A 115,343-nucleotide genomic window follows, 5' to 3' on the forward strand; every position below is an offset into this window, starting at 1 on the left:
GGCGGCGACGGCGTACGAACAACTGCTGGGCGCTCAGGCACACGGGAATCAGGTTCCGACGTTCGACGTGCACCTGCTCGGTATGGGCGGCGAAGGACACGTCAACTCGTTGTTCCCGCATACCGACGCTGTTCGCGAAGAAGCGCGTTTCGTAGTCGCGGTGACGGACTCCCCCAAGCCGCCACCGGTGCGGATCACCCTCACGTTGCCTGCTGTTCGGCGAGCCAAGGAGGTCTGGCTGCTCGTCTCGGGTGCTGCAAAGGCCGAGGCCGTTGCCAAAGCCGTCGGAGGTGCTTCGGCCGACGACTGGCCGTCCGCCGGCGCCACCGGTTTGGTTGCGACACGTTGGTTCCTCGATTCGGACGCTGCCTCGCAGCTTCCCTGATCTGATTTCACAGATCTGATTTCACAGATCTGATTTCACAGATCTGATTTCACACCGGTCGGGAATCGTCTTCGGGCGATTCCCGGCTTGGTGGTACGTCGACGACTTCCTCACCGTGGCGACTTTCGACTACCCGCCGAGTCCGGATCCGATGCGAATTTCCTTTTGACGGAACGGAACTCAATCCCGAGATCCCGTTTCTCCAACCAGCACTGCGCCCCACACAACGATCCATCTCTCCCCTACCTCCTTCATCCGAGTGATTACTACCTTGGACGCCGCGAAGTAAGGTTCGGTTCCGCAGATCGCGTTCACTCTTGAACGAAGCAATCCAGGCGAGAACAATCGAACAATGTCGTGGACACCGAATCCGGACGCACTTCGCGGGCGAGTGGCTGTAGTTGCCGGGGCGACGAGGGGCGCCGGACGCGGAATCGCCGCGGCCTTGGGCGAGGCCGGTGCAACCGTCATCTGCACTGGCCGGAGCACATCTGCCGGAATTCTTCAGTCGGACTATCCGCGCGGAGAGACCATCGAAGAGACGGCAGAGCTGGTCACCGAGCTGGGCGGCGTCGGCGTGCCGATTGCCGTCGATCATCTCAAGAGCAAACAAGTGGCTGATCTCGCCGAACGCTTGCGAATCGACTATCACCATATCGACATCTTGGTCAACGACATCTGGGGCGCGGAATTACTCAAGGGTGGGCCGGCGGAGTGGAACACGCCGGTATGGGAACACGATCTGGACAAGGGGTTTCACATCTTGCGTCTGGCGATCGACACCCACATCACCACGTCGCACCACCTCCTGCCGCTCATGACTGATCGGCCAGGCGGACTGGTCGCCGAAATAACCGATGGCACTACCGAATACAACGCATCGAACTATCGCATCTCGGTGTTCTACGACTTGGCCAAGGTGTCCGTGAACAGGCTCGCATTTTCGCAAGGCCACGAACTTGCCCCGTTCGGCTGTACTGCCGTCGCCATCACTCCCGGGTTCCTGCGATCGGAGATGATGCTCGAGAATTTTGGTGTCGGCGAATCGAATTGGCGTGACGCTTTGTTGCCGGAGCGGGATGGTCCGACTGCGCCCGCGGATTTCGCACGCTCCGAGTCACCAAGATTCATCGGACGTGCGATCGCGGCCATCGCTGCCGATCCGAATCGACAGCGATGGAATCAGCGATCGGTCAGTTCAGGCGAACTCGGAACGGAATACGGGTTCACCGACGCGGACGGCAGCCGCCCCGATTTCTGGCATTACCAACGCTGAACGTGACTAGTCAACGATCTTCCGACGAGCCGTCTACCTCGCGGTAAGACCACCCCCGCAGAAAGCGCCTTGCGTTGGCCAGGTAGGCGCGCAGATGCGTGAGCATGCCGGCGAACTCCCAAGGTTCCAGATTTTTCATACCTAATGGTCTCATTTGTCCCCCAAGTCGCCGCAATTGGGAGTCGGAGCGCGATTATGATCCGCGCATGGCCGAATTCGCGACGATCAACGAATACATCGCTTCGTTTCCCACCGACGTGCAACCAGCCCTCGAGAGTATCCGCGAGACGATTCACAACACGGTTCCAGGCCTCGATGAGACCATCAGCTATCAGATGCCGACCATGACGGTGCACGGAAAGAACCTGATTCACTTCGCAGGCTGGAAAAACCACATCTCGATGTACCCGCTCCCGGCGGGTGACGCCGAGTTCGAGAAGTCCGTCGACCCTTACCGGGCTGCGAAATCAACGGTGAAGTTCCCGCTGAACAAACCGATCCCTCTCGATCTCGTGGCTCAGATCGTCGAATTGCTCGCGCAGCGCCACTAACGTCCGTTCTCGTCGGAGCCTTGTGAGAACGTATGGCCGTGCAGAGACAACCCATCCGCCGCATCAAGGCCGGGCCATCGTCGGGCGCCGACGTAGGCAGCTGGCCGATGACGGTGCCTGCAGTCGCGCAGATCGTTCAGCACGGTCTCGAGCTACCACCGGGTGTCACCATTCTGGTCGGCGAAAACGGAGCGGGAAAGTCGACCGTCATCGAAATTATTGCCGCCGTTCTCGGTCTCAACGCCGAAGGCGGGTCGACCAATACGCGGCATCAGACTCGATCGAGTGAACCGGGCGGCCTCGACCTTGTGCTCGAGCGGAGTCCCGGAGCATCGAAGTGGGCGTACTACCTCCGAGACGAAACCCTGCACGGTTTGTACACGTACTTGGAGGACAACCCCAATCCCAAGCGACCTGAACCGCTTTACCATCACCTCTCCCACGGTGAGGCGCTGCTCGAGATCCTGTCGTCGAGGACCTCCGACGGCGGCTTCTATCTCATCGACGAACCCGATGCCGCACTCTCCTTCCAGGGGACCCTGACACTGGCCGCGCTGCTCGGCGAGCTGGTGGAATCCGGCGCGCAGGCGGTGATCGCGACGCACTCGCCGATCATCGCGGCGCTGCCGAACGCCAACCTGCTCGAGATCGGCGAATGGGGAATCCGAGCTTCGAGCTGGGAGGACCTCGATCTGGTGTCGAACTGGCAGCGGTTCCTTCACGACCCGCACACGTACCTGCGCCATCTGATCTAACCTGGAACTCCACCCCAGGAGGCCTCCATGGCATACGACAAAGCGCTGGCTGAGCGTATCCGCGATGCGCTCTCGGGCGAGGACGACGTCGAGGAAGTAAAGATGTTCGGTGGGCTGAGCTTCATGGTGAACGGGAAGCTGGCCGCCAGTGCGAACTCACACGGCAACATCATGGTTCGGTGTGACCCCGATCGAGTCGACGAGCTTCTGACGCACAAGGGTGCAAGCTGGCCCGAGATGCGGGGTAAGCCGATGAGCAAGGGATGGATCGTCGTCGACCGAACCGGGACGAGTTCGAACGTCGAATTCAACGCGTGGATCAAGGAAGCTCTGGACTTCGTTCACTGACAGCTGGGGTGCGTTGCCGAAGATATCTGACGAGACTGGTGTGGCCGCGGGCTCTCGCGTCGGTGAGAGACTAAACCGTGCCCGATCGACCTGAGATTGTCTGTATCTGCGGCTCTGCGCGATTCGCTGAAGAGATGCGGGAGGCGAACCGCGACCTGACGTTCGCGGGCGTGATCGTCGTCGCGCCGGTTGAAGCAGACGAGGCGGTCTCTGTCGAGCAGAAGATCCTGCTCGACGCGCTCCACCTACGCAAGATCGACCTCGCCGATCGGGTTCTGGTCGTCAACCCTCGCGGATACATCGGTGAGTCCACGCGCCGAGAGATCGCGTACGCGCGCGCCGCCGGCAAACCAGTGTCGTTCACGACGCCGTTTGAACAGTAAGCGCCTCGTCGGTGCGGGCTGCAACGAATGTTCTCACGCCGAGTTGCTCGAGCCCTAGCGCCGGTTCAATCAATTTCGCTCGATTCGGCAAAAGTGAACTGGGCGGCCCTTAGACTCCGGAAAAGCATTGGATTGGGCGGCTCGACGCCGCGGAGGAAAGGTGGTCCGTCCCGTGACGTTCACACCCAATCAGCCGGATCACCAACGCGCCTTCGGGTTTCAGCTGCCGTCGACCCGCGCAATTCCCTCCCTCATGCCCGACCGTTTCGGACCTAGCCTCATCGGATCGCTCTGGGCGTGCGCCGGGATCGTCGCCGGAAGCCTCGGCCCGTGGACGTCATCCTCCGCGCTGGACCACAGTGGTATCGACGAATGCGGAGTGATCACTCTCGTCCTCGCTCTGTGTGCGGTGACCGCGCTGATCACCCTCATGGTTCGAGACGTCACGCCCGAGATCAAGAATCACTGCACCGGCCCTTTGGTCGGAATCGCGGTCTTGATCGTTGCCGTCGGAAACGCCGCGTCCATCGTGCGACGTAGTACCGAGTTCGCAGGGCACACTGCCGGACCGTCCATCGGGTGGGGACTGTGGGTGGTCATCGCGTCCGCAGTGATCCTGTGCATCACGTCGTCGACCGTCGCGCACATGATCAGGTTTCAGGCAGCAATGATCACAAGGTCTTGATCAGACCGCCGTCGATCACGAAATCCGCGCCTGTCACGTTCCCCGCACGATCGCTGGCGAGGAACAACACCAGGTCGGCAACCTCTTCGGGGAAGGTGAACCGCCCAGTCTCGGCTCCGGCCGCGGCGCTTTCGACGATGTCGTCGGCGGCTGATCCGCTCGCCTTCGCCAGCGTCGAGGCCACTCCGTGCTTGCCGAGCCACAACTCCGTTTGCACCGGGCCAGGGCTGACGGTATTGACGCGGATCCCCTGCCCGCCCAGTTCTTTGGACAACGACTTCGAGAAGTTGGTCAACGCCGCTTTGGCGGCGCTGTAGTCGATCACCGTGGGGTCAGGTAAGAATGCGTTGACCGAACTGATCGTCACGATGCTCCCGCCACCTCGGCGGATCAACTCCGGCAGCGCAGCGCGAACAGTGCGTACAGCCGACAAGAACGTCAGATTGAACGACGCCGCCCACTCTTCGTCTGTGATGGCCGCGAAACCGCTCGTTCTCGGGGTGACGGCGCCGACGTTGTTGACCAGGATGTCGACGCCGCCCCTCGCTGCTGCAACCTCGAGCAGTCGGGTTGACCCTTCGACACTCGCGAGGTCGACGCCGACAAAGGTGACGGCGCCGCCGGACTGCAGCGATTCGAGTTCCGGCGAGAGCGTCCGCGAGCCCGCGACGACGTGGACTCCCTCGGCCACCAGGGCCCGAGTGATCGCCAACCCGATACCTTTTCCCGCGCCGGTAACGACGGCAGTTCGTCCGTCCAATTGCAGATCCACTGCGGTCCCCGTTCGGTCCGGTGCGCAGCGTTGGGTGTGCGTGCGACAGCTCTAGAGTCGCCGCACGCACACCCTGGTAAACCTGCAGAACCAGCCGCTGTTACCTAGCCACTGTTACGAAGCGCAGTGGCAAGGCCGTTCATCGTCAGCTGGATACCCCGACGCACCTGATCGCTCTCGTCGCCGGAACGGTACCGACGGATCAGCTCGACCTGTAGATGGTTGAGAGGTTCGAGGTACGGGAACCGGTTGTGGACCGACCGCTCGAGGCCCGAGTTGTCGGCAAAGAGGTTCTCGTTGCCCGTGATTGCCTTGTACATGCGAATTGTGCGTTCGTGCTCGTCGGTGATCATTCCGAAGACTCGATCGCGCAGTTCGGCGTCGGGCACGAGGTCCGCGTACCGGGCCGCCAAACCGAGATCCGACTTCGACATCACCATGGCCATGTTCGAGAGCACGGTTCGGAAGAACGGCCACTTCTCGTACAGGGCCGTCAACGTGGCAAGCCGAGTGTCGTCTCCGTCTATCCATCTTTCGAACGCGGCGCCGGTTCCGTACCAACCCGGAAGCATCACGCGAGACTGACTCCACGAGAGCACCCAGGGAATCGCTCGCAGATCGGAGATCGCCTTGGTCTGCTTGCGCGAGGCCGGACGAGAGCCGATGTTGAGTGCCCCGATCTCGGCGACCGGTGTCGACGCTTCGAAGTACTGCACGAATCCTGGTGTGTCGTGGACCAATTCGCTGTACGCGGTGCGGGCGAGGGCCGCGAGCTCGTCCAGTACCGCGTAGGCAGCGTCGGCATCGCTGCCGAGTCCTTCGACGTCGAGCAACGTCGACTCGATAGTCGCGGCGATGAGTGTTTCGAGGTTGCGATGTGCCAGACGCGGTTCGGCGTACTTGGCCGCAATCACCTCACCCTGCTCGGTGATTCGCAGAGAACCAGCGACTGCACCGGGAGGCTGAGCCAGAATCGCTTCGTAACTCGGTCCGCCGCCACGTCCGACGGTTCCGCCGCGGCCGTGGAAGAGCCTCAACCTGATTCCGCTCTTACGCGCGGCATCGACGAGGTCGAGCTCGGCACGGTACAGCGCCCAGTTGGCAGCTAGATAGCCACCGTCCTTGTTCGAGTCGGAGTACCCGAGCATCACTTCCTGACTGTCACCGCGAGAACGGACGATCGCACGATAGATCGGGATGTCGAGCGTCGCCAGCAATGTGTCGGCGCCGCCCTGCAGATCCTCGATCGTCTCGAACAACGGGACGATTCCGATCGGGCAGGAGGGTTCGCTGCCGACGCCCGGATCGAGCACCCCGACCTCTTTGAGCAGCACTGCGGCCTCGAGCATGTCACTGACCGAGGTACACATGCTGATGATGTAGTTGGGTACCGCACCCGCTCCGAGAACCCGCACTGCCTTGGCACCGGCCGCCATGATGGCCAGTTCCTTGGTGGTCAATTCGCTGAACTCGGCGTCCGGCGAAGTCAGTGGTCGCCGCGTCGTCAACTCGGCCGACAGCAATTCGACTCGATCGGCTTCCGGCAAGGACGCGTAGTCCGGGTGAACTCCGGCCCACGCCAGAAGTTCTGCGACGACGCTTTCGTGTACCTCGGAGTTCTGCCGCATGTCCAGACCGGACAGGTGAAAGCCGAACACCTCCACCGCTTCTCGGAGCCGATCGAGTCGATCGTCGGCGATGGTCTCGTCACCGAAACGACGCAACGAGGTGTCGATGATTCCGAGATCCCGCTGCAACTGTGCCGGGTCGGTGTACGCCTCGAGTCCGTCGTCGGAGCCGTGGGCGGGCAACTCCCCCAGTACCGTCAGTGCTGTGGCGCTCAAGCGCCCGCGGATACCGCGAATCGCGCGACGGTACGGCTCGTCGGCCCGGAAGGCAGAGTCGTCGCCGGAGGTAGACGCCAGCAGATCGAGTTCGGGCGTGACGGAAACCAGCCGCGCCGACATCGACAGTTCACGCTCGAGATGTTCGAGTTCCTCGAGGTGATGCTCGAGAGCAGTCGCCGCAGCGCGCGACGTGGCGCGCTGGACGATTTCGCCGGTCACGTACGGATTGCCGTCTCGGTCACCGCCGATCCACGAACCCGGCCTCAGGATCGGTTCCGGCAGCAGGCCAGCTTCCGGCCAACGCGCGCGCAGAGCTTTGCGAACCTCCGCATTGATCTTCGGAATCACCTCGAACAACGCTGCGTCGTAGTAGCGCAGGCCTACCTCGATTTCATCCTGGATGCGGAGGCGGCTGAGCCGGATCAGAGCCGTCTGCCACAGGGTCAGGATCTGACGGCGCAATTGCAGATCTACATCAGCGGTTTCTGCGACGCTCAGCGCCGTGCGCTCGCGGTATCGCATCAACTCGGTGATCCGACTCTGCGTCTCGAACACCGTACGGCGTCGAGTCTCCGTCGGGTGAGCGGTGATGACGGGTGAGACCAGGGCGCCCCGAAGCGCTTCTTCGACGGTGGCCGAATCGATATCGGCTGCATCAAGTTTGGTGTACGTGGCCGCGAGAGTGCTGTCGCGGGGCGGTTCCCCCGCATTGACGTGGATGGCCCGTCGACGCTCGCGATGGATGTCCTCGGCCAGGTTGGCGAGCAGTGCGAAGTGACTGAACGCCCGGATGACGGGAATGGCGTCGTCCGTACTGATTTCGGCGAACAGCGACACCAGTTCGGCGCGATCGATCTCCGAACGACGGACTCGGAACGACTCGACACGGGCTCGCTCGACCAGATCGAACACATTGTCGCCGGCTTGCTCTCGCACTATTTGTCCGAGTATTCCGCCGAGAAGCCGGATGTCTTCGCGCAGCGGCTCGGTGGCCTCTCGCGGTGTTTCTCGATGCGACGCGGTTTCAGTCATCACACAATTATCGACCGAAACAAAGAACCCCGCTCGATAGGCGGGGTTCCGTGTCTGAAATTCGTGTGTGAAAAACTACCGGCTGTAAGTCATGAGCCGAGAATCAGGCGAACTTGATCTCCAGGCCGATGCCGACGATCGAAATGAGCCAGATCAACGCGGTGAAGACCGTCAACCGATCGAGGTTCTTCTCGACAACAGTCGATCCGGACAGGCTGGACTGGACACCGCCACCGAACAGACTCGACAAACCGCCGCCCTTACCGCGATGCAGGAGCACCAAGGCGATGAGGAGCAAGCTGGTGATGACCAGCAGGATATCCAGGAACAGTTTCATGTCTGTCTACGTCCACCAATCCAATAGGGACAACTACAACCGATAACACCATACAGGCGCGCGCAGATAGCCTGACCACATACCCGCCTCGCACATGACTTTGCACCCGGCCAGGCACGACTCTTGGTCAGTGGCATCGATCACACTGTCGAGATACCGATTCAGTAGTTTTTCAGTTGACGCGACTCTACCTCCGAAAGGCCGGCTCCATGCTTTCCGACACTGCCCTGCCCAACACTGCCCTGCCCGACACACCCCTGCCTGACACACCGCGTCTGGCTTCGATTCACAACTTCCGCGACGTGGCCGGCCCCGGGTACGTCACGACCAGCGGACAGGCGATGAGCCGCGGAGTCTTCTACCGTGCAAACGTACTGACGCCCTCGCCCGAGGATCTTGCAATCGTGGAATCGCTGGGGCTGACCGCCGTCTATGACGTGCGCTCCGAAACCGAGGCGAACGAAACTCCCGACATCGTGCCGGCGCCGGCGATGTACGCCCACATTCCCATCCTGTCCGGAAACATCCACGCCGAAGCGATGGCTCTCCGAACAGCGGACGCTGCAACAGCTTTCATGCAGAACATCAATCGCAGCTTTGTCGCAGACCCCGTCACTCGGAACGGATTTTCGCAGTTGTTCGCCGCCCTGGCGACCACCGAGGGGCCGCAACTCTTCCACTGCACGGCGGGCAAGGACCGAACAGGTTGGGCGGCAGCACTACTGCAGACACTCGCTGGTGTACCGCGCGAAACGATCACGGCGGACTACCTGCTCACGAACACGTACTCGGCCGAGTACATCGATGCAACAGTCGCGAAGATCGCCGCTGCCACAGATGCAGACAAGGGCGAGGTGATCCGGTTGCTGCTTTCCGTCGACGCGAGTTACCTGGGCGCTGCCTTCGAGCAGGTCGAGCACCACTACGGGACCGTCGAGAACTATCTGACCGCCGGGTTGGAGCTTGCTCCCGAACTCGTCGGCGCTCTGGAAACCAAACTGGTGAGCTGACTCGCGAACAAAAAACTGCGGGTGTGTGGCCTACTCGGTCACACACCCGCAGTCTTAGTCTCGAGCAGTTTCAGCTCACTACCCGATCATCACGGGAGTGGACCGCCTGCAGCGATCGCAGACAGTGTCGCGAACTCGTCAGCCTTGAGTGACGCGCCGCCGACAAGAGCGCCGTCGACGTCGGTCTGGCCGACGATCTCTCCGACGTTCTTCGAGCTGACGCTACCGCCGTACAGAACGCGAACGCCGGCCGCGACCTCGGCGTCGGCAAGTTCGGCCACTGTTGCTCGTACCGCAGCACACACTTCCTGTGCATCGGCGGCAGAAGCGACACGGCCGGTGCCGATGGCCCAGACAGGTTCGTACGCAATGACGATCTTGGAGATCTCCTCCGCGCTCAGGCCCGCCAACGAACCCTTGAGCTGTTCGACGTTGTAGGCGACATGCTCGCCCGCTTCGCGGATCTCGAGGCCTTCGCCGATGCACACGATCGGCGTGAGGCCGTTCTTGAGAGCGGCCTTCGTCTTCGCGAGGACGGTCTCGTTGGTCTCACCGTGAAGGGTGCGACGCTCGGAGTGACCGACCACGACGAAGGTGCAACCGAGCTTGGCCAGCATGGAGCCGCTGATCTCGCCCGTGAACGCACCCGAGTCATGAGCCGAGACATCTTGCGCGCCGTACGTGAGGAGGAGCTTGTCGCCCTCGATCAGCGTCTGGACGCTTCGGATGTCGGTGAACGGCGGGATGACCGTGACGTCCACTTTGTCGAAGTACTTCGCAGGCAAAGAGAAAGCGATCTTCTGCACCAGGGCGATAGCCTCGAGGTGGTTCAGATTCATCTTCCAGTTGCCGGCGATCAACGGCTTACGTGCCATGTCGGATCAGCCTTCCAGTACTGCGATGCCAGGCAGCTCTTTGCCCTCGAGGTACTCGAGGGAAGCGCCACCACCGGTGGAAATGTGCGAGAAGCCCTCGTCCGGGATACCGAGCTGACGAACGGCTGCTGCGGAGTCGCCGCCGCCGACGACGCTGAAGGCGCCCTTCTCGGTTGCCTCCACGATTGCCTCGGCGACACCGCGGGTGCCTGCCTCGAACTTCGGGAACTCGAACACGCCCATCGGGCCGTTCCAGAACACCGTCTTGGCGCCGGTCAGGATCGCGGCAAAGCGCTTGACCGACTCCGGTCCGATGTCCAGACCCATCCAGCCGTCGGGAATCTTGTCGAACGGAACGATCTTCGACTCGGCATCGGCCGAGAAGGAGTCCGCGACGACAACATCCTGAGGGATGTGGATGACGTCGGCGTACCGGTCGAGGAGATCCTTGCAGGTCTCGATCATGGACTCTTCGCACAGCGAATTGCCCACGGACACACCCTGAGCCGCGAGGAACGTGTAGAACATTCCGCCGCCGATCACCAGAGTGTCGACCTTCGGCGCCAGTGCCTCGATGACGGCCAGCTTGTCCGAGACCTTGGAGCCACCGAGCACCACCGCGTACGGACGCGCCGCGTCCTGCGTGAGCTTGGCGAGCACCTCGACCTCGGCGCCGACCAGGTATCCGGCGTAATGCGGGAGCAGCTTCGCGACGTCGAAGACCGACGCCTGCTTACGGTGAACAACACCGAATCCGTCGGAGACGAATGCGCCGTCGTCACCGACCAGCTCGACGAGAGCCTTGGCGAGCTTGACCCGCTCGGCTTCGTCCTTGCTGGTCTCGCGAGGGTCGAAACGGATGTTCTCGAGCATCAGGACGTCACCGTCGGTGAGTCCTTCGGAACGAGCCAGCGCGTCCTGTCCCACGACGTCACCGGCGAGTTGCACGTTGCGACCGAGGATTTCGGCCAACTTCGCGGCAACCGGTGCGAGGGAGAACTTGGGATCGGGCCGACCGTCGGGGCGCCCGAGGTGCGCGGTCACGATGACCTTCGCTCCACCCTCGGCAAGTGCCCGCAGGGTGGGAGCGGACGCGACGATGCGACCCGGGTCCGTGATTTCTCCGCCATCCAACGGGACGTTGAGGTCGGAACGCACCAGTACGGTGCGCCCTTCGACCCCAGCGTCCAGCAGATCCTTCAGCGTCTGAACTGCCACTGTTATCGAAACTCCGCTCAGAGAGACTTGGCGACGAGGCCGATGAGGTCGGCGAGGCGGTTGGAGTAGCCCCACTCGTTGTCGTACCAGGAGACGATCTTGACCTGGTCGTCGATGACCTTCGTCAGACCCGAGTCGAAGATCGACGAGTGCGGGTCGGTGACGATGTCCGAGGAGACGATCGGTGCGTCGGTGTACTTCAGGATGCCCTTGAGGGGTCCTTCGGCAGCAGCCTTCATCGCAGCGTTGATCTCGTCGGCGGTGGCCGACTTCTTCAGGTTCGCGGTGAGGTCGGTGACCGAGCCCGTGGGGATCGGCACGCGCAGTGCGTAGCCGTCGAGCTTGCCGAGCAGCTGCGGGAGAACCAGGCCGATTGCCTTGGCTGCACCGGTACCGGTGGGAACGATGTTGAGGGCAGCTGCGCGGGCGCGACGGAGGTCTGCGTGCGGAGCGTCCTGCAGGTTCTGATCCTGGGTGTACGCGTGGATCGTGGTCATCAGACCCTTGACGATGCCGAACTCGTCGTCGAGAACCTTGGCGATGGGGCCGAGGCAGTTGGTGGTGCACGACGCGTTGGAGATGATGTTCTGGCTGCCGTCGTACTTGTCGTCGTTGACGCCCATCACGATGGTGATGTCTTCACCCTTGGCCGGAGCCGAGATGATGACCTTCTTGGCGCCGGCTTCGAGGTGTCCCTTGGCCTTTGCGGCGTCGGTGAAGATGCCGGTGGACTCGACGACGACGTCGACGCCCAGCTCGCCCCAGGGAAGTTCGTTCAACGGGCCACGGTGTGCGAGGGCCTTGATGCGCTGATCGCCGACGACGATCGTGTCGTCACCGTCGAGCGACACGTCGTACGGCAAACGGCCGAGGATGGAGTCGTACTTCAGCAGGTGAGCGAGCGTCGCGTTGTCAGTCAGGTCGTTGACTGCCACGATCTCGATATCGGTGGTTCCGAGCGCCTTCTGCGCATCCACCGCCCTGAAGAAGTTACGTCCGATACGGCCGAAACCGTTTACGCCAACCCGGACAGTCACAATTCGCTCCTTTGACCATGATTCTGGTGTGCAACTTGACCCACGCATACTCCGAATCCGTGTGTGCACGACGCGGACGTGGGGTTCATCGGTCGATGTGACTCATACCCTAATGCGCGTGGCCCGAACGTGCGCAGCCCACCCTGATGGAGGGCAGGTCACCCCTCTTCGAGTAGCTCCACATTCACTGCGGATTCGGTGTCGGGTATGCCCGTTTCCTTGGCCTTGCGATCAGCCATCGACAGCAGGCGACGGATACGTCCGGCAACGGCGTCCTTGGTCATCGGCGGGTCGGCCAACTGGCCGAGTTCTTCGAGGGACGCCTGCCGATGCTCGACGCGCAGTGCACCCGCCGCCGCGAGGTGATCGGGCACGTCCTCACCGAGGATCTCCAACGCACGCTCGACGCGCGCAGCAGCCGCAACGGCAGCGCGAGCAGAGCGTCGCAGGTTTGCGTCGTCGAAATTGGCGAGACGATTGGCGGTGGCGCGGACCTCGCGTCGCATCCGCCTCTCCTCCCACACCAGACGTGTGTCCTGGGCTCCCATTCGGGTCAGGAGATCGCCGATGGCCTCACCGTCGCGGATCACCACACGATCCGTTCCGCGAACCTCACGTGCCTTCGCCGAGATCCCCAGACGCCGCGCAGCTCCAACCAGAGCAAGTGCGGCTTCCGGGCCCGGGCAGCTCACTTCGAGCGCCGACGAACGGCCGGGTTCGGTCAGGGAACCGTGCGCGAGGAACGCACCGCGCCACGCTGCTTCGGCGTCGCCGACACTTCCGCCGACGACCTGCGCAGGCAAGCCGCGAACCGGGCGCCCGCGAAGATCGAGCAGTCCCGTCTGGCGCGCGAGGGCCTCACCCTCCTTCGCTACACGCACGATGTAGCGAGCGGACTTTCGAAGCCCGCCCGCACTGAGTACGTGCACGTCGGCACTGTAGGTGAACAGGTCGAATATCTCCCGGCGCAGACGTCGCGCCGTGGAGCCCAGATCCACCTCTGCTTCGACGACCACCCGGCCGCCGACGATGTGGAGCCCACCGGCAAAGCGCAGCAACGCGGAGACCTCTGCCTTGCGGCAGCTGACCTGAGTCACCACTAACCGGCTCAGTTCGTCCTTGACCTCCGCTGTCATTGCCACGAAGCGTTCTCCCTCTGTTCTTCGGATTGCCGTTCTTGCAGGGAAGACTGTGTCGAATCCCCTACTGCCGCACTGCTCGACAGTTCAGCCAGTACATCGGCCAGTTTTGCCGGATCGTGTACATGCGCTGCGCCCGGTGAGGTGTCCGCGACATCCGCGTACCTGACTTCGGCTGAAAATTGATCCGCCGCACGCTGCAGATGTTCACGTTCACGCCCGGCCGGTACCGACGCCGAGTCGACCACCACGTAGTCGACCCGGAAATCGGGCACGTGTTGGGAGAGTACGTGCAGGTGACGCTCCGCGGAGAATCCGGCGGTCTCCCCCGGCTCGGGTGCGAGATTGAGCACCAGTACCTTTCGAGCCTTCGTCGACGACAGTGATTCGACGAGTTCGGGTACCAGGACGTGTGGGATCACGCTCGAGAACCACGATCCCGGGCCGAGAACCACGAGATCGGCACGATCGATCGCAGTCACGGCATCGGGGCACGCGGGCGGATTGGACGGGAGCAGTCTCACACGCCGAACCTTGCCCGGGGTGGTCGCGACGGCAACCTGTCCACGAATGCAGCGGCTGACGCGGGGGTCCTCTTCGAGTCCCTGAACGTCGGCTTCGATCTCGAGCGCGATCGGCGACATCGGCAGCACACGGCCACGGATTCGCAGCAGTCGCGCCATCTCGTCGAGCGCGACGACCGGATCGCCGAGCACCTCGGTCAGTCCGGCCAGGATGAGATTGCCCACCGAATGCCCGGCAAGTGCGCCGACACCGCCGAAGCGATGCTGAATGGTCCGAGTCCAGTCGACTATCTCGGGTTCGTCCGACGCGAGAGCTGCCAGCGCCATCCGGAGGTCTCCAGGCGGGATGACGCCGAGTTCGGCGCGCAGCCGGCCCGACGAACCACCGTCGTCGGCGACCGTGACCACGGCGGTGACGTCGACCGTCAAGCGTCTGACGGCCTGGAGCGTGGCGAACAATCCGTGCCCGCCGCCGAGCGCGACGATGGCCGGCCCCTCGGGTGTCTCCCGCGAGCGATGTGTCGGTTCACTCATTCGCGCCCCAGATCCCGGTGCACGATGCTGACCGAGATGTCGTCCTCGGAACCCAAACGCCTCGCGAGAGCTTCGGACATTGCCACGCTTCGGTGCTTACCCCCGGTGCATCCGACCGCAATTGTCATGTAGCGCTTTCCTTCTCGTCGATATCCGGCGATCGTCAAATCCACCAGATGTCGGTAGGTGTCGAGATAGTCTTCCGCGCCCTCGCGCGACAACACGTAGTCGCGGACGTCGGCATCCTGACCGGTGTGCGGGCGAAGTTCAGGGATCCAGTGGGGATTGGGCAGGAAACGAACGTCACAGACGAGATCGGCGTCCATCGGCAGGCCGTACTTGAATCCGAACGACTGGACCGTCACCTTCATCGTGCGGTTGGCATCGTTTCCGAACGCCGTTTCGATCTTCTGACGCAGCTGATGCGCCTTCAGTGCCGACGTGTCGATGACCAGATCGGCGGCCGCCTTCACCACGGCCAACTGCCGACGCTCGGCTGCGATCCCTTCGGACAACGTGCCGTCGATGCCGTCGTTCTGCAACGGATGACTGCGGCGCACCTGTTCGAACCGTCGGATCAACACGTCGTCCGACGCTTCGAGGTACAGCACCCGAGTGTGGATCGGTTCCGCCTCGAGTTCGGTGAGCACCCACCCGAGATCGCCGGTGAAGAGTCGACTCCGCACGTCGATCACGACGGCGAGACGATCGACCGGCGGATCGGAGGTCAAGCTCAGACCGACCATTCGGGAAATGAGCTCAGGTGGCAAATTATCCGCGACATACCAGCCGAGGTCTTCGAGCACCTTGGCAGCGGTACTCAAACCTGCTCCGGACAATCCCGTCACCAGCAGGAAATCCATCGTTCGACTGTCTTTGGCGCTGTCGGTAGTCACTGTGCACTCGGCCCCGTCGTCGGCATGGACAATTCTCGCGACTCGGAGCCCTCGTCATCGCTACCGGATTCGGCGCTGGGCGCGTCAGCAGACGTAACAGACGATTCGGATTCCGTGTCCAGCTCATCATCCCCTACCGCGGCTGGCAGCGCTCGAGCTTCAGCGCCCGCGTCGGCTGCAGCCGAATCCGTGCCGAGTGCGGCCAGAACTGCTGTGGCGGTGGTCTCACCGATACCGGGGACCTGCATGATCTCCTCGACCGTTGCCGTTTTCAGCTTCGCCACGGAACCGAAGTGAGCCACCAGAGCGGTTCGACGAGTTTCACCGAGCCCCTTGACCGAATCCAGAGCCGAAGCCGTCATCCGCCTCGAGCGTTTGCTGCGATGGAACGTGATCGCGAAGCGGTGGGCTTCGTCTCGGATGCGCTGCAGTAGGTACAACGACTCGCTCGTCCGAGGGAGGATGACCGGATCTTCTTCCCCCGGTACCCATACCTCTTCGAGTCTTTTGGCCAACCCGACTACCGCGACGTCAGTGACCCCCAGCTCGTCGAGGACCGCCGCTGCCGCCGTGACCTGAGGGGCGCCGCCGTCCACGACGAACAGATTGGGCGGATAGGCGAACCGCCGAGGCCGGCCCGTCGCCGGGTCGATCGCCGCTTCGGGAGCCAGATCCCCACCGTCCGAGTCCATGGTCGACGCCGACGCCGCGAGGACGCCCAGGTCGCGGTTGTGGCGCAGGAACCGCCGACGCGTGATCTCGGCGATACTCGCGACGTCGTCGGAATGACCGTCGCCGGCAGCTTCCTTGATCGCGTAATGGCGGTAGTCCGACTTACGCGGGAGCCCGTCCTCGAACACGACCAGTGACGCCACGACGTCGGTTCCCTGGACGTGACTGATGTCGATGCATTCGATTCGTAGCGGAGCCGAGTCCAGGTCCAGTGCTTCCTGGATGCCCTGCAGCGCCGCGGAACGCGAAGTGAAATCGCCGGCGCGCTTGAGCTTGTGCTGCGCCAGAGCCTCTTTCGCGTTTCGCTGGACTGTTTCGGCGAGGTCTTTCTTGTCGCCGCGTTGCGGAACCCGCAGTTGCACTTGCGATCCCCGAAGCTTGCTCAGCCACGCCTGGATCTCGGTCGCGTTTGCCGGCAGAACCGGCACCAGAACTTCCTTGGGAACTGCGCTGATCCCGGCCTCGGAACCCGCTCCCGGGTCGAGGGCCGCCTGCTCCCCGTAGAACTGGGTGAGGAACTGCTCGACCAGGATCGGCAGGTCGGACTCGGCGTCGAGTGCGGCCCAGTCGATGGCGTCGCCTGCCTTCTCCACGACCCATCCACGCTGACCCCGCACGCGTCCGCCCCGCACGTGGAACACCTGAACGGCGGCTTCGAGATCATCGGTGGCAAAGGCGACGAGATCGGCGTCGGTGCCGTCACCGAGTACGACGGCCTGCTTCTCGAGCGCCTTGCGCAAAGCCCCGATATCGTCACGCAGACGGGCTGCGGTCTCGAAGTCGAGGTCCTCGGAAGCCTGCTGCATGCGCTTTTCGAGATCTTTGACCAACTTGTCCGTGCGGCCGGCGAGGAAGTCGCAGAAATCTTCGACGATCTGACGATGCTCCTCGGCGCTGACTCGCCCAACGCAGGGCGCCGAGCACTTGTCGATGTAGCCGAGCAGACACGGCCGGCCGATCTGGTTGTGCCGTTTGAAGACTCCGGACGAGCACGTTCGTGCGGGAAAGACTCGTAGCAGCAGATCGAGAGTTTCGCGGATCGCCCAGGCATGGGAGTAGGGACCGAAGTAGCGGACACCCTTGCGCCGCGGACCGCGGTAGACGAACAAGCGCGGGAACTCTTCGTTGAGCGTCACAGCGAGAACCGGATACGTCTTGTCGTCGCGGTACCGGACGTTGAACCGCGGATCGAATTCCTTGATCCAGTTGTACTCGAGCTGAAGCGCTTCGACTTCGGTACTGACGACGGTCCACTCGACGCTGCCGGCGGTGGTCACCATCTGCCGAGTACGGGGATGAAGTGTCGTGACGTCCGCGAAGTACGAGTTCAAACGTGAACGGAGGCTTTTCGCCTTTCCGACGTAAATGACCCGACCATGCGGATCGCGAAATTTGTAGACGCCCGGCGCAGCCGGAATGGTTCCGGTAGCGGGGCGGTAAGTCGAGGGATCCGGCACGGTTTCAGGTTAGTCGCCGCCACCGACCGACTCGGAAACGCGCAGGATGCGGGCACCGAACCGGTCGGAAGACGTCAGTTGCTCTTGTGCGCGACCGGTGCGTAGCGGTCGGCCAGTTCGCGGAACTTACCGACCGTGTCGACGGCGTACTCGCGGTCGTTGGACTGGATCGCCATCACTGCCATGTACTCGTCGTCGGGCAATTCGATGCGTGCCCAGGCGGCACCGTCGGGGAACGAGAGTCCCTCGAACAGATCCCAGTCGACGATCTTCTCGCCCAGGATGTTTCGTACGGCAATACCCTGCTTGCCCACCTTGACCCGGGGCCGCGTCAACATCAGCACACCGAGAGCCAGAATGGTGCCGATGCCTGCCATCGCGATCTGGTCCGCGGCACGGAAGTACACGCCGGTGGACCCCTGGCGAAGCAGGAGTGCCAGTGTGACGTGAACGATCACCAGGAGGACAGCAACTCCGATCGCGTATCGCGTCGACTTACGCGGTGACGCAATCAGTTCCCAGTTCTCGTTGTCGCCGGGTGTACTCATCGAAACGAATCCTCGGTCCATGGTGCTCGGAGATGGCGCAGGGTCACTGCGGTGTCCAGTGCGGCGGCGCAGGCCTGTGCGCCCTTGTCCTCGACGCTACCCGGCAGACCCGAACGGTCAAGAGCCTGCTGCTCGGTGTCGGTGGTCAGGACACCGTTCCCCACGGGGGTGCTTTCGTCGAGCGAGACGCGTGTGAGGCCCGCAGTGACCGCGTCGCACACGTACTCGAAGTGCGGCGTGCCGCCGCGGATGACAACACCGAGAGCGACGACGGCGTCGTGCGTGCGCGCCAATGCCTGCGCAACGACCGGCAGTTCGATCGCGCCGGCGACACGGACCAGTGTCACGTCCTTGATCTGTGCCTCCTGCGCGACGCGCTGCGCGCCGGCGATCAGAGCCTCGGAGATCGTCGCGTGCCACTGCCCGGCAACGATCGCCAGCTTCAGATCCTTGGCCTCGGCGATCGCGAGCTGCGGCTGACCTTCCCCGCTCACAATGCGGTTCCCGGCTGTGCGGTGTTCTGGTTCGCCTCGTACTCGTCCAGTCCGATCAGATCGTGCCCCATCCGATCGCGCTTGGTGCGCAGGTAGGTGAGGTTCTCCGCATTCGCGCGCAACGGCATCGGAACACGATCGGTGATCTGCAGGCCGTAGCCGTCCAGACCCACACGCTTGGCCGGGTTGTTGGTCAGCAGACGCATCGACGAGATCCCCAGATCGACGAGGATCTGGGCACCGATGCCGTAGTCACGGGCGTCCGCCGGTAGGCCGAGTTCGAGATTGGCGTCGACGGTGTCGGAACCGGCGTCCTGGAGCTGGTAGGCCTGCAGCTTGTGCATGAGACCGATGCCACGACCCTCGTGCCCGCGCATGTACAGAACAACGCCGCGGCCCTCTTGGGCGACCATGTCCAGTGCGGCGTCGAGCTGCGGGCCGCAATCGCACCGCAGCGAACCGAAGACGTCGCCGGTGAGGCACTCGGAGTGAACGCGGACGAGCACGTCGCTACCGTCTCCGTCGGGGCCTGCGATGTCGCCACGCACCAGCGCAACGTGCTCGACCTCGTCGTAGATGCTCGTGTAGCCGACAGCGGTGAACTCACCGTGGCGGGTGGGGATGCGGGCCTCGGCGATGCGCAGCACGTGCTTCTCGTGCTTGCGACGCCACGCGATGAGGTCCGCGATCGAGATCAGAGCAAGGTTGTGTTCGTCGGCAAATACTCGCAGCTCGTCGGTCTGAGCCATCGCGCCTTCGTCCTTCTGGCTGACGATTTCGCAGATGACGCCGGCAGGACGCAGGTCCGCCATGCGGGCGAGGTCGACTGCAGCTTCCGTGTGGCCAGGACGACGCAGTACTCCGCCTTCCTTCGCGCGGAGCGGAACGACGTGACCGGGGCGAGTGAAATCGTTGGCACCGGATTCGGGGTTGGCGAGCAGACGCATCGTCGCAGCGCGGTCCGACGCCGAGATGCCGGTACCGATTCCCTCACGGGCGTCGACCGTGACGGTGTACGCCGTGCCGTGCTTGTCCTGGTTGGTGGCGTACATCGGGGGCAGGCCCAGCCGATCGCAATCGTCACCGTCGAGCGGCACGCACAGGTAGCCGGAGGTGTACCGGACCATGAACGCCACCAGTTCCGGGGTGGCTTTCTCGGCGGCGAAGATGAGGTCGCCCTCGTTCTCGCGATCCTCGTCGTCCACGACGACAACAGCTTTACCTGCAGCGATATCTGCTACTGCGCGCTCGATACTGTCGAACCTGGTCACGTGCTCGCACTCCAAAGTCTTGACTTTTCACATCATCGAATACAACAAGTGCATCCGACGGATGCACTGACAACCCTACGACCAATCGGACGGGTCCGATCAGCCTGGTCCTACCGACCGGCAGAGTGAAGCCGCTCGACGTACTTCGCGATCACGTCCACCTCGAGGTTGACCGGCGTACCGACCACAGCGGTTCCGAGCGTCGTCAACTCGAGCGTTGTCGGGATCAGCGAGATCTCGAAGTACTCGAACCCGCGGTCTCCGCCCAGCGCGGAAACCGTCAGCGAGACTCCGTCGACGGTGATCGAACCCTTCTCCACGACGTAACGGGAAATGGAGTCGGGCAGTGCGATCCGCACTACCTCCCAGTTCTCGGACGGCGAGCGGGAAATGACGTGGCCTGTTCCATCGACATGCCCTTGCACCAGGTGGCCGCCGAGTCGGCTGTTCAGCGCCGCGGCACGCTCGAGGTTGACGCGAGAGCCGACATCCAATTTCGCCAGGCTCGAGCGGTTCAGGGTTTCCTGCATGACATCTGCGGTGAACGAACCGTCGGCAAGCACGTCGACCACCGTCAGGCACACTCCGTTGACCGCGATCGAATCACCGTGGCCGGCGTCGGAGGTGACCAGTGGCCCGCGCACCGTGAAACGTGCAGCATCGACCAGTTCTTCCTTGGCGACGATTTCGCCGAGTTCTTCCACAATTCCTGTGAACACGCGCCCTACTCCTCGTTCCCCGGAGCAGAACTCTCCGGAACCAGACTCAACAAAATATCGGGGCCGATCGTTACCGCAGACTCCAAACGGAATCGGTGGGCGTCGGTGATGGTGTGCACTCCGGCATCGACGAGTGCGGAGGCGCCCGCGCCGAGCAGGATCGGAGCGATGTATGCCTCTATGACGTCGACATATCCGGCGGCAAGGAATGCTCCGGCTAGACGGGGCCCACCCTCGAGAAGTACGTCCGTGTACTCCCCCAACGCCTCGACTACTTCGTCGACGTTGTCGGTGTTGAGCACCAGAGTCGGTGCGGTGTCGTCGAGAATGCTTGCCGTCGAGGGTATTTCGCGCTTTCCGACGACGACACGAACGGGCTGGTGCGCCGCGAGCTCACCGGTGGGCTGACGTGCGGTCAGCCACGGATCGTCGGCGAACACGGTGCCGGTACCGACCACGATCGCATCGATCTGCGCTCGCTGCGCATGCACGCGCGCCCTCGCCTGCGGACCGGTGATCCACTGACTCGTTCCGTCCTCGGCGGCGCTGCGTCCGTCCAGACTGGCCGCGTACTTCCACGTGATGTGCGGGCGACCGGTGCGCTGTTTGTGCAGCCAGGCCCGCAGTGGACCAGCTTCCACCTCGGGTGCTCGCAGTCCGGCCGTGACGCTGATTCCAGCGCGCATGAGGGTCGCTGCGCCGCCGGAAGCCTCGGGATTGGGATCACCGACGGCGTAGACAACCGCCGAGACTCCGGCGTCGATCAATGCCTGCGAGCAAGGGCCGGTTCGTCCCTGGTGATTGCACGGTTCCAGTGTCACCACGGCCGTACCGCCACGTGCCGCATCGCCGGCCTCGTCGAGAGCCACGACCTCCGCGTGCGGTCCACCGGGCGGTTGCGTCATACCGACGCCCGCGATGGTTCCGTCGGCAGCGAGGATGACCGCGCCGACCGGTGGGTTGGGGCTGGTGAATCCGCGCGCGGAATCAGCTGCGGCCAGCGCGATCTGCATCGCGGCGTCGAGATCAGCCGTCGACGCCTGTCCACCCTTTGCCATCGAGCGGCTCAGACCGACAGCGTCAGGTGCGGCGACGCCGAGGCGGCCTGCGCGCGCAGCTTGCGCACCGCCTCACCGGGATCACTCGCTCCGTACACCGCCGAACCGGCGACGAAGCAGTCGATCCCTGCTTCAGCGGCCTGCTCGATCGTGGAAGCGTTGATGCCGCCGTCGATTTCGACAAGGAGCGTCAGCTCACCCGAGTCGACGAGCTTTCGAACTGCGCGTGCCTTGTCGAGCACCTGAGGCATGAAGGACTGACCACCGAATCCGGGTTCGACGCTCATGATCAAGAGGGTGTCGAAGTCCTCGAGGATTTCCAGGTAGTCGTCGATCGGGGTTCCAGGCTTGATGCTCAGCCCCGCCTTGGCACCAGCTGCACGAATATCGCGGGCAACCGAACGCGGATCGTCGGTGGCCTCGGCGTGAAACGTGACGTTGTACGCACCGGCCTCGGCGTACGGCGGCGCCCAGCGCTCCGGATTCTCGATCATGAGATGGCAGTCGAGCGGAATATCCGTCGCCTTCAGCAGACTCTCGACCACCGGCAGACCCAGCGTGAGATTGGGAACGAAATGCGCGTCCATCACGTCGACGTGAAGCCAGTCGGAGCCGGACACGGCAGTCGCTTCATCAGCGAGTCGAGCAAAATCTGCGGACAGAATGGACGGTGCAATCATCGGGGAAGCCACGACGCCGAGTTTAGCTGTGTCTCATTGCCGACCGTGCATGCACATCGGAGCCGGTGAAATCCGATCAGTTCTTGACGACGGTGTGGAGCTTTCGCACCTTGGCCGGTGCCTTGATCCGCCACGCGTCTTCGAGCATCTCACCCAACTGCACCTCGTCGATCAGTTCGAGGTGCACGAGGATCGAGCCGTGCCCGTGATAGTGATCGGTGGTGAAGAAAGCCGCCTCGCCACTGGCGAGTAGCGCCTCCTTCTCGTCCAGACCGCACATCACGACCAAAGCGCCCTCCGCTTCGGTGCGGAGCCGTGCAAAAGTTTTACCTGCCACCTTGAGTGCCGGGGTGTTGTACGAGGTCGACTCTTCCACGGAGGGAAGAGCCGAACCCAGTACTACAACCTGTTCCCACGTAACCATGTAGGCACCATACGACTACCGATGCCCAGAAGTCATCCGATCAGGCCAGCGGCTTGCGCAAAGCGGCCATGAACATAGCGTCCGTGCCGTGTCGATGCGGCCACAACTGAACCGACGATCCGTCTCCGACGTCCGGGACACCTGGCACCAATGCCTTGGTGTCGAGTTCCACGACGCCATGACGCCGCACCGCATCGGCGACCACAGCCAGCGTTTCCGACAAGTGCGGCGAGCACGTGGAGTACAGCACCACTCCGCCGGGGCGAACCAGTTCGATTGCGGCAGCAAGCAATTCACGCTGCAACTTCACGAGCGGGGCCACATCGGACGGCTGCCGACGCCAACGTGCCTCCGGGCGCCGACGCAGCGCACCCAACCCGGTGCAGGGAGCGTCGACGAGGATGCGGTCGTATCCGGGTTCGAGCCCGGATTCGCGGCCGTCCGCCACGTGTACGTCCACGGGAAGCTCGCGAGTGGTCTTGCGAATCAACTCGGCACGGTGTTCGACGGGCTCGACGGCGTCGAGTCGCCCGCCTTCGATACCGGCGAGAGCGCCGAGAAGCGCTGCCTTACCGCCCGGACCTGCGCAGAGATCGAGCCAGCGTCCGGAGTCTTCACCTTCGAGAGGAGCAATGCTGAGGGCGCGGGCCACCAGCTGACTGCCCTCGTCCTGCACGCCCGCCAAGCCTTGGCGGACCGCCTCGAGTTGTCCGGCGTCACCGCCGTCGAGATGCACGGCGTACGGCGAGTACGGCCCGATCTCGCCGCCGGTCACCAGTGCTAGCTCCTCGGCGGAGATCTCGCCGGGGCGGGCGACGAGGTGTACGGCAGGGCGGGCGTCGTCGGCGATCAGGACGTCTTCGAGTTCACCGGCAGCAGCGCCGAGCGAGTCGGCAAATACCTGCGCGATCCACAGGGGGTGAGCGTGCTCGAAGGCGAGCCGGCCGACCGGGTCCTTCGGGGCCAGCAGCTCGACCCACTCCTCCTGGGTGCGTTCGGAAACACGGCGCAGGACCGCATTGACGAATCCTGCTCGGCCCTGGCCGTTTTCGGCGCGGACCAGATCGACCGAGGTTGCGACGGCAGCGTGCGGTGCGACACGAGTGCGCAGCAATTGGTACGAGCCGAGTCGGAGAACATCGAGCAGAGTTCCGTCGATCTCTTCGATCGGCCGACCCGCTGCATGGGCGATCACCGCATCCAGCAGTCCCTGAGCACGTGCCGCGCCGTACGCCAGTTCGGTTGCCAGCGCCGCATCGCGTGCGTCGAGTTTGCGGTCACGCAGGAGCCCTGGCAGAACCAGGTTCGCGTACGCGTCACGCTCACGGACCGCGCGCAGGACGTCACGCGCCGCCAGACGCGGTTGATCGAGCCCGGCGGTTGCCGGATCAGGCCGCTTGGCCTGCTTCGGCTTGGTGTTCTTGCCGCCGCCGCCGTTCTTGGCTCCGGGACCCTGTGTCCGCCGTGCCGGTCGTCGTGATTCGGTCACTGTGCTCGTACCTCCGCGTCGAGTCGGGCACCGCGTGCCCAGTCCCCTGCCGACATCAATTTCTTGCCCGGGGGCTGAATCTGCCCGAGTCGCACCGCGGTGGTCGCGGTACCGATGTACAGACCATCCTTGCGTACCGAGATCTCACCGACTGCCAGGGTCTCGTCCGTGACGGTGATCGGGCCGACCTTGACTCGAAGATCACCGATCATCGTCCATGCCCCGGGTGCGGGTGTGACGGCTCGGATATGCCGGTCCACTGTGCGAGCGGGCAGTTCCCACCGCACGCGGGCCGCGTCCACCGTCACCTTGGGGGCATACGAGACGCCGTCGGCAGACTGCGGAACCGCGTTGATCTCGCCGGCCTCGAGTCCGTCGAGTACCGATTCGAGGAGGGCAGCGCCGTTTTCCGCGAGACGTCCGAGCAGGTCGCCCGCCGTATCGGTGTCGCGAATCCGCTCGGTCATCACTCCGTACACGGGGCCGGTATCCATCCCGGCTTCCAAACGGAACGCGCTGGCGCCCGTCACCTCGTCACCGGCACTGATCGCGGCCTGCACCGGCGCGGCGCCGCGCCACGCGGGAAGCAACGAGAAATGCAGATTGACCCAACCGTATTTCGGAATGTCAAGGACGTTCTGTGGCAACAGGTTTCCGTAGGCGACGACGGGTGCACAGTCCGGTTCGAGGCGGGCGAGTTCGGCCGCGAAGTCGGGATCGGACGCCTTGGCCGGCGTCAGCACCGGGATGCCGTGCTCGTCGGCAAGCAGACCGATCGGCGATCGGGTGACTTTTCGACCGCGGCCCGCCACAGCGTCCGGACGCGTGACGACGGCTACCACTTCGTGGTTGGCGGATTCGATGAGCCGACGCAGTGAAGGAACCGCGGGTTCGGGTGTTCCGGCGAACACGACGCGCATGTCAGCTATCCCGTTTCGTTGGGCTCTTCGGACTCTGATCAGCCGATCGGCCTGTCGAACGCGGTGGACTGCAACTCACGAAAATGCTCCCGGATGTGTCGGTGGGTGGAACTGTCAGTCTAAGGACTGCGAGAGCTACGACCTACCTCGCGCCGCACCGAACCACTTTCTCAGCAATTTCTTTGATCAGAACCCTGCACATTCACCGGTCCTCGGTATTGACTGTTTCTGTCGTCGCCACTCGGCGGAGGCTGATACGGGATACACCGATCACACGGAGGAACTTAGATGGCAGGCATCGACAGTAAGTTCGACAAGGCCTACGCAGGAAAGTCCGTCGAAGAATTGGCGGACGCCCCGGTCGCGGCACTCAACGGCGTAAGCGATTCGGACGCAGAACATTTGAAGGCAGCGTTCAACATCAAGACCGTCCGCGACCTCGGAACGAACAAGTTCTTCCTGTGGGCGCAGGCCACTGCCAAGCTCGCCGAGTAAACATCCCGACCCACGTGATCTCGGTGCTCACGAGTTAGCAGCTCACGAAGTTGCAGCTCACGAAGTTGCAGCTCACGAATTTGCGTCGATGACCACTTGCGGAATATCCGTGCCGAGCGGCACCACGCTGCACGAAGCGTGCCGCTCGGCATCGGGGTCGAGGACCGTCCGGATGACGTCGATCACGTATGGGTCGTACGGCATGCGGAAGTGGCCGGTCAGGTTAGACGGGCACAGATCCTGGAGGACGATGTTTTCTGCGCCGGCACCGCGGAGCGCGATGTTCGAGGACGGCTGGATCATCTCGTCGACAGTGGACCCGATGGTCGTGTAGCGCACTCCGGGTACGGTGTCACCGCCGGCGTTGAGGGTGTTCAACATATCCGACCCTTGCATCTGCTCGCGGACAGCTCGCGAAAAGACGTCTTCGACAAAGTCTTCTCCGCCGGGGATCGCACGGACAATGGGAACCAACCCGAACATCACCCCACCGTAGGTCGGCGAAGCCAAACCGACCCAATGATCGACGTAGGCGTCGCCGCCCATCTTGTTGACGTAGTACCGCGTCACCGTCGCGCCTTGGGAATAGCCGATCACGTCGACCTTGTCCGCTCCGGTCGCGGTCAGCACCTGATCGACGAAAGAACCGAACGCGGTGGCACTACCGACTATGTCGCCGACGCCGTAGGTCTCGTGTGCGACGTCCCCGTCTTCTTCTTTGATCGCACCGCCGTAATTGAGAGCGAAGACGCAGTAGCCGTCAGCTGCCAGTGCCGGCGACAGGGCCGCCCAATCCGCGTACGCCTCGGTGTCGGTTCCGTGGGCGAGTACAACCGGTCGGGGATGCGTGGCGGAAGGCTCACAACCGAAATCGTTCGACCCGGCAGGTGCGGATCCTGGATGAGCATGAGCGAATGCGGTGGCTACCGAACGCGACACCTGGCCTGGGCCGATAACGAGGGGAACATCCATCGCGTCGGCACTCGCAGACGGGAGCGTCGGTGCTGCAGCCGATATCGCCGGCGGTGCTCCGATCAGCAGCGCCACTGCTACCGAAAATGTCAGTCCCACAGACCGTTTGACGCCAGACATTGTTCCTGCTCCTGCTCTGATCCTACGAGGGAGCTGACCGTAACACCAGAAACTTCGAGGCGCATACCCTACCGAACAGTAGGTATCCGACGTCTCAATTGCCGCCTTCATCGGAGTCATCACCGGCAAGCACTCGGTAGAGCGATTTGCGCGCCTCGACAAGCACGTCGGCTGCGGCCTTGACCTGCGCTGGTGTGCCTACAGCAGCCACTTGACCGGCCGCGCCCATCAGCTGGCCGATCAGTTCTCGAAGGTCCTGCTCCGGCTCCCCTACGCTGAGACGAACGTCATCCCACGGCGCCCCGAGATCGGCGCGATGTTCCTCGACGTACGCGACGCCTTCTTCTGTCAGCTTGGCGGTTTTGCGGCCGGCAACCTTTTCGATGATCACCAGTCCTTCGTCCTCGAGTTGGGACAGCGCGGGATAAATGGAGCCCGGACTCGGCTTCCAGACGCCGCCGCTGCGCTCGACGATCTGCTGAATCAATTCGTAGCCGTGCATCGGCTCTTCCGCGATCAACAGCAGAATCGCAGCGCGCACATCTCCTCGACGACCTCGTCCGCCACGTCCTCGCCCGCGACCGAACTGAGCGCCCGGACCGAAGCCGGGGCCGGGTCCGCCGTCTGGACCGAAACGCCCCCGCCGATGGCCTCTGCGTGGCATGTCACCGAAGCCCGGCCGCTCGTGCGGTCGACCGCGTCGTCCACCGTCTCGATCGCCGGGACCATCGCCCGACGCGCCGTCGTCCGTCGGCACCCACATCACAAATGGTGGCCGTTGCTCACGGCCGAAACCGCCGAAGAAACCGCGCCGGCCGAACATCCCCTCGTTCGGGAAACTTGCATCCATCGTCGAACCTCCATCACTATCGTTGATAGTTCGACGATATATCGTCATATCGGGTAGCGCAAGGATTCCTCCGACAACTCGAAAATCAGCCGATGCGGCGTGGGTCGATCTGAATGCGGACCGGACCCGAAGACTTCCGCGCACTGCGCGCGGCCCTCGCATGTGCCAGAGCGTCCGCAAGGCCGCGACCGTCCTTGCGTGGAACGCGGACCAGCATTCGCTCCGGCGCGACACCGCTCTCGTCCTCACCCGAATACGGAAGCCTCTCCCCCGCAGGCAGTTCCACTGGTCCGAGCAGTACAGCACTTGCCGGCAGATCAGCCGAGTCCACCAACTCCGCAATTGCTGCGGATCCACCGTCGATCGCAGCCATGTGAACGGCCGGAGGAAAGCCGACCTCGTCTCGCTCCTCGAATTGAGACTGTGCGTGCCCCACTGGATCCCATCGGACCAACGCCTGCACCGTCGGGATACCCGAGTCTGCGACAACCACAACTTCACCGCCTTCGGACAGCGGAATCACCATGGCAGCAGCCGACATCCAGCGTCTGAGTGTTTCCTCGGCGGCGCGAAGATCGGGCCGGCCGAGCAGTGCCCAACCGTCGAGCAAGAGCGCGGCGCCGTAGCCGCCGGTCATCACCGGCTCCGCACCCACTGTCGAGACCACCAACGCGGGCCCGTGTGGCAGTTCCTTGACCACATCACTGCCCCCGGACAGAACAACTTTCACACCGGGAAACGCCCGCCCGAGTTCTTCGGCGGTCCGGCCGGCACCGACCACCACCGCGCGCAACGCTTTCGCCCCGCACGCGTGACATCGGTAGGCGGCATCGGCAACCCCGCACCAGCGGCACGCCGGTGTCCCGGCGCCGTCGGGACCTGCCGCAGCGGGAAGAGCCAGTGGGCCGTTGCACCGACGGCACCGTGCCGGGGCACGGCACTTTCCGCAGGCCAGGGTCGGTACGTACCCCCGCCGAGGCACCTGCACCAGGACTCCGTTGCCCTCACCCAGAGCGCGCCGGGCGGCCGCGAATGCAATAGCGGGCAAACGAGCCGCTCTGGCTCCCGGATCGCGGGCCAAGGCTTGATCGCTGTCGGCAAGCGCGGTGATCTTGGGTGCGTGGGCACGAACGACGTCCCGCGTAGCGACCAGATCGTGCGCCCATCCCGAGTCGACGAGTACCTGCGCTTCTGCCGTACGGGAGAACCCACCGATCACGACGGCGCACCCGGCGACGTAGCCACGCAGGACGGCAACTTCGCGGGCATGTGGATACGGCGACCGCGGCTCGGACAAGTTGTCGTCGCCGTCGTCCCAGACGACGACAAGACCGGTCTCGGCCGTCGGCGCAAAAACAGCACTCCGCGTGCCGACGACGATCCGGGCGGTCCCGCGCAGTGCAGCGAGCCACCTTCGGTATCGCATGGCCGGCCCCAGGCCCGCGGACAGACCTACCACCGCATCCGCTCCGGAGAGTTCGGTACAAGCGGCGACGACGCGGTCCAGGTCGCGTTGATCGGGCACAACCAGGATCGCGGATTTACCACTTGCCGCTACGGCCCCGGCCAGTTCGGCCAGGCGCAGTGGCCAGTTTTCACCAGGCAACGCCTGCCAGACCGCACGTGGGCTTTTCGACTCGCGAATGGCGGACAGGAAGGCGTCACCGAATCTGTAGAGATGCCAACCATTTTCGATCGGTTCAGGAGCGGACGGCGGCTCGGCGGGCCCCCACGGTTCCGCCTCGACCTTCGCGTGCCGCGGCGGTACCGCCAAACGGAGAACATCGGCACGGGTTCCGGCATAACGCTCCGCCACACGATCGACGACTTGCGCGATTTCGGCCGTCAGGACCCGCTCGGACGAGATGACGCGTTCGAGCCAGCCGAACTTCCCCTGATGGTCACTGGTCGCCTCGCGCGAGACGATGAAACCGTCCACCAGACGACCAGCGAAGCGGATGCGCACCCGGACTCCGGGCTGCGCATCCGCTTCGAGTTCACGAGGAACGAGGTAGTCGAATTCACGGTCGAGGTGAGCGAGCGGGAGCATCGGCAGCACCCGGGCGACCGGATCGACTTCTGCCGCTACTCTTTCCGCGCCCACCCGCGCCCCGTCTGTACGTCAGTGATCAGAGACCAGCTGCGCTACGCAGCTTGTCGGCGCGATCGGTGCTCTCCCACGGGAGGTCGATATCGGTGCGACCGAAGTGACCGTATGCCGCCGTCTGCGCGTAGATCGGGCGCAGCAGGTCGAGGTCGCGGATGATCGCTCCCGGACGCAGGTCGAAGATCTCGGTGATCGCCTTCTGGATCCGTGCCGGATCGGTCTTCTCGGTGCCGAAGGTTTCGACGAAGAGTCCGACCGGAGCTGCCTTGCCGATGGCGTAGGCGACCTGAACCTCGATGCGGTCGGCCAGACCTGCGGCAACAGCGTTCTTGGCCACCCAGCGCATGGCGTAGGCAGCGCTGCGGTCGACCTTTGACGGGTCCTTGCCGGAGAACGCGCCGCCACCGTGGCGAGCCATTCCGCCGTAGGTGTCGACGATGATCTTGCGCCCGGTCAAACCGGCGTCACCCATCGGGCCACCGAGGACGAACTTGCCCGTCGGGTTCACCAGCAGACGAACATCGGAGGTGTCGAGATCGGTGAGGTTGACGTCGGTCAGCACCGAGAGAAGCACCTTCTCACGAAGATCGGGCGTCAACAGGTTGTCGAGGTCGATGTCAGCGGCATGCTGGGTGGAGATGACCACGGTGTCGAGACGGACAGCCTTGTCACCGTCGTACTCGATGGTGACCTGGGTCTTGCCGTCCGGGCGCAGGTACGGCAGCACGCCGGACTTACGGACCTCGGTCAACCGGCGAGAGAGACGATGAGCCAGCGCGATGGGCAGCGGCATCAGTTCCGGCGTGTCGGTGGTGGCGTAGCCGAACATCAGGCCCTGGTCGCCCGCACCCTGACGGTCGATCTCGTCGTCGCTGATTCCGTCGACGCGAGCCTCGTGCGAGTGATCGACACCCTGCGCGATCTCGGGCGACTGGGCGCCGATCGCGACGTTGACGCCGCACGAATTTCCGTCGAAGCCCTTTGCGGAGCTGTCGTAGCCGATTTCGAGGACTGTGTCGCGCACGATCTTCGGAATGTCCGCGTACGCAGTGGTCGTGACCTCACCGGCTACGTGAACCTGGCCGGTGGTGACCAGTGTCTCGACGGCCACGCGGGCGCGCGGGTCCTGGGTGAGCAGCGCGTCGAGGATCGAGTCGCTGATCGCGTCACAGATCTTGTCCGGGTGCCCCTCGGTGACGGACTCGCTGGTGAATAGCCGACTGCCGGACTTGCTCACAGATCTCCCTCTCGACGACTGAGTTCTTGACTACAGCTTATTGAAGTATCCGAATCACCGTTCGGTGACCGTTTTGTCATGCTTTGTTAGCTGGGGGCTGAGCCGACGATAACGGTTGGACCGCCTGCGCAACACCCTTGTACTCACCCGATTATCGTGGGGTAACTCTCACCACCGGGCGCGTGTCGCTACTCGGGAAAGAGCTTGACCAGGGCGTCGAGTACTCGACTGGCCATCAAAGCCTTGGATCCGTGTTCGAGAGCGGACTCCGAGCCGTCGGAACCGAGCAACCAACCGTCGTTGTGATCGACCTCGAACGCCTTGCCCTCGCCGACCGCATTGACCACGAGGAGATCGCAACCTTTGCGGGCAAGCTTGGAGCGGGCATAGGTGAGAACGTCACCATGGGCGTCACCGGTCTCAGCGGCGAATCCGACGATCACCGTTCGAGCATCCAAGTCGCCGTCACGACGCGCTTCGACGAGACCGGCGAGGATGTCGGCATTTCTGGTGAGGCTGATCGAGTCGGGTTCGTTTGCGCCCTTCTTGATCTTGCTGCCTTCGACGGTGGTGGGGCGGAAGTCCGCGACAGCCGCAGCCATGACGACTCCGTCGTGTCCCGGTGCGTGCTTTTCCACTGCCAACCGGAGATCTTCGGCCGTCTTGATGTGCACGACGTCGACAGCGGCGGGGTCGGCGAGATCAGCCGTGTACCCGGCGATCAGTGTCACGTGCGCGCCGCGTTGCGCGGCAAGACGGGCGAGCGCGTAGCCCTGCTTGCCCGAGCTGCGATTACCGAGAAATCGCACGGGATCGAGCGGCTCGCGAGTACCGCCGGCGGTGACCAGAATGCGGCGACCCTCCAGGTCGCGCGGCAACGCGTCCGAGCGCTCGAGGAGCAACGATGCCAACCCGACGATCTCGTCGGGTTCGGGAAGTCGACCGGCTCCGGTGTCTTTCCCGGTCAAACGCCCGGAGGCAGGTTCGATCACGTGGACGCCGCGCGAACGCAGTGTCGCCACGTTCGAGACCGTTGCGGGGTGCTCCCACATCTCGGTGTGCATTGCTGGGGCGAAGACGACCGGACAGCGCGCGGTCAACAAAGTGGCCGTCAACAGGTCGTCTGCGCGACCCATGACCGCTCGCGCCATCAGATCAGCGGTTGCCGGCGCGATGACGACCAGATCGGCTTCCTGTCCGAGACGGACATGCGGAACCTGCGGGACGTCGTTGAAGACGCCGGTGTGAACCGGGTTGCCGGAGAGTGCTTCGAACGTCGCGCGCCCGACGAACTCCAGAGCGGATTCGGTCGGAATCACGCGGACGTGATGACCGCTCTCGGTGAAGCTGCGGATTATCGAGCACGCCTTGTACGCGGCGATACCCCCACCGACACCGACGACAATGCGCTTACGTATCGATGTGGGCGCGTCGGATACTCCCCCGACACCCGAACGAGGTTCGGGTGCGGCAGATGTGGTGCTCACTCGCCTTCGGTGTGCTCGAGGAGATCAGCGTGGATTTCACGCAACGCGATGGACAGCGGCTTTTCCTGCAGACCGGGCTCGACCAGAGGTCCGACGTATTCGAGGATGCCGTCACCGAGCTGGTTGTAGTAGTCGTTGATCTGGCGCGCGCGCTTGGCCGAGTAGATGACCAGGGCGTACTTGGAAGAGGTGCGTTCGAGCAACTCGTCGATCGGCGGGTTGGTGATGCCGAGCGGGGTGTCGTAGGCAGGCAGAGCGCCCTGACCTGCTGCGGACGCGGCTGAAGTGCTGCTCACTCTTGTGTCTCCTGAATTAGATCTTCATTGAAGAACTAGTTTTATCGATCCGGATATCTGAGAAACGGGGTGGAAATCGGTTCCCGAAGGGTGCGGAATCAGTTCCCAACCAACAAGGATACCAACTCATCGCAAGCACGGCTTACATCCTCGTTCACGATGACCGTGTCGAACTCGTCCTGTGCGGCCAATTCCACTCGGGCCGTCTCGAGTCGGCGCGCCACGACGTCTTCCGTTTCGGTTCCACGTCCGGTCAGCCGTTGCACCAGAACGTCCCAGCTCGGTGGAGCCATGAACACCAACAGAGCCTCGGGCATCGCCTTGCGGACAGCTCGTGCTCCGGCGAGATCGACCTCGACGAGAACGGGCTTTCCAGCTTCGAGCGCTTCTTCGACCGGAGCTGCGGGGGTGCCGGAGCGCTGCAGGCCGCCGTGGATTTCCGCCCATTCGAGAAGTTCACCGGAGTCGATCATCCGTTGAAATTCTTCACGGGAGGTGAATCGGTAGTCCTTGCCGTCCACTTCACCTGGACGGGGATCGCGAGTGGTCGCCGAAACACTGAAAACGAGTTCAGGCAACCGAGTTCTCAGCTCGCGAACGACGCTGGACTTACCGACAGCCGAAGGGCCGGCCAGTACAACCAGCCGACCCCTCCGCACTGCGGTCTTGCTCTCTGACACTGTTGCGTCAGCAATCATCAGACACTGCCGCGTCAGCAATCATCACTTGTCGGCTCAGGCCTCGAAGTCGAACTTGGTGAGCAGAGCCTTGCGCTGCCGATCACCGAGGCCACGAAGGCGACGGGTCGGTGCAATCTCCAGCTCGGTCATGATCTCCTGAGCCTTGACCTTGCCCACCTTGGGCAGCGCCTCGAGCAGTGCCGAAACCTTCATCTTGCCCAAGATTTCGTTGTCTTCGGCGTCCTTGAGGACCTGCTTGAGGTCGGTGCCGCCACGCTTCAGGCGCTCCTTGAGCTCAGCCCTGGCCTTGCGGGCAGCAGCTGCCTTCTCCAAAGCAGCAGCGCGCTGCTCATCAGTCAACTGGGGAAGGGCCACGGTTCCTCCGTCTCGTCGTGTGCAAATTTTGTCTATTCCGCTGATAACCAGCAGCGATAGCGACCGTACTCACGCCTGGCGCGAATTGCTAACCCACCCCCCGCGGTCCGATGCAGATCGCGGTGGGTTATGCGCGTCGAATCGATGTCACGGATCGTCACCGTTTTCGGCTGGATCGAGACGAATTCGACGCCACACGAACGTGCGTACAGTACCGAAATAGACTGTAACACAATGTATTTCGACCCATAGCGTGCGACACCCCCGTGCGAGTGTGCGAAATCGTTACCTGCGGGAATGAACGTGGTCGCCGACACATCCAAAATTTTCGAGCATTTTCGACGCCTATGCGCGTGTCGCGGCCCGTTTTCAGGTCTGCAGCGACGATTTCGGATCGCCGGCGTCGACCGTCTCGGGTTCGATGCGACTCACGCCGGGGGCGGCCAGAGCGAGCACTACCGCGAGGCTCGCCCAGAGCAATGAATTCTCCAGCACGAAGCCGACTACCGGGATATCCATGTCCGCGCCGACTCGAGGAAGCCGAAACAGCACTACGACAGCGGTGAGACCGATCGCGATCCAGGACCACACAGGGACCGATCGAGTGCCCTCCCCCACGCCAGACTTGATCGGAACGAGGAGTACACCGACCGCCGGCACCAACCACACGAAGTGGTGCGTCCAGGCAATGGGAGTCACGATTGCCGCCAGCAGAGCCACCACCGTGAAACCGGCGAGATGGCCCCGCAGGCGCTGAGCGCGCCGCGTCGCGACAATTCCGAGGACACCCAACACCGCACAGGCGACGAGCCATGCCGGACCCACCAGGCCCTCGGGAAGTAGCCGCAAGGCCATTCCACGCACGGACTGGTTACCGAACACGGACGGGTCACCGACGGCGACGCGCCCCGAGAGTGAGGCGATGTCGCCGAAGTAGTCGATCGTCTGGCGCGGGAGAACCGCAAAGCCCAGAGCCGTGGCGCCGAGGAAGCCGGCGAGGCCGCCCGCAACTGCTTTCCAGCGCCCGGTGATCACGTAGTAACCGATGTAGACGAGTGGCACCAGTTTGACCGCGCCGGCGATCCCCACCAGCACACCCTCGGGAATCCACCGTGGTCGAGCCAGCACGTCGATCAAGCACAGGAGAGTCAGAAACAACCCGACCTGGCCGTACCCGAGGTGATCGGAGATCGGCGATGCCGCCGTCCACAGGACCAGGAAACCCACGTAGACGACGACTGGCCGCTTACGTGTGAACGGGACTTCGCGATAGCTGAGCACGATGATCGCGGCCAGCATCAGGAGGCTGACGAAACTCCATCCCCACTGGACCGCACCCCAGGAACCCAGGGCGACTGGAACGGCGACGAGCGCAGCGAAGGGCGGATACGTGAACGGCAGTCTCGCGTTGAACGACTCGTCGTACAGGTTCGAGCCGTCGAGGACGGCCTGACCCGCCGTCCGGTACACGGCGAGATCGTCGCCGTGTACGCCGGTGACGGATTGGAACCCGGTGGCCAGCAGCGCGCACGCCGCGACGAGAAGTCCGATCTGCCACCAACGATTCACCGACGGACGGTACCACCGGGTTCCACCGCTCGAACGAGCCTCGAGGTCACTCACGGATCAGTTCGCCAATGCGGCTTCGATCTCGTCTCGGTCACGCATTGCTGCCTCCCGAAGTGCCGATACCGAAGGACCATGCTTGAGCACCCCACGGGAAGTGTTCGGCAGCAGGAGCTCGGTCGATCCCGCGAAGATGTCTGCGAGATCCGCTGCCGTCGCACCCTGCGCGCCGAGTCCCGGAGCGAGAATCGGGCCGTTGAACTGCGACAGGTCCAGACCGTGGTCCCGAGTTGCACCGACCACCAGTCCGACGGTGTCACGGCCGTCGCCGTTCGCATCGACCGCAGCGTCGACGATCGACTGAGCCACGCTCACACCGTCAGTCGACGACTGTTGAAGTACGCCGCCTTCCGGATTGGAGGTTCGTGCCAGGACGAAGATCCCGCGGGCGTTCTGCCGTGCCAGTTCGAGTGTCGGAGTCAGCGCCCCGAATCCCAGGTACGGCGAAACGGTGACCGAGTCGGAGGCCAACGGCGAATCACCCAACCAGGCTTGCGCGTACGCGTCCATCGTCGAACCGATGTCACCGCGCTTGGCATCCGCGACGACCAGAGTTCCCGCATCACGAAGAACCGAGATGGTTCGCTCCAACACGGCGAAGCCGGCGCTGCCGTAAGCCTCGAAGAACGCGACCTGAGGTTTGACCAGTCCGACCTCACCGGTGAAGGCCTCGACGCAGATCTCGGCGAAAGTCTCGAGACCTTCGGCCGTACGCGGCAGTCCCCACGCGTCGAGAAGCGCGGGATGCGGGTCGATACCGACGCACAGCCGCCCCCGGTCCGCGATCGCGGACCGGAGACGCTGCCCCCAACTGTGACTCACGACTGCTGTGCCGGCTGACGAAGACCTGCGTGCAATTCCTGCAGGGAGTGAACTCCGATGTCGCCGCGAATGGCTGCTTCGATGCCCTGCACGGCAGCCGAGGCGCCCTGCACCGTCGTGATGCACGGGATGTTCGACGCAACCGCTGCGCTTCGGATCTCGTAGCCGTCGACACGCGGGCCGTTGTTGCCGTACGGCGTGTTGATGACCATGGCGACCTCGCCGCTGCGGATCTGGTCGACGATGGTCTCGGCACCGGCCGGAACATCTTCACCCGACTGCTTGTACACCTGCTTGCACTCGATACCGTTGCGCCGCAAAACATCTGCGGTTCCTTCGGTGGCAAGAATGGTGAATCCGAGGTCTGCCAGGCGCTTGACCGGGAAGATCAGCGAACGCTTGTCCTTGTTGGCGACCGAGACGAACACCGCGCCCGTGGTGGGCAACGAACCGTAGGCGGCAGTCTGCGACTTGGCAAAAGCCGTACCGAAGTCGAAGTCGATTCCCATGACTTCACCGGTGGACTTCATTTCCGGGCTGAGCAAGGTATCCACGCCGGTACCGTCGGCGCGGCGGAAGCGGTTGAACGGCAACACAGCTTCCTTGACCGCGATCGGTGCACCGGCCGGGGTGTTTCCGCCGTCGCCCTTCGCCGGCAGAATGCCGCTCGCACGCAGTTCCGCGATGGATTCGCCGAGCATGACGCGGGCGCATGCCTTGGCCAGCTGGACGGCTGTCGCCTTGGACACGAACGGAACCGTGCGGCTGGCGCGGGGATTTGCTTCCAGCACGTAAAGGATGTCGTCCTTGAGGGCGTACTGGACGTTGAGCAGGCCCTTGACTCCGATGCCCTTCGCGAGAGCCTCGGTGGAGCGGCGGACGTTCTCGAGATCCGCCCGGCCCAGAGTGATGGGCGGGAGCGCACACGCCGAGTCACCGGAGTGAATGCCGGCTTCCTCGATGTGCTCCATGACGCCGCCGAGGTACACCTCGGTGCCGTCACACAGAGCGTCGACGTCGATCTCGACCGCGTCTTCGAGGAAGCGGTCGACCAGGACCGGACGATCGTCGGAGATCTCCGTGGCGCGCGAGATGTAGTCGGCGAGGGAAGCCTCGTCGTAGACGATCTCCATGCCGCGACCACCGAGCACGTACGACGGACGCACCAGCACCGGGTAGCCGATGCCTGCTGCGATCTCGCGGGCGCCGTCGAACGTGGTGGCGGTACCGAACTTCGGTGCAGGCAGACCGGCTTCGGTGAGCACGCGACCGAATTCGCCGCGGTCCTCCGCCAGGTCGATGGCTGCGGGGCTGGTTCCCACGATGGGGACGCCGGCAGCTTCGAGACGCTTCGCCAGTCCGAGCGGGGTCTGGCCGCCGAGCTGGACGATGACGCCGGCAACGGTGCCCGACTGCGCCTCCGCGCGGTAGACCTCGAAGACGTCCTCGAACGTCAGCGGCTCGAAGTACAGGCGATCAGCGGTGTCGTAGTCCGTGGAGACGGTCTCGGGGTTGCAGTTGACCATGACGGTCTCGTACCCGGCCTCGGACAGCGTCTGCGCCGCGTGGACACACGAGTAGTCGAACTCGATGCCCTGACCGATGCGGTTGGGGCCGGATCCGAGGATCAGAACCTTGGGTCGCTCGGTCTGCGGAGCAACTTCGGACTCGGCCTCGGGATCGAGCTCGTAGGTCGAGTAGTGGTACGGCGTCTTGGCCTCGAACTCTGCGGCGCAGGTGTCGACGGTCTTGTAGACAGGGCGCACGCCCAGCTGATCACGCAGAGCGCGAACGGCGTCCTCACCTGCGTGCGTGTCACCACCGAGTTCGGGGCGCAGAGCCGCGATCTGGCGGTCCGAGATGCCGTGGTACTTGGCCTGACGCAGGGAAGCCTCGTCGAAAGACTCTGCAGCGCGCAACTTTTCACCGAGCTCGTGAATCTGCTGGAACTGGTCGAGGAACCACGGATCGATCTTGGTGGCGTCGAAGAGCTGCTCGACAGTTGCGCCGAGCGCGAATGCCTTCTCGATGCCGTACATGCGGCCGTCCTGCGGAACGCTCAGATCGGCGAGCAGTGCATCCAGGCTCTCCGTCTCGATGTCGGCGCCGGTCCAGTAACCCGCACGCTTGGTCTCGAGCGAACGCATGACCTTGCCGAAAGCCTCGGTGAAGTTGCGGCCGATGCTCATGGCCTCGCCCACCGACTTCATCGTGGTGGTCAGAGTTCCGTCGGCACCGGGGAACTTCTCGAAAGCGAACCGCGGAGCCTTGACGACGACGTAGTCGAGCGTCGGCTCGAAGCAAGCCGGGGTTTCCTTGGTGATGTCGTTGACGATCTCGTCGAGCGTGTAGCCGATGGCAAGCTTGGCCGCCATCTTCGCGATCGGGTAACCGGTCGCCTTCGACGCCAGAGCCGACGAGCGGGAGACACGCGGGTTCATCTCGATGACGACCAGGCGGCCGTCCTTCGGGTCCATCGCGAACTGGATGTTGCAGCCGCCGGTGTCGACGCCCACCTCACGCAGAATGTCGATGGAAAGGTCGCGCATCGCCTGGTACTCGCGGTCGGTCAGCGTCATCGCCGGGGCGACGGTGACCGAGTCTCCGGTGTGGACACCGACCGGGTCGACGTTCTCGATGGAGCAGACGATCACGACGTTGTCGCGACTGTCGCGCATGAGCTCGAGTTCGTATTCCTTCCAGCCGAGGATGGATTCCTCGATCAGGACGTTCGCCGTCGGCGACGCGGCCAGACCGCCACCGGCGATGCGGTTGAGATCGTCGGCGTCGTACGCCATGCCGGAACCGAGGCCGCCCATGGTGAAGGACGGACGCACGACAACCGGGTAGCCGAGTTCGGCGACCGTGGCGTGTACTTCGTCCATCGTGTAGCAAACTGCGGACTTCGCGGATTCGCCACCGACCTTGGCGACGATGTCCTTGAACTTCTGGCGATCCTCGCCGCGCTGGATGGCGTCGAAGTCGGCGCCGATCAGTTCGACGTCGTACTTCTCGAGGATGCCCTGCTCGTGCAGCGCCACTGCGGCGTTGAGCGCAGTCTGACCGCCGAGCGTCGCGAGGACGGCGTCGATCTTGTTGCCCTGCAAGGCTTCCTTGGCGATGACCTTCTCGAGGAACTCGGCCGTGATCGGCTCGACGTACGTGGCGTCGGCGAACTCGGGGTCCGTCATGATGGTGGCCGGGTTGGAGTTGACCAGGCTGACGCGCAGGCCCTCCTCCTGGAGGACGCGGCAGGCCTGGGTGCCCGAGTAGTCGAACTCGCAGGCCTGACCGATGACAATCGGACCGGAGCCGATTACCAGGATGTGCTTGAGATCTGTACGGCGTGGCATTAGTTCTTGACTCCGGTTTCTTTCCGTGCGGAGAGCAGGCTGGTGAAGCGGTCGAAGAGGTACGCGGCGTCGTGCGGGCCGGCTGCCGCCTCGGGGTGGTACTGCACCGAGAAGGCCGAATCGTCCAGCAGGCGAACACCTTCGACGGCTCCGTCGTTGGCGCAGGTGTGGCTGACCACCGCGCGGCCGAACGGGGTGTCGAATTCCTGACCGGCTTCGCCTTCGAGCGCGAAGCCGTGGTTCTGAGCGGTGATCGCGATGCGACCGGTCTGATGCTCGATCACCGGGATGTTGATTCCGCGGTGGCCGAACTTCATCTTGTAGGTGCTCAGGCCCAGGGCGCGGCCCAGGATCTGGTTGCCGAAGCAGATACCGAACAGCGGCAAGCCCTGTCCGATGACCTCTTTCGTGAGGTGGACTGCGCCGTCGGCGGTGGCTGGGTCACCGGGACCGTTGGAGAGGAACACTCCGTCGGCCTTCAGGTCGAGGATCTGTTCGAGACTCGCGTTGGACGGCAACACGTGGACGCGAATACCGCGCTCGGCGAACATGCGCGGGGTGTTGGTCTTGATACCGAGGTCGATGGCGGCAACCGTGTACAGCGCCTCCCCGCCCTTCGGCTCGACGACGTAGCCGCTGGTGGTGCTGACCTCACCGGCAAGATCGGCGCCGAGCATGGTCGGCTGATCCTGAACCCGTCGGACCAGTTCGTCATCGGCGGCGATGGCTTCACCGGAAAAAATTCCGGCCTTCATCGAACCGCGAGTACGCAGGTGGCGAACCAGGGCGCGGGTGTCGATCCCGGCGATTCCGACGATGCCCTGTTCTTCGAGCTTGGCCTGCAGCGAACCAGTTGCACGCCAGCTCGAGGTGACGCGCGAGGGGTCACGAACGACGTACCCGGCAACCCAGATCTTGGCGCCGGCACGCTCGCCGGTCGGTCCGACCGACTCGTCGTCTTCGTCGTTCCAGCCGGTGTTGCCGATCTGCGGTGCGGTGGAGACGACGATCTGGCGGTGGTAGCTGGGATCGGTGAGCGTTTCCTGGTAGCCGGTCATTCCGGTGCTGAACACCGCTTCGCCCAGGGTCTGTCCAACCGCACCGAAGGTGGTTCCGCGGAACACCCGTCCGTCTTCGAGGACCAGTACTGCGGGGCTGTTGTCAAAGCCGCTCATGCGTTCTTTCCGTTCTGCTCGATGTCGCCAGAGCTTGCGTCTTCGTTGTCATTCGTCTTGTTCGAAGCGGTCTTGTTCGAAGCAGTCACCGGCTTGACCCAGTCCGGATAAACCGTCTTGTCGTCACCGCGCACGCCCGTGTCGATCTCGGTTCCGCTCGGCAATTCCCAGCGAATCACCAGGACGCCGTCCTTGCTCATGACCTTGCCGGCAAGACCGTTCTCCGTGCGGATCGCGCGGATCGACTTCTCCGGAATCCAGATCGCCGACGCGCCGTCACGCTCGACCAGAATTCCGCCGCTGTAGCGGCTGATCTCGCAGGTGGCGCGGAAACCGAGGTCGCCGACGGCGATACGGTCCTGCCAACTGGGTGCGATGGTGCTGCCGACGTACAGGCCGGTGGTCGGCAGGACGAGCAGTTCACCCAGGGTTGCCGGTACCGTCGGCAGTTCGCCGATCTTGTCTTTCTGGCGTCGAGCGCGTCCACGCCAGCCGACGTACATCAGGCCGATCATCGCGACCCAGAAGATCGCCAGACCGATGATCCACAGTGCTCTGTCCATGACGCGCTACTCCTCGCTACTCCGCAGCCGCACATTCCCGTCGTGTGCGGTGATGCGGCCACGTAACAGTGTGGTCGTGACCCGAGCGGGCAATGTCATCGACTCGTACGGAGTGTTATGCGCGACACTCGCCAGGTCGGGACCGTGGACCGTCCACTCGGCCGACGGATCGACCAATGTCAGGTTCGCGGGCTCCCCCACCTCGATGGGACGGCCCTGATCGTCGAGGCCGACGATTGCCGCGGGGCGCTCGCTCATGACCCGGGCAACACCGCGCCAGTCCAACAGGCCGGGCTGGACCATCGTCTGCACGATGATCGAGAGTGCGGTCTCGAGGCCGAGCATTCCAGGGCGAGCGGCTGCGAACTCGCAGCACTTGTCCTGCTCGGCGTGCGGAGCATGGTCGGTCGCGACGCAGTCGATGATTCCCTCGGCCAGACCCTTGCGCAGCGCGGCAACGTCACTGGCCTCACGCAAGGGCGGGTTGACCTTGTTGATCGCGTCGTACGTCTCGAGCCGTGAATCGTCGAGGAGCAGGTGATGCGGGGTGACCTCGGCGGTGATCGAAATCCCTTGGCTGCGAGCCCACTTCACGAGTTCGACGGTTCCGGCGGTGGAGGCGTGGCAGATGTGAACGCGGGCGCCGGCGTCACGCGCGAGCAGTGCGTCGCGGGCCACGATCGATTCTTCGGCTGCTCGCGGCCACCCGGCCAGGCCGAGACGCGCGGCCGTGGGGCCCTCGTGGGCGACCGCACCGACGGTCAAACGCGGCTCTTCCGCGTGCTGGGCGATCAGGACGCCCAGTGAGCTGGAGTATTCGAGCGCGCGACGCATGATCAGTGGGTCGTAGACGCAGTGGCCGTCGTCGGAGAACATCTTGACCTTGCCGACGCCTGCGGCCATGGTCGCCATCTCGGCGAGTTGCTTGCCTTCCAGGCCCGCTGTGACTGCGCCGACGGGGTGGACGTCGACGAGGCCGACTTCCTGCCCGCGTCGCCAGACGTGATCGGTGATGACCACCGAATCGGCGACGGGTCTCGTGTTGGCCATCGCGAAGACCGCGGTGTATCCACCCAGAGCCGCTGCCGAGCTTCCGGTTTCGATGGTCTCGGTGTCTTCGCGGCCGGGCTCACGCAGATGTGTGTGCAGGTCCACGAAGCCGGGAAGCAGGATCTGCCCGCCGGCATCGATCACCTCGGATGCCGTGGCCGGATCGAGGTCCACGCCGATCTCGAGGATCGTGCCGTCGCCGACGAGTACGTCGGTGGGCTCACCTTCTCCGTAGATCAGGACTCCGCGGAGCAGGACACTCACGGGTGATTCTCCGTTCTCGTTTCTGGTCACAGCGCACCGTCCTCCGACCCGACCAGCAGTCGGAACAAGACAGCCATGCGCATGTGTACGCCGTTGGTAACCTGTTGCAGTACAGCAGTTTTGGAGGAATCGGCAACGGCGGATGCAATCTCCATGCCGCGCAGCATCGGGCCGGGGTGCAGGACCACCGCGTGATCGGCCAGCATCGCCAGCCGCTTCTCGGACAGGCCGTAGTTGATCGAGTACTCGCGCTGCGACGGGAAGAAGCCACCGTTCATGCGTTCGGCCTGAACCCGCAGCATCAGCACCGCGTCGAGTCCGGGCAGTTCCGCGTCGAGCGAATGCGAAACCGTGACCGGCCACGTGTGCGCACCGACCGGCAGCAGTGTCGGCGGCGCAACAAGAACAACCTCGGCACCGAGCATCGAGAGCAGCAGTGCGTTGGAGCGGGCGACACGGCTGTGCAGGATGTCGCCGACGATGGCGATCCGCTTGCCCTCGATGTCGCCGAGACGCTGGCGAAGGGTCAAAGCGTCGAGAAGCGCCTGAGTGGGGTGCTCGTGCGTGCCGTCACCTGCGTTGATGACTGCCGGGCCACCGTCGTCGGCCGCTCCGGTCCACTTTGCGATCTGGTGGGCGGCGCCCGAAGCCGGGTGGCGCACGATGAGTGCGTCGGCACCGGCCGCGCGCAGGGTCATCGCGGTATCGCGCAGGGATTCACCTTTGGACACCGAGGAACTGGATGCGCTGACATTGATGACGTCGGCACTCATCCATTTGCCTGCCACCTCGAAAGACACCCGGGTGCGCGTCGAGTTCTCGAAGAACACCGTCATGACCGTGCGTCCGCGCAGCGTCGGGAGCTTGCGTACCTCTCGTCCCAGAAGTGCCTGCTCGAACCGTTCTGCCTCGTCGAGAAGTTCTACCGCGGACTCACGATCGAGGTCCGCGATGGAAAGTAGGTGCTTCACGCGCTCTTACCCCCGGAGATGACTACCGCTTCCCTGCCGTCGTGCTCCTGGAGGAGAACCTTGACGTCCTCGGACCTCGCGGTCGGGACGTTCTTGCCGACGTAGTCGGCGCGCAGCGGGAGTTCGCGGTGACCACGATCCACGAGCACTGCGAGTTGGACCGCGCGGGGGCGGCCCAGATCGCGCAACGCGTCGAGTGCCGAGCGCACGGTGCGACCGGAGAAGAGGACGTCGTCCACGAGAACGACCAGCGCATTGTCGACGCCACCCTCGGGGACGGACGTGCGCTCGAGCGGGCGGTGCGGCTTGTTCCGGAGATCGTCGCGGTAGAGGGTGATGTCGAGAGATCCGATGGGAAGACGCACACCGGAGAATTCTTCGATCTTGGCGCGCAGTCGCGTGGCGAGGGTGGTTCCACGCGTCGGGATACCGATCAGGACCACACGAGGGGCAGTTCCCTCGGGTCCGTCGAGTGCGGTCTTCTCGATGATCTCGTGAGCGATCCGCGCGATGGTCCGGCCCACATCCTGGGCGGACAACAATTCGCGGGTTTCGCTACCTGCCTCGGCACCGACCGGCGCCTTCGAGTTACCTGGACCTGCAAGATCGGATGGGCGAGACCCTTCGGGCACGCTCATGCAGCGACCTCCTTCTCCGCCTCACTGGACGGATCGTTAAAGGATGTCTGACGGTCCCCACCCTATCAGCCGACAGACCTGATCCCGCCGTGCGAGCAGCGACTCCGACCGGTTGTGTGCAGACACACAACGCGCTCGGTGACACTCGCACGGCGGTGGTGGAACAAAACTTGCTACTCGGTACCCGAATCCGATTCCTGCGCGCGCTGGGAGGTCGCGGCCGCAGCCGATCGAACCTGCGGCGCAACGAGAACGACCTGGCCGAGGATTCCGTTGACGAATCCCGGAGAGTCGTCCGTCGAGAGCTGCTTCGCGAGTTCGACGGCCTCGTCCACGGCGACAACCGGCGGAACGTCCGTCGCGTGGAAGAGCTCCCACACGGCGATACGCAGAATCGCACGGTCGACGGCGGGCAGACGCTCGAGCGTCCAGTCCTGCAGATGCGAGGAGATGACCTGATCGATCCGGTCCAGATTCTCCGCAACGCCGGACACCAACGTGACGGTGTAGGCCGCGACGGGTGCTACCGCGTCGTCCTTGACGGACAGATCGGAACGCTCCGACGCCAGTGCGACCGGATCGAGGTCACGTGCCTCGGCTTCGAAGAGGAAGTCGACGGCACGCTTGCGCGCCTTGTGGCGTGCACCGAGTTTCTTATGTGTGCCGGACACTCAGGAATTCACACGCCCGAGGTAGTTGCCGTCACGAGAATCGACCTTGAGCTTGTCACCGGTGTTGATGAAGAGCGGGACGTTGATCTCGGCACCGGTCTCGAGGGTCGCAGGCTTGGTGCCGCCGGTGGAGCGGTCGCCCTGCAGGCCCGGATCGGTGTGCTTGACGACGAGCTCGACGGTGACCGGAAGCTCGACGAAGAGGGGAACGTCTTCGTGGGTCGCGACCTGGACTGCCATGTTCTCGAGCAGGAAACGCGACTGGTCGCCGACGGTGGATTCGCTGATCGACACCTGGTCGTAGGTGTCGCCGTCCATGAAGATGTAGTCGCTGCCGTCGTGGTACAGGTACGTCATGTCACGACGGTCGACCGTGGCGGTCTCGACCTTCACACCGGCGTTGAACGTCTTGTCCACTACCTTGCCCGAGAGCACGTTCTTGAGCTTGGTGCGCACGAAGGCAGGGCCCTTGCCGGGCTTGACGTGCTGGAACTCGATGATCGTCCACAGCTGGCCTTCGATCTGCAGAACCAGACCATTCTTGAAATCACTGGTGGAAGCCACTTGCTTCGCGTCTCCTAGGGGTCGGGAAACCGTCTCAGACGACGGTAAGGTCTTTTGCGGTCAGTGTGAGCAGCTCTGGCCCCTGCTCACGAACAACGAGCGTGTCCTCGATCCGTACACCTCCGCGCCCGGAGAAGTACACGCCCGGCTCGACGGTCACCGCCGCGCCGGAAAGAAGTGTACCGGTGCCGAGCTTGCCGATCCCCGGTGCTTCGTGGATTTCGAGCCCCACACCGTGGCCGAGGCCGTGCAGGAACAACTCGCCGTAGCCTGCATCGTCGATCACCGCACGGGCGACGGCGTCGACTGCCGCACATTCGACACCCGGCGCGAGCGCGTCGCAACCGGCAGCTTGCGAACGCGCGACGAGCTCGTAAATCTCCCGTTGCCAATCGGAAACGGACTCGAGCACGTAGGTCCGTGTCATGTCCGAGTGGTACCCACCGACCTGGGCGCCGAAGTCGAGTTTCACGAAGTCACCCGACGCCAGGATCGCGTCGGTCGGTCGGTGATGCGGAATCGCCGAGTTGGCGCCGGCCGCCACGATCGTCTCGAAGGAAATACCGTCCGCCCCGTTGTCGAGCATCAGATTTTCCAGCTCGCGGCCGACCTCTCGTTCCGTTCGGCCAGGTCGCAGACCGCCGCGAGCGATCAACTGCGCCAACGCGACATCGGCTGCGGTGCACGCGGCTCGCAACAACTCCACCTCGTACTCGTCCTTGACCATGCGCAATTGTTCGACGAGTCCACTCACCGGTTCGAACCGGATCTTCGGCGCTGCTTCGGTCCAAGCCCGATGTTCGGCGAACGTCGCCACATGTGACTCGAACGCGAGAACGGGCGCCGTGGACTTCTCGATCAAGTGCGCAGCACTCGAACGGGCGATTTCGGCCCGAAGGTCCGGCACCTGCTCTGACACCTGCGTCACGTAGCGGCCGTCGGTGCAGATCACCGTCTCACGCTCGTCGGACGCTGAATCGGATGCACTGACGACGAGCGCCGCATTGGAACCGGTGAAACCGGTGAGGTATCTGATGTTGAGGAGATCTGTGACGAGAATCGCGTCGAGTTCGCGCTCCGAGAGGAGGCGTCTGAGGGATTCACGGCGTGTTCTGAAGTCGACCGGCATCCCTCGAACCTACCGCCCGCGCAGACCTGCCGATCAACTCGAAACTCGCGGTTACAGCAATAAGTGTGGGTTAGGCCACAAGGTGTAATGGGTTCTAGTTAGGCTGTACCCATGAATGCGTGGTTGGTACGTGGCCTCGGCATGGCCCTGATACATGTTGTGTTTCGTGCGTTGCTCGGTGCAGCGATCGCACAGTGGCCACTTCAGGGGTCCACCCTGCGCTGGCTGTCCCTGTTGATCGTCATCGTCTTCGCCGCGATCTGGGGTGGTATCGACGGCATTCGTGACCGCCGGAATTTCCCCGAACCCGAGGACGGCGCCGATCTGACCATGCTGTGGCTCAAGGCCGCATTGGTCGGCGGGTTCGTCGCCGGCGCTGCCAGCTGGGCACTCAGCCTGGTCCCCTCCCTCGAACTCACCCAGCAGGGCTTGTTCTTCGAGGTGACCTCCGGTGCGGCGTTCACGATCCTTCTCATCTTCGTCCCCGCCATGATCGCCATCACCGTCGGACGCTTCTTCGTCAGCCGTGAACAGCGCAAGAACGGAACAGCTCCGCAGACCCCGTCCCACGAGCGTCACCACGAACCGGTGCCCGTCAGCGAGGGCTACGACTCCCCCACCGAGCAGCACGCATACAGCGGAGCCGCGATGTCCGTCGAGGAATCCGACGCCGATACCGCGGTCTTCCCGGCGATCGATCTGGGCAAGCGCGAGCAGTAACGCCCACCGTCCACACAACCGAATGCGGCCCCGAGGATATTTTCCTCGGGGCCGCATTCGTGTGGCTGTTTTTTCGACTTCCCTCGTTCAGCCTCGCTCGGCGAGGAACCTGATCGCCAGCGGATACGCGGCGACGCCGAGTCCGACGATCACTCCGATCGCAATCGGACTCAGGTAGGAGTGGTGCCGAAACTCTTCTCGCGCATGAACGTTCGAGATGTGCACCTCGACGAGACCTGCGGTCAGTTCGGCGCATGCATCTCGCAGGACCACCGACGTGTGCGTCAAGCCACCGGCATTGAGGATCACCGGTTCCCCCGCGTCCGCCGCGTCGTGGATCCAACCGAGCAGATCGCCTTCGTGATCGCTCTGACGGACGATCACCTCGACGCCGAGCTCCTTGCCTGCCGCGACACACAATTCGATCAGATCGTCGTGTGTGGTCGCGCCGTAGACCTCGGGCTGACGCTTACCCAGACGCCCCAGATTGGGTCCGTTGACGACGTTGATCCTCACAACAGGACCGTTCCGCCGGCCGGCCGCGCATCGCGGGCAATCGCGGAGTACGCCGCAACCAGCAGACTCGGATCCGGCCCCTCGAGGCGACCCGGCTTGGCCAGTCCGTCGAGGACCACGAAACGCAGCAGCCCGGCACGGTTCTTCTTGTCGGTCTGCATTCCCTTCATCAGATCGCCGAACGCATCACCGTCGTACGACGTCGGCAGCCCGACGAGATCGAGGATCGACTTGTGACGATCCGCGGTGGCGTCGTCGAGTCGGCCCGCGAGCCGTCCGAGTTCGGCAGCGAAGACCAGGCCGACGGAGACAGCGGCACCGTGGCGCCACTTGTAGCGCTCACGACGTTCGATCGCGTGGCCGAGGGTGTGGCCGTAGTTGAGGATTTCGCGCAGATCCGACTCGCGCAGATCCGCGGCCACGACCTTGGCCTTGACCTCTACGGAGCGCCGAATCAACTCGGGCAGAACAGTTCCCGACGGATCGAGAGCTGCCTTGGGATCGGCTTCGATGAGATCCAGGATCACCGGGTCGGCGATGAATCCGGTCTTGATGACCTCGGCCATGCCTGCAACGATCTCGTTGTGCGGCACAGTCTCGAGCGTCGCGAGATCGATGAACACCGCTCCCGGTTCGTGGAACGAACCGACGAGGTTCTTGCCCGCTTCGGTGTTGATACCGGTCTTGCCGCCCACTGCTGCGTCGACCATCGCGAGCAAGGTGGTGGGGACGTGAACTACCTTGACACCGCGCATCCACGTAGCCGCGACGAAGCCGGTGAGGTCGGTCGCCGCTCCCCCGCCCAAGCTCATGATCGCGTCGCTGCGAGTCAGGCCGATCCGGCCTAGCACGTCCCAGCAGAAGCCCGCGACAGCAAGATCCTTGCCGTCCTCGGCATCGGGGATCTCGATACGGTGGGCGTCGATTCCCTTCTCCGCCAACGCAGCCCGTACGGCCTCCGCGGTCTCTGCCAGCGGCGGCTGATGGAAGATCGCGACAGTGCGCGCGCCGTCGAACTCGGCAACGAGATCACCGAGCAGGCCGCGGCCGATCACGACCGGGTAAGGACTTGCGGTCTTCACCTCTACACGTACGGGTTCGGTCACTGCTCCACTACTCCGCTCCGGTTGTTCATTTGTCTTGAAGTTTCGACACCAGTTGCCCGACGACACGCGCCGGACTTCGGCCGTCGGTCCGAATCCGAATCGTGGCCGAACGCCGGTACAGCGGACGACGACGCCTCATCAACTCCTGGTACTTGACCTTGGGATCTCCGCCGGCCAGCAGCGGGCGATGATTGTTCGCCCCCGTGCGGCGAAGCCCTTCGGCGACACTGATCTCGAGGTAGATGACCGTGTGCCCCTGGAGCAGTTCGCGCGTGCGATCGGAGAGGATCGCACCACCGCCGAGCGAGACGATTCCGTCGGTGGCCTGCAACGCTTCGCGAACCACCGATTCCTCGATCTCACGAAACCGAGGCTCTCCGTCATGGGTGAAGATCTCCGGGATCGTCCTACCCGTGGTCCGTTCGATCTCGGCGTCGGTATCGACCAATTCGAGTTCGAGTGCCTGCGCGAGACGTCGACCGATGGTCGATTTGCCGGCACCGGGCGGACCGATGAGTACAGCCTTCGGCTTCATCGATACGTGAGTCCTATCGAGGCGGTCGGGCTGCGATGCCCTCGGCGTAACGACGGTAGTTGGCAGTGGTTTCAGCAATGGAATCACCACCGAACTTTTCGAGTGCGGCCTGAGCCACGACGAGCGCGACCATCGACTCGGCGACGACGCCGGCGGCCGGAACCGCGCACACGTCGCTGCGCTGGTGGATGGCAACCGCTTCCTCGCCGCTCTCCATGTCGACCGTCGCCAGAGCGCGCGGAACCGTCGAGATCGGCTTCATCGCGGCGCGAACTCGAAGAGCCTCACCATTGGTCATGCCACCTTCGATTCCGCCTGCGCGGTTCGTGGAGCGCACGATGCCGTCCGGGCCCGGGCGGATTTCGTCGTGAGCTTCGCTGCCACGACGGCGCGCGGTCTCGAAGCCGTCGCCGACCTCGACACCCTTGATGGCCTGAATTCCCATGAGAGCAGCAGCAAGTCGTGAATCGAGACGCTCGGCGCCGCTGACGAAAGTGCCGAGTCCGACCGGCAGGCCGTGGATGACGACCTCCACGACGCCACCGAGGGTGTCGCCGTCCTTCTTCGCCGATTCGATTTCGGCGATCATCGACTCTTCTGCAGCCTTGTCGAATGCGCGGACCGGGCTCGCGTCGATCGCGTCGAGATCCTTGCCCGCCGGCACGGGTCCGACGTACGGCTCGGAAGCACCGATGGAAATAACGTGTGAAACGACCTCGGCACCGAATACCTGACGCAGGAAGGACCGTGCGACGGTTCCAGCGGCCACGCGGGCTGCGGTCTCGCGAGCGCTGGCGCGCTCGAGGACGGGACGCGCGTCGTTGAAGCCGTACTTGAGCATGCCGCTGTAATCGGCGTGTCCGGGACGCGGGCGCGTCAACGGGGCATTGCGAGCCTGATCGGCGAGCAGGTCCGGGTCGACCGGGTCGGCGGACATGATGGTTTCCCACTTGGGCCACTCGGTGTTGCCGATCTCGATGGCCACGGGGCCACCGAGCGTAAATCCGTGGCGGACACCGCCGATGATGGTGACCTTGTCGGCCTCGAACTTCATCCGTGCGCCACGGCCGTAACCGAGTCGACGACGGGCAAGTTCGGACGAGATGGCCTCAGAGGTCACTTCGACCCCCGCGACCATGCCCTCGAGCATCGCGACGAGGGCGGGACCATGGGATTCTCCGGCAGTTATCCAACGCAGCACGCCGACCATCTTTCCACGTCGCAGACCTCAGTTGTCACAGTGGTCCTCCCGGTGAACACAGATGGCCCACACGCACGAGCGTGTGGGCCATCTCAGAGGTACCTGTGGGTCTAGAACAGGCGGAATCCTCCACCGTTTGCGTTGATGTCAGCCAAACCGATGTTGATGTCCGCCGAGTTGTCGGGAGCGTGGAACGGCGGCGGAAGCGGCTCGAAGCAGTACGGCGGGTAGCCGTTGCTGATCAAGCCCACCAGGCGGTCACCGACGACGAGCGGTCCACCGGAATCACCGGGAATCGAGCACGTGTGCTCGACGATCTCACCGTAGACGGAGTCGTAACCCCAGGTGATACCGCACGTGTTGCCGGTCGAACGGCCTTCCTTGCACACGATCGTGCCCGGGGCCGGCGGGGCGCCGATTCCGTTGATCGTCGTGCCGCCTACGGTACGCAGCGGAGCTACCTTGGCGTCGTCGAGATCGATCACGGCGATGTCCGAGACCGGACTCGAGTAAGAGAACCGACCGATGGGTCCGGCCTCGGGCAGGTACTCGGCGAACACCCGGTCCCCGACAACTCCGCAGTGTCCGGCGGTGAGTGCCACGAGAGAACCGGCGTTGTCGTAGCCGACCGCGGTCAACGTGCATGCTGCAACTCGGTCAGGATCGGAGTGATCCACGTCCGGCAGCAGGATTCCTGAGCCCCCGCCCAGTGCCACCGATGAAGGTGCAGGCGCGGCGCCGGCGACGCCCGCTCCTGCAGCCACAGCCGCCAAACAGGCTGCCGCAGCGACGAAAAGCCTTGTGCGCATAGGTTCCCCCGATAATCGAGTGCGAAACGAGATTCGTTTTGTCCCATTTCCGAAACCTCAGTGAACGTCAGGATGTGGACATTCGGCAAGTCCGACTCGCCGCATATTGGGACCGCGCGCTGGCAATACCCGCATTTATGAAACCGACGGTTACGTCTTTCCTGCAGTTCACCGTCCGTCGTTGAACGGTCAATAACGCCAGACTTCTCGCGGATGTTGCACTCGTCACGTCAGCCAGGCAAACGCAATCGAACCGCAGGCTGCCAGGCACATCGAGGGTCCGTGCGCAATGGGCGAATTGTGGGCTACCAGCCCTCGTCTTCGCAGTTCCAGCGCGGTGCCCAGCGTTGCGGTGAGCACCGAGGCAGACACCAACGACCACAGCCAGGCGTCCGCTCCCACCAATCCGGTCACGGCGCCCAGAGGAAGCGAGAGCTTCACATCGCCGACGCCCATGGAACCAGGCGACATCACGTGCGCCAGGAGGTGGATTCCGGCGAGCAGTGCCGACCCCACCACCGCCACCCACACCGTTCCCGACACCGTCGCGTAGACCATCACGACGGCGTAGCCCGGCAGCGTGAAACTGTTGGGCAGCCGACGCACAGCCAGGTCGACAGTCGAGATCGCGACGCACCACCACACCACGGCGAGACCGGAAAATAACTGCACCACCGAGGTATTCAGCGCACCGACGACAACCCAGCCTGTTGCGACGGCGCACTGCGGCACACAACAGAAAGTCACGACTGGTCGATAACCGTGTCGCCGCAACCAATTGTCGACGATCGCCCGAGCTCCGAAACCAGCGACTACCCCCGAGCCTGCCAAGACCATCAACGTCCACATGGTTTCGAGCTTGGCGTCTGCCGTTCGCCAGCGGCAGACTACGAATCGTCTTGTGGACTACCTCGACACTGTGAACAGACCTAAGCGATAGCGGCTGCCATCGCCTCTCGCGGAGCGGGCTTGCCCGTGAACTGCTCTACCTGCCCGAAGGCCTGATTGAGCAACATCTCGAGGCCACCGATCACCGTGCCACCGGCCGCCTCGACAACCGAAGCAAGTGGCGTCGGCCAGGGGTTGTAGATCGCGTCGAGGACAAATCGCGCCTTCCCCAATTGCTGGGCAAAGGGCGCTGCCGCTTCCGCGGGAACGGTACTGACCAAGACCGAGGATTCGGCACAGATCCCGCCTAGCTGTGCGTCGTCGAAGGCGACCAGATCTATGTCCAACCCGACCGCACCACCGCATTCGATGGCACCGGATGCGCGCCCCGGATCACGCGCGACCACGGTGACTGTCCGAACTCCCATGTCGGCCAACGCGACCAATGCCGGCCGCGCGGTGCCGCCCGCGCCGACAACTACCGCCGAAGTGCCGCTGAGATCGCCGACACCGCCGGCGATCAACGCACCGCTGACTCCGTCGACGTCCGTGCAGTCGGCACGCCAACCGCCGTCGATGCGAACCAGGGTGTTGGCCGAGCCGATGGTCACCGCTCGCGGTGTGCGTTCGGTGGCATATTCGAGTGCTGCGATCTTGCCCGGCATCGTCACCGAGAGGCCGATCCATTCGGGGCCGAGTGAGTCGACGAGGGCAGGCAACTGATCGCCGGTGCATTCGATCCGCTCGTAGGTCCAATCGCTCAGCCCCAAAGCCGCGTACGCCGCAAGATGCAGCAACGGGGACTTCGAGTGAGCGATCGGGCTTCCGAGAACTGCCGCCTTACGGGGCGTCGCGAGCGAAGTCGCGGTACTACCGTCCACTGTCGAGAATCCCACTTTGCTGTGCCAGTTCGATGTTGGCCAAATGCTCCTCGTAGCTCTTGGTGAAGAGCGTCTGGCCTTCCTTGTTGATCGTGACGAAGTACAACCAGTCACCGGCCGCCGGCGATTCCACGGCCTTCAGCGCGTCGATGCTCGGCGAAGCGATGGGCGTTGCAGGCAGACCCGGCATTGCGTACGTGTTCCACGGCGTGACGCGCTCACGGTCGGCATCCGTGGTTGCGACCTCGGTGGTGTCGAGTGAGTAGTTGACCGTGGAGTCGAACTGCAGAGGCTGATCGACTGCGAGTCGGTTGACGATCACCCGCGCGACCTTGGCCATGTCAGCGGGCAACGCCTCACGCTCGACCAGCGACGCTGCCACCAACAACTGGTACGGAGACATTCCGACCCCGCTGCCGGCTGTCAGAATTCCCGTGGCCTCGTACTTGGCGGCGCTACCCTCGACCAACGACCGCAGGATCTCGGTCGGCGTCGCAGTGGGATCGAAATCCCAACTGCTGGCGGCGATCAGGCCTTCGAGCTGACGGTCCTTGTCCGGCACGCTCTTGACCGACGACATCGCCCATTCGGGCACGCCGAGCGAAGCCAGATCGGAAGATGCTCCCGCAGTGTTCAATTCGTCTGTCGAGACACATTTCTGAGCGGAAACCGGGCCGACACAACTCGCCTCGGAAATGAGGTTGTAGATGCCCTTCTTGAGCGAGCCGGTCTGCGCGTCCGAACTGTCGTGCAGCTGACGCCCTTCGGCGATGACAACACTGCCGACTCGGGAGTCCGGGGCAACCAAGGTGTCGAGTGCGCTCGCGGCGCTACTCTGCACCGGCACCTGGTAGAAGCCGGGTTGCACCTTCTGGATCTCAGACGGATTGGCGATCGCCGCGTTGTAGAAAGCAGCGGAACTCGCGACGACGTTCTTCGCCTCGAGCGTCGCACCGATCTCCGATGCGGTTTCTCCACTGTTGATCTGGATGACCACGGGTGCGCCGCCGGGGCCGGCAAAATCCTCCGCGGTCTTGTTGCGATCCATGTACCAGAGAGCGCCGTATGCACCGACACCGAGGACTGCGATCACCAACACCAGCAGGGCGAGAACGCCGACCTTCTTGCCACGCTTGGCGCGCTTGTTGCGCGCTTCGCGTTGCTTGCGTGCCTCGGCTCGCGACATGTGCGGCGGATCGATGTTCTGCGGCAGTGCACGCATGACCATGGTCTCGTCGTTGTCGAAGTCGAACGAACTGGTGGGCCGGCTTCCGCCGCCCTCATCCCACCGCGCGTTCACAGATCGCCCTCCAGTGCAGCGTCCTTCGACGACTCCCCTGGTTTCACAGCTCTACTCCGCTCGTCCAGCCAGCCTTGCAGGATTTCCACCGCCGCAGCCTGATCGATCATCGGTCGCTGGCCGCGTGCCTTGACTCCACTTTCGCGGAGATTGCGCGCAGCCGTGACGGTCGTCAGTCGTTCGTCGGACAGTCTCACCGGGATCGGTTCGACGGCCCGCTGCAGTCGTTTGGCGAATGCAGTCGCGATACCGGCGGCTTTACCTTGCTCACCGCGCAGCGTCTGTGGCAGTCCGACGATAACCTCAACGGCCTCGTATTCGGACACGATGGCGATAATGCGCCGGATATCCGGCGCGTCGGGCCCACGCTCCTTCGAGCGTGGAACCGTTTCCACCGGTGTCGCGAGGATGCCGTCGGGGTCGCTGGACGCGACGCCGATGCGAACACTGCCCACGTCGATGGCGATGCGCCGCCCGCGACCAGGGTCGTCGATGCCGGGGCGATCGGGACCCTGTTGCGTAGCCACCACCGTCAGCTGCCGCCCGCCAGCTCTCCGACTCTGTCCCGGATCGCATCGAGCGCCGCCGGGATTCCGGCGGAGTCCGAACCCGAACCCTGGGCCATGTCGGGCTTTCCGCCGCCGCGGCCACCGATCTTGGGACCGAAGGACGCGACAAGCTCGCCGGCCTTCACACCGAGACCCTGGGCTGCCTTGCTGGATGCGACCACGAACGGGACCTTGCCGTCGACGTCACCGAGCAGAGCTACGACGGCAGGTTCGGAGCCGAGGCGACCCTTGATGTCCGTGACGAGGCTGCGCAGGTCGTTTCCGCCGACTCCGGCGGGAGCAGGCTCGGCGATGACGAGGACACTGCCGATGCGCTTGGCCTTGGCGACGTACTCGCCTGCCGACGCCAGCACCGCCTTGGCCTTTGTCTGCTCGAGTTCCTTCTCGGCCACCTTGAGTCGCTCGACGAGCGCCTCGACGCGGGCGGGCACCTCTTCCGAAGGAACCTTCAGCGAGGAGGAGAGTCCGGCCAGGAGCGCGCGTTCCTTGGCGAGGTAGCGGTAGGAGTCCAAACCGACGTACGCCTCGACGCGTCGGATTCCGGAGCCGACCGACTGCTCACCGAGCAGCGTTACCTGACCGATCTGTGCGGAGCTTCCGACGTGAGTGCCACCGCACAGTTCCATCGAGAACGGGCCGCCGATTTCGACGACACGAACCTCGTCGCCGTAGTTCTCACCGAAGAGTGCCATCGCACCCATCGCCTTGGCCTTGTCGAGATCCGTGACAAATGTGTTGACCGCGTAGTTCGACGCCACGGCTTCGTTGGTAAGTGCCTCGATGTCCTGCTTCTGGGAGTCGGACAGCGCGCCCTGCCACGAGAAGTCGAAGCGGAGGTAACCCGGCTTGTTGAGCGAGCCTGCCTGCACCGCGTTGGGGCCGAGCACCTGACGCAGTGCAGCGTGCACCATGTGGGTGCCGGAGTGCCCCTGGGTTGCACCCTTGCGCCACTCGGCGTCGACGTGCGCGAGTACGACGTCGCCCTCGGTGATCTCACCCTTCTGCACCGTCACCTTGTGCGTCCAGACCTTCTTGGCGATCTTCTGTACGTCGTTGACCTTGGCTTCGAGGCCCGGCGCGGTGAGCGAACCGATGTCGGCGATCTGTCCACCGGACTCTGCGTAGAGCGGGCTTCGGTCGAGGATGACCTCGACGTCCTGACCGGCCTTCGCTACCGGGACACGGACGCCGTCGACGATCAGTGCGAGGACGTGAGCCTCGGAGACGAGTTCGTCGAAACCGGTGAACTCGGTGGCGCCTCGGTCGAGCAGTTCCTTGTAGACCGTGAGGTCGGCGTGGGCGTGCTTACGAGCCTGAGCGTCGTCCTTGGCGCGCTTGCGCTGCTCGGCCATGAGCGTGCGGAAGCCGTCCTCGTCCACGGTGAGACCGGCCTCGGACGCCATCTCGAGCGTGAGGTCGATCGGGAAGCCGTAGGTGTCGTGCAGTGCAAACGCCTGATCGCCGGCGATGACCGACTTTCCGGACGACTTGACCGTCTCGGCAGCATTCTCGAACAGAGCAGAACCCGAAGCCAGCGTCTTGAGGAACGCGGTCTCCTCGCCGACGGCAACGTTCTCGATGCGCGTGAAGTCGGTTTCCAGAACCGGGTACGACGGCGCCATCGTGTCGCGGACGACGATCATGAACTCGCGCATGGTGGGCTGCTCGCTGCCGAGCAGTTTGGCCGAACGCACGATGCGACGCAGCAACCGGCGCAGGACGTAGCCGCGGCCGTAGTTGCCGGGGTTCACACCGTCGGCGATCAACATCGCTGCGGTGCGTGCGTGGTCGGCGATGACGCGGAAACGGACGTCTGAAGTGTGGTCGGTCCCGTAGACACTGCCGGTCAGTTCGGCGGCCTTGTCGATGACGGGGCGGAGAAGATCTGTCTCGTAGACGTTTTCGACGCCCTGCAGGAGGAACGCAACGCGCTCGACGCCCATGCCGGTGTCGATGTTCTTCTTCGGCAACGGTCCGAGGATCGGGTAGTCGCCCTTGTTGGTGCCCTCGCCGCGCTCGTTCTGCATGAACACGAGGTTCCAGATCTCGATGTAGCGATCCTCGTCGGCTTCGGGGCCACCCTCGACACCGTATTCGGCGCCGCGGTCGTAGAAGATCTCCGAGCAGGGGCCGCACGGCCCGGGAATGCCCATGGACCAGTAGTTGTCCTTCATGCCGCGGCGCTGGATGCGCTCTTCGGGCACTCCTACCTCGTCGCGCCAGATCGAGAACGCTTCGTCGTCGTCGAGGTAGACGGTGGCCCACAGGCGCGTGGGATCGATGCCGTATCCGCCGTCCTCGACCGAACCTGTCAGCAACTGCCAGGCGTGGGAGATGGCTTCCTTCTTGAAGTAGTCACCGAAGGAGAAGTTGCCCGCCATCTGGAAGAAGGTGTTGTGGCGGGTGGTGATGCCGACCTCTTCGATGTCCAGGGTGCGGACGCACTTCTGCACGGACGTCGCCCGTGAGTAGGACGGCGTCTGCTGCCCGAGGAAGAACGGCACGAACGGAACCATGCCCGCGTTGACGAACAGAAGGTTCGGGTCGTCGAGAATCAGCGAGGCGCTGGGCACCTCGGTGTGGCCGGCCTTGACGAAGTGGTCGAGGAATCGCCTGCGGATCTCGTGGGTTTGCACTAACCGGTCCTTACCTTCAAGAGCGTCGAGCTATGGGTGTCCAGACTAACGCGTCGGCCGGTGGAACCTGGCAGGCGTCAGCCACGAACTATTCGGCGAAGTTTGCTCACCCGATCGGCGATCTCCCGCTCGTTGCCGTGCGCGGTGGGCTGGTAATAGTCGACACCCACCAGATCGTCCGGTGGATACTGTTGCCGCAGAACACCATCACGTGTGTCGTGCGGGTACTTGTATCCGACTGCGTTGCCCAATTGCTCGGCGCCCTTGTAGTGCCCGTCACGCAGGTGCGGCGGTACCAGTCCGGATTTTCCGGCGGCCACGTCGGCCATGGCCGCGCCGAGTGCGGCGATGACCGCACCCGATTTGGGAGCCGTCGCCAGATGAATGGTGGCCTGTGCCAGCGCCAGACGAGCCTCCGGCATACCGATCAGCTGCACTGCCTGCGCCGCGGCGGTGGCAGTCTGCAGCGCCATCGGATCAGCCATGCCGATGTCTTCGCTGGCGTGAACCACCAGACGCCGTGCGATGAAGCGAGGGTCTTCGCCCGCGGTCAGCATCCGTGCGAGGTAGTGCAGGGCGGCGTCGACGTCTGATCCACGAATGCTCTTGATGAATGCACTGATGACGTCGTAGTGCTGATCTCCGGCACGGTCGTACCGAACCGCGGCCTTGTCGACACTGGCCTCGACGGTCGCGAGGTCGAGCACCACCGGGCCCGAAGCGTCACCGGCCGTGTCCAGTGCAGCTCCGGCGGCAGCCTCGAGTGCCGTCAGGGCTCGGCGGGCGTCGCCGGCCGCCAGACGAACGAGGTGTTCCATCGCGTCGTCGTCGATCGTGATCGCTCCGCCGAACCCGCGTTCGTCGGCGACAGCGCGCTCGAGCAGTTCCTGGACATCCGCAGCGGTGAGCGATTGCAGTTGCAGGACCAACGAGCGCGACAACAGAGCGGAGACGACCGAGAACGACGGGTTCTCGGTGGTCGCGCCGACCAAGAGCACGATGCGGTTCTCGACCGCGGCGAGCAAGGCGTCCTGCTGGGTCTTGGAGAAGCGATGAACTTCGTCGATGAACAAGACGGTTTGTTCGCCGTTCAGCAGGCGGCGGCGCGCGAGTTCGATGACACCGCGGACTTCTTTGACTCCGGCGGACAGAGCCGACAGAGCCTCGAACCGGCGGCCGGTAGCACCCGAGATCAACGATGCGAGCGTGGTCTTGCCGGTGCCGGGAGGTCCGTACAGAAGTACCGATGCGGCGCCGGACCCCTCGACCATTCTGCGGAGTGGCGCGCCGGGCCCGAGTAAGTGCTGTTGGCCGACAACTTCACCAAGAGTGAGCGGACGCATGCGGACAGCCAGAGGAGCACCGGGCGGCACCGAGGACAGGGCGCGCTCGGCTACAGACACGACATCTGGTTCGTCGACGATCGCGGATTCCTCCGGAGTTGCCTCGAACAGGCCGTCTTCCGCCACCACGCCGTCTTTCGCCCCCACACTGTCTTCCGCTTGCCAATCGCTCACGAATCGACGCTACTAGAGACCACCGACGCCCGACACAATCCGCTGTTCCGCCAGCCCTCACCCAGTCGTGAATCCGCATTGGATAGCGTTGTCGCCATGAGCACCTCCGAGATCGCCACCGTCCTCGCGTGGCACGATGCACTCAACTCCCAAGACGTCGACACTCTGCTGCAGTTGTCGAGTGACGACATCGAGGTAGGCGGCCCCAAGGGCGCGAGCCAGGGACTCGCTGCCCTGCGCGAGTGGGCCACCAACGCCGGCATCACGCTCGTCCCCGGAAAGATGTACGTCCACCACGGCGTGGTCGTCGTCGAACAGACCGCAACGTGGGCGGCCGAACCGGACAAGTCCGCGACCCTGGCCTCTGCTTTCCGAGTCGTGGCCGACCAGGTGACGTCGACGTTCCGGCATCCCGATCTTTCGACAGCGCTCGCGGCGACGGACCTGTCCGAGAACGATCTGGTCTCCGACAACTGAGCGGACTCGACCGAGAAAGGGCGCTCGTGCTTCGTGCACGGGCGCCCTTCTGTGTGTGATCGGTCAGCTGAACTCGGTCCGCAGCGCCGCCACGACGTCGCGGGCGTGTGCCTCGACGGCGTCGTTGCCGGCGAGCTGAGCCGAGCGTGCGAGCCTGGCCCAGCGTCCGACCAGTGCGTCGGCGCGTGGAATCGAGAGATAATGTTCGCGGACGGCGGCGATACGCGAATGATCCTCGGGCAGGTACAGATAGGTACTGAGCCAGACCCAGATGAGTTGGGCCTCGACGATCCTGCGCCCCAATTCGGCCTCGTCGGCCAGGGCGGGCCACATCCCCACTACCTCGGCCCGCCAGGCATCGACCATCGCCGACGCCCGCTCTTCGGTCAGGTCGATGTTGCACAGGCAGCCGGGAAAAGACACCAACGCGTAGGTGATGTCGAGGAGGGCGTCGCGGTAGCCACCCCACTCGTAGTCGAGGAACTGCACGCCGTCGTCGTTGACGATGATGTTGTCGGGGCACAAGTCCGACGGACTGAAGGCACGGAACCGACCGCCACTGAACAGTGTCTGCGCGTGCTGAACCTGCTCGAGAATGTCCGAACTCACATCGATCCCGAGACTTTCCACCAACATCGCGGGAACACCGGCCACTGCGCGTCCCACCTGATCCGCAACTTCATCGGAGCAATGGGCAACCTCGGCTCGACGCAGCAGTGCGGTGAAGTCGTCCTCCCGGCCGACGGTCGCGGCGTGCATGCGTCCCATTGCCTGAGCCATGGCCATCAACGTGTAAGTGACGGTGTCCGGGTCGGAGTCTTCGAGTCGGACGCTGATTGCGGTGGCGTCGCCGAGATCACTCAGGATCAGGAGGCGAGCGTCGAGGTCGGACGCCAACAGTTCGGCGCCGGGGCGTGCGTCCTTGGCAAGCGCGTTGGCGAACTGATACGACACCGCTTCACGAAGGAATGCGGTCTCGACGTCGAAGTCACCTTCGGACGCGGCCGGGAGCGCAATCGCTGTTTTGGTAGCTCCCTGGAAGTTGTCGCGGACCTGCTTGATCACCAAAGTTCGGGGCAGGGAGAACGGGTTCTCGGCGACACGAACGCGCAGCACGACGGTGCGGCCACTCCCCCCGAGATCTACGGGATCCACCAGGGTTACGGGTGCCCCTGTGCGGCGTGTCAGCAACTGCTCAGCAGCTGCGACGACTTCGGAAACGGGGTCTGCCAGTAATGCGGTCATCACCGACCAACTTACCCGTTAGTGACTCCGATCATGCCCAGCTCGTCCGCTCGCAGCGGAGAATTCAAGGCCTCACAGCAACAGAAATTGCCGACTACCTGCGGTGATGACAAAAATCCCCAATCGCCACACCGGCACACAGTTCTCTCGAGAATTTTGCTGTCGGTGAGCAGAACTCCGAACCGGCGACGTCATGGAGTCTTGTCCTCGTCGACAAATCGAGAAATGCCTTTCAACGCTGCTTCGAATTCCTCGTCGGCCCGGGTTCTGAGCCAGAGAACAAGCACGCAGGCAGTGACGATCCCGAGCAGGTTGACAGCCAGTTGCAGAGACGACAACCCGGCGATCCGCCATTCTCCGTTTGCTGCCGCAACCACCGCGAAACCGGCGGCAGGAACCGTGGTGACAGAGATGAACACCCCGACCAAGGCAGCGGACTTCGACGAGACGAGTGCCAGCATCCCAGCCGCACCGGCAAGAAGCGCGACGACAAACGAAATGGGCCCGACCTTGTATACGAAATCGACCTCGTGGAGTGACTCGAGACTGACGACGTCCATCCATCCGAAGAACTTCACCACGAACGTTGCGGCAAGCGTCACGCCCATCGCGATGGGGAATCCGACGGCAAGCGCGAGAATCGAACGTCGACGCAACCGTCGATCTCGCCGTACGAGTGCGACTGCCAAAGCAGCCAGCGGACCGAACTCCGGACCGACGACCATGGCGCCGACGATCGTGATCTGAGAGTCGGTGACGACGCCGATCGCGGCCAGCAGACACGCAATGGTCAGGAACGCGACGAACAATCCGTTGAGAGTCGACTCTTCGCGAGTGCGGGACAGCAATTCCTCCCACACGACGGAATCCGCGGGATCACCAGGCACGTCACGCTCGGCTTTGCGCGCCGACGCCGACAACACCGTCTCGACCGGTACGAGCGTCATTCCGCCGTCTTCGGCGACGCCGAGTTCGTTCAGGGCATCGACGACGTCGTTTGCCGCCTCACGGGCGACGTCGGCCTCCACCATGTCGCCGGCAGGATGAACCGCGACATCGCGCATCACGACGATGTGTGTCGCGCCCCGCTGCGACGCGAGCGCACCGAGAACTTGCTCGGTGCGCTCGGTCGGGCAGATCACCCGCAAATGCAGCATGGCGATCCGGTGTCGGCTCTACTTGGCTTCGCCGGTGTCGCCTTCGGACTTCTTGTCCTCTGACTTCTTCTCGGGCTTCGCGTCGATACCCGATTCCTTGCGCTGCTGAGCCGAGATCGGTGCCGGAGCATCCGTCAGCGGGTCGACGCCGCCGCCGGACTTCGGGAACGCGATGACCTCACGGATGGAATCCATGCCGGCGAGGAGCGCGGTGATGCGGTCCCAGCCGAATGCGATTCCGCCGTGCGGCGGCGCACCGAAGGCGAAGGCGTCGAGGAGGAAGCCGAACTGCTCCTGCGCCTCGTCCTCGGAGATACCCATCACCTTGAACACTCGTTCCTGAATGTCCTTGCGGTGGATACGAATACTGCCGCCGCCGATCTCGTTGCCGTTGCAGACGATGTCGTACGCGTAGGCGAGAGCGGAATCCGGATCGGTGTCGAACGTGTCGAAGAACTCCGGCTTCGGCGACGTGAACGCGTGGTGCACGGCGGTCCACGCGGAGTGGCCGAGAGCGACGTCACCGGATGCAGTGGCGTCGGCGGTCGGCTCGAACATCGGAGCGTCGACGATCCACACGAAGGCCCACGCGTCAGGATCGATGAGGTCCTTCTTGCGGGCGATCTCACCACGGGCAGCGCCGAGGAGGGCGCGCATCGGCTTCGTTGCACCAGCTGCGAAGAAGACGCAGTCTCCCGGCTGAGCTCCGACGTGGGCGGCCAGGCCCTCACGCTCGGCGTCGGTCAGGTTCTTGGCAACAGGTCCACCGAGAGTGCCGTCTTCACCGACCAACACGTACGCCAGACCCTTGGCCCCACGCTGCTTGGCCCATTCCTGCCAGGCGTCGAGTTGCTTGCGCGGCTGGCTTGCACCGCCGGGCATCACAACGGCGCCGACGTACTCCGCCTGGAACACGCGGAACGTCGTGTCCTTGAAGAAGTCCATGCACTCGACGAGTTCGATGTCGAAACGCAGGTCCGGCTTGTCGCTGCCGTAACGACGCATTGCCTCGGTGTAGGTCATGCGGTCGATCGGCGTCTTGATCTCGTGGCCGACGAGCTTCCAGAGCGCCGTCAGGATTTCCTCGGCGAGCAGGATGATGTCGTCCTGGTTGACGAAAGCCATCTCGATGTCGAGCTGAGTGAACTCGGGCTGGCGATCGGCGCGGAAATCCTCGTCGCGGTAGCAACGTGCGATCTGGTAGTAGCGCTCGATGCCGCCGACCATGAGGAGCTGCTTGAACAGCTGCGGGCTCTGCGGCAGTGCGTAGAAGCTACCGGGCTGAAGGCGCGACGGCACCAGGAAGTCACGGGCACCCTCGGGCGTCGAGCGCGTGAGCGTCGGAGTCTCGACCTCGACGAACTCGTGATGCGCGAGAACGCCGCGCGCTGCAGCACTTACCTTGGAGCGCAAGCGAATTGCGGAGCCGGGGCCTTCACGGCGCAGGTCGAGGTAGCGGTACTTGAGGCGCGCTTCTTCGCCGACCTGATCGTCGAGCTGGAACGGCAGCGGTGCGCTTTCGTTGAGAACCTCGAGTTCAGTGGCGTTGACCTCGATTGCTCCGGTGGGGATCTCGAAGTTCTGGTTGCCCTCTGGGCGAACCTCGACCGTTCCGGTCACGCGAACGCAGTATTCCGCGCGCAGACGGTGCGCCTGCTCGGCCACGTCACCTGCCCGGAAAACTACCTGCGCAACTCCGGATGCATCACGGAGATCGATGAAGATCACTCCGCCGTGATCACGACGCCTGGCTACCCAACCGGTGAGCGTTACGGTCTGCTCTGCCTGCTCGGGTCGCAATGAACCGGCGAGATGTGTGCGCAGCACGGGATTCCTTTCGAACTACTTCCAATAACCGACGACCGACTACTTTGCCTGCGATCCTACGGAGCGAACTGCACAGAGCGGAAACGCGGACCCGCATCGCATGCGAAGCTATCTCCAGAAGTGACGGCAAGCACTTGTTCACGACAGCAGAAAGCGGACATAGATGACCTTCAACGAGGGGGCCCGCGGCGAAGCGGGACGCGTTCAGGTTCAAGGCGGCGGGGGTGGCGGTGGCCGCGGCGGCAAAATCGCGATCGGCGGTGGCGCGGGCGGCATTATCGTTCTGATCCTGGCGCTGTTGTTCGGCGGTGACCCCGGCTCACTCCTGGGTACGTCTACCGAGACTTCGAGTTCGTCGACCGGACTGTCGTCGGTCGACGAGTGCACCGGTGCTCAGGCAAACGCCGATGTGAACTGCCGCGTCACACTGACCGTCGGAAGCCTCGACGACGTTTGGGAACAGCAGTTGGTGAAGCAGACCGGCACGGCGTACGTGCGACCCGAAGTCATTCTGTTCAGCGGTTCGGTCAACACCGGTTGCGGCCAGGCGTCGAGTGACGTCGGTCCGTTCTACTGCCCGGCCGACCAGACTGCGTACTTCGACACGAGTTTCTTCCAACTACTCGTCGACCGTTTCGGTTCCAGCGCCGGACCGCTCGCACAGGAGTACGTGGTCGCGCACGAGTTCGGACATCACATCCAGAACCAGCTCGGCGACATCGGCCGCGCGCAGGCCGACCCGCAGGGTGAGCAGTCGGGTGCGGTTCGCACCGAACTCCAGGCCGATTGCTACGCCGGCGTCTGGGCACATTTTGCGGACACGATTCCCGATCAGGCGACCGGTCAACCGTTCCTGAAGCCCTTGTCAAAAGACGACATTCGCGACGCGTTGTCCGCCGCCTCGTCGGTGGGCGACGACCGTATCCAGAAGTCCACGACCGGTCGGGTCAACCCTGAAGGTTGGACACACGGCTCCTCCGCACAGCGTCAGGCGTGGTTCATGACCGGATACCAGACCGGCCAGATTTCGTCGTGTGACACGTACTCGGCGCGGGATCTGAACAACCCGCCCGACCTCAAGCGATAGCGAATCTCCGAAACCATCCCACCGACAATTTTTTCTGTCTTGACAGATTTAGTTGTCGGTGGGATGGTTTTCTCATGTTGGACGTAGCAGTCATCGATCGCCCCGGAGCTGCCGAGGCGTCGCTCGATCCGATTCGGCAACGGATTCTGGCCGAATTGGCGGTGCCGGGATCGGCATCCTCGCTGGCGCCCCGGATCGGGCTGACACGCCAGAAGGTGAACTACCACCTGCGCACTCTCGAAGACCACGGACTTGTCGAACTCGTCGAGGAACGCAAGCGAGGCAACATGACCGAGCGAATCATGCAGGCCAGTGCCGCGTCGTACGTCATATCCCCTGCCGCCATGTCGGCGCTCGCCCCGGACCCGGGCCGGTTCCCCGATCAACTCTCGGCGCGCTGGCTCGTCAGTCTCGCAGCGCGGATCGTCCGAGAGGTCGGCGAACTGATCGCCGGAGCAACTGCAGCCGGAAAACCGTTGGCGTCCTTTGCCATCGACAGCGACATCACCTTTGCCACGGCGGCCGACCGTGCCGCCTTCGCCGGCGAACTCGGCGAGTCGATCAACTCACTCGTCGCCAAGTATCACGACGGCAATTCCGAAGGCGGACGCAAACACCGCCTCGTTGTCGCCCTGCATCCCAGCCTCACCACACCCCAAACCATCACAACCCAAGCGATCGACGCGCCCGAAACGGAGAAGTAGCAATGTCCGAGAAATTCGAAATCCGCCGCGAGGTGGTCGTCCCAGGAACCCCCGAGCAGATCTGGGCCGCCATCTCGGCCGAAACGGCCGGCTGGATGTTCCCCTCCCCTCTCGAGATCCCCGCCGACGGCAGCCGCCCGGACAGCCCGATCATCGCGACCTGGGAGCCACCCCGCGAACTCGCCATCCACATGCAAGGCCCCGACGGCTGGTTCAACAACCTCGAATACGTCGTCGAGGCCCGCGACGAGAGCACCGCCGTTGTCCGCTACGTCCACGCCGGAGTGTTTGCCGAGGACTGGGACAACCAGTACGACGGTGCGAGCAAGCACACGGACTTCTACCTGCACAGTCTCGGCCAATACGTGCGGTACTTCGCCGGAAAACCCGTCACCTATGTCTCGGCCGAAGGCCCGGAATCCTCGTCCGCGCCGCAAGCGATGGGAACGCTTCGCAGCGCCCTCGGAATCACCTCGGGCGCCGCTGTCGGTGACTCCGCGTCGGTGGAAGTCCCCGGAATCGGAACCGTCGACGCGATTGTCGACTACATCAACGACTGGTTCATCGGCTTGCGCACCGAGGACGCATTGCTGCGGTTCTACGGCCGAAATGCTTTCGGCGGCAACGTCGACGCGGCCCATCACCTCTTCGCAGAGGGTGCTGACGGTGGATCAGCAACGGCAGCGTGGCAGGGCTGGCTCGACGGCGTGTTCGCCTGAGTCGTCACACTCCCCGCTCTGCTGACACGCGACCGTCGTCGATCGCGGTCAGCAGAGCGGCATGATCGCGTGCATTGCGCTTGGCGTAGGCAGCCGCGAACTCCCCGATCGCGAAATCGAATTCGGTTCCGTCACCGAGATATTCGGCGATCGCTATCCGATCGGACGAGCGAGCGTGTGCGTAGGCAAGGACCCTGGCGCACAGGCGCCCGTAGAGTTCCAGCCCCTGCGGCACCATCTCTTCGATGACTGCCGACCCTTTACCGTCACGCAGTTGACGAATGTAGAAATCGTGCTCACCCTCGTCGAGCCCCGGCCCTCGTTCCCAGCCGAGAAAGATGTCGCTTGTCGCTTGCATCAAGCGTTGCCCGTTGACGACGCGTTCCCCTTCGTTCTTGAAGGTCGGACCATCGACGTAGCCGGACAATACCGAGGGTTGCGCTTCCTTGACCTGCAGGATCAACGGATCGTCGTCGTCGACGCCTTTCATGAGGATCATCCATGCGCGTGTTCCGACGCTCCCGACACCGACAACCTTCCGCGCAATGTGCGTCATCTCGAAGCTTTCGAGCAACACCCGACGGTCCCACTGCAGCGTGCTCCGATACGACCGAACGCGCTGACGTAGCAACTCCTCGATCTGCGTGAGATCGGTCCCTGCGAACAACTCGTTTGCGGGCACGATCAGCGGCGGATCACTGATGAATTGCCGCCGGCCGTCGACGATTTCGGTGAACTTGCCTGCCGCCTGCACACTGTCGCGGCGACGAGCCTTGTCCAGCGTCGCTTGTGTGCGAGCAAGCATGCGCTTCTTCAGGTCGATCTGGAGAGCCTCGAGCCCGTCCTCGGGTGCGATGTGCGAGTACCAGACTGCAAGATTTCCCAATCCTGCCTGGGTGATCATGGTTTCCCGATACTCGGCCGCGCATCCGCGAACGATCTTCTTTCGCTCCTTGCCCGAAAATCCGTTGTCCTTTGCGGCGATCACCAAACTTGCGGCCAGACGCTTGACGTCCCATTCGAACGGTCCCGGGTACGTTTCGTCGAAGTCGTTGATGTCGAACGCGAGCTTTCGCTCGGGCGTCGCATAGATACCGAAGTTGCTCAGGTGCGCGTCGCCGCAGAGTTGGCTGGCAAGACCCGAATCCGGACTGCGTGACAAATCGTCGGCCATCACCAGAGCAGCGCCGCGGAAGAACGAGAACCGCGATGCCGACATCCGCCCGTATCGGATGGGCACCAGGTCCTGTACCCGCGACTTCGCCTGCAACTCGAGCAGTGATATCGGATCACGGTCACTCTCTGCCAGATCCGCGAGCGCGGCCAATGGCGTATCTCTACGCGCCTGGCGCCCGCGCGCCCGCCTTTCGTCGACCGTGAGGTGCTCGGTACGCACTGCTGTCATCTGCCCGACCTTTCACTCGCAACGGCTATCGCTACGAACTCGACGCGTCGGGCGTCGTGCGGCCTCCTGATCCGCGCGCTGCGCGTACCAGGAGTTCCGGACTTGACACCAACGCCTTGCGCCACGGAAGTACCCCGTCGATCTCGATCTGAATCGACAGGCTCAGCACGGTCCGAATAAGAACGATCATGCCCAGAACTGCGGCGTCTGTCAGCGACGGCGACGACGTCACCGTCTTCACCAGATCAGCGGCGACAAGGATCTCGAGGCCGAGAAGGATGACCGCGCCCATGGTCTCGCGCAGAGTACGAAACGCCGAACTACCGTCCCGCGTTCGACTCCATGCGCGCCCCGCGATCACGAATGCGAACACGAACCCGAGAACCATGGCGACAACACCGAGTACCTCGAACCATTCGGTGACCAGCTCGAAGAACCTGATTTTGTCCATGATCATGATTCTCGAGGTAATGCACCGATAAGTCGAGGTGACACGACGGTAGTTACCTGGCGCTGTTGCTCGATGCTCTCAATGCCGCTCGCTCCCCGCAGACACTGTCGACTGAACAGCCGATACCCACCGTGACAATCTGCCGATAGGTTACGAGGCCAGGTTCTTCGTGAGCGAGTTTGTTTCTACTGCAATTGAATACCCGCCACACGCACTGATGAAATGAGGCCACGTGTGCACGTCCGCGGACGATCAATAGGAGCACTACTAGTTGTCTGGGCCGCGCTCACAACTGCGTCTTGCGCGAACCAGGTCACTCCGACCGGCCCGGACAAGGATGCGTTGTCGGCATCAGCGACATCCACACCTGCGGAGGCGGCGCCGGATAGAGACGCAACGACTCTCGTTCCTGCACTGGTCGATCCGGCAGGTTTCCAATACACCTCGGGTGGGCAGGCCGGATATTTCTTCACGACGCCGAGCGGTCTGTGGCGTTGCGCAATTCTGACGGCAAGCGCGCAGAGCGGGGCCGATACTCAGATGGCGGGGTGCCAGCCGAAAACCAGCACGGATATCGACGTCGAAGATGCCCCACTCGTGGCGGATCACGGGTCGGACAACCTCGTCCGACCAAATGCCATCCTGGTCAACAGGACAGACGATCCTCGGTTCGCGAGGCTCAGCCAGGCACTGTTCTGGCGCACGGATGGCACGACGCCGGTTCTTCCCTACGGTCAGACGCTCTCGACCGACGGCTTCTCCTGCAACGTCCAAGAAACCGGTGTGTCATGTCGGTCCGACACCTCGACACGGGGATTTTCCTTCTCCACTCACGGGTTCGACTACCGATATGTGGAGGCATTGGCTCCACAGGCGCAGCCAACGCCCACATCGAATGTCCCCCAAAGGTCGGAGCCGGTCCTCGGACGCGTGTGGGGACCTTCGCAAAACGGATACGGAGAAGTCCGTCCTGAAACGGTGTACAACGGCGGTAGCGCCTCAGGCTCCGTCAGCAACATCGAGTGGCAGAACTGGGGCGGCGAGCAGGCAAACGGCACGGGTCTCGCTCTGAACGTGACGTCCGCCTCCAGCGTGGCAGCCGCATCCGCGGAGAAAGCGACGGTGGTCGCGTTCGACCTCGGGGATTGCGAGGGCACATGGATGTATCGGTCCCTTGTTTGGTTCTTCCCCCACAGCGGGGAGACATTCGAATCGGCCCAGGAAAATTCGATCAATTCCTGTGAGGTAAGCGCGTACAACGAAGCTCCCACGAACTCGGGCGGTTCGACGGTCGGCTCATGTGGAACGGTGACCGCCGAGGACGGGAAGGCTCGCGACGTATTGATCAAGAGTGGGGGCTCCACCTGCGTCGAAGCGATGAAGATGATGCAAGCGACCTACCCGATGCTGTACGACAAACCGTTGGACGGAACCACCTACGGCGATTGGAACTGTGGCATCGTCCCCGCCGGTGAGGTGCTCTTCACTTGCAACAACCCAGCGCAGAACGGCATCGTACTCATCTACCGCTCAGCAGATGATCCCTACCGGTAGGGAGACCTACCGGGGCCGACGCTCCAGCCGAATGCGTGCGTGGCGTCAGCTGAAGATCCGCTCGATGTCGTCGAGTCGCAGCTCGGTGGCGCGAGGAGAATAGCCCGAGCCCCACAGGCTGTCGTCGACGTAATGGACGTTCCCCGAGCGGACAGCGGGAAGACGCTCCCAGAGCGGGTTCATCGCCAACTGCGCACGGACGTCCTGCTGGTCCTGGAATGCGCCCACGATGATCACGTCGCTGGTCACCTGATCGAGTTGCTCCGCTGTGAGTGTGCGCGTGAACTCCTCCGATGTAGCTCGTTCGCCGGGGAAACCGAGGGCGTCGAGAAGAGCGTCGACCTGGTTGTAGACGACACCGTTCTCGCCGGTGCGGAGGAGGGTCACCGACGGCAACGAACCGAGGGCGGAGAGTCGATCCTTGATTGTGAGGAGGCGCTCTTCCGTTCTCGCGTTCAATTCCGCAGCAGCGTCTTCGCGTCGGACCGCGACGCCCATCGAGGTGACCAACTTCTTCATCTCGGCCCACGTGAGGTACCCGTTGAAGCCGGCGAATACTGGAACACCGGTCGCGGAGAGTTCGTCGTAGGACTTTGCCGCATAAGCATTTCCGGCGGTCAGGAGCATAACGATCAGATCCGGCGACGCGCCGATGATCGCTTCCTTGTTCCACGTCCCCGCCGTACCGAGGTTCGGGATGTTCGCAGCCTCCGGCATCGTACGCAACACCGCGTCACCGCTCACACCCTCGAGACCGAAGAAGCCGCCGACGATCTTCTCCGGCGGCACACCGAGGTCGAGCACCGTCGCCATGGCGCTGACATGGGCGATGACCATTCGCTGCGGGTCCGACGGAATCTCGACACTGCCCGTCTCATCCTGCACTGTGACGAGACCACTTGGCGCCGAGCCGTTTTCGTCGCTGCTGCACGCTGCCAGCAAGGTCGCGGCCGCGGCACCGAGCCCGGCGCCGAGGAAACCCCTGCGCGTCAGCGCATCGACGATGCGTTTCCACTGCTCGTCTGTATCGAGTGCGGTGTTATCGAGTGCGGGCGCCAGGCAGATCGAGTTCGGCACAGTTCGGTCCATTCGTTCGAGCGGTCGAGAATCACCTCGATTGTGGCTATCGAACCGTCGAAACTGAACAGGATTTCGAGCCGACAACTATCGCTGTCCGGTCACACCTTCTTGACGACGCTCGACTTCAATTGCATCGGTCCGATGCCGTCGACCTTGCAGTCGATGTCGTGGTCACCAACACCCTGAACAAGGCGGATGTTGCGAACTTTCGTACCTGACTTGATGCCGGTCGGACTGCCCTTCACCTTGAGCGTCTTGACGACCGTCACCGTGTCGCCGTCCGCAAGAATGTTGCCTACGGCATCTTTCACCACACCCAGGTCCTCGCCGGCACTATCGGTCGGCGCCCACTCGTGCGCGCAGGACGGGCAGACCATCAACGCGCCCATCTCGTAGGTGTATTCGCCGGCGCATTCAGGGCAAGGGGGCAAGGTGTCTTCCACGCGGTTCATCCTATCCACCAGGCACCCGATCCCCATTTTTGCATTTCATGAGGCACCCTTGGGCGAAATATTGCATTCGATGAAACTTTGCACTCTGTGCAATTATGGATGAAATGGGAACCGAAACTCTCGGATTGCGCGAACGAAAACGAATTGCGACGAGGCAGCTGATCGAGCACACCGCCGTCGAACTCGTTCTCGACCTGGGCTATGACGAAGTGACCGTCGAGAAAATCTGCGAAGCCTGCAATCTGTCGACCCGCACGTTCTTCAACTACTTCCCCACCAAGGACGCAGCGATCGGCGGGCTCATGCTCGTCGTGCCAAGTGAGACGACCATGCTCACGCTCATCGGCGAGCACCCGGACGATCCGCTGCGCGGCGCTCTCGCGGTATTCGAGGCGGCGATGCAAATCGTCGACGAGCGACCCGATCTGCTCGCGCATCGACGCGAATTGTTCGAGCGTCATCCCACGCTGTTGCAACAACATCTGGCCACCTTCCACGATCTTGAAGACACGCTCACCCGGATCCTCACGCGGGAGTTGTCGAACAGAACCGAGTATCGCCGCCTGCACTCGGACACAGCCGCTGCCGACGAAGCCACAGCAACGGTCATCACCGCAGGCGCCGCGATGCGTTACGTCTTCCGAAAATGGCAGAACAGTGAACGGGCAAGCCCCAGAACAGATTTGCTCGATCCGGCACTACTCCTGATGGCTCGAATACTGAGGTCCGAGAGCTGATCCACACTCTCGCACCCGCCGTCACTCAACTAAGGAACTACATGTCCACTCGAGAAGCTGCGACCGTCGAGCCCGACGGCACGCATACCGACACCGAGGCCTCGCCGGACAAACGGTCGATCATCCTCGTTTTTGTCGGGCTGATGATCACGATGCTTCTGGCTTCGCTCGACCAGATGATCTTCAGTACCGCTTTGCCCACCATCGTGGGCGAATTGAACGGCGTCAACCACATGGTCTGGGTGACGACGGCATACATCCTCGCCTCGACCGTCATGATGCCGGTGTACGGAAAACTCGGTGACCTGATCGGCCGCAAGGGCCTCTTCATCGGCGCCATCAGCATTTTCATCGTCGGTTCGGTGATCGGCGGTCTGTCCCACGACATGACCACACTCATCGCTGGTCGAGCCGTGCAGGGACTCGGCGGCGGCGGATTGATCCTGCTGTCCCAGGCGATCATCGCCGACGTCGTCCCCGCCAGGCAACGCGGCCGGTACATGGGTGCGATGGGCGGGGTGTTCGCACTGGCTTCGGTTGCCGGTCCCCTACTCGGCGGCTGGTTCACCGAGGGCATCGGTTGGCGTTGGGCCTTCTGGATCAACATCCCCCTAGGCCTACTCGCCATCGCGAGCGCGATGGCATTTCTGCACCTGCGGAAGCCGAACCTCGGCAAGCCTCGCATCGACTATCTGGGCATGGTTCTCGTCGCGACGGCAGCGACGTGTCTGATCCTGTTCACGACCTGGGGCGGAAACACCTACGCCTGGGGATCGGCCGTCATCATCGGGTTGATCGTCGGCTGCGTCGTGACGGCAGTGGCTTTTGTCTTCGTCGAAAAGCGTGCCGACGAACCGGTGATTCCGATGCACCTGTTCGCTCAGCGCAACTTCGTGTTGACCACCGTCGCCGGCCTGATCATCGGAATCGCCATGTTCGGTGCGCTCGCCTACCTGCCGACCTACATCCAAATGGTGACCGGCAAGAACGCCACCGAAGCTGGATTGATGATGATTCCCATGATGGCGGGCCTGCTCGTCGCCTCCATCGGGTCCGGCCAGCTGGTCAGCAAGACCGGCCGCTACAAGATCTTCCCCATCGTCGGAACATCCATCGTCGCTGTTGCTCTGGTCCTGCTCTCACGTCTGACGCCGTCGACCTCACTGCTGGTCTTCGGTTGCTACATCGCACTCATGGGTATCGGACTCGGCCTCGTCATGCAGATCTTGATCTTGATCGTGCAGAACACCTTCCCCGCGGCCGAAGTGGGAACGGCCACCGCGTCGAACAACTTCTTCCGCCAGATCGGTGCGTCGTTGGGCAGCGCGATCGTGGGCAGCCTGTTCGCCTCGCGTCTGACCAATCTCCTGGCCGAGCGACTCCCGGCGAATGGCGGCGCGGTCGGTGGTGACGAGAACTCCTTGACCCCGGGAATCCTCTGGAAGTTGCCGAGCCAGGTTCGCGAGATCATCGTCGGTGCATACAACGACGCGCTGGCGCCGATCTTCCTGTACCTCGTCCCCTTGGTCATCGCGGCGGTTGTCCTGTTGCTCTTCGTCAAGGAGAAGCCCCTCGCGACGACGATCGATCGCTCGGCGCCCCCGCTCGAGTAATTGACTATCGTGGCGTGATGTCGCACGCACCGAATACGCCCAGACGCACTCTCGCTGTTCTGGGCGTATTCGGCGTTGTGGTGGTCGTAGTTGTCGCCGGCGCACTGTGGTGGTTCGCGCGCGGCGACGACGCTCTTGCCGGCGAGAATCTCGATTCGTTCCCGGCCGTCGACCACAGCATTCTCAGCGCTCAGCAGAGTGCGCTACTGGGCGTCCTCGAGCAGGAGTGGGAGTCAGGGAGTCCCGGCACCAAATACGCCGAGGGTGTCGAAGAATCGTGGTGTGCCGATTTCGTGAGCTGGTCGATGAACCAGATCGGCACGCCGTTCTCGAACCCCAACTCAGGGTCGTGGCGCATCCCCGGGGTGTACACGCTGCAGGAGTATTACGAGTCCGTCGACGCGTTTGTCCCCTACGGTCAGGACTACCAACCCAAGGTCGGCGACACGATCCTGTACGGCGACTCGAGCCCCTTCGGCCAACACGTCAACGTCGTTCTGGTCAACGACGCCGGCACTCTGACGACCGTCGGCGGCAACGAGAACAACAAGGTCATGCTCCATCGCATCGTCCCGTCGGAAGTCCCGGGGATCGTCGGGTTCGGCGTCATCTGAGCCCGAGCCCCACCGTCGTTGCTTGATGGTTCTTGCGATGTGCAGAGGTGAGGCTACAGATTGGGGGTTGCCGTTGGATGGCACTTGCTTTCAACCAATATTCGGATAATTCCGTGTTTCCGTCATTGACAGATATTGGACATCTGTGAAGAAGTTTCCCTGCCAACTAGATTCGTATCCAGCTGTCCCCCACCCAGAACAGGAATTCGATGCGCCCTGGTGAGCTCACCACTCTCGAGCAGATACAACTCATGGCCCGCGCGGCTGCTGCGCAGGCCATGAGTGCTCCGTCGATGCTCCGACTGCGGCTCGGCCGCTACCCCACTCGCACACCCGAGCTGCGCAAACGCCCACTCCCCGACACCAAGCTGTGCAGCGAAGCGCTCGATCACGCCAGAGGAACCCTCTCCCCCGCGGTCTTGAACCACAGCCTGCGCTGCTGGATCTGGGCCGACGCCTTCGCGCAGATCGATGCGATCGAGTACGACCCCGAAGATCTCTTCACTGCGTGCGCCCTTCACGATGTCGGACTGGGCGCAGAAGGATCGGCCGAGCACGGGTGTTTCACCTACATCAGTGCCGCAGACGCAGAAGAACTCGCGACCCGAGTGGGAACTTCGGAGAGGTCGGTACAGCGAATCGGCGAAGCGATCCGTCTGCACATGGATCTGACCGTCGACCGCGGCGCGGGCGCTGACGCCTATCTACTGCATGCCGCAGCGCATTTCGACGTTGCCGGTCGGCGTGCGCCCGAAATTCCGCGAGCAACTGTTGATGCAGCAATCGCGGAGTACCCGCGAACAGGGTTCACCGACGAGTTCACGCAGTCGATGAGGCGCGAGGTCCAGCTCCGTCCGCACTCTCGCGCGGCGACGCTCTGGAGATCGGGCATGGCACTGCCGCTCCGAACCAATCCCCTGGATTGGAAGAGCCGCTAGCTACGTCCAGTCCTCGAGCACCGCGGTTCGTGATCCTCCGACGTTCCCGGTATTCACCACGCCCACGGGTTCGATCAACATCACCTCCGCTTCCTCTTCGGCGATGGGACAATGCTCGACTCCGCGAGGCACAACGAACAATTCACCGGGCCCCAGCGAAACATCTCCGTCGCGCAGTTGGATTCGGATCTGCCCCTTTGTCACCAGAAACATTTCGTCGGTGTCGGTGTGGGAGTGCCAGACGAATTCACCTTTGATCTTGACGATCTTGATCTCGTAATCATTGAGGGCCGCAATCTTCTTGGGCGACCAGTGCTCGGTGAACTGACCGAACTTCTCGCGGAGCGATACCGCTGTTGCCGAACTGTTCATGTTGTTCCTCCCTCGGGCGCGCCACCACTGCGATGACGACCCCGCCACTCTTCGTCACCCGAGGCAGCTGCGTCTTGTACGTTTCTGACATGGACCCCCGCGGCGCACAGATCACCGCGTGGGCACCGAGCCTCGCGGGAATCACCGAGGTCTTCCATGCCGATTTCGTCGGACACGCCTATCCCAAACACACGCACGATCAGTGGTCCCTGATGCTCGTCGACCGCGGCACGATTGCATACGACCTCGATCATCGCGCTCATGGCGCAGCACCAGAGATCGTGACTCTGTTGCCGCCAGGCATTGCACACGACGGAGTTCCGGTCACCGAGGCCGGATTTCGTCAACGAATCCTCTACCTCGACACGTCAGTTCTCGGCGAGGTCCTCATAGGCCCGGCGGTGGACAGCCCCGAGATTCGAGACCCTCTGCTGCGCCATCGCATCGATCAACTGCACTCTGCACTCGGCCCGGACGGCGAATCACTCGAGGCCGAAAGTCGCCTGGGGTTCCTCGCTGAAAGATTGAACGAGATCCTCACACCGGCCACAGGTCGATCCCTTCACACGCCGACCGTTGACGAACGCGTTGCCGATCAACTTCGGGACCTGCTCGATGCGCGACTCACAACGGGAATCACGATGCGGGAAGCGTCGAACATCCTGCAGCGGAAGCCCACGTATCTGATCAAGAACTTCGCGAAGCATTTCGGGCTTCCGCCTCACAAGTACGTGACGGGACGTCGAATCGATCTGGCGCGACGCGCAATCCTCGCCGGGCGCGAATTGGCGGACGTGGCCGTCGACGTCGGATTCCACGATCAATCCCACCTGTCGCGGCACTTCGTCAAGCATGTCGGGGCGCCGCCCGGCAAATACTCACTGAACGTGGCCAGTGGAGCGCGCTAGTCGCAGCACCTGGCACCGGTTTCGTCGAGCAGACACTGGTTCCGGTCAGCTGGAGTCTGTGTCCACTGAATAAAAACGGTGTCAGGTCCCAACGATCAAGCAGCCGTCTCGAGGTCGACCAGGAGGAAGTCCTCGCGCCGCGGCCCGTATTCACGATCGGTCAGCTGGTACGAGCGCAACGCACGAGGTGCACGCGCCAACTCGTAGAAGCGCTCGGAGCCAGGCACGAATTGCCTCGTAGCCCAACCCCAGTTCGGGCCGTGCGGAAACTTCGGGTCGGGCAGCATGTCGGACTCCATCGACATGAGCCGCAGGCGCCGAACTACCCCGGTCGTGGCGGCATCTGCGCCGAAGTCTATCCACGCCTGACGCGCGTTTGGGTCGTCACGAGGAGTTCCGACAAGTAGGTGCAATGCACCCGCGACTTCGGCAACCGCCCACCGGCGCGGGTTGTCGACATTCCAGGAGAGTCCCCACCGGACGGTCTCCCCCAATTCTGGAGGAACAAACCACCGAAAACGCAGACCGTCGATGACTACCGGCGTGATCATCGCGTCGAGGTTCGCCGACGCACCGACCATTCGACCGGCTCGACCGCATCGTCGAGCCCGAGAACCACGCGAGCTGCGTTGCGCCCTTGATCGAACAGGGACTGGCGAACCGTTGTCAGGCCGGCGTCCGATGCGGCTGTTGTGTCGTCCCATCCGACGACTGCGACATCGTCGGGCAGCGCGAGGCCGAGTTCACGGATCGCGTCCAGAACCCCCAGAGCCAGTTCGTCACTCATCGCCAAGATGACATCGCGCCTTCGGCTCTCGGGAACGTCGAGCAGGGACCGAGCCATCCGCGCACCCTCGCTCCGCTCGTTGACAGTGACGACCCCTACCCGCACCGAGGGCCAATCGAGGCCCGCGTCGCGGACGGCGCGCTCGTAGCCCTCGAGCCGATGGCGGGACACCGGAAAGAACGCTTCACCTGGATCCACGTCCATCCGAATCTCGGACCGACGCTCACGATCCCACGGAAGGCTGATCACCGCGGGCCGCTGCGCCCCCGACAACCCGACTGCCGCGATCGCGACGGCGCCGGCAACATCGTCCATCCCGACGAGATCCACACCCTCGTGCAACGGACCACCCTGGATGCATGCGGGTTTTCCGGTGCCGACAATCGCGTCGAGGATGGGATCGTCGAAGACGGTGGTCCAGACGACAAAACCGTCTACTGCCGCGTCGCGAACTCTGTCGACGTCTCCCGGTTTCCCCGAGTTCGGCAGCATCATCAGCCCGGCGTTCGCATCCAGGCACGCTTCGGCGACTCCCGAGAGGAATCGCCGAGCTACTGCGTCTTCGAAGGCGTACGTCAGCTTCTCGCTGAAGACGACCGCGATGTTGTTGAATTTCCCGCTCCGCAAGGACTGCGCCGCCCGGTTCGGGCCCGCGTACTCGAGCTCTTCGGCGGCGGCGAACACCTTGGCCCGCGTTGATTCAGACACGCGCTCGGGCTGCGCGAAGGAGTACGACACCGACATCACCGACACGCCTGCGGCCTTGGCGACGTCGGCCATCGTCGGACGACTCGAACGCTGCGCACGTATGGCCATGAGCATCAGCATAGCGAGTGAAAAATATCCATTGCGCAGGTGTGTATCGATACATGTATCGTTACACAACATGACTGCTCGACTGCCGAAGGCAACCACGCTACGGCTGATGACACTGGCCGGAGCAGCCTTCGCCTACGTGACGGCCGAAATGCTCCCCGTCGGACTGCTCAGCGAAATCTCGACGGACCTCGACGTCACCGAAGGGCGTGTCGGCCTACTGCTGACCTTCTACGCATACGGTGTCGCGGTCTTGACGCTTCCGCTGATCGGAGCGGTCAAAACCTGGCCGCGACGACGCGTCGTCGTTCTGACGGTGGCCACCCTCGCGGTGTCGCAACTGGTCGCAGCATTGGCCGTCAACTATCCGATGCTCGTGATCGGACGATTGCTCTGCGCTGCGACGCACGGAGTGTTCTGGGCTGTCGTTGCACCGGTCGCTGCCACCCTGGTTCCGCGCGGACAACAGGGCAAGGCCATCGCGATGGTGTATGCCGGTACGTCTCTCGCTTTTGTTCTCGGAGGACCCCTGTCTTCGGCGATCGGCCAGTCCTGGGGTTGGCGGACCGCGTCGGCGGCAATCGGTGTGGTGGCAGTGGGCATTGCTTTCTCACTGCATCGTGCGTTGCCAGAAATGCCGGTCGATCAACACCATCGGAGTAAGCGAGACAAACCGAAGCCGACACCGGCGATGAAACGGGCACTCGCCGTCATCTGCGCGGCAACGCTGTTTGCCGCCCTTGGGCAATTCGCTTCGTACACGTTCTTCACACTTCTGGTGGAGGAAAGCCTCGGCTCGTCCGGTGGCATCCGTACCGCGATGCTTCTGGTCTACGGCGCCGCCGGCGCCGTCGGAGTGTGGGTCGCCGGCAAGTACTACGACCGCCGACCGCGCCTCTTCACGCTCATCTCGATCGCGACGGTGGCAGGCGCGCTGGCCATCTTCTGGCTCTTGGCGCCGTCGATGGGAGCGTTCGCTGTCGTCGCCACGATCTTGTGGGGTGCGGCGTTCACTACCGTTCCGATCTGCCTCCAGTCCTCGGTTCTGCGCGCCGTCCCTATCGGGACCGACCGTGCCTCGGCCATCTACGTTGTCGTGTTCCAGATCGCGATTGCAACGGGCGCTCTGCTCGGTGCGGCCGTCGTCGACAGTGGCGGGCTCTCACATCTGGCGGGCATCGGGGTCGCTCTGATGATCGCTTCGTTGGCGATAGTCGGGTTCGGCCGACGCGCGTTTCCCCAGGAACCGGAACGGTCTACTCACTCCCCCACCGACGCGCCGGCCGGACTCTCGTCGTAGATCAGGGTGTATCGCCAGAACAGTCGTCTCCTGATCCGGCTACCTGGCAAATACAACGCGGCCGCGCGTCGGACGTCAGCCATCGACTCACCCGGTTCCGCGGTGGGAGCTGTCATCGCCTTCAGTGGCTCGGAGGCAACCCGTCGATGCTTGACGACGCCGACGACGGGATTGCACACGGTCGCCAACACCGACAGGAGTGCGTCGGTGGCTGTGGTCGATCGATAACACCCGACCACGACGAGCCGCCCGCCCGGTTCGAGCAGGCTACTCAGCTGCTTCATCGATTCTTCGAGTGGAAGATGATGCAACGCTGCGACGACTGTGATCGCGTCGTACTTCGCCTCGGATGCAAAGTCCTCGATCCGCTGCGCGTCGATGATCACGTTCTCGTCGTCGACAAACCTTGCGCGCACGGCGGCCGAGGTTGTCAGGTCGGGTTCCACACCGACCACCACGTCGAACCGCCGACGCAAGAGGTCGATCAGATTGCCGGTCCCGCTCCCCACGTCGAGAGCGCGACCGGACCTGACCCCGCGCAGATTACGTAGAACCCACCGGCCGTAGTGATCGTTGTGACTCCACGGATGGCGTCGATTGAAACCGTCCAAGCGAGCAATCACACCCATACCCGACGGTATCAATCCGAGCCCGCGCACCGGCCGTCACAACCGCGGGTCGACCGGCTCCGATTCGAGAGCCAGCACCGCGAACACGGCCTGGTGCGCTCGCCACAAAGGTTCACGGTCGACGAGCCTGGATACCGCCTCCATGCCGAGCGCGTACTCGCGCAGCGCCATCGACTGCTTGTGTCCGAGGTTGCGGTTACGCAATCTCGCAAGCGTCGACGGTTCGAGGTAGTCGGCACCGTAGATCAATCGCAGGTACTCCCGGCCGCGGACCTTGATCCCCGGCTGAACCTTCGCGTTGTACCCCCGCGGTCCGTGAATCTGATTCGCCAGCGGTTTGACGACCATCCCCTCACCACCGTCGCCGGTGAGCGACTCCCACCACTTCGTCGCTTCGAACACCGAGTCCTCGGAACCGAGATCGACCACCAGGCGACGTGTAGTGGTAAATCGACTCGGGTCGGCCGCGGCCAGGCGGTCCGAAATACCGAGGTGCCATTCGTGATCCCGTTCCCCGTACGACTGGCCCTCGGCCGCCAGAATCTGGAACGGCGCGATGGTGACGCCGTCCAGTCCGTTCGTCGGCCACACGTACCGTCGGTACGCCTCGCCGAAGCGCTCGATACTGGCGGCCCGAACAGTTGTCTGTTCGAACATCTCCGCCACGTCCAGGCCCCGCGACCCGGCCCGCGCCAGCACGGCCTCGCGAGCTGTGAGGTCTGATCGCCCGGCCGCCGCGACCGACGCGTACTGCGAGCGCAGCAGACCTTCCGCTTTGACGTTCCACGGCAACAGTTCGCAGTCGAGGAGCAGCCAGTCGGTGCCCAGCTCTTCCCACAACCCAGCGGAGGTGACTGCGGCGGCGATGTCGTCGATCAACTGCTGAGTCAGGTCGTCGTCGAAGAACTGGCGGCCGGTGCGGGTGTGCACCATCCCGGTGAGCGCATCCGGTGCGTCGAAGCGGGACTGAGCAACCGATCGATCACGGCACACGAGCACCACTGCCCGCGAACCCATGTGCTTCTCTTCGCAGATCACTGTTCCGATTCCGCCGGCCCGGTATGCGTCGAACGCGGTCGACGGGTGTTCCAGATAGTCATCGGATTGGGCGCTCGCGCAGGGCGCCATGGTCGGCGGTAGGTACCGCAGCCATTGCGGCGCGACCGCGAATCGGCTCATCACTTCCAAGGCGCCGGCAGCGTTGTCGGTGCGAACGGACACTCGACCGCGCAGTTCGGTGTCGACGCCGGTCGTTTCGAGGACGTCGGCGAGATCGAGCACATCCGGATCACGAGTCGGCGGTGCCAGCGGTACCACCGGCTCGTACCAAACCTGCTCCGCCGGAACCGACACGATCTCTCGTTCCGGGTATCGAAGGGCGGTGAGGGATCCACCGAAGACGCACCCGGTGTCGAGGCACGCGGTGTTGTTGATCCATTCCACCTCGTGCACCGGCGTGTGACCGTAGAGGACCATCGCTGATCCTCGGTAGTCCTGCGCCCACGGGTATCGAACGGGTAAGCCGAATTCGTCCGTCTCACCGGTAGTTTCACCGTAGAGCGCAAAGCTCCGGACTCGACCGGATGCCCTGTTGTGGTAGTCCTCCTTGAGACCGGCGTGCGCGACAACGAGTTTGCCGTCGTCCAGGACGAGGTGCGCGACGAGGCCGTCACAGAAGTCGACGACGCTTTCGCGGAACTCCGCCGACTCGGTGGCCATCTGCTCGAGGGTCTCGGCGAGTCCGTGACTCGGCGTGACCTTCTTGCCGCGCAGCGCCTTGACGAGTTTGTTCTCGTGGTTACCCGGAACCGCTATCGCGTGTCCCGCCGCGACCATCCCCATGACCAGACGCAGCACACCGACCGAATCCGGACCTCGATCCACGTAGTCACCGAGGAAGACGGCAGTTCGCCCGACCGGCGGCACCGCATCGACAGCTCTGCCATCCGTCCCGAAGTCGATGGTGTAGCCGAGTTTCACGAGGAGCGTCTCGAGCTCGCTTCGACATCCGTGGATGTCACCGATGACGTCGAACGGACCACGCTCGACACGCAGATCGCTGCGGAGCGGGTGGCGCAAGAATGTGGCTTCGGAAACCGCGTCCTCACCTCTGAGTATGTGAACCGAACGGAAACCTTCCTTGCCCAACCCGCGAAGCGAGCGAGTCAGCTGTTGGTGCTGGCGGCGAATGACGTCGCGTCCGAACGTCCGATCAGAGCGTGCGTCGTTGCGCGCAGAACAGACCGATTCCGGAATATCGAGCACGACTGCCACCGGCAGTATGTCGTGCTCGCGAGCCAACGCAACGAGTCGCTTGCGCGCGGCGGGCTGGACGTTGGTCGCGTCGACCACCGTGAGGCGTCCGCGTCGCAAACGCTTGGCCGCGACGAACTCCAGCACTTCGAAAGCATCGGACGTCGACTCCTGTGAGTTCGGATCATCACTGACCCACCCTCTGAATGTGTCACTCGAGAGAGTTTCGAACTCACCGAAGTGACGCGCCGCGAAGGTCGACTTTCCCGAGCCACTGACGCCGATGAGTACTACCAGGGCGAGATCTGGAATCTCGTACACCGTCATGACGTTCGTGCCTCCTTCGTGAAGATTGCCATCTGTGTCGGCCCGCCAAGGACCGGATCAATTGCTCCGACAAATTCGAACTCCACGCAATAGCCGTGGACTCGGGCCGTTTCGGTTGCCCAGTCGCGGAATTGGGTTCGGGAGAACTCGAACCTGTGATCGGGGTGCCTGAACTCTCCCGCGGCCAATGCCGGATACAGCACGTTGTAGTCGGCATTCGGAGTAGTCAGCAGCACATACTGCGGTGCTGCGTCCACGAAGACCGATCTGACCAGCGCCGGCAGGCGCGCCGTGTCGACGTGCTCGACCACCTCCATCAGCACGGCTGCGTCGAAGCCTTTCAAGCGCGCGTCGCGGTACGTCGCGGACGACTGCATCAAAGACACACGTTCACGTTGGGCGTCGGACATTTCGGTGAACTTCAATCTGCGTTGCGCCCGTGTCAGTTCGCGCGCGCTCACATCGACGCCGACAAGTTTGTCGAATTGAGCGTGCGGCATCAGCACCTCGATCAGTTTGCCTTCGCCGCAACCGATGTCGACAATCGTTCTGACGTGCAGTCGCTGAAGCGTCGCCAAAACTGCGTCGACGCGAAGCCGTGCCAGCGGCGGATCCGGTCGCGGTAGTTCGATCTGCGCCTCTGCTTGGTCGGGAATCAGTCGATCGACCACCGATTCGACCAGGTCGCGTCGACGCGCCAGGTAGCGGGACATGATCAGCGCGGAATCCGGATGCGACGCCAACCACTCTCCAGCGACGCGGATCAACTTGTCTGCCTCGTCGGGTCCCACCCAGTAGTGCTTCACGTCGTCGAGGACCGGCAACAGCACGTAGAGGTGCCGAAGGGCACTCTGCACCGTGTGTTCCCCGGTGAGCGTCAACGACACGAAGTCGGAGTTTCCCCACGTCGGCAGGTGCGGATCAAGCTGCACCGGTATCGCGGTCACATCCCAGCCCAGCGGCTCGAACAACCGACGAGGCAATTCCGCATCGCCGCCACACGGAACCACCGGAATCGAGACGGTCAACGCGAGTTCGGTTCCGACGAGTTCCGGGTGCGACTTGCACGTTCCCGTCAACGCGGTGCGAAACAGCTTCGACAGAGCAACCGAGAGTATGGACGACGCCGCATACGGCCGATCGTTGACATACTCACCCAGCGAAAAGTTGTCGCCACTCTTGCCGCGTCGATACCTACTCTGCACAAGTTCGATGGGGTCGACGTCCACAATCACTGCCACCGTGGTCTTTTCGGCTGAGGCCTCAGGGTACAGAACCGTGGCGGTGCCGATCGCCAAGTCGAAGCTTTGCACGCGGTCGGGATGTTTGTGCAGCAGGTAGCTCAACGCGGTCGCATCAGGAGTCTGCGGGGTCGGGGTGGACGTCAGTGTGAGTAGCACCAGGCGAATGTAGCCCGGCAAACGTCCGGGGCGCCTCCGATTTACGCGCCCGCGGCCGTCAGAACAAAGTGAGAGCTGCTCCCGCACCCACCAGTTCCCGGGGCGCCTCACGCGGCTCACTGCCAGCTGCACTGACGTCTCGATGCTCCGAACGACCACCCAACCCATGGCGCTCGACCAGTGGCTCGACACGGCTTGCGAGCCAACGCTTGTATTCGGGAGTGACATACGCACCCCGCCCGTACAGCTCGCGGTAGCGACGGATGAGCGCCGGATGTTCCTGTGCAAGCCAATTCATGAACCAACCCCGAGTACTCCCCCGCAGGTGCATCGGGAAGACCGTCACACTCGTCGCACCGGCTTCGGACAGTGCCTCGAACAGCCCGTCGAGATGACTGGTGGAATCAGTGAGGAACGGAATGACCGGCGCCACCATGACATTGCACGAGAATCCCGCGTCGGTGATGGCGCGGATCATCTCCAGACGCGCCCGCGGCGACGGGGTACCAGGCTCGATCTGCTTCTGAAGTGCAGCGTCGTTGATCGCCAACGACACTCCGATTCCGACGTCGACCTGCGCTGCCGCCATTTTCAACAGCGGCAGGTCCCGTCGGAGCAGAGTTCCCTTCGTCAGGATCGAGAAGGGAGTTCCGGATTCGGTCAACGCGCGAATAATGCCGGGCATCAAGCGGTATCGGCCCTCGGCTCGCTGATAGGGATCGGTGTTGGTACCCAGTGCCACCGCCTCCCGTTTCCAGGACTTTCGCGCCAACTCTTTGCGCAGCACCGCGGCAATGTTCGTCTTCACGACCACTTGGGAATCGAAATCCGCGCCGGCGTCGAGGTCGAGATACTCGTGACTCGGTCTCGCGAAACAATATCGGCATGCGTGCGAGCAACCACGAAAAGCGTTGACGGTGAAGCTGAACGGCAACGTCGACTCTTCGGGCATCTTGTTGAGCGCGCTCTTGCAGAGCACCTCGTGAAACGTGATTCCCTCGAACTCGGGAGTCTGCACGGAGCGAACCAACCCGGCCCGTTCGAGTCCGGGTAGCGCTCCGTCATCTGCATCCAATGCCTGACCCGACCACCTCATGGCCCCAAGTCGAACACTTGTTCTAAGGTATGTCAAGATGGAGCGAATACCTGACCGTGCCTCACCACGGCCGGGAAGTTGTTGGCAGAATTCGGTGCATGTCGAACAGAATCAATATTTCGTCCGGTTCCGAATGGGAACCCAAGATCGGTTACTCCCGTGCCGTGCGCATCGGTAACCAGATCGCAGTCTCCGGCACCACCGCTCCTGGTGAGACCCTCACAGATCAGACCCGCGCAGCGCTCGAAACGATCAAGGCGGCACTGGCCGAGGCCGGCGCCTCGCTCGACGACGTCATTCGCACTCGCATGTACCTGCGCGACATGACGCAGTGGGAGCAGGCCGCTCTCGCGCACGGTGAAGTGTTCGGCGAGATTCGTCCCGCCACGACGATCCTCGAGGTCAGCTCGCTGATCGACCCCGCTCTGCTCATCGAGATCGAGGCCGACGCGGTTCTCAGCTGATCGCCAATCCGGACATTTGTGAAATGGGCGCCTAGTCTGAGCCGATGAAACCGATGCGGCTGTATCCGTTGACGCTCGCGCTCGGCATCACCGCCGCTTTCCTCTCGCCCGGTTCTGCACTCGCAGAACCGGGCGAGAGTCTTTCGACGGCTTGCGGCAGCCCGCTGAGCAATGCCGAGGTGGGCCGGATTGCCGAACTCAGCGACGTCACGACGCTGAACGGTGCCGGACTGCCTCGGCTCGAGACCGCTGTCGAACGTCATCGTGAGATCACGTCGATCCTCGTCTCACACCACGATTGGCGAGGCTTGTTCTCCATCGGCCTGGACGCTGTCGAACACGAGGCGGTGATGCCGCTGCAGCGAGACCCTGCGGCCTTCGCCGATGACGAGTGGGCCCATTCCGTCAGCTTCGAATTGTTGCGCAGGTACCTGGTGAACGTCCATGCGGAGTTCACCGGTACTCCCACCGATCCGGCGTGGAACAACTACTTCACCCTGACGCGTCAGTGCGACGCCAGTCCGGCACGAGTCGCCATGGCCGGCTACAACGCGCATCTCACCGTCGACCTCGCTCACGCCGTCGCCACTTCCGGAACCACAGCAGAGGATGTCCCCGATTTCTACAAGATCGTCGATTCCATTGCCGTCAAGGGTGGTTCGATCGTGACCCTCACCAAGGCCGAGTACGACGCCGATCTGGGGCCGCTCTGGCGGTTCTACTTCGTCGGCGAAGGACTCGACCGATTGGCCGGAAACTCGCAGCCCTCGGAACTGCTGCTCCGCGCCGCCGACAGCGGATACAACACCATCACGCTGGCCAACGGATTCGCCCTCCAGAATCCGCAGACACGTCCGGGCGCAGAACAGGAGATCGACGCACTCTGGCGTACTACAGATTCCGCTCTCGACGTACTCTCGCGACTCGGTGGTCTCTGACATCTCACCCTCCGCTGCCTGAACCGGACACACCTGCGACAATGACCCCATGACGGGGCACTCGACGGGGCAAGGCATGCAGAGTCCCGCCATGCGCCGGGTGCGAGACCTGTTGCGCGGGCCCGCAATTGTCTGCGACGGCCGGGCAACCATCCGCGAGGCCGCGAAGTTGATGACCGATGCGGGCCGCCGCGCTGTTGTGATCCCGACGGAGACAACCGGTTTCGGAATCTTCACCGAAGGTGACCTACGTGCTCGTGTGGTAGTCGGTGGTATCGACAGCAATCAGCCGGTATCAACGGTGATGACGCCGTCAGCAGTGACAGTCGATCCGGATCGATTGGGCGCCGACGCCGTGACCGACATGCTCGAGTACGGATTGCGCCATCTCCCGGTCGTGACTGAGGCAGGCGCACTGATGGGCGTGCTCGAACTCAGCGACCTCCTGACTTCGGCCACCAATCAGGGTTTCGAACTGCGCGCAGCGCTCGCCACAGCACAGGATGACGCCCACCTCGTCGAAACAGCCCGCGCGGTCCCTGTTCTGGTGACGGAATTGGTGGCGTCACGGGTCTCACCGCTCGACATCGGTGCGACGCTGGCGGTGCTGATCGACGTGACGGTCAGGCGCGCCATCGAATTGGTGGTGGACGGAGACGAGCGACCGGATTTCGCGTGGCTGTCGCTCGGCAGCGTCGCCAGACGTGAAGCGCTCCCCTCTTCGGATATCGACAGTGCGCTGGTGTGGGGCGGCGAATCTCATCACGAGGGAGCCGACGCCGCGAAGACCATCCACGACATCCTCGATCTGTGCGGGTTCCCTCGCGACACCAAGAACGCCGTCGCGACCCAGGCCAGGTTCGCTCGGACGCTCCCACAATGGCGCACTGCGCTGCGGAAATGGGTATCCAATCCGTACCAGGACCAGGCCCTGGTCATGTTGTCGATGCTGGCGGATGCCCGCGTCGTCGCGGGCGATCCGGCGTTGGATCCTCGCCCTGCGGCGTTGGATCAACTGCGACTGCACCCGGCCGTCATGCGACTGCTCCTTCGCGAAGCCGTCGGAGACAAGGCAAAGCTCCATTCGTTCAAGGACGTGATGACGCGTCGGACCGGAACCGTCGACCTCAAAGCCAGCGCCGTCCAACCGATCGTGAACATCGCTCGTTGGGCGGGGATTTCCGTGGGCGCCCGCACGAGTTCGACACTCGAACGCCTCAAGGCTGCAGCGGGAAGCGGTTTCCTACTCGACGACGACGCCCAGGTACTGATCGAATCTTTCGAGGTGTTGCAGCAGATTCGTGTCCGCCACCAGACCGATCAGTTCGCGGCAGGTCGGCCACCGACCGACGAAGTCGTGATCTCCGAACTCACTCCGCTCTCGCGGAGCTTGCTGAGCAATGCAGTGCGCGAGGTCGCAGGTGTGCAACGACGACTCGAATATGCCGCGTCCGCGTCGGCGCTACCCGACATCGACCCGTGAATCACACTGCGCTCGAACAGGTTCTAGCGGCGGAGCGCCTCGAAGGCTGGGATCCGAGTAACGAGCAGATCGCGGAACTCGAGGCCGTCATGATCGGGATGCTCTCTCGGCGTGAGTATTTCGAGCAGGAATTGGCGCGAGCCGTCGGCCTCTCGTCTGCGATTCCCCCGCGGATCCGCTGGCGACGATCAGCGCCGTACGTCTATCGCGGTACATCGGTTCTCGAGAACAATTTCGACGTACGAGATCCCGCCGCACTGCAATCACTCGAGTTCGCGGCGACCGCGCTTCGTCTGGGTGAGGCGCATCTCGGCAGCGACCTCGTACCGCACACGCGAGACACAGCCGAACTTCTCCTACTTCACCAGCACGTTTTCCAAGATCTGTACCAGTGGGCCGGACACATCAGAACCGTCGACATCAGGAAAGGTGCGGCAACGTTTGCTCCGGTCTCGGCGATTCGGAACTACCTGTCCGAGGTCGAAGAGATCATCGCCGCCGTCGATTGGGTAGCACTCGATCACGGCGCTGCGTCGTTCGCGCTCGCATCGGTGTACTCGACGCTCAATCATGCCCACCCGTTTCGGGAAGGAAACGGGCGAACCGGAACCCTCTTCCTGCACCGACTCGCCGCGGACACCCGGTATCAGCTCGACTTGTCGCGGGTGAGCAGAACCGAGTGGGTATCCGCGTCGAGGGATTCTGCGCCTTTCCGGCCCACCGGAACCCCGTCGCCTCGCCCGTTCATCGATCTGTTCAATCGCGCGCTGACTCGCTGACGCAAACATCTGCTGCCCGTTCCAGGCGGACTGAACACCGTTACTGCTGAGTGAGCACCGCTTCCGACACTCTGGAAGCGGTGCTCACTCGAGGAAAAGGGTGCTCACTCGACCATCAACCGGGCAGCGCGAACTCCCCTGCGTCGGACCAGCGCTGACGCTCGGCCCCGAACGCGACGGACTGCATCGCACGGAACTCCTCGATCGAGCGCGAGTTCGACGCGAGGAACTCCTGATGCTCGGCCAGCGAGAAGCTGCCGTCCTCGATCTCGACGCCCCCGCCGCGGCCGGCGGCGGTGTCCGCGCGCAGATCCATCAACTCTTCCGGCTCGACGGGGTACCAGGAGATCCGGTCGAAGAATCGCAGCAACCACGGAGTGCCCTCCTCGAACGGCCCGGACTTCGCGGGGTGGCGGTGATTCCACACCTGCGTCGTACGTCCGACGAACTGGTACCCGCCTGGGCCTTCCATGCCGTAGATGCAGAGGTACGCCCCACCGATCCCGACGGCGTTTTCGGGGGTCCAGGTGCGGGCAGGGTTGTACTTGGTCGTGACCAGACGATGACGCGGATCGAGCGGCGTCGCGACCGGCGCTCCGAGGTAGACGTCACCGAGTCCGAGCACCATGTATTCGGCGCCGAAGACGGTGTCGAACACGTCGTTCACGGATTCGAGACCGTTCATCCGGCGGATGAACTCGATGTTCCACGGGCACCACGGCGCGTCGGCGCGAACCCCGTGCATGTACCGCTGGATCGCTTCGCGCGTAGCCGGGTCGTCCCACGACAGTGGCATCCGCACGGTGCGACTGGGCACAACGAGTTCGTTGGCCGCCGGCAAGGTGTCCTCCGCCTCGGCGAGCATTCCCATCAGCTTGCCGACGGGCAGCACGTCCGGGTCGACGCGGACCTGCAGGCTGCGGATTCCCGGGGTGAGATCGAGTAGTCCGGCCGGCTTCTCGGCGTCGAGTCGCTGATGCAGTGCATGAGCACGCGCACGTAACGCCAGGTCGAGATTCATGTCGCCGTATTCGACCAACACGTTGTCATCGCCTGAGCGCCGGTACGTGACCGCGGTGTCGCCGTCACGGCGGGCTATGACGCCGTCGTCGCCGTCACCACCGGAGGAATGAACAACCGAATTGGAGGCTCGACGCGATACTCCGAGGTCACGCCGGGAGGCTGCCCGTTCGGCGCGGACCGGCACGAAGCGAATGTTGTTCCCGGGAGCCAACTGTCCGAGCTTCCAGCGATCAGCGGACACCACTGTGATCGGGCAGACGAAGCCGCCGAGGCTCGGTCCGTCGGGTCCGAGGAGGATGGGCGTGTCGCCGGTGAAGTCGAGTGCACCGATCGAATACGCGTTGTCGTGGATGTTCGAAGGGTGAAGTCCCGCTTCGCCGCCGGTGGTTCTGGCCCAGTCAGGTTTCGGACCTATCAACCGGACACCGGTGCGGTCGGAGTTGAAGTGGACCTCGTACTCGGTCGCGTACAGCGTGTCGATGTCGGAGCGGGTGAAGAACTCCGGCGCCCCGTGCGGGCCCTCGGTCACCGCAAGTTCCCAGCACGTGTGCATCGCCGGAACATGCTCGGCGGGAACAGCTCCCGCGACCCCGGTCGCCTGTCCGAGTTTGAGAACGTCTCCTGCCCGCAGAGTCCTACCTTCATGTCCCCCGAACCTGCCCAGGGTGAAGGTCGACGCACTGCCGAGATAGTCGTCGGTCTCGATTCCGCCCTGTACGAGTACGTAGATGCGCAGTCCCGGGCCGCTGACCGTTCCGACGTCGAGCACCGATCCAGCGGGGACGAAAACTGGTCGCCACTGACCGTGTACGACGCCGTCGACGGTCACCGACACCGGGGCACCTGTGATGCAGACCGTGGTGTCTTCGTCGAACGTCATGGCAGGTCCGGCCATCGCGCATTCGATGCCGGGGGCGCCTTCGGGGTTTCCGAGTGCGGTGTTTCCCAACCGAAACGACAGGTCGTCCATCGGGCCCGATGGTGGGACTCCGATCTGCCAGTATCCGACGCGTCCTGGATAGTCCTGAACCGTCGTCAGCATTCCGGGACGCACGATGGTCAGTTTTGCGTTCATTCGTCTGCTCCCGGCCGTGTGACGATCATGCGGACGGCCGTGGGATCGAAGCCGTTGCACGGGTTGTTGATCTGCGGGCAGTTGGACACGAGGACGAGCACGTCACGTTCGGCACGCAACGCGAGCCGCTTGCCTGGTGCCGACAGTCCGTCGACGATTCCGAGTGTGCCGTCGGGGTCGACCGGGACGTTCATGAAGAAGTTGATGTTGGACACCAGGTCCCGCTTACCGAGCCCCCATTTTGCGCCCTCGACGAGGAAGTTCTCGACGCACGCGTGCTGATGCTTGGTGTGGTGGCCGTATCGCAGGGTGTTCGATTCCTGTGAGCACGCGCCGCCGACGGTGTCGTGGTTTCCGACCTCGTCTGCGACCAGGGTCATGAGTGGAGTTCCGTCGTCACTGCGGAGCACGGAGCCTGTGGACAGAAACAGGTTCTTCTGGGCTGTGACCGTCGCTGCTGCCGAGTACCGAACGCTGTGATCGTCACCGGCGTAGACGAGGGTGTCGACGGCTTGATTTCCGTGTAGATCGACGATGGTCAGAACGTCACCGGCACGGACAACTGCGGACCACGGCCCGAATGCGTCAGCAATCTCGTCGAGGATCACCGTTCCGGGAACGAGGGCGGGGACATCCAAGGTGGTGGTCATGCGATCTCCTCCAGGTTCGAAGCCGTCCAGGCATCTTCGGTATTGAGCACTGCGCGTTGGTATTCCGGCCCGAGATCGTCAAGGCTGCCGAGTTCGTCGGCGGCCTTCCACGCGAGCACTTCGAGGGACGTGGTGGGAAACTGCGGCGCCGGATCGAGTGGGTGCGCGGTGTTGGCGATCATCACGATGACGGGCAGGTGAATCAGAAGGTCGACCGTTGCGCCTGAGCCGGCGGACCCCGTACTGGTGAGAGCGCCGTCCGCCTCGACGCGGACACCGTGGAAGAAGGACAACGGAGGCGCAATGTCCTGCGGCCCGAGTCCGTTCTTCGCGGCAGCGACGGTGAACAGTTCACGCCCGGCGGGTGAGGCACTGTGCAGCGAGCCCTGCCCGTACTTCGCCTCGTTGGTGGCGCGTGACGTCGTTCCGCAGAACGCGTCGTGGTGACCCGACGTGTCTGCGACCACGGTCGCAAGTACTCGCCCCTGATCGGAGAGCAACGGGTGCCCGACGCCGAGATAGGCCTGCCATGGCACCTTGACGGTATCGGCGACGTTGAGACGCTCCCAGGGGGCGTCGGCGCGATAGAGCAAGATGTTTGCGCAGGCGCTGCCAGCGATGTCGCGAAGTCGCAATCGGGTTCCACGTGCGAGAACCTTGGTCGTGTACCGCCCACCCGGCACTGTCTCAGCCCAGGTCAGACGTTCGGGAGCGACGTCTTCGGGTGGGTTCGGCCAACGCGTTGCCGGCAATACGGGCATGGAATCGGTGATCGTTCCAGCTTGAGACCGGGCATGCTCGCGCGCTCCGGCGGTGGTCTGAGTACTCATGGTCAGGCTCCGATCGTGACGGGATTCGGGGTGGCGCGGCCACGTGGGAAGCAAGCGACTCCCAGCCCCACGACCAGCGCTACCGTGATGGGCGCGGCCCACTGCAGAATGGGGTACTCCCCGGTGGGGTTGAAGATCTCGGCTCGTGGCCAGGACAGGTTGATCACCATCAGCGCGCCGTACACAACCGCGGCGATGTTGACCGGAACTCCCCAGATGCCCAGGGAGAAAAGCTTTTTGCCTTCGGCGTCGAACTTGGGGCCGACTGCCGTGCGAGGCCATCCCTTGAGACGCTGAACCAGCAGCGGCACAGTCACCATGAGGTAGGCCAAGTAGATCAAGATGATGCATACGCTGGACAGGGTTGCAAAAATTGCCGAGTTGCCTACGTTGACGGCCAGGACGGCAATGCAGACCAGACCGATGAGGACGGACGGCGCGATAGGTGTTCCGGTTCGGGGGTTGACCTTTGCCAGTATCTGCGAGGCAGGCAGGCGCCCGTCGCGGGCCATGGAGAACATCAGCCGTGAAGCAGCAGTCTGAATGGCCAAGGTGCACACGAACACTGCGATCGAGACGTCGATCAACAAGACCGTGCCCCACGGCGAACTCAGAATGGAGGTCAGTACGTACGGCAAACCTTCCGTGGCCAGGCGTCCGTCGGTCAGTGAGGGCGCTGCCATCAACGCGCCGAGAATCATCAAGCCGCCGCCGAGCGCGGAAGCGGAGAGTGCAAGGCGGATCGTACGAGGTGCGACGCGTCGGGGGTTGCGGGTCTCCTCGGCCAGTTCGCCTGCCGAACCGAAGCCGACCATGACGTAAGCAGCCATCAGTCCGGACATGATCCACGCCCAGGCGTATCCGGGCTGACCGCCGGCACTGCCGGTGTCGAAGACGACGTCCGGTCCGCGCTGAGCGTGGGTGAAGAACATCCCGATCACTGCGATGACACCGACGATTTCGCAGGTCACGCCAATGTTGTTGATACGCGACATCCAGTTGACGCCGATGCAGTTGATAAAGGTGGTCAGAACCAGAAGTACCGATCCGAGCAGCACGGCGTTGGCGGCACCACTCGATGAGGTGAGTGCGCTGTCCTCGCCGATGATCTGGAACCCGCTCCACACATTGGGGAGCACGACCTGCAAGGCGATCGCGGCGGCCGATGCAGTGACGATCTGAGCGAGAATCATGAACCAACCGGCGAACCAGCCGACGATCTCACCACCCATCCGCCGCGACCACTGGTAGATGGCACCCGAAATCGGATATCTGGCAGCAAGTTCCGCGAAGTTGAGAGCGACCATGAACTGACCGATGAAGACGACCGGCCACGTCCAGAAGAATGCCGGACCCGCGAAACCGAAACCGAGGCCGAACAATTGGAAGATCGTGGTGAGGATGGAGACGAAGGAGAAGCCCGCGGCGAAAGACGCGAACTTTCCCAGCGATCGATGCAGCTGCTGCTCGTAGCCGAACTCCGCGAGGTCACCGTCGTCGTGAGGCGAAGAGGCGAGTGCGGATGCGGTGGTGGGCTGCGCAGCCGGGGTGGTTGCACTCAACGGCGTACTCCTTCGGCGAAGCGATTCAGAGGCGAATAACTGTCGATTGATAGTTTTCGCGAAGTCCACTCGCCGCAGGTGACGCCCGCGTATACGATTCGCCTGATTCTGTAACAGGCTCGTTGAGTACGTTTCGAGCACGTGACCGAATGCTCACAGCGGCGGCCATCCCGCACGTAAGGCCGCAGCCTGCCACTATGGAAGGCGTGACCAACGCCGGCCCCGGACGACCCCGCCTGACCGCTCGCCGACGCCCGGGTGGCACTGCCCGGGCGGAGATCTTGGATGCAGCCGCTGAACTGTTCACCATCCGAGGCTTCGCCGCGACGTCCACACGCCACATCGCCGAAGCAGTCGGAATGCGTCAGGCGTCGCTGTACAACCATTTCGCCACCAAGGACGACATTCTGGTTGCACTTCTCGCCGACACCGTGACGCCGGCGCTCGACTTCGCGGAGAATCTCAGGCCACTCGACACCGCACCCGAGGTTAAGCTGTACGCACTTTCGTACATCGACGCGGCACAACTGATCACCGGACGGTGGAACCTCGGCGTCCTTTATCTCTTACCGGAACTGAGAAGTGACAGGTTCATGTCGTTCCGAGCCGATCGCGATCGGCTTCGCGAGCAATACCGGGCACTCGCCCAGGATGTGCTCGACGCGATTGACGATCCATCATCAACGCACCTGGCCGAGCTTCCGTTTCGCCTGGTAGAAAGCGTGATCAGCGCGCGAGCCGACGCGCTCGAAGGCACCCCGATTCCCGCCGCCGCCGTCATCGCCGGGTCGGCGCTGCACATTCTTGGGTGGCGCCAGGATCTTGACCCCATCCATACGGAAGCGGCAACGCTCATTGCGAACGCAGAAACGCCGAAATTGTCCGGGGCTGCATCAGCTCCGGACAATTTCGACGCATTGAGGACCTAAACGGCCACGAGACTAGACCGAGAGGGACTGTCCCGGGAAGATCAGGTTGATGTTCGGAACCTGGCTGGCGAGGTTCTCGAGCGAGATGCCGTGTGCAGCAGCGATCTTCGACAGGGTGTCGCCTGCCTTGACCACGTAGTTGCCGCTTCCGGTGCTTGCTGCCGGAGCCGACTCGACGGAAGCCTCAGCGGTGACGGGGGCGGCTGCGGCCTCGTAGTTGCCTGCGGTGGTGCCGGTGGTCAGGTACTGACCGCAGACGGGCCATGCGCCGACGCCCTGGCCTGCGAGAACGTTCTCGGCGACACGGATCTGCTCGGCCTGGCTGGCGTTGGCAGCGTTGCCCGATCCACCGAATGCGTTCCAGGTGCTCTGCGTGAACTGCAGACCACCGTAGAAGCCGTTTCCGGTGTTGGCGGCCCAGTTACCGGAGGACTCGCAGTTTGCGACTCCGGACCAGTCGTGGCCGGCTGCCGAAGCGGTGCCGGTGCTCATGGCGAGCGGGATCGCGACGACTGCGCCTGCGGTTGCAACTGCGCCGAGGGCGCGCTTGAAGGTGATGCTGGTCATTGGGTAAATCCTCTCCGCTACCGCGGACGAGGTCGGCCCGGACGCTTTCACGTCTCGTCGATCGACTCGTCTGTTTCACTCCTGCCCCGCGAAGGTTTCGGGAGTACCGGACCCGCGGGGCAGAAGCACGCAGTTGCGGGTCGGTGTTTGCCCGGTAGTTTCGGGCTGTCAACGACCGTAGGTGATGGTCACGGATTGGTCACGGGGCAGTTTTCCGGCACTGCCGTACCAGATTCAGTCGAGTTTCAAGAAATAACCACAGGTCAACTAGTTGATTCGAGGTTCAACCATACCGATCGTTATCCGTCCGTTATGTGTCAACCGTCACTGCGATTTTGTGACCCACCGCACCGAAAAAGGCCGTGTCGGACCACGAAGGAGCCCCCTTCGGATGTTAAGAGATTCCTGGCAACGGGCAAAAACCAACCGCCCCAATCGCTATGGAGAATCAACTGGTGATCATCGCAGTAGAAGGACCCAGCGCCGCCGGCAAGACCACTTGGTGCCGAGCCCAGATGACGAATGAATCGGTCGTCGAGGAATTCGTGGCCGAATATCAGCCCACCGGGTTCCAACCGGATGGAACCAACCTCGAAGTGCAGGCAAGTTACTGGACAACGGTCAATTCGAAGCGATGGTCGCAAGCGGAAGATCTCGAAGCGAGAACCGGTATCGCGCTCTGCGACAGCGACCCGCTGAAACTGCACTACAGCTGGTGTCTCGCTGCGGTGGGCGCAGCACCTCGGGAGCGATTCGAGTACGAGCTCGCGGCAGTCGAGACAGCTTTCGAGCACCTCGAACTGGGTTTCGCGGATCTGACCGTCTTCTCGATACCGTCACCGGGGCAGCTTCTACTTCAGCGCGAAGGAGACCCCAGCCGCCGACGACGGCATTTCGAGCTTCACGCGGCGCTCGCCGAGCCCCTCACCCACTGGTACTCGGCGGTGAACAGGGTAGATCCAGGTCGCGTTGTGTGGCGCTTTCCGACACAGCTCGATCTTTCGCGCTGTCCCCCGCCTCGATCGGATCGCAGCGATCCGGGCCTCCTTCGCGCGATGATCAACGAGCTGCCGCCTCTCCCCAGGTAGGGAGTGGCTGCTCGATCTCAGCGCGCTCGTTCGACCCTGGCCTCGTCCCACACCGGCGACTCGCTCTCGTACACGTTCCCATCCGATCCGAAGACGAGGAACCTGTCGAACCCGCGCGCGAACCAGCGATCGTGCGTGACCGAGATGACCGTGCCGGCAAACTGAGCAATGCCCTGCTCGAGCGCGTCAGCCGAATGAAGGTCAAGGTTGTCGGTCGGTTCGTCGAGCAACAACATCGTGGCGCCGGAGAGCTCGAGGAGCAGGATCTGCAATCGTGCCTGCTGACCGCCGGACAGGTCGTCGTACTTCTGTTCCGCAGCTTGGGACAATCCGTAACGGTCCAGCGCGCGGCTCGCCGCTTCGCGTCCCATTCCGCTGCGGTGTTCGTCGCCCATGTGCAGGATCTCGAGCAGCGTGTTTCCGGTCAGATCGGGCCTGGAGTGTGTCTGCGCAAACAATCCGGGACGTACCCGGGCACCCAGCGTCGCAGTACCCCCGTGCTCGACTGGCGCGATGTCGAGCGCCTCGACGGGCAGATGCTCGCTCCCCGGATCGGTCCCCCCACCCGCCAAGAGCCGAAGGAAATGCGACTTTCCGGATCCATTGGAGCCCAGCACGGCAACCCGATCTCCGTACCAGATCTCGGTGTCGAAAGGCTTCATCAATCCGGTCAGCTCGAGATCTTGACATACCAACGCGCGCTTGGCGGTTCGCCCGCCCGCCAGCCGAACCGTCACCTTCTGCTGAAGTGGAATCGCTTCGGGTGGCCCTGCCTCCTCGAACTTCGCCAACCTGGTTTGCGAGGCGTGATACCGCGCAGCGACGCCGTCGTTGAACTTGGCCTTTTCACGCAATCGCAGAACCAGGGCACGTAATTTCGCGTGCTCCTCGTCCCAGCGTCGGCGCAGTTCTTCGAATCGAGCGTTGCGATCCTCGCGGGCTTGGTGGTAGCTGGCCAGCCCAGCACCGTGCGTCCACGACGTTGCGCCGCTGATTCCGGGCTCGAGCGTCACGATGTGGGTGGCCGCGTTGGCGATCAGTTCGCGGTCGTGGCTGACGAACAAAACCACTTTCGACGATTCCGAGATCGTCTTTTCCAGCCATCGCTTGCCCGGAACATCGAGGTAGTTGTCCGGCTCGTCCAGTAGGAGTGCGTCGTCGGGCCCAGCGAACAGTGCTTCGAGAACCAACCGTTTCTGCTCGCCACCACTGAGGGAGTTGGCCGCGCGCCACTTCGCACGGTCATAGGGAACACCGAGAGCCGCGGTAGTGACCTTGTCCCAGAAGTCTTCGGTCTCGTAGCCGCCCACGTCGGCCCAATCGGCCAGCGCATGCGAATACTTCATTTGAGTTGATTCCTCGTCGCGCTCGATCATCGCGTTTTCTGCCGTATCGAGCGCCAGTGCTGCGTCCCGGATCCGTGCCGGCGAGACGGACAACAGAAGATCGCGCACGGTGGACTCGTCGCGAACCTGGCCGACGAATTGCCGCATCACGCCCAGTGTTCCGGATCGAGTGACAGCGCCCTCGTCGGCGACGACGTCTCCGGCGACAATGCGGAGCAACGTCGTCTTACCAGTCCCGTTGGGGCCTATCAGTGCAGTTTTTGCACCGTTGCCGACCCGAAAGCTGACACCGCTGAGCAGTTGCCGACCATCAGGGAGAAAGTAGTCGACGTCGGCGATGTTGAGGTGGGTCACGCTGTCAAGAGAACCCTACCCACGGCGATCTGCCAAACCATTATTCCTGCCTTCGGTCGCGAGCTCACTACCGTCGTGGGATCGTCCGACCGCATCGAGCGCCGCCAGATATCCGAAAACCATTGCGGGACCGATAGTTGCACCTGGACCGGCATAGGTATGACCCATCACCGGTGAGCTGGTGTTACCTGCTGCATAGAGCCCGTCGATGACCGAACCGTCGGCGCGCAACGCTCGCGCGCGAGCGTCCGTGTTGATGCCGCCTTTGGTCCCCAGGTCTCCAGGCACCATCTTCGCGGCATAGAACGGACCCTTCGTGAGTTCTCCGAGGCTGGGGTTGGGCTTGTTGGTGCAGTCGCCGTAGTAGTGGTCGTATCTGCTTGTCCCACGGCCGAAGTCGCGATCGACTCCGTCGCGCGCGTGACTGTTGAATCGTGTGATGGTCGCGGACAGCGCATCGCCCGGCACTCCGATCTCGGCAGCGAGTTCGGCAATCGATCCAGCTCGCACGATCGCACCCGATTCGATCCACGACCGAGGTATCGGCCTGCGCGCCGGAACCCCCGCGAACAGGTAACGGTCACGGTACGTCTGATCGAAGATCAGCCAAGCCGGGATGTTCTCAGCGGGTCCTTCACCTCGGCCGTACTTTCCGCCGAACATGGCGTGTGCCGCTTCGACATAGGGAAGTGACTCGTTCATGAAGCGCTGACCGCTGGCGTTGACCATGAGGCTGCGAGGCAACGAGCGTTCCGCCAAGGCGAACCACGGGCCTTTGGGCAGTGGAATCGACGGGGCCCACCACGCGTCGTCCATGTACGAAATTGCGGCGTCGACGCGTAGAGCTGCACGGATGCCATCCCCGGTATTGGTCGGTGCCCCGAGAGTCCACTGCGCGCTACTCGGCCGTCGCTGGTACTCGCCTCGCATGTCGTCGTTGTTGTCGAACCCGCCACACGCGAGGATGACACCGCATCGAGCGTGCATGGTGGTCTGCACTCCCCCGGACTCGAGTCGCACACCCACGACACGATCACTGTCGGTCACCAAATCCACAAGCCTCGTCCCGAGCTCCACCGTCACTCCGGCGTCCCGAACTCCGAGCATCAGTTCGGCCATGAGCGCCGGCCCGAGCCCGATCAGCTTCTTCCTCCGAGCTCTTGCGGCCAGGGATCTCATTCCTACCCGAAGCATCCGCACCGGACCCCGCCAATGCCGGATCCCCGTGCTCAGCCAACGGTAATCAGATTGTTGGACAACCATGTTGAGCGGAACCTTCATGTACGGCGGATGAAGTGTCGCAAGATCGTCGCCCAGAGCTCGCGCGTCGAACGGGCGCGGCTCGCACGAGCGGCCGCTTGCACGTCCGCCAGGTGCCTCGGGAAAGTAGTCGGAGTAACCCTTCACCCATTCGAGCTCCAACGCAGAGTGACGAATCAGGAAATCGAGGGCTTCCGGACCCCGATCGAGATACGTGTCGATTCGGTCGGCGTCTGCATCCTCTCCGACAATGCTCTTCAGATATGTTCGCGCAGAGTCGATATCATCTTTCGGTGCCTCGCGGCGAAGTATCGAGTTTCCCGGAATCCACACGCCGCCCCCGGACCGGGACGACGAACCGCCCCAGTATTCGGACTTCTCCACGAGTATCGTCGAGAGTCCGTTGCGGGCTGCGGTGATGGCTGCAGACATGCCGGCAGCCCCCGATCCGACAACAACGACATCCACTACGGGCACATCTACTACGGGCGGCACGGCGCCCTGAGAGTTCTCGTCCATCACTGGTCACGACCTTTCGTGTCATCTTCGTCCTGCGTGTGCCACCGGGATCCCCGAACTGCGTCGAGCGCCCCCTCGACGCACACGGGAAGTGATGCCCCGCGCTTGTGAGGGTTACGTATCCATTGCCGATAACCGAACTCCGCCGCTGCCAACATCAAATGAACGAGAAGTCCTGGACGGCTGTCATTTTCCGGATCGAGGTACATCCGTTGTGCCACCAACTCGACCAACCGATCACGATGCTCGGGCGCGATCAGAGCGACACGATCCATCAGGTGCGGCGCGGTACGGAACGCCGATCGCCACTGATCGATCTCCGCGGACTCGAAAGCATTGGAGCGTTCCAGGATTGCCCGCGAGATCGCAAGATCAGCCGACTCGGATGCCGGGCGATCCTCGAGCAGCGTCACGATTCCGGCGCCGCCCTGCCTGACCGGATCCAACAGCAGATCCTCCTTGTTACGAACGTGCCGGAAGTACGTACTCGCCGATACCCCCGCTGCCGCCGCAATCTGCTCGGTGGTCACATCCTCGAAACCGTCACGCGCGAACAGATCGAATGCCGCACGTTGAATGTCTGCTCGCACCTGCAACCGCTGTCTCTCCCGTAGTGACATCAGCAACGTCCTCCCGCCTCGGCCGAGATCCGGCCATTCTCGATAATGCGAGTCTCACCTATTGTGACAGTCACTGTCAATATCCAATTCTCTGTCAGATATCAGCAGACCCGGGCACATCGTTGACAGGGCATTCGATGCCACGACAAGCTTCGAAGATGAAGCGATGGGGACCGAATCGAGACGTTTCTCCAACAATTTGTCGATGCGGGGCTTCAAGGCGCGGTCACCGAAGCGTATTTCGGTGGTCCACTCTGGCGCATGACCCTGCTCGCCCGTTTCGACGACCGAGCCCTTGGCCCCGACGGCGCCGTCATCTATCGAAATCGAACAGTGCTTCTCGTTCGGACCAAGTGGGAAAGATCATCGAGCAAGAGGACTACTACGAGGACACCGCCAGAATCGGTGACTTCGACAGGCGGCTCCGCGAAATCGAAGCCGGACGAGCCTGTGGCACAGTCGTGGGATGACAGACGTCAGGCTTGACCGTCACCGAAAGCTGTCGGCGTTCCTGTCTTCCCAGAACGATGTCGAACTGGCCCGACTGGTCGACACCGTTCAAATCTCGAGTGTCGGCGTAGGTGGCGCCGCAGGAGTGATCAGGGTCTATGACAACAGGCTCAACGGCGTTCCGGTATTCACCAAACGCATCCCACTGAGCGTGCGGGAAATCGCCGAGGTGGGCTCTACTTCCAACCATTTCGATCTGCCGACGTTCTGCCAGTACGGCATTGGTGGCCCAAGCTTCAATGCCTGGCGAGAACTGGCCGCGAACATCGTGGTCACCGATGCCGTTCTGGCCGGCGAAACACAGTCGTTCCCAATGCTTTACCACTGGCGGATACTTCCCGGACGTTCGCCCGTTGCGGCCGAACACGCCGACATCGATTCCGTTCACACCGCCGGCGCCAGCCGTGAAGTGCGGACCCGTCTCCAAGCGCTTGCCGCTGCGCCGTGCAGCCTCGTACTGTTCTGCGAGTACATCGAACACCCGATCTCGAATTGGCTGGAAGACAACCCGTCCGCCAAAGCTGCCGAAGTCGAGCGACAGTTTTCGGAGATCGTGGCATTCTTGCGCGATCGACAGTTGCTGCACATGGACGGACATTTCGGCAACATGCGCACCGACATGGAGCGGATCTATCTCACCGACTTCGGACTGGCCACATCCCCACACTTCGACCTGTCGACTGCCGAGCACGACTTCGTCCGGCGCCACGCCACTCATGACGCCGACTACGCCGCCATGCTTCTGGTCAACTGGCTGGTGACCGAGGTCTGCGGGGTACCGAGGCCGACGAGCGGCGGACCAGTCGCCCGCAACCAGTACGTACGACGATGCGCCACAGGTCATATTCCAGGTGATGTGACACCAGAGGTGGCCGCGATCGTGACACGGCACGCGCCCGTCGCTGCGAGGATGAACGACTTCTACTGGCGATTGTTCGACGGCGACTTCGATGCGCCCTACCCGCATGCCGCGCCAGTTCCGACTTCCGGTCGAGCACAGGGTTTTCCCTGAACTGCCGTATTCACATCTCAGGGTTCATGTCATCCTCGGGACCGATGTGCTGGTCAGTGCCGGTAGGGCACAGTTCTCCTCATGATTGAACTGAGGGGATTGACCAAGGTTTACGGACCGACGAAAGCGGTGGACGATTTGTCGTTCACGGTCAAGCCGGGCATCGTGACGGGCTTCCTGGGCCCGAACGGTGCCGGTAAGTCGACGACGATGCGGATGATCCTGGGTTTGGATCAGCCGACGTCGGGTGCGGCGTTGATCGAGGGCAAGCCGTACCGGGAGCTCAAGACGCCGTTGCGGACGGTGGGTGCGTTGCTGGATGCGAAGTGGGTGCACCCCAATCGCAGTGCGCGGGCGCATCTGCAATGGATGGCTGCTTCGAACGGGATCCCGAAGTCCCGCGTCGACGAGGTGCTCGGGTTGGTCGGATTGTCCGAGGTGGCGGGCAAGAAGGCCGGCGGGTTCTCGCTGGGAATGTCGCAGCGTCTCGGATTGGCGGGTGCGTTGTTGGGGGATCCGAAGGTGTTGTTGTTCGACGAGCCGGTCAACGGTCTCGATCCGGAGGGCATCGTCTGGATTCGTAAGTTCATGCAGCGGTTGGCGGCCGAGGGCCGCACGGTGCTCGTGTCGAGTCACCTCCTGTCGGAGATGGCGCTCACGGCGGAGCAGTTGGTGGTGATCGGTCGGGGTCGGTTGATTTCGGATTCGACGGTCGCGGAGTTCGTGGATCGTTCGTCGGAGTCGACGGTGCGCGTGCGCAGCCCACAATTGGACGCTCTCCATGCCGCATTGACTGCCCAGGGACTGACTGTCCGCGAGGAACATTCAGGATCGGAGCCGGTGTTGGTGGTCGTGGATTCGACCACCGATGTGATCGGTGGGTTGGCTGGTTCGCAGGGGATCGTGTTGTACGAGTTGGCTTCTCAGCAGGGGTCGCTCGAGGATGCGTTCATGAAGTTGACCGGGGACGATGTCCAGTACCACGCATCCGGTATCGATCCGGGTGTCGGTGCACACCACGCAAATACACAGCAGGCAAACACGCAGCAGGCTATGGGAGGTGCACTGTAATGGCTGTTCTCAGTGCTGAACGTATCAAGATCACCACGACCAAGTCGCCGCTGTGGTGCACGATCACAATCATCGTACTAGGGTTGGGCGTCGCCTGGATGATCGGGCGTTCGTCGAGTTCGAGCATTCAGGCGTACAACGACGAAGCCGCATCAGGAACTCCTGATTTCGAGAAATTCCTCCCCACGTTCAACGACGCGGGGCTAGGAGTATCCGGATTCGGCGTCATGGTCCTGATGATCATGGCAGCGCTCGCGATCACCAGCGAGTACCGCTTCGGCATCATCCGTACCACCTTCCAGGCCATCCCGAGTCGGGCTTCGGTTCTGATCGCCAAAGCCGGCCTGATCGGGGCTTTCGGCGCGGTGCTGTCCTTCGTTCTCATGCTCGGCGCGGTATTCATCACCAAAGCTGCGGCAGGCTCTGAAGGCTCCACCAATCTGGCACTGGACAACGCCGACGCCTGGCGCGCCGTTTACGGCGTACCGATCTTCGCGTTCCTCTGCGTTGCCCTTGCCATCGCCGTCGGAGCACTCCTTCGTCAGTCCGCCGGCGCCATTGCACTACTGCTGCTGTGGCCACTGCTCATCGAGAGCCTGTTCGGCATGTTCGGATCCTTCGGCAGAAACGTCACACCGTTCCTCCCGTTCGCCAACGCCGACCACTTCCTCTCTTCGGGTTCGAGCACCAATTTCCATTGGGGCCCTTGGGGAAGCTTGTTCTACTTCGCAGCGTTTGTGCTGGTGATATTCGGAATCAGCATCGCCGTCGTCAACAAGCGCGACGCCTGACCGAGTCGCAAACCGACCAAGACCAAAACTGGCCGCACCGGAGCCCTTCCGGTGCGGCCAGTTTCGCGTTGACAGAACCATCAGCGCTTGTCGATCACGCCAAGGAACAGGGCACGCGCGGGTTCGCGTCACTCTGCCCCGCGGACGCGGCACCTCGAAATAAGACCTGGTCGAGTTCCTGGCAGACTGACCTTACGCGTCAGCGTTCCAGTTGCGCGGCAAGCTCTTTCATCCAATCGAGGAATGCCTGCGGGCCGTCGAACTGGACGCCGTCGACAGCAGCCACTTCCGGTGCGATGTCGTCGCCCTTGACCACCAACGCTTCTCCACCCGAGGCAAGGACAGCGGCAAAGGCCGGTAGGTCACCCCGGTCGTCGCCCGCGTACGCGACGACGTCGACCCCTGCGGCCGCGATCGCGCGAAGGAGGCCTGTCCCCTTGTCCTCCTCAACGGGTGGGCGCAATTCCTCGACCAACTTGCCGGGCTCACGCCGCAACCCGGTCCGGCTCGCGATTTCTGTCGTCGCTGCTTCCACCAGGCGCTGCGCGACCGCACGATCCGCGGCCCGACGCCAATGCACGGCCACCGCAAGGCCTTTGCTCTCGACATGGATGCCAGAAACTGCCGGAGAGTCGAACAAGCGTCGCAATTCGGCTTCTGCTTCGGCGACAGCATCACTGAACGCCGCGACGGCCGGAAGCACCTCGATTCCGTTGTCCGTCCAGGTCTCGACACCGTAGGAACCCATGAGTACAACCGAATCCAGACTCAGCCGTTCTCGCAGAAACGACACCGGCCGCCCCGAAAGCAGGCCGACTACACCGAGGTGTTTCGTCAGAGTCGCGAGCACGTCTTCGGCGCCGGGCAGGAGTGCACTCGCCGACGGATCGTCGACGATGGGTGCAAGCACGCCGTCGAAATCCATCACCAGTCCACAGCGAGCTGGATCGGACGTGAGTCGGAGGATGACGTCCGAAGCGGTTCGCATGGTTCGAGTGTGCCAAATCGATCGCACTCGCAATACCAACACCGGAGCCGAATGTAATCTCTGCCACTTCGTCCAGGTTGTCCGGAACCGCTGAGTAGGTCGCGTCGTCTCCCTGTAAGGGCCCACAGTGGTCCGCTAAAGTTCTCACGACGCTTACCAACTGGGGGGTAATGATGAGCGAATTGACTGTCGCCACTGACGGCATCCGAAAGTACGGCTCGACGTCGACCGAAGCGGCAGGACGCATCGCGCAGGCCGCCGCCGTCGATCTGGGTGCAAACATCGCAGCAGTCGCACCGGCCGTGGGCCCCGTCGGGATCGAATTTCTCGAAGCATTCGCGCGCGCTCAGGCCACACACACCAAAGATGTTGCAGCACTCGCCACGTTCTACGCCGGCAACGCCGCGACGGCCGGTGCAGCCGCGCAGGCCTACGACACCACAGATCATGCAATCGCAACAGATCTGACCGCTGTGGCCGGATCGACGGGCGCGACCGCGTGAGCACCGAAGACGACTCGACGACCGTCATCGAATTCCCTCACGGTGGCGCTCCTGCCCCGGCACTGCCGAACAATGTGGTCGAATCGATGCTCGCCGGCATACCGGTACCGGCACTCCCCGGAATCGAAGATCTGTTCGCGCCCTTGATCGAACTCGGGAAGAGTCTCGGCACAGGCACTTTTGCGGGCATCGATCCCGTCGGCATCTTCGATCAGGCGTCCACTCTCATCGACCACGCCATGGGACTGTCCCGAAGCGCGGTCGCCGAGGTAAGCCAGACCTGGAACAGCACCGGCAGTGACGCCGCGACCGAACTGTCGCGATCCGCCCAGAACAGCGGCGCAGAATTGAGCGAACGCGGAACCGCGATATCGAAAACTGCTGCTGCCGCCGCGGAATCGGTGCAGCGAGGCAACGCGAATCTCGCGGCAATCGCGCAGTCCTTCGCCACCACGGTTGCAGCTGCCGCGCCCATCGCGTGGACACCACCAGGACAGGCGATGTTGCTTGCCTCGGCAGCTGAACACATGCAGGCAGCCGTCGCGGCGGTGACTCGGACGCGTGGGGAGATGCTCGGGCACACCGCAGCCATGAACGCCCTTGCCGGACCGATCCCCGTGCCGACCCCACCGACCAGTGAGGCACTCTCCAACCTGGTCACTGCGGAGGCAATCAACAACGCCGCCCGTCAGATCGCCCAACCTCTTTCTGCCTCAACCGATGCCGGTGATGCGCCGTACTCCACCCACCCGGACTCCACTCAGCCAGGCACAGAGGCTGTTCGAACTTCGGCTGCACGGGCCGGCGCCGGGCTTCCGACCGGCGTCGACAAGCTGTGGGGCGCAGGCAATCCGTCGACGTCACTCGCAGCCGGCGCGTCGCCGTCACCCAGTGCGACGGCAAGTTCAGGCGGAGCATGGGTGAGCGGAAGCGGTGGCACTACCGGCGGAATGGTGAGGGGCGCAGCGGGAGTTGCTGCAGTTCAACCGGTTCCGGTAACAACGCCCGGCCTGGGTGCACCATCGTCGGCAGTCGGCAGTAGCGGCATGTCGCCGGGCGGCATGCTGGGCGGTGGACCCCGCGGATCTCGGGACGACGAGTCGCCACGCACTACCCCGAGGTATCTCGTCACTGCCGGCGACGAGAATTCGATGGTCGACGATCTGCCGATGGTGTCGCCGCCCGTGCTCGGGGCTGACGATCCCGATCAGTACCTGTTCCGAGATCTCTGATCAAGACAAACCTCAGACGAAGCCCAACTCCCGCACCGCCGCACGCTCCTGCTCCAGTTCGCTGACGGGCAGGTCGATCCGTTCGCGTGAGAAGTCGTCGATCGCGAGGTCGGGAACGATAGCGAACTCGCCATCGGCACAGGTCACCGGGAAGGACGAGATCAATCCTTCGGGCACTCCGTAGGAACCGTCCGAACAGACGGCCATGGATACCCAGTCGTCCTCGGCGGTACCGATCACCCAGTCGCGGACGTGGTCGATCGACGCGCTGGCCGCACTCGCCGCAGAGGACGATCCCCGCGCAGCGATGATGGCGGTGCCTCGCACCTGCACAGTCGGGATGAAATCGTTCTCCACCCAGTCGCGGTCGTCGATCACCGCGAGTGCAGGCTCACCTGCGACAGTCGCGTGGGACAGGTCCGGGTACTGCGTCGCCGAATGGTTTCCCCAGACGGACACCTTGCGCACCGACGACGCACGAACCCCGGTCTTCTTCACCACCTGCGCGATCGCTCGGTTGTGGTCGAGACGTGTCAGCGCACTGAACCGAGTATCGGGCACGTCCGGTGCATTGTTCATCGCGATGAGCGCGTTGGTGTTGGCCGGGTTTCCCACGACCAGCACCTTGACGTCCGAGGCTGCGTTGTTGTTGATCGCCTTCCCGTGGGCTGTGAAAATCGCGCCGTTCGCGCTCAGCAAATCGGCACGCTCCATCCCCTTGCTCCGCGGACGTGCGCCGACCAGCATCCCGACGTTCGCGCCGGAGAAGGCGACATCGGGATCGTCAGTGATGTCGATGGAGCTCAGCAACGGAAATGCGCCGTCTTCGAGTTCCATCGCAACGCCTTCGGCAGCGGACACGGCGGCAGGAATCTCGAGCAGTCGAAGTTTGATCGGGACGTCAGCGCCGAGCATCTCCCCCGCAGCTATGCGGAAAAGCATTCCGTATGCGATCTGACCCGACGCTCCGGTTACCGTGACGGTTACGGGCGCAATACTCATTGCCGACTCCTCACCTGCCGTTTTCACGACTGTCCGTTCTACAACGCTGTAAGAACGGTTTCCACGCTAGTCGAGTAAACCGGCCACTTCGTGGTCTGTCAGTGTGGTTCTCGGCACTCGTCCCTCCGCCGTCACGAGTTCGACGGCGCGGTAGAGCGGACGCTCGGCGAGTCCGGCGCCGCGGGCTTCGGCACGCAACTGTTCGATCAGCACCGAGGACAACGCGGCAGCCGGTACCAACTCGCTGGCCGCCAGCGCGTCGGCGAGCTTGCGGAGTGCAAGGATCTCCAACTCGCGCCCACCCCCCGCGGTATACAACGCGAGCGGGATCCGCACGGTGGACCGTCCGTCGCCGAGCGTCAAGCTGACTTCGCTGATCCGGCCGGATCGCACCGTCAATGCCGCCGTGAGTACCTCGGCCACGTCGACGACGTTGGTTCGAAAACCAGCTTGCGCACGAACTCTGTTGCCGTACAACGTGATGTGCCGGCGCAGCGTCATCAGGATCGCAAGTGACGTCGGCACCGCGATGACGGCACCGACGATCACTCCAACGGTCGCCGTCGAGAACACACTGACGATCAACCCGACGACCACACCGAACACCACGACAACAACGGCGAATTTCTTCAGCCGCGGCGCGATCAACGCCACGGGAACCAGATCGAGCGAAACCGGTTCGGCCTCAGTGCTCAACGAGTTCCCCGAGCTTGTCGACAACCTGGTCGAGCGCCACTGCCTCCTGCTCACCTGTTGCCAACTGTTTGACAACGACAACGCCCTCTTCGAGTTCACGCTCGCCGAGAACCAAAGCGATTGCGGCACCCGAACGATCAGCTGCCTTCATCGAGCCCTTCACACCGCGGTTTCCGTACGCCAGATCGACGCGAATCCCATTGGCACGCAACTGATGTGCGATCTTCACCAGTGCAGCCTTCGCCTCGGCACCCATCGGTACACAGAAGACGTCGACACGCGCCGGTGGCGCAACGGACTTACCCTCGGCCTCGAGCGCGAGAACCGTGCGGTCGACGCCGATTCCGAACCCGATGCCCGAGAGCGGCTGTCCACCCAGCTGTTCCATCAGACCGTCGTAACGACCACCACCACCGATTCCGGACTGCGCGCCCAGTCCGTCGTGCACGAATTCGAAGGTCGTCTTGGTGTAGTAGTCGAGGCCGCGGACCATGCGCGGGTTGACGACGTACGGAACGCCCAATGCGTCCAGGTGCGCTAGCACCTCGTCGAAGTGCGCCTTGCAGCTCTCGGACAGGTGATCGAGCATGAGCGGTGCGCCCGCAGTCATCTCACGAACATCCGGGCGCTTGTCGTCGAGCACGCGGAGCGGGTTGATCTCGGCCCGTCGACGCGTGTCCTCGTCGAGTGGGAGTGCAAAGAGAAACTCCTGCAGCAGTTCGCGATACTGCGGCCGGCAGGTGTCGTCACCGAGAGAGGTGATTTCGAGGCGGAAGCCGTCGAGCCCCAACGACCGGAATCCGGCGTCGGCGATCGCGATGACCTCAGCGTCGAGCGCGGGGTCGTCGATCCCGATGGCTTCGACGCCGACCTGCTGCAACTGGCGGTAGCGACCGGCCTGCGGGCGCTCGTAGCGGAAGAACGGGCCCGCGTAGCTGACCTTGACCGGCAACTGTCCACGATCGAGGCTGTGCTCGATGACCGCACGCATGACTCCGGCGGTTCCCTCGGGACGCAACGTCACCGAACGGTCACCGCGGTCGGCGAATGTGTACATCTCTTTGCTGACGACGTCGGTCGACTCACCGACACCGCGAGCGAACAGGCCGGTGTCCTCGAAGATCGGCAATTCGATGTGGCCGTATCCGGCCAACCTCGCGGCGCGCGTCAAACCGTCACGAACGGCGACGAATTCGGCTGACTGCGGCGGAACGTAGTCCGGAATGCCCTTGGGTGCAGAGAAGGTGCTGGCTTTACTCACGAGAGGTACTTTTCCTTATTCTTGTGCGCTGAGTCCAACGAGAAACGGATTCGAGCTTCGCTCGGCGCCGATCGAACTGTTGCCGCCGTGCCCGGGCAGGACCACTGTCTCGTCACCGAGTACCAATAGCTTGCGGGCGATCGAAGCGAGCAACTGCTCGTGATTTCCGCCGGGCAGGTCGCTGCGCCCGATGGAACCCTGGAACAGGGTGTCACCGGTGAACGCCAAATCCACGGGCCCGCTCTCGGTGTTCGCCTGGGTGCGGAACACCACCGATCCCTGCGTGTGCCCGGGTGTGTGGTCCACGACGAACGTCATTCCGGCCTCGGTGATCTTGTCTCCGTCGGCCAGTTCGATCACCTCGTCCGGCTCCACGAACGTCATGCCTTGAATGAATTCCTTCATCGTCGGGCCGATCCCCCGTGCCGGATCGCTGAGCATGTAGCGATCCTCGGGATGGATGTACGCGGGTACGGAATACCGCTCACAGACCTCGCGGGCCGACCACACGTGATCGAGATGACCGTGCGTCAGGAGGACCGCCGTGACCGACATGTCCTTGGAGTCCAGATATTCGAAGAGCGGCTCAGCTGCATCCTGACCCGGATCTACGACTACGCACTCGCACGCGTCGTCCTGAGCGAGTATGTAGCAGTTGGTTTGGAACATCCCGGCCGGAAAACCAGTGACGAGCACGGGGGCAACTCCTCTTCGAAGGGTGGAAACGAACAACACGCTGTCGGTTACAGCCTAAGCTGCTGCCCCGCCAGTAAGTTCTCAGGTTGCAATGGGAGACTCTGACGACGAGTAGAGCCGCTTGCCGAAGCCGACCCCCAGGGTGTCGCTCGGCCGGCCGACCACGATCCACCCGCGATACGGAGGACTACAGCAGTGCCGAGTAACGAGCAACGCCGCGAGGCGGCGAAACGCAAGCTCGAGCGTCAGCTCGAACGTCGCGCAGAACGTGCCCGCAAGCGAAAGCAGATGACGATAGCCGGAACTGCACTCGGCGTGGTCGTCGTAGTCGGCGTCGTCGGTGGACTCATCTGGCTGAGCAATCGCAGTGACGACGACGCGAACACCACCAACACTGCTGCCGACGACTCGAGCCTCACGCCACAGACCGCGGGTGCAATGCCGGCCGGTCTGTCGACGCCACTGGCCGACACGGTTTCCTGCTCGTATCCAGCCGACGGCGCTACCGCGTCCAAGGCCAACAACCCTCCTCGTACCGACGGGATTCCCACCACCGCGCCGGACGCGACGCCGAGCATCAGCGTCGAGACCTCGCAGGGAAACATCGGGCTCACACTCGACGGAACGAAGTCTCCGTGCACCGTCAACAGCTTCGTGAGCTTGGCGCAGCAGGACTACTTCAACGACACCACCTGCCACCGCATGACGACGAGCCCCTCGCTCCAGGTGCTGCAGTGCGGTGACCCGTCGGGCACCGGCACCGGCGGACCGGGCTACGGCTTCGACAACGAATTCCCCACCACGGCGTATTCCACCACCGACCCGGCAGCGCAGGAGCCCGTCACCTACGCGCGCGGCACGGTTGCGATGGCCAACACCGGGGCACCCGGTAGCAACGGCAGCCAGTTCTTCCTCGTCTACGGCGACTCACAACTCCCCCCGCAGTACACGGTTTTCGGCACGATCGACGAAACCGGGCTCGCCACTTTGGACAAGGTCGCGGCCGGCGGATCGACGCCAGAGGGTGACGGCAAGCCGAATCTGACCACCGACATCAAGACAGTAAGGCTCGACTGATGCGACGTAATCCTGTGATGCGCTTTCCTGTAGTTATTGCCGCCGCAAGCGCCGCGGCGCTGCTTCTGGCTGGTTGTTCCAGTGATTCCGGTAGCTCGGACTCGCCGTCCAGCACCTCCAAGGCGAAGACGACAACGGCTGCCATGCCGCCGCTCGACATGTCACAGTTCGACGCACTCCCGCCTGTCCCGACTCCGGCCTCGGCGACCGTCGACTGCTCGTACCCGAGCGCGGCGGGTGCAGCAAAAACCGTCAATCCGCCGAACTCCACGGGTGTGTCCACCGAGGGAACCGTCAACGTCGCGCTCACGACTACGGCCGGCCCGATCGGGATGGAACTGAACCGGGCGGAAGCCCCCTGCACGGTCAACAGCATCGTGAGCTTGACCGAGCAGAAGTACTTCGACGACACCCCGTGCCATCGACTCGTCACCACACCCGGTCTACAGATCCTGCAGTGCGGCGATCCCTCGGGCAAGGGCACGGGCGGACCGGGCTATGGCTTCGACAACGAGTACCCGACCACTGCCTACCCGGCTAACGATCCGGCACTCTCCTTGCCTGCCGTCTACCCCCGCGGCACGCTGGCAATGGCCAACTCGGGTAAACCGGGCAGCAACGGCAGTCAGTTCTTCCTCGTCTACGAGGATTCGGTCTTGCCGCCCAACTACACGGTCTTCGGAAAGATCGACGACGCCGGCCTGGCGACGATCGAGAAGATCGCGGCCGACGGCGACGATGGTGGCATGGGAGCAACCGGCGGCGGTGCACCCAACACCCCGATCACCATCGAGACTGCAGTAGTCGCCTGACCCCCTGTGCGCCTTTATTAACCGCCCGCGGTTAATAAAGGCGCACAGCAGTTTACGAGGCAGAGGTCACGCGGTAGACGTCGTAGACGCCTTCCACGTTACGAACCACGTTGAGAACATGACCCAAGTGCTTCGGGTCACCCATCTCGAAGGTGAACTTGCTGATCGCCACTCGGTCACCTGAGGTGGTGACCGAGGCCGACAGGATGTTCACCTTCTCGTCGGCCAACGCCTTGGTGACGTCGGAAAGCAACCGATGACGATCGAGTGCCTCGATCTGGATCGCGACCAGGAACACCGATGTCGCTGACGGTGCCCATTCGACGTCGATGATTCGCTCCGACTGATCGTGGAGCGAGTTGGCGTTGGTGCAGTCGGTACGGTGCACGCTGACCGCGCCGCCACGCGTGACGAAGCCCAGAATCGAATCGCCCGGTACCGGCGTGCAACACTTCGCGAGTTTTGCCACCGTGCCGGGTGCTCCGGGAACCAGAATTCCGGAGTCACCCGTACTGCGGGTGCGCACCGGCATGGTCGACGGCGTCGAACGCTCGGCCAGTTCCTCCTCGACGGCGCCGACGCCGCCCAGATGAGCAACCAGTCGCTGCACGACGTGGTGCGCCGACACCTGACTCTCGCCTACGGCCGTGTACAACGCCGAGACGTCGGGATAGCGAAGTTCGTGCGCGATCGTGCTCATCGATTCGGCATTCATCAACCGCTGCAACGGAAGTCCCACGCGGCGGACTTCCTTCGCGATCTGATCCTTGCCGGACTCGAGCGCCTCTTCGCGGCGTTCCTTCGCGAACCACTGCCGGATCTTCGCCTTGGCACGCGGCGAGACGACAAACGTCTGCCAATCTCGGCTCGGCCCGGCGGTGGCAGCCTTCGACGTGAAGACCTCCACCACTTCGCCGTTTTCGAGAGTTCGTTCCAGCGCGACCAACCGACCGTTGACCCTGGCACCGATGCATCGGTGCCCGACCTCGGTGTGCACCGCATACGCGAAATCGACGGGAGTCGATCCGGCAGGCAACGTGATGACGTCACCCTTCGGCGTGAAGACGAAGATCTCCTTGACCGCGAGGTCGTAACGCAACGATTCGAGGAACTCCCCCGGATCGGCCGCTTCACGTTGCCAGTCGAGTAGCTGACGCATCCACGCCATGTCGTCGACCTCGGCGATGTCGCCCGCGTGCTTGCCCTTGGTCTCCTTGTACCGCCAGTGCGCGGCGATACCGAACTCCGCGGTCCGGTGCATGTCCTGGGTCCGGATCTGGACCTCCAGGGGCTTGCCTTCCGGTCCCACGACGGTGGTGTGCAGCGACTGGTAGACGCCGTAGCGCGGCTGTGCGATGTAGTCCTTGAAGCGTCCGGCCATCGGCTGCCACAGTGAGTGGACAACGCCGACCGCGGCGTAACAGTCACGCACTTCTTCACACAGGATGCGGACGCCGACCAGATCGTGGATGTCGTCGAAATCGCGGCCCTTGACGATCATCTTCTGATAGATCGACCAGTAATGCTTGGGCCTGCCTTCGACGATGGCGTTGATCCGCGAGGCGGACAGGGTCGAGTTGATCTCGGCGCGAACCTTGGCCAGATAGGTGTCACGAGAAGGCGCGCGATCGGCGACCAGTCGAACGATCTCGTCATACTTCTTCGGGTGCAAGATGGCGAATGAGAGGTCCTCGAGTTCCCACTTGACGGTCGCCATTCCAAGTCGATGTGCAAGTGGCGCAATGACTTCGAGAGTCTCTCGCGCCTTACGTGCCTGCTTTTCTGGCGGCAGGAATCGCATCGTGCGCATGTTGTGCAGACGATCCGCGACCTTGATCACGAGCACGCGCGGGTCCCGCGCCATCGCGATGATCATCTTGCGGATGGTTTCGCCCTCGGCGGCGGTGCCCAGAACGACCTTGTCGAGTTTGGTGACGCCGTCGACGAGGTGAGCGACCTCGTCACCGAAGTCCTTGGTCAACTCTTCGAGTGAGTACCCGGTGTCCTCGACGGTGTCGTGCAGAAGGGCTGCGACGAGGGTGGTGGTGTCCATACCCAACTCGGCCAGAATGCTTGCGACGGCCAACGGATGCGTGATGTACGGATCGCCGGACTTGCGCCGCTGGCTCGAATGTCTGTCCTCGGCGACGTCGTACGCACGCTGGAGCAGCGCGAGGTCGGCCTTCGGATACAGCTCACGGTGGAGGCTGACCAACGGCTCGAGCACCGGGCGGATGGTGGCGTTGCGCTGACCGGTGATGCGCCGAGCAAGCCGAGCGCGCACCCTACGGGAGGCGGAAGCGGGCACGGCCAGATTCTGCCCACCCCGATTGCCGGTAGTTTGCGCAGATCCCGAATCGTCGGGCACCGCGGACTTCGATGGTGTCGTCTCCGGAGCCGGAACTGCACCCGTCTCCTGCGACACTGCACCCGAGTTCTGTGATCGATCAAGATTCGACGTCATGTCGCCACCTCCTACCACCGAGTTGGTTGAGGCAACCGCCCTGCATCGGGTAATTGCCCTGGAGGTCTAACTCGACCCCCAGGAGACAACTTTAATACTCAGACCTTCACCAGTGATGTCAGTGGGTACTTCAAGAAGCGATCTCGACCGCGCAGTTCCTCGATCTCGAGCACCACTGCGACGCCGACGACGTTCGCTCCACCCAACTCGACCAACTGTACAGCCGCCTCGAGTGTCCCTCCGGTAGCCAGAACGTCGTCGATCACCAGAACAT

The 115,343-nt window shown here is 63.3% G+C and carries 113 protein-coding genes (2 of these 113 cut by a window edge); 34 read left to right on the plus strand and 79 right to left on the minus strand.

Going from position 1 to position 115,343, the window contains the following annotated elements:
* Nucleotides 1–385: the 3' portion of a 6-phosphogluconolactonase gene (pgl, locus tag PCS43_RS01140; protein ID WP_042919814.1), read on the plus strand. 356 nt of this gene lie to the left of the window's left edge; the window shows 385 of its 741 coding nt (coding positions 357–741); the start codon falls outside the window, past its left edge; the stop codon is at nucleotides 383–385.
* A 352-nt stretch (nucleotides 386–737) separates the two neighbouring features.
* Nucleotides 738–1,661, plus strand: a complete 924-nt coding sequence (locus tag PCS43_RS01145; protein ID WP_007727945.1) for an SDR family oxidoreductase — start codon at nucleotides 738–740, stop codon at nucleotides 1,659–1,661.
* A 10-nt stretch (nucleotides 1,662–1,671) separates the two neighbouring features.
* Here PCS43_RS01145 and PCS43_RS01150 read toward each other — a convergent pair whose 3' ends face one another.
* A complete protein-coding gene (locus PCS43_RS01150; protein ID WP_257226963.1) occupies nucleotides 1,672–1,800 on the minus strand; it encodes a hypothetical protein in 129 nt (42 codons plus the stop codon).
* A gap of 67 nt (nucleotides 1,801–1,867) precedes the next feature.
* Here PCS43_RS01150 and PCS43_RS01155 point away from each other — a divergent pair, with 67 nt between their 5' ends.
* The 5 genes from PCS43_RS01155 (at nucleotide 1,868) to PCS43_RS01175 (ending at nucleotide 4,383) form a co-directional block, all read left to right on the plus strand.
* Nucleotides 1,868–2,212 carry an iron chaperone gene (locus PCS43_RS01155; protein ID WP_030536407.1) on the plus strand — a complete coding sequence of 115 codons (345 nt, stop codon included), beginning with the start codon at nucleotides 1,868–1,870 and terminating at the stop codon, nucleotides 2,210–2,212.
* Nucleotides 2,213–2,244: 32 nt separating this feature from the next.
* The gene (locus tag PCS43_RS01160; protein ID WP_003944997.1) at nucleotides 2,245–2,967 is read left to right on the plus strand and encodes an AAA family ATPase; all 723 of its coding nucleotides are present in this window, start codon (nucleotides 2,245–2,247) and stop codon (nucleotides 2,965–2,967) included.
* A gap of 27 nt (nucleotides 2,968–2,994) precedes the next feature.
* Entirely contained in the window at nucleotides 2,995–3,315 is a 321-nt protein-coding gene (locus PCS43_RS01165) for a TfoX/Sxy family protein (RefSeq protein WP_003944891.1), read from the plus strand.
* Between the two features lie 134 nt (nucleotides 3,316–3,449).
* On the plus strand, nucleotides 3,450–3,698 hold the full coding sequence (locus tag PCS43_RS01170) for a hypothetical protein (RefSeq protein WP_218960106.1): 249 nt from the start codon (nucleotides 3,450–3,452) through the stop codon (nucleotides 3,696–3,698).
* A gap of 172 nt (nucleotides 3,699–3,870) precedes the next feature.
* Nucleotides 3,871–4,383 carry a hypothetical protein gene (locus PCS43_RS01175; protein ID WP_007727952.1) on the plus strand — a complete coding sequence of 171 codons (513 nt, stop codon included), beginning with the start codon at nucleotides 3,871–3,873 and terminating at the stop codon, nucleotides 4,381–4,383.
* Here the strand turns inward: PCS43_RS01175 and PCS43_RS01180 are convergent.
* The 3 genes from PCS43_RS01180 to secG form a co-directional block, all read right to left on the minus strand.
* The gene (locus PCS43_RS01180) at nucleotides 4,370–5,155 is read right to left on the minus strand and encodes an oxidoreductase (RefSeq protein ID WP_042919818.1); all 786 of its coding nucleotides are present in this window, start codon (nucleotides 5,153–5,155) and stop codon (nucleotides 4,370–4,372) included. The two genes, PCS43_RS01175 and PCS43_RS01180, sit on opposite strands and share 14 nt — an antisense overlap.
* A gap of 104 nt (nucleotides 5,156–5,259) precedes the next feature.
* A complete protein-coding gene (gene ppc, locus PCS43_RS01185) occupies nucleotides 5,260–8,034 on the minus strand; it encodes a phosphoenolpyruvate carboxylase (protein WP_050656345.1) in 2,775 nt (924 codons plus the stop codon).
* Nucleotides 8,035–8,137: 103 nt separating this feature from the next.
* Nucleotides 8,138–8,371, minus strand: a complete 234-nt coding sequence (gene secG / locus PCS43_RS01190; RefSeq protein ID WP_003944946.1) for a preprotein translocase subunit SecG — start codon at nucleotides 8,369–8,371, stop codon at nucleotides 8,138–8,140.
* A gap of 209 nt (nucleotides 8,372–8,580) precedes the next feature.
* Between secG and PCS43_RS01195 the strand changes: the two genes are divergently transcribed.
* The gene (locus tag PCS43_RS01195) at nucleotides 8,581–9,381 is read left to right on the plus strand and encodes a tyrosine-protein phosphatase (protein WP_039972891.1); all 801 of its coding nucleotides are present in this window, start codon (nucleotides 8,581–8,583) and stop codon (nucleotides 9,379–9,381) included.
* An 89-nt stretch (nucleotides 9,382–9,470) separates the two neighbouring features.
* Here the strand turns inward: PCS43_RS01195 and tpiA are convergent, their stop codons facing one another.
* From tpiA to fmt, 16 genes are all read right to left on the minus strand, one after another.
* On the minus strand, nucleotides 9,471–10,256 hold the full coding sequence (gene tpiA / locus PCS43_RS01200) for a triose-phosphate isomerase (protein WP_042919821.1): 786 nt from the start codon (nucleotides 10,254–10,256) through the stop codon (nucleotides 9,471–9,473).
* Nucleotides 10,257–10,262: 6 nt separating this feature from the next.
* Nucleotides 10,263–11,474 (minus strand): phosphoglycerate kinase, encoded by a 1,212-nt coding sequence (locus tag PCS43_RS01205; protein WP_270922986.1) that lies wholly within the window; start codon nucleotides 11,472–11,474, stop codon nucleotides 10,263–10,265.
* Between the two features lie 17 nt (nucleotides 11,475–11,491).
* Nucleotides 11,492–12,511, minus strand: a complete 1,020-nt coding sequence (gene gap / locus PCS43_RS01210) for a type I glyceraldehyde-3-phosphate dehydrogenase (protein ID WP_003944851.1) — start codon at nucleotides 12,509–12,511, stop codon at nucleotides 11,492–11,494.
* A 158-nt stretch (nucleotides 12,512–12,669) separates the two neighbouring features.
* Nucleotides 12,670–13,647, minus strand: a complete 978-nt coding sequence (whiA, locus tag PCS43_RS01215) for a DNA-binding protein WhiA (RefSeq protein ID WP_021344225.1) — start codon at nucleotides 13,645–13,647, stop codon at nucleotides 12,670–12,672.
* Nucleotides 13,644–14,708: a gluconeogenesis factor YvcK family protein gene (locus PCS43_RS01220; protein WP_125051051.1), complete on the minus strand. Its 1,065-nt coding sequence runs from the start codon at nucleotides 14,706–14,708 to the stop codon at nucleotides 13,644–13,646. Before PCS43_RS01220 ends, whiA begins: the two co-directional genes overlap by 4 nt.
* On the minus strand, nucleotides 14,705–15,604 hold the full coding sequence (gene rapZ / locus PCS43_RS01225) for an RNase adapter RapZ (RefSeq protein ID WP_003944872.1): 900 nt from the start codon (nucleotides 15,602–15,604) through the stop codon (nucleotides 14,705–14,707). The genes PCS43_RS01220 and rapZ overlap by 4 nt, the downstream gene beginning before the upstream one ends.
* Nucleotides 15,601–17,793, minus strand: coding sequence for an excinuclease ABC subunit UvrC (gene uvrC / locus PCS43_RS01230; RefSeq protein WP_007727980.1), 2,193 nt, complete (start codon nucleotides 17,791–17,793; stop codon nucleotides 15,601–15,603). The genes rapZ and uvrC overlap by 4 nt, the downstream gene beginning before the upstream one ends.
* A 74-nt stretch (nucleotides 17,794–17,867) precedes the next feature.
* Nucleotides 17,868–18,341: a PH domain-containing protein gene (locus PCS43_RS01235; RefSeq protein WP_003944987.1), complete on the minus strand. Its 474-nt coding sequence runs from the start codon at nucleotides 18,339–18,341 to the stop codon at nucleotides 17,868–17,870.
* Nucleotides 18,338–18,835: a 6,7-dimethyl-8-ribityllumazine synthase gene (gene ribH / locus PCS43_RS01240; RefSeq protein WP_003944999.1), complete on the minus strand. Its 498-nt coding sequence runs from the start codon at nucleotides 18,833–18,835 to the stop codon at nucleotides 18,338–18,340. The genes PCS43_RS01235 and ribH overlap by 4 nt, the downstream gene beginning before the upstream one ends.
* Nucleotides 18,832–20,106 carry a bifunctional 3,4-dihydroxy-2-butanone-4-phosphate synthase/GTP cyclohydrolase II gene (locus PCS43_RS01245; protein ID WP_003944833.1) on the minus strand — a complete coding sequence of 425 codons (1,275 nt, stop codon included), beginning with the start codon at nucleotides 20,104–20,106 and terminating at the stop codon, nucleotides 18,832–18,834. Before PCS43_RS01245 ends, ribH begins: the two co-directional genes overlap by 4 nt.
* A gap of 110 nt (nucleotides 20,107–20,216) precedes the next feature.
* Complete coding sequence (locus PCS43_RS01250; protein WP_003944892.1) at nucleotides 20,217–20,825, minus strand: riboflavin synthase; 609 nt, start codon at nucleotides 20,823–20,825, stop codon at nucleotides 20,217–20,219.
* A gap of 5 nt (nucleotides 20,826–20,830) precedes the next feature.
* A complete protein-coding gene (ribD, locus tag PCS43_RS01255; RefSeq protein WP_003945026.1) occupies nucleotides 20,831–21,883 on the minus strand; it encodes a bifunctional diaminohydroxyphosphoribosylaminopyrimidine deaminase/5-amino-6-(5-phosphoribosylamino)uracil reductase RibD in 1,053 nt (350 codons plus the stop codon).
* Nucleotides 21,884–21,891: 8 nt separating this feature from the next.
* Nucleotides 21,892–22,575: a ribulose-phosphate 3-epimerase gene (gene rpe / locus PCS43_RS01260; RefSeq protein WP_030536417.1), complete on the minus strand. Its 684-nt coding sequence runs from the start codon at nucleotides 22,573–22,575 to the stop codon at nucleotides 21,892–21,894.
* Between the two features lie 64 nt (nucleotides 22,576–22,639).
* On the minus strand, nucleotides 22,640–22,987 hold the full coding sequence (locus PCS43_RS01265) for an MmcQ/YjbR family DNA-binding protein (RefSeq protein ID WP_003944924.1): 348 nt from the start codon (nucleotides 22,985–22,987) through the stop codon (nucleotides 22,640–22,642).
* Between the two features lie 40 nt (nucleotides 22,988–23,027).
* Nucleotides 23,028–24,476: an RsmB/NOP family class I SAM-dependent RNA methyltransferase gene (locus PCS43_RS01270; RefSeq protein ID WP_270922987.1), complete on the minus strand. Its 1,449-nt coding sequence runs from the start codon at nucleotides 24,474–24,476 to the stop codon at nucleotides 23,028–23,030.
* Nucleotides 24,473–25,396, minus strand: coding sequence for a methionyl-tRNA formyltransferase (fmt, locus tag PCS43_RS01275; protein ID WP_007727991.1), 924 nt, complete (start codon nucleotides 25,394–25,396; stop codon nucleotides 24,473–24,475). The genes PCS43_RS01270 and fmt overlap by 4 nt, the downstream gene beginning before the upstream one ends.
* Nucleotides 25,397–25,684: 288 nt before the next feature.
* Here fmt and PCS43_RS01280 point away from each other — a divergent pair, with 288 nt between their 5' ends.
* Complete coding sequence (locus tag PCS43_RS01280; protein ID WP_003944900.1) at nucleotides 25,685–25,891, plus strand: hypothetical protein; 207 nt, start codon at nucleotides 25,685–25,687, stop codon at nucleotides 25,889–25,891.
* 72 nt (nucleotides 25,892–25,963) lie between these two features.
* Here PCS43_RS01280 and PCS43_RS01285 read toward each other — a convergent pair whose 3' ends face one another.
* The 19 genes from PCS43_RS01285 to PCS43_RS01375 form a co-directional block, all read right to left on the minus strand.
* Nucleotides 25,964–26,983 (minus strand): esterase/lipase family protein, encoded by a 1,020-nt coding sequence (locus PCS43_RS01285; RefSeq protein WP_042445675.1) that lies wholly within the window; start codon nucleotides 26,981–26,983, stop codon nucleotides 25,964–25,966.
* A gap of 94 nt (nucleotides 26,984–27,077) precedes the next feature.
* Nucleotides 27,078–27,746, minus strand: a complete 669-nt coding sequence (locus tag PCS43_RS01290; RefSeq protein ID WP_370333985.1) for a PadR family transcriptional regulator — start codon at nucleotides 27,744–27,746, stop codon at nucleotides 27,078–27,080.
* A gap of 172 nt (nucleotides 27,747–27,918) precedes the next feature.
* Nucleotides 27,919–29,937: a primosomal protein N' gene (locus tag PCS43_RS01295; RefSeq protein WP_082239108.1), complete on the minus strand. Its 2,019-nt coding sequence runs from the start codon at nucleotides 29,935–29,937 to the stop codon at nucleotides 27,919–27,921.
* Nucleotides 29,938–29,962: 25 nt separating this feature from the next.
* Nucleotides 29,963–31,177, minus strand: coding sequence for a methionine adenosyltransferase (gene metK / locus PCS43_RS01300; RefSeq protein ID WP_209908611.1), 1,215 nt, complete (start codon nucleotides 31,175–31,177; stop codon nucleotides 29,963–29,965).
* Between the two features lie 188 nt (nucleotides 31,178–31,365).
* Nucleotides 31,366–32,664 carry a bifunctional phosphopantothenoylcysteine decarboxylase/phosphopantothenate--cysteine ligase CoaBC gene (gene coaBC / locus PCS43_RS01305; protein WP_003944888.1) on the minus strand — a complete coding sequence of 433 codons (1,299 nt, stop codon included), beginning with the start codon at nucleotides 32,662–32,664 and terminating at the stop codon, nucleotides 31,366–31,368.
* A complete protein-coding gene (gene rpoZ / locus PCS43_RS01310) occupies nucleotides 32,661–32,960 on the minus strand; it encodes a DNA-directed RNA polymerase subunit omega (RefSeq protein ID WP_003944996.1) in 300 nt (99 codons plus the stop codon). Before rpoZ ends, coaBC begins: the two co-directional genes overlap by 4 nt.
* 98 nt (nucleotides 32,961–33,058) lie before the next feature.
* The gene (gmk, locus tag PCS43_RS01315) at nucleotides 33,059–33,658 is read right to left on the minus strand and encodes a guanylate kinase (RefSeq protein ID WP_003944801.1); all 600 of its coding nucleotides are present in this window, start codon (nucleotides 33,656–33,658) and stop codon (nucleotides 33,059–33,061) included.
* A 36-nt stretch (nucleotides 33,659–33,694) separates the two neighbouring features.
* Nucleotides 33,695–34,015: an integration host factor, actinobacterial type gene (gene mihF, locus PCS43_RS01320; protein WP_003944825.1), complete on the minus strand. Its 321-nt coding sequence runs from the start codon at nucleotides 34,013–34,015 to the stop codon at nucleotides 33,695–33,697.
* A gap of 369 nt (nucleotides 34,016–34,384) precedes the next feature.
* A complete protein-coding gene (locus PCS43_RS01325) occupies nucleotides 34,385–35,584 on the minus strand; it encodes a glycosyltransferase 87 family protein (protein ID WP_230793238.1) in 1,200 nt (399 codons plus the stop codon).
* A gap of 57 nt (nucleotides 35,585–35,641) precedes the next feature.
* Entirely contained in the window at nucleotides 35,642–36,463 is an 822-nt protein-coding gene (pyrF, locus tag PCS43_RS01330; RefSeq protein WP_007728008.1) for an orotidine-5'-phosphate decarboxylase, read from the minus strand.
* Nucleotides 36,460–39,816 (minus strand): carbamoyl-phosphate synthase large subunit, encoded by a 3,357-nt coding sequence (gene carB / locus PCS43_RS01335; RefSeq protein WP_209908593.1) that lies wholly within the window; start codon nucleotides 39,814–39,816, stop codon nucleotides 36,460–36,462. Before carB ends, pyrF begins: the two co-directional genes overlap by 4 nt.
* On the minus strand, nucleotides 39,816–40,991 hold the full coding sequence (carA, locus tag PCS43_RS01340; protein WP_007728009.1) for a glutamine-hydrolyzing carbamoyl-phosphate synthase small subunit: 1,176 nt from the start codon (nucleotides 40,989–40,991) through the stop codon (nucleotides 39,816–39,818). Before carA ends, carB begins: the two co-directional genes overlap by 1 nt.
* Nucleotides 40,988–41,554 carry a PH-like domain-containing protein gene (locus tag PCS43_RS01345; RefSeq protein WP_003944773.1) on the minus strand — a complete coding sequence of 189 codons (567 nt, stop codon included), beginning with the start codon at nucleotides 41,552–41,554 and terminating at the stop codon, nucleotides 40,988–40,990. The genes carA and PCS43_RS01345 overlap by 4 nt, the downstream gene beginning before the upstream one ends.
* Nucleotides 41,555–41,560: 6 nt before the next feature.
* Nucleotides 41,561–42,898: a dihydroorotase gene (locus tag PCS43_RS01350; RefSeq protein ID WP_209908579.1), complete on the minus strand. Its 1,338-nt coding sequence runs from the start codon at nucleotides 42,896–42,898 to the stop codon at nucleotides 41,561–41,563.
* Nucleotides 42,895–43,839, minus strand: coding sequence for an aspartate carbamoyltransferase catalytic subunit (locus tag PCS43_RS01355; protein WP_003944883.1), 945 nt, complete (start codon nucleotides 43,837–43,839; stop codon nucleotides 42,895–42,897). The genes PCS43_RS01350 and PCS43_RS01355 overlap by 4 nt, the downstream gene beginning before the upstream one ends.
* The gene (gene pyrR, locus PCS43_RS01360; RefSeq protein ID WP_003944977.1) at nucleotides 43,836–44,477 is read right to left on the minus strand and encodes a bifunctional pyr operon transcriptional regulator/uracil phosphoribosyltransferase PyrR; all 642 of its coding nucleotides are present in this window, start codon (nucleotides 44,475–44,477) and stop codon (nucleotides 43,836–43,838) included. The genes PCS43_RS01355 and pyrR overlap by 4 nt, the downstream gene beginning before the upstream one ends.
* A 173-nt stretch (nucleotides 44,478–44,650) precedes the next feature.
* Entirely contained in the window at nucleotides 44,651–45,148 is a 498-nt protein-coding gene (gene nusB / locus PCS43_RS01365) for a transcription antitermination factor NusB (protein WP_007728014.1), read from the minus strand.
* Nucleotides 45,149–45,712, minus strand: coding sequence for an elongation factor P (gene efp / locus PCS43_RS01370; RefSeq protein ID WP_003944958.1), 564 nt, complete (start codon nucleotides 45,710–45,712; stop codon nucleotides 45,149–45,151).
* 34 nt (nucleotides 45,713–45,746) lie between these two features.
* Nucleotides 45,747–46,841 (minus strand): M24 family metallopeptidase, encoded by a 1,095-nt coding sequence (locus PCS43_RS01375; RefSeq protein WP_003944812.1) that lies wholly within the window; start codon nucleotides 46,839–46,841, stop codon nucleotides 45,747–45,749.
* A gap of 111 nt (nucleotides 46,842–46,952) precedes the next feature.
* On the opposite strand from PCS43_RS01375, the gene PCS43_RS01380 reads away from it, so the two are divergent.
* Complete coding sequence (locus PCS43_RS01380) at nucleotides 46,953–47,561, plus strand: B-4DMT family transporter (RefSeq protein ID WP_019748369.1); 609 nt, start codon at nucleotides 46,953–46,955, stop codon at nucleotides 47,559–47,561.
* Nucleotides 47,562–47,648: 87 nt separating this feature from the next.
* Here PCS43_RS01380 and aroQ read toward each other — a convergent pair whose 3' ends face one another.
* From aroQ to PCS43_RS01435, 11 genes are all read right to left on the minus strand, one after another.
* Nucleotides 47,649–48,077: a type II 3-dehydroquinate dehydratase gene (gene aroQ / locus PCS43_RS01385; RefSeq protein WP_209908576.1), complete on the minus strand. Its 429-nt coding sequence runs from the start codon at nucleotides 48,075–48,077 to the stop codon at nucleotides 47,649–47,651.
* Nucleotides 48,074–49,183 (minus strand): 3-dehydroquinate synthase, encoded by a 1,110-nt coding sequence (gene aroB, locus PCS43_RS01390; protein ID WP_003944873.1) that lies wholly within the window; start codon nucleotides 49,181–49,183, stop codon nucleotides 48,074–48,076. The genes aroQ and aroB overlap by 4 nt, the downstream gene beginning before the upstream one ends.
* Nucleotides 49,184–49,208: 25 nt before the next feature.
* Nucleotides 49,209–49,718, minus strand: a complete 510-nt coding sequence (locus tag PCS43_RS01395; RefSeq protein ID WP_030536425.1) for a shikimate kinase — start codon at nucleotides 49,716–49,718, stop codon at nucleotides 49,209–49,211.
* Between the two features lie 13 nt (nucleotides 49,719–49,731).
* Nucleotides 49,732–50,919 (minus strand): chorismate synthase, encoded by a 1,188-nt coding sequence (aroC, locus tag PCS43_RS01400; protein WP_063316721.1) that lies wholly within the window; start codon nucleotides 50,917–50,919, stop codon nucleotides 49,732–49,734.
* Between the two features lie 110 nt (nucleotides 50,920–51,029).
* Nucleotides 51,030–51,728, minus strand: a complete 699-nt coding sequence (locus PCS43_RS01405; RefSeq protein WP_007728030.1) for a S1 family peptidase — start codon at nucleotides 51,726–51,728, stop codon at nucleotides 51,030–51,032.
* A 225-nt stretch (nucleotides 51,729–51,953) separates the two neighbouring features.
* Nucleotides 51,954–52,577 (minus strand): prepilin peptidase, encoded by a 624-nt coding sequence (locus PCS43_RS01410; RefSeq protein ID WP_081557840.1) that lies wholly within the window; start codon nucleotides 52,575–52,577, stop codon nucleotides 51,954–51,956.
* Between the two features lie 80 nt (nucleotides 52,578–52,657).
* Entirely contained in the window at nucleotides 52,658–53,497 is an 840-nt protein-coding gene (locus tag PCS43_RS01415) for a shikimate dehydrogenase (RefSeq protein WP_209908574.1), read from the minus strand.
* Nucleotides 53,487–54,797: an endolytic transglycosylase MltG gene (gene mltG / locus PCS43_RS01420; RefSeq protein ID WP_042445689.1), complete on the minus strand. Its 1,311-nt coding sequence runs from the start codon at nucleotides 54,795–54,797 to the stop codon at nucleotides 53,487–53,489. Before mltG ends, PCS43_RS01415 begins: the two co-directional genes overlap by 11 nt.
* Nucleotides 54,794–55,327 (minus strand): Holliday junction resolvase RuvX, encoded by a 534-nt coding sequence (gene ruvX / locus PCS43_RS01425; protein WP_003944838.1) that lies wholly within the window; start codon nucleotides 55,325–55,327, stop codon nucleotides 54,794–54,796. Before ruvX ends, mltG begins: the two co-directional genes overlap by 4 nt.
* A 2-nt stretch (nucleotides 55,328–55,329) precedes the next feature.
* The gene (gene alaS / locus PCS43_RS01430; RefSeq protein WP_019748361.1) at nucleotides 55,330–58,002 is read right to left on the minus strand and encodes an alanine--tRNA ligase; all 2,673 of its coding nucleotides are present in this window, start codon (nucleotides 58,000–58,002) and stop codon (nucleotides 55,330–55,332) included.
* Between the two features lie 77 nt (nucleotides 58,003–58,079).
* The gene (locus PCS43_RS01435) at nucleotides 58,080–59,519 is read right to left on the minus strand and encodes a replication-associated recombination protein A (protein ID WP_370852743.1); all 1,440 of its coding nucleotides are present in this window, start codon (nucleotides 59,517–59,519) and stop codon (nucleotides 58,080–58,082) included.
* 96 nt (nucleotides 59,520–59,615) lie between these two features.
* On the opposite strand from PCS43_RS01435, the gene PCS43_RS01440 reads away from it, so the two are divergent.
* Entirely contained in the window at nucleotides 59,616–59,996 is a 381-nt protein-coding gene (locus tag PCS43_RS01440; RefSeq protein ID WP_162113545.1) for a nuclear transport factor 2 family protein, read from the plus strand.
* Between the two features lie 63 nt (nucleotides 59,997–60,059).
* Here the strand turns inward: PCS43_RS01440 and PCS43_RS01445 are convergent, their stop codons facing one another.
* The 3 genes from PCS43_RS01445 to aspS form a co-directional block, all read right to left on the minus strand.
* On the minus strand, nucleotides 60,060–61,241 hold the full coding sequence (locus tag PCS43_RS01445) for a kinase (protein ID WP_042448767.1): 1,182 nt from the start codon (nucleotides 61,239–61,241) through the stop codon (nucleotides 60,060–60,062).
* 191 nt (nucleotides 61,242–61,432) lie between these two features.
* Nucleotides 61,433–62,398, minus strand: coding sequence for a DUF389 domain-containing protein (locus PCS43_RS01450; protein ID WP_042448764.1), 966 nt, complete (start codon nucleotides 62,396–62,398; stop codon nucleotides 61,433–61,435).
* Between the two features lie 18 nt (nucleotides 62,399–62,416).
* Entirely contained in the window at nucleotides 62,417–64,225 is a 1,809-nt protein-coding gene (gene aspS, locus PCS43_RS01455; RefSeq protein WP_050656336.1) for an aspartate--tRNA ligase, read from the minus strand.
* Nucleotides 64,226–64,388: 163 nt separating this feature from the next.
* Here aspS and ypfJ point away from each other — a divergent pair, with 163 nt between their 5' ends.
* The 3 genes from ypfJ (at nucleotide 64,389) to PCS43_RS01470 (ending at nucleotide 66,735) form a co-directional block, all read left to right on the plus strand.
* The gene (gene ypfJ / locus PCS43_RS01460) at nucleotides 64,389–65,312 is read left to right on the plus strand and encodes a KPN_02809 family neutral zinc metallopeptidase (RefSeq protein ID WP_003945028.1); all 924 of its coding nucleotides are present in this window, start codon (nucleotides 64,389–64,391) and stop codon (nucleotides 65,310–65,312) included.
* Between the two features lie 74 nt (nucleotides 65,313–65,386).
* Nucleotides 65,387–66,016 carry an ArsR/SmtB family transcription factor gene (locus PCS43_RS01465; RefSeq protein ID WP_007728048.1) on the plus strand — a complete coding sequence of 210 codons (630 nt, stop codon included), beginning with the start codon at nucleotides 65,387–65,389 and terminating at the stop codon, nucleotides 66,014–66,016.
* A 2-nt stretch (nucleotides 66,017–66,018) separates the two neighbouring features.
* On the plus strand, nucleotides 66,019–66,735 hold the full coding sequence (locus tag PCS43_RS01470; protein WP_209908571.1) for an SRPBCC domain-containing protein: 717 nt from the start codon (nucleotides 66,019–66,021) through the stop codon (nucleotides 66,733–66,735).
* Between the two features lie 4 nt (nucleotides 66,736–66,739).
* Here the strand turns inward: PCS43_RS01470 and PCS43_RS01475 are convergent, their stop codons facing one another.
* On the minus strand, nucleotides 66,740–68,140 hold the full coding sequence (locus tag PCS43_RS01475) for a DUF2252 domain-containing protein (RefSeq protein ID WP_007728051.1): 1,401 nt from the start codon (nucleotides 68,138–68,140) through the stop codon (nucleotides 66,740–66,742).
* A 31-nt stretch (nucleotides 68,141–68,171) separates the two neighbouring features.
* Complete coding sequence (locus PCS43_RS01480) at nucleotides 68,172–68,591, minus strand: DUF1622 domain-containing protein (protein ID WP_007728052.1); 420 nt, start codon at nucleotides 68,589–68,591, stop codon at nucleotides 68,172–68,174.
* Nucleotides 68,592–68,813: 222 nt separating this feature from the next.
* Here PCS43_RS01480 and PCS43_RS01485 point away from each other — a divergent pair, with 222 nt between their 5' ends.
* The gene (locus PCS43_RS01485) at nucleotides 68,814–70,145 is read left to right on the plus strand and encodes a hypothetical protein (protein WP_245361445.1); all 1,332 of its coding nucleotides are present in this window, start codon (nucleotides 68,814–68,816) and stop codon (nucleotides 70,143–70,145) included.
* Between the two features lie 45 nt (nucleotides 70,146–70,190).
* Here PCS43_RS01485 and PCS43_RS01490 read toward each other — a convergent pair whose 3' ends face one another.
* Together PCS43_RS01490 and PCS43_RS01495 are read right to left on the minus strand one after the other, a co-directional pair.
* A complete protein-coding gene (locus PCS43_RS01490) occupies nucleotides 70,191–71,222 on the minus strand; it encodes an ABC transporter substrate-binding protein (RefSeq protein ID WP_228402242.1) in 1,032 nt (343 codons plus the stop codon).
* A 101-nt stretch (nucleotides 71,223–71,323) separates the two neighbouring features.
* The gene (locus tag PCS43_RS01495) at nucleotides 71,324–71,668 is read right to left on the minus strand and encodes a zinc ribbon domain-containing protein YjdM (RefSeq protein ID WP_003944988.1); all 345 of its coding nucleotides are present in this window, start codon (nucleotides 71,666–71,668) and stop codon (nucleotides 71,324–71,326) included.
* 113 nt (nucleotides 71,669–71,781) lie between these two features.
* On the opposite strand from PCS43_RS01495, the gene PCS43_RS01500 reads away from it, so the two are divergent.
* The 4 genes from PCS43_RS01500 to PCS43_RS01515 all read left to right on the plus strand — a co-directional run bounded on the left by PCS43_RS01500 (nucleotide 71,782) and on the right by PCS43_RS01515 (nucleotide 75,579).
* Nucleotides 71,782–72,414, plus strand: coding sequence for a TetR/AcrR family transcriptional regulator (locus PCS43_RS01500; RefSeq protein WP_003944787.1), 633 nt, complete (start codon nucleotides 71,782–71,784; stop codon nucleotides 72,412–72,414).
* A gap of 41 nt (nucleotides 72,415–72,455) precedes the next feature.
* The gene (locus tag PCS43_RS01505; RefSeq protein ID WP_003944867.1) at nucleotides 72,456–74,027 is read left to right on the plus strand and encodes an MDR family MFS transporter; all 1,572 of its coding nucleotides are present in this window, start codon (nucleotides 72,456–72,458) and stop codon (nucleotides 74,025–74,027) included.
* Nucleotides 74,028–74,041: 14 nt separating this feature from the next.
* Nucleotides 74,042–74,641 carry a CHAP domain-containing protein gene (locus PCS43_RS01510; RefSeq protein WP_030536433.1) on the plus strand — a complete coding sequence of 200 codons (600 nt, stop codon included), beginning with the start codon at nucleotides 74,042–74,044 and terminating at the stop codon, nucleotides 74,639–74,641.
* Between the two features lie 209 nt (nucleotides 74,642–74,850).
* Nucleotides 74,851–75,579: an HD domain-containing protein gene (locus tag PCS43_RS01515; protein WP_050656334.1), complete on the plus strand. Its 729-nt coding sequence runs from the start codon at nucleotides 74,851–74,853 to the stop codon at nucleotides 75,577–75,579.
* On the opposite strand, the gene PCS43_RS01520 is transcribed toward PCS43_RS01515, so the two are convergent.
* The gene (locus tag PCS43_RS01520) at nucleotides 75,580–75,951 is read right to left on the minus strand and encodes a cupin domain-containing protein (protein WP_030536435.1); all 372 of its coding nucleotides are present in this window, start codon (nucleotides 75,949–75,951) and stop codon (nucleotides 75,580–75,582) included. It abuts the gene before it with no gap.
* A gap of 89 nt (nucleotides 75,952–76,040) precedes the next feature.
* Between PCS43_RS01520 and PCS43_RS01525 the strand changes: the two genes are divergently transcribed.
* Complete coding sequence (locus tag PCS43_RS01525; protein WP_042919858.1) at nucleotides 76,041–76,859, plus strand: helix-turn-helix domain-containing protein; 819 nt, start codon at nucleotides 76,041–76,043, stop codon at nucleotides 76,857–76,859.
* A gap of 95 nt (nucleotides 76,860–76,954) precedes the next feature.
* Here PCS43_RS01525 and PCS43_RS01530 read toward each other — a convergent pair whose 3' ends face one another.
* Nucleotides 76,955–77,410, minus strand: a complete 456-nt coding sequence (locus tag PCS43_RS01530; protein WP_245361444.1) for a hypothetical protein — start codon at nucleotides 77,408–77,410, stop codon at nucleotides 76,955–76,957.
* A complete protein-coding gene (locus PCS43_RS01535; protein WP_245361443.1) occupies nucleotides 77,407–78,462 on the minus strand; it encodes a LacI family DNA-binding transcriptional regulator in 1,056 nt (351 codons plus the stop codon). Before PCS43_RS01535 ends, PCS43_RS01530 begins: the two co-directional genes overlap by 4 nt.
* 70 nt (nucleotides 78,463–78,532) lie before the next feature.
* Here PCS43_RS01535 and PCS43_RS01540 point away from each other — a divergent pair, with 70 nt between their 5' ends.
* Nucleotides 78,533–79,762, plus strand: coding sequence for an MFS transporter (locus PCS43_RS01540; RefSeq protein ID WP_003944893.1), 1,230 nt, complete (start codon nucleotides 78,533–78,535; stop codon nucleotides 79,760–79,762).
* Here PCS43_RS01540 and PCS43_RS01545 read toward each other — a convergent pair.
* Genes PCS43_RS01545 through PCS43_RS01560 form a run of 4 tightly spaced genes read right to left on the minus strand, consistent with a single transcriptional unit; the run spans nucleotide 79,723 to nucleotide 85,467 of the window.
* A complete protein-coding gene (locus PCS43_RS01545) occupies nucleotides 79,723–80,391 on the minus strand; it encodes a class I SAM-dependent methyltransferase (protein WP_064444674.1) in 669 nt (222 codons plus the stop codon). The genes PCS43_RS01540 and PCS43_RS01545 overlap by 40 nt on opposite strands.
* Before the next feature lie 36 nt (nucleotides 80,392–80,427).
* Nucleotides 80,428–82,971 carry a polynucleotide kinase-phosphatase gene (locus PCS43_RS01550; RefSeq protein WP_209908562.1) on the minus strand — a complete coding sequence of 848 codons (2,544 nt, stop codon included), beginning with the start codon at nucleotides 82,969–82,971 and terminating at the stop codon, nucleotides 80,428–80,430.
* Nucleotides 82,968–84,371, minus strand: a complete 1,404-nt coding sequence (locus tag PCS43_RS01555) for a 3' terminal RNA ribose 2'-O-methyltransferase Hen1 (RefSeq protein ID WP_374192578.1) — start codon at nucleotides 84,369–84,371, stop codon at nucleotides 82,968–82,970. Before PCS43_RS01555 ends, PCS43_RS01550 begins: the two co-directional genes overlap by 4 nt.
* A 58-nt stretch (nucleotides 84,372–84,429) precedes the next feature.
* Complete coding sequence (locus PCS43_RS01560; RefSeq protein ID WP_003944842.1) at nucleotides 84,430–85,467, minus strand: Rv2578c family radical SAM protein; 1,038 nt, start codon at nucleotides 85,465–85,467, stop codon at nucleotides 84,430–84,432.
* A 98-nt stretch (nucleotides 85,468–85,565) separates the two neighbouring features.
* Here PCS43_RS01560 and PCS43_RS01565 point away from each other — a divergent pair, with 98 nt between their 5' ends.
* Genes PCS43_RS01565 through PCS43_RS01580 form a run of 4 tightly spaced genes read left to right on the plus strand, consistent with a single transcriptional unit; the run spans nucleotide 85,566 to nucleotide 89,131 of the window.
* Nucleotides 85,566–85,931 (plus strand): RidA family protein, encoded by a 366-nt coding sequence (locus PCS43_RS01565; protein WP_019748335.1) that lies wholly within the window; start codon nucleotides 85,566–85,568, stop codon nucleotides 85,929–85,931.
* Between the two features lie 53 nt (nucleotides 85,932–85,984).
* Nucleotides 85,985–86,869: a DUF5995 family protein gene (locus PCS43_RS01570; protein ID WP_081377500.1), complete on the plus strand. Its 885-nt coding sequence runs from the start codon at nucleotides 85,985–85,987 to the stop codon at nucleotides 86,867–86,869.
* 49 nt (nucleotides 86,870–86,918) lie between these two features.
* Nucleotides 86,919–88,352, plus strand: coding sequence for a putative nucleotidyltransferase substrate binding domain-containing protein (locus PCS43_RS01575; protein ID WP_231915016.1), 1,434 nt, complete (start codon nucleotides 86,919–86,921; stop codon nucleotides 88,350–88,352).
* The gene (locus PCS43_RS01580; RefSeq protein WP_065352441.1) at nucleotides 88,349–89,131 is read left to right on the plus strand and encodes a Fic/DOC family protein; all 783 of its coding nucleotides are present in this window, start codon (nucleotides 88,349–88,351) and stop codon (nucleotides 89,129–89,131) included. Before PCS43_RS01575 ends, PCS43_RS01580 begins: the two co-directional genes overlap by 4 nt.
* A gap of 115 nt (nucleotides 89,132–89,246) precedes the next feature.
* Here PCS43_RS01580 and PCS43_RS01585 read toward each other — a convergent pair whose 3' ends face one another.
* Genes PCS43_RS01585 through PCS43_RS01600 form a run of 4 tightly spaced genes read right to left on the minus strand, consistent with a single transcriptional unit; the run spans nucleotide 89,247 to nucleotide 94,271 of the window.
* A complete protein-coding gene (locus PCS43_RS01585; protein ID WP_209908558.1) occupies nucleotides 89,247–91,229 on the minus strand; it encodes a 5-oxoprolinase/urea amidolyase family protein in 1,983 nt (660 codons plus the stop codon).
* A complete protein-coding gene (locus PCS43_RS01590; protein ID WP_007728099.1) occupies nucleotides 91,226–91,879 on the minus strand; it encodes an urea amidolyase associated protein UAAP2 in 654 nt (217 codons plus the stop codon). Before PCS43_RS01590 ends, PCS43_RS01585 begins: the two co-directional genes overlap by 4 nt.
* Nucleotides 91,876–92,709, minus strand: coding sequence for an urea amidolyase associated protein UAAP1 (locus PCS43_RS01595; RefSeq protein WP_047270362.1), 834 nt, complete (start codon nucleotides 92,707–92,709; stop codon nucleotides 91,876–91,878). The genes PCS43_RS01590 and PCS43_RS01595 overlap by 4 nt, the downstream gene beginning before the upstream one ends.
* Before the next feature lie 2 nt (nucleotides 92,710–92,711).
* Nucleotides 92,712–94,271, minus strand: a complete 1,560-nt coding sequence (locus PCS43_RS01600; RefSeq protein WP_030536447.1) for an amino acid permease — start codon at nucleotides 94,269–94,271, stop codon at nucleotides 92,712–92,714.
* 197 nt (nucleotides 94,272–94,468) lie between these two features.
* On the opposite strand from PCS43_RS01600, the gene PCS43_RS01605 reads away from it, so the two are divergent.
* Nucleotides 94,469–95,200, plus strand: a complete 732-nt coding sequence (locus PCS43_RS01605) for a TetR/AcrR family transcriptional regulator (RefSeq protein WP_209908555.1) — start codon at nucleotides 94,469–94,471, stop codon at nucleotides 95,198–95,200.
* 12 nt (nucleotides 95,201–95,212) lie between these two features.
* Here the strand turns inward: PCS43_RS01605 and PCS43_RS01610 are convergent, their stop codons facing one another.
* Nucleotides 95,213–95,767: a LysM peptidoglycan-binding domain-containing protein gene (locus tag PCS43_RS01610; protein WP_003944949.1), complete on the minus strand. Its 555-nt coding sequence runs from the start codon at nucleotides 95,765–95,767 to the stop codon at nucleotides 95,213–95,215.
* A gap of 440 nt (nucleotides 95,768–96,207) precedes the next feature.
* On the opposite strand from PCS43_RS01610, the gene PCS43_RS01615 reads away from it, so the two are divergent.
* Complete coding sequence (locus tag PCS43_RS01615) at nucleotides 96,208–96,855, plus strand: hypothetical protein (RefSeq protein ID WP_209908552.1); 648 nt, start codon at nucleotides 96,208–96,210, stop codon at nucleotides 96,853–96,855.
* Between the two features lie 17 nt (nucleotides 96,856–96,872).
* Here the strand turns inward: PCS43_RS01615 and PCS43_RS01620 are convergent, their stop codons facing one another.
* The 3 genes from PCS43_RS01620 to PCS43_RS01630 are packed head-to-tail and all read right to left on the minus strand — an operon-like array spanning nucleotide 96,873 to nucleotide 100,954.
* A complete protein-coding gene (locus tag PCS43_RS01620) occupies nucleotides 96,873–98,555 on the minus strand; it encodes an ATP-binding cassette domain-containing protein (RefSeq protein WP_003944811.1) in 1,683 nt (560 codons plus the stop codon).
* Nucleotides 98,556–98,570: 15 nt separating this feature from the next.
* The gene (gene kstD / locus PCS43_RS01625; RefSeq protein WP_209908549.1) at nucleotides 98,571–100,334 is read right to left on the minus strand and encodes a 3-oxosteroid 1-dehydrogenase; all 1,764 of its coding nucleotides are present in this window, start codon (nucleotides 100,332–100,334) and stop codon (nucleotides 98,571–98,573) included.
* Nucleotides 100,334–100,954 (minus strand): TetR/AcrR family transcriptional regulator, encoded by a 621-nt coding sequence (locus PCS43_RS01630; RefSeq protein WP_245361442.1) that lies wholly within the window; start codon nucleotides 100,952–100,954, stop codon nucleotides 100,334–100,336. The genes kstD and PCS43_RS01630 overlap by 1 nt, the downstream gene beginning before the upstream one ends.
* A 466-nt stretch (nucleotides 100,955–101,420) precedes the next feature.
* Here PCS43_RS01630 and PCS43_RS01635 point away from each other — a divergent pair, with 466 nt between their 5' ends.
* The 3 genes from PCS43_RS01635 to PCS43_RS01645 all read left to right on the plus strand — a co-directional run bounded on the left by PCS43_RS01635 (nucleotide 101,421) and on the right by PCS43_RS01645 (nucleotide 104,338).
* Nucleotides 101,421–102,476: a serine/threonine protein phosphatase gene (locus tag PCS43_RS01635; RefSeq protein ID WP_209908545.1), complete on the plus strand. Its 1,056-nt coding sequence runs from the start codon at nucleotides 101,421–101,423 to the stop codon at nucleotides 102,474–102,476.
* Nucleotides 102,477–102,557: 81 nt separating this feature from the next.
* Complete coding sequence (locus tag PCS43_RS01640) at nucleotides 102,558–103,547, plus strand: ABC transporter ATP-binding protein (RefSeq protein ID WP_209908541.1); 990 nt, start codon at nucleotides 102,558–102,560, stop codon at nucleotides 103,545–103,547.
* Complete coding sequence (locus tag PCS43_RS01645) at nucleotides 103,547–104,338, plus strand: ABC transporter permease subunit (RefSeq protein ID WP_003943323.1); 792 nt, start codon at nucleotides 103,547–103,549, stop codon at nucleotides 104,336–104,338. The genes PCS43_RS01640 and PCS43_RS01645 overlap by 1 nt, the downstream gene beginning before the upstream one ends.
* A gap of 199 nt (nucleotides 104,339–104,537) precedes the next feature.
* Here the strand turns inward: PCS43_RS01645 and otsB are convergent, their stop codons facing one another.
* Complete coding sequence (gene otsB / locus PCS43_RS01650; RefSeq protein ID WP_245361441.1) at nucleotides 104,538–105,326, minus strand: trehalose-phosphatase; 789 nt, start codon at nucleotides 105,324–105,326, stop codon at nucleotides 104,538–104,540.
* 173 nt (nucleotides 105,327–105,499) lie between these two features.
* Between otsB and PCS43_RS01655 the strand changes: the two genes are divergently transcribed.
* On the plus strand, nucleotides 105,500–105,829 hold the full coding sequence (locus PCS43_RS01655) for a type VII secretion target (RefSeq protein WP_030536848.1): 330 nt from the start codon (nucleotides 105,500–105,502) through the stop codon (nucleotides 105,827–105,829).
* Nucleotides 105,826–107,061, plus strand: a complete 1,236-nt coding sequence (locus PCS43_RS01660) for a hypothetical protein (RefSeq protein ID WP_270922988.1) — start codon at nucleotides 105,826–105,828, stop codon at nucleotides 107,059–107,061. Before PCS43_RS01655 ends, PCS43_RS01660 begins: the two co-directional genes overlap by 4 nt.
* Nucleotides 107,062–107,073: 12 nt before the next feature.
* On the opposite strand, the gene PCS43_RS01665 is transcribed toward PCS43_RS01660, so the two are convergent.
* From PCS43_RS01665 to PCS43_RS01680, 4 genes are all read right to left on the minus strand, one after another.
* Entirely contained in the window at nucleotides 107,074–108,063 is a 990-nt protein-coding gene (locus PCS43_RS01665) for a malate dehydrogenase (RefSeq protein ID WP_209908535.1), read from the minus strand.
* 66 nt (nucleotides 108,064–108,129) lie between these two features.
* Entirely contained in the window at nucleotides 108,130–108,759 is a 630-nt protein-coding gene (locus PCS43_RS01670; protein ID WP_007732974.1) for a hypothetical protein, read from the minus strand.
* Nucleotides 108,749–110,020, minus strand: a complete 1,272-nt coding sequence (gene hisS / locus PCS43_RS01675) for a histidine--tRNA ligase (protein ID WP_003943341.1) — start codon at nucleotides 110,018–110,020, stop codon at nucleotides 108,749–108,751. Before hisS ends, PCS43_RS01670 begins: the two co-directional genes overlap by 11 nt.
* 15 nt (nucleotides 110,021–110,035) lie before the next feature.
* Nucleotides 110,036–110,716 (minus strand): MBL fold metallo-hydrolase, encoded by a 681-nt coding sequence (locus PCS43_RS01680; protein ID WP_007732970.1) that lies wholly within the window; start codon nucleotides 110,714–110,716, stop codon nucleotides 110,036–110,038.
* A gap of 195 nt (nucleotides 110,717–110,911) precedes the next feature.
* On the opposite strand from PCS43_RS01680, the gene PCS43_RS01685 reads away from it, so the two are divergent.
* The gene (locus PCS43_RS01685; protein WP_003943303.1) at nucleotides 110,912–111,793 is read left to right on the plus strand and encodes a peptidylprolyl isomerase; all 882 of its coding nucleotides are present in this window, start codon (nucleotides 110,912–110,914) and stop codon (nucleotides 111,791–111,793) included.
* Nucleotides 111,793–112,605 carry a peptidylprolyl isomerase gene (locus tag PCS43_RS01690; RefSeq protein WP_370333875.1) on the plus strand — a complete coding sequence of 271 codons (813 nt, stop codon included), beginning with the start codon at nucleotides 111,793–111,795 and terminating at the stop codon, nucleotides 112,603–112,605. Before PCS43_RS01685 ends, PCS43_RS01690 begins: the two co-directional genes overlap by 1 nt.
* Nucleotides 112,606–112,657: 52 nt before the next feature.
* Here PCS43_RS01690 and PCS43_RS01695 read toward each other — a convergent pair whose 3' ends face one another.
* The gene (locus PCS43_RS01695; RefSeq protein WP_003943344.1) at nucleotides 112,658–115,069 is read right to left on the minus strand and encodes a RelA/SpoT family protein; all 2,412 of its coding nucleotides are present in this window, start codon (nucleotides 115,067–115,069) and stop codon (nucleotides 112,658–112,660) included.
* A 98-nt stretch (nucleotides 115,070–115,167) separates the two neighbouring features.
* Nucleotides 115,168–115,343: the 3' end of an adenine phosphoribosyltransferase gene (locus PCS43_RS01700; protein ID WP_007732962.1), read on the minus strand. 403 nt of this gene lie beyond the right edge of the window; only the last 176 of its 579 coding nucleotides appear in the window; its start codon lies beyond the right edge, outside the window; the stop codon is at nucleotides 115,168–115,170.

Source organism: Rhodococcus sp. C-2 (assembly GCF_027854095.1).
In the GTDB taxonomy this organism is placed as follows: Bacteria; Actinomycetota; Actinomycetes; order Mycobacteriales; family Mycobacteriaceae; genus Rhodococcus_F; species Rhodococcus_F qingshengii.

Coding starts and splice junctions, on each gene's coding strand:
- PCS43_RS01550 (WP_209908562.1), bottom strand. CDS start 82,971: ATGACGGTGTACGAGATTCCAGATCTCGCCCTGGTAGTACTCATCGGC.
- carB (WP_209908593.1), bottom strand. CDS start 39,816: ATGCCACGCCGTACAGATCTCAAGCACATCCTGGTAATCGGCTCCGGT.
- PCS43_RS01570 (WP_081377500.1), top strand. CDS start 85,985: ATGCGGCTGTATCCGTTGACGCTCGCGCTCGGCATCACCGCCGCTTTC.
- PCS43_RS01470 (WP_209908571.1), top strand. CDS start 66,019: ATGTCCGAGAAATTCGAAATCCGCCGCGAGGTGGTCGTCCCAGGAACC.
- gmk (WP_003944801.1), bottom strand. CDS start 33,658: ATGATTGCTGACGCAACAGTGTCAGAGAGCAAGACCGCAGTGCGGAGG.
- PCS43_RS01290 (WP_370333985.1), bottom strand. CDS start 27,746: ATGTGGGTGCCGACGGACGACGGCGCGTCGGGCGATGGTCCCGGCGAT.
- PCS43_RS01565 (WP_019748335.1), top strand. CDS start 85,566: ATGTCGAACAGAATCAATATTTCGTCCGGTTCCGAATGGGAACCCAAG.
- PCS43_RS01690 (WP_370333875.1), top strand. CDS start 111,793: ATGCGACGTAATCCTGTGATGCGCTTTCCTGTAGTTATTGCCGCCGCA.
- tpiA (WP_042919821.1), bottom strand. CDS start 10,256: ATGGCACGTAAGCCGTTGATCGCCGGCAACTGGAAGATGAATCTGAAC.
- PCS43_RS01575 (WP_231915016.1), top strand. CDS start 86,919: ATGACGGGGCACTCGACGGGGCAAGGCATGCAGAGTCCCGCCATGCGC.
- PCS43_RS01170 (WP_218960106.1), top strand. CDS start 3,450: ATGCGGGAGGCGAACCGCGACCTGACGTTCGCGGGCGTGATCGTCGTC.
- PCS43_RS01505 (WP_003944867.1), top strand. CDS start 72,456: ATGTCCACTCGAGAAGCTGCGACCGTCGAGCCCGACGGCACGCATACC.
- PCS43_RS01480 (WP_007728052.1), bottom strand. CDS start 68,591: ATGGACAAAATCAGGTTCTTCGAGCTGGTCACCGAATGGTTCGAGGTA.
- PCS43_RS01605 (WP_209908555.1), top strand. CDS start 94,469: ATGGAAGGCGTGACCAACGCCGGCCCCGGACGACCCCGCCTGACCGCT.
- otsB (WP_245361441.1), bottom strand. CDS start 105,326: ATGCGAACCGCTTCGGACGTCATCCTCCGACTCACGTCCGATCCAGCT.
- PCS43_RS01560 (WP_003944842.1), bottom strand. CDS start 85,467: ATGAGGTGGTCGGGTCAGGCATTGGATGCAGATGACGGAGCGCTACCC.
- ppc (WP_050656345.1), bottom strand. CDS start 8,034: ATGACTGAAACCGCGTCGCATCGAGAAACACCGCGAGAGGCCACCGAG.
- PCS43_RS01450 (WP_042448764.1), bottom strand. CDS start 62,398: ATGCTGCATTTGCGGGTGATCTGCCCGACCGAGCGCACCGAGCAAGTT.
- PCS43_RS01485 (WP_245361445.1), top strand. CDS start 68,814: ATGAGGCCACGTGTGCACGTCCGCGGACGATCAATAGGAGCACTACTA.
- PCS43_RS01405 (WP_007728030.1), bottom strand. CDS start 51,728: ATGCGCACAAGGCTTTTCGTCGCTGCGGCAGCCTGTTTGGCGGCTGTG.
- ribD (WP_003945026.1), bottom strand. CDS start 21,883: ATGGCAAAGGGTGGACAGGCGTCGACGGCTGATCTCGACGCCGCGATG.
- PCS43_RS01500 (WP_003944787.1), top strand. CDS start 71,782: ATGGGAACCGAAACTCTCGGATTGCGCGAACGAAAACGAATTGCGACG.
- PCS43_RS01475 (WP_007728051.1), bottom strand. CDS start 68,140: ATGACAGCAGTGCGTACCGAGCACCTCACGGTCGACGAAAGGCGGGCG.
- PCS43_RS01380 (WP_019748369.1), top strand. CDS start 46,953: ATGAATGCGTGGTTGGTACGTGGCCTCGGCATGGCCCTGATACATGTT.
- PCS43_RS01610 (WP_003944949.1), bottom strand. CDS start 95,767: ATGACCAGCATCACCTTCAAGCGCGCCCTCGGCGCAGTTGCAACCGCA.
- PCS43_RS01530 (WP_245361444.1), bottom strand. CDS start 77,410: ATGATCACGCCGGTAGTCATCGACGGTCTGCGTTTTCGGTGGTTTGTT.
- PCS43_RS01145 (WP_007727945.1), top strand. CDS start 738: ATGTCGTGGACACCGAATCCGGACGCACTTCGCGGGCGAGTGGCTGTA.
- PCS43_RS01630 (WP_245361442.1), bottom strand. CDS start 100,954: ATGTCACTACGGGAGAGACAGCGGTTGCAGGTGCGAGCAGACATTCAA.
- pyrR (WP_003944977.1), bottom strand. CDS start 44,477: ATGAGCGTGCCCGAAGGGTCTCGCCCATCCGATCTTGCAGGTCCAGGT.
- PCS43_RS01285 (WP_042445675.1), bottom strand. CDS start 26,983: ATGTCTGGCGTCAAACGGTCTGTGGGACTGACATTTTCGGTAGCAGTG.
- PCS43_RS01695 (WP_003943344.1), bottom strand. CDS start 115,069: ATGACGTCGAATCTTGATCGATCACAGAACTCGGGTGCAGTGTCGCAG.
- PCS43_RS01535 (WP_245361443.1), bottom strand. CDS start 78,462: ATGGCCATACGTGCGCAGCGTTCGAGTCGTCCGACGATGGCCGACGTC.
- PCS43_RS01345 (WP_003944773.1), bottom strand. CDS start 41,554: ATGGACAGAGCACTGTGGATCATCGGTCTGGCGATCTTCTGGGTCGCG.
- PCS43_RS01150 (WP_257226963.1), bottom strand. CDS start 1,800: ATGAAAAATCTGGAACCTTGGGAGTTCGCCGGCATGCTCACGCATCTG.
- PCS43_RS01265 (WP_003944924.1), bottom strand. CDS start 22,987: ATGGTTACGTGGGAACAGGTTGTAGTACTGGGTTCGGCTCTTCCCTCC.
- PCS43_RS01515 (WP_050656334.1), top strand. CDS start 74,851: ATGCGCCCTGGTGAGCTCACCACTCTCGAGCAGATACAACTCATGGCC.
- PCS43_RS01165 (WP_003944891.1), top strand. CDS start 2,995: ATGGCATACGACAAAGCGCTGGCTGAGCGTATCCGCGATGCGCTCTCG.
- PCS43_RS01520 (WP_030536435.1), bottom strand. CDS start 75,951: ATGAACAGTTCGGCAACAGCGGTATCGCTCCGCGAGAAGTTCGGTCAG.
- PCS43_RS01615 (WP_209908552.1), top strand. CDS start 96,208: ATGGAGAATCAACTGGTGATCATCGCAGTAGAAGGACCCAGCGCCGCC.
- PCS43_RS01655 (WP_030536848.1), top strand. CDS start 105,500: ATGAGCGAATTGACTGTCGCCACTGACGGCATCCGAAAGTACGGCTCG.
- PCS43_RS01590 (WP_007728099.1), bottom strand. CDS start 91,879: ATGACCACCACCTTGGATGTCCCCGCCCTCGTTCCCGGAACGGTGATC.
- secG (WP_003944946.1), bottom strand. CDS start 8,371: ATGAAACTGTTCCTGGATATCCTGCTGGTCATCACCAGCTTGCTCCTC.
- PCS43_RS01280 (WP_003944900.1), top strand. CDS start 25,685: ATGGCAGGCATCGACAGTAAGTTCGACAAGGCCTACGCAGGAAAGTCC.
- PCS43_RS01220 (WP_125051051.1), bottom strand. CDS start 14,708: ATGAGTGAACCGACACATCGCTCGCGGGAGACACCCGAGGGGCCGGCC.
- PCS43_RS01525 (WP_042919858.1), top strand. CDS start 76,041: ATGGACCCCCGCGGCGCACAGATCACCGCGTGGGCACCGAGCCTCGCG.
- PCS43_RS01410 (WP_081557840.1), bottom strand. CDS start 52,577: ATGTGGACGTTGATGGTCTTGGCAGGCTCGGGGGTAGTCGCTGGTTTC.
- PCS43_RS01195 (WP_039972891.1), top strand. CDS start 8,581: ATGCTTTCCGACACTGCCCTGCCCAACACTGCCCTGCCCGACACACCC.
- PCS43_RS01595 (WP_047270362.1), bottom strand. CDS start 92,709: ATGAGTACTCAGACCACCGCCGGAGCGCGCGAGCATGCCCGGTCTCAA.
- ypfJ (WP_003945028.1), top strand. CDS start 64,389: ATGACCTTCAACGAGGGGGCCCGCGGCGAAGCGGGACGCGTTCAGGTT.
- PCS43_RS01375 (WP_003944812.1), bottom strand. CDS start 46,841: ATGCCGGTCGACTTCAGAACACGCCGTGAATCCCTCAGACGCCTCCTC.
- PCS43_RS01160 (WP_003944997.1), top strand. CDS start 2,245: ATGGCCGTGCAGAGACAACCCATCCGCCGCATCAAGGCCGGGCCATCG.
- PCS43_RS01545 (WP_064444674.1), bottom strand. CDS start 80,391: ATGGGTGTGATTGCTCGCTTGGACGGTTTCAATCGACGCCATCCGTGG.
- carA (WP_007728009.1), bottom strand. CDS start 40,991: ATGAGCGGCTTTGACAACAGCCCCGCAGTACTGGTCCTCGAAGACGGA.
- PCS43_RS01540 (WP_003944893.1), top strand. CDS start 78,533: ATGACTGCTCGACTGCCGAAGGCAACCACGCTACGGCTGATGACACTG.
- fmt (WP_007727991.1), bottom strand. CDS start 25,396: ATGCGCGTCGTGTTCGCCGGAACACCCGAACCCGCGGTTCCTTCACTG.
- PCS43_RS01235 (WP_003944987.1), bottom strand. CDS start 18,341: ATGAGTACACCCGGCGACAACGAGAACTGGGAACTGATTGCGTCACCG.
- PCS43_RS01440 (WP_162113545.1), top strand. CDS start 59,616: ATGAGCACCTCCGAGATCGCCACCGTCCTCGCGTGGCACGATGCACTC.
- PCS43_RS01585 (WP_209908558.1), bottom strand. CDS start 91,229: ATGAACGCAAAACTGACCATCGTGCGTCCCGGAATGCTGACGACGGTT.
- PCS43_RS01465 (WP_007728048.1), top strand. CDS start 65,387: ATGTTGGACGTAGCAGTCATCGATCGCCCCGGAGCTGCCGAGGCGTCG.
- PCS43_RS01395 (WP_030536425.1), bottom strand. CDS start 49,718: ATGAAGCCGAAGGCTGTACTCATCGGTCCGCCCGGTGCCGGCAAATCG.
- kstD (WP_209908549.1), bottom strand. CDS start 100,334: ATGGACGAGAACTCTCAGGGCGCCGTGCCGCCCGTAGTAGATGTGCCC.
- PCS43_RS01665 (WP_209908535.1), bottom strand. CDS start 108,063: ATGAGTATTGCGCCCGTAACCGTCACGGTAACCGGAGCGTCGGGTCAG.
- PCS43_RS01445 (WP_042448767.1), bottom strand. CDS start 61,241: ATGACCGCATTACTGGCAGACCCCGTTTCCGAAGTCGTCGCAGCTGCT.
- PCS43_RS01155 (WP_030536407.1), top strand. CDS start 1,868: ATGGCCGAATTCGCGACGATCAACGAATACATCGCTTCGTTTCCCACC.
- whiA (WP_021344225.1), bottom strand. CDS start 13,647: ATGACAGCGGAGGTCAAGGACGAACTGAGCCGGTTAGTGGTGACTCAG.
- PCS43_RS01645 (WP_003943323.1), top strand. CDS start 103,547: ATGGCTGTTCTCAGTGCTGAACGTATCAAGATCACCACGACCAAGTCG.
- PCS43_RS01640 (WP_209908541.1), top strand. CDS start 102,558: ATGATTGAACTGAGGGGATTGACCAAGGTTTACGGACCGACGAAAGCG.
- PCS43_RS01635 (WP_209908545.1), top strand. CDS start 101,421: ATGACAGACGTCAGGCTTGACCGTCACCGAAAGCTGTCGGCGTTCCTG.